Source organism: Brevundimonas phoenicis (genome assembly GCF_047237745.1).
Taxonomy (GTDB): Bacteria; Pseudomonadota; Alphaproteobacteria; order Caulobacterales; family Caulobacteraceae; genus Brevundimonas.
Map to the genome: position 1 here is coordinate 2135628 of NZ_JBDFLN010000001.1, position 108879 is coordinate 2244506.

A 108879-nucleotide genomic window follows, 5' to 3' on the forward strand; every position below is an offset into this window, starting at 1 on the left:
GGGTCATAAAGACCGCCACGACAGTGGCGACCGTGATCCCTATCAACATGATGTCATCCCTCCCCTGCGAACCACGTCGCGCAGGCGCTCTTCAGTTCACTACTTTCGAGGAAACGCGGCCGCCCCGACCACGCTCCCCGAACGCCGTCTTTCAGCCCTTGCCGCCCAGGTAGGCGTTGCAGACGTCGCGCGGCACGCGCTCATAGATGTAAGGCGTAGAGATGCGCAGGCGGCGACGCGCCTGGTCCAGCGGTTCAGCCAGCAAGGCCTCGTAGTCCTGCCCCGGCAGCCAGGCTGCACGACGTCCGTCGCGCCACGCCCTGAACACCGCGCGGGCGCAAGGATAGCCGGTGCGAGCGCGCGCGAACTGCACGGCGATCGCCGCCGCAATCAGGCCAAATCCTGAACTGCGAGTCTGCGGCAGTGAAAAAGCCACCACGCAGGCTTCACCCAAGGCGTCAGTCCGATAGCCGGTCAGAACGTGCCAGATATCGTGCACGTCACGCAGACGACGCGCGTACCAGGCGCGCGGATGGGCGGCTTCGATCTCGCTGTCCGCCACCTTGCGGCTTTCATCCGCCAGTCCATAGGCGGACAGGTCTTGAGCCACGACGAAATCCAGATACGCGGCGCCGACGCTGCCCGCTGGGAGCGCCTTCAGCCAATCCCGGTCCTGAAGACGGTCTGCCAATTCCTGCCGCCGATAGGCCTGAAGCCCGCCCTCTGACGTGCTCATCAACTTGGCGTAACCCCAGTCAACAGATCGGCCCGCCAAGGCGTTCATGATTTCGAACACCTGTTCGGTATCATCCTTGTCCGCCACCAGTCGCCGTATGGCGCGGGCGGCGCGGATGGGCTGAACTCGACGGGTTAGCGTACGAGAGCGTTCGCGAACGCCGAATATGCCAGCATTATCATCAAGCGCTGTCGCGACCATGGCTTGCAGTCTCCTTGGACAACTCGTAAGACACGTTATCTACATGGATGTCATTTACACAAATGTCAATTAAAATCGCCGACAAACCTCGTCGCAGACGGCGCTCTCCCGAAGAAGCGCGACGCGAAGCCCTGGCCTCAGCCCGTGATCTTTTGTTGTCAGGGGGACCAAACGCCGTGACCTTGGCGGCTGTCGCGGGAGAGATCGGCGTCACCCATGCGAACCTGATCCACCACTTCGGTTCAGCTGCAGGCCTTCAATCAGCGCTCATGGGCTCGATGGTGGCGGACCTCAGCGACGCACTGGACGCCGCCGTCGCTCGCTTGCGAACCGACGAAGGCGCGCCGCTTGAACTCATCAACGCCGTTTTCGACGCCTTCTCGACTGGCGGCGCTGGACGACTGGCCGCGTGGATCGCCCTGTCCGGCGACCTGTCGCACTTGGAGCCCGTGCGTGAAGCGGTTCAGAATCTGGTCATGGCCATCAAGGAAAAGATCGGCCTCAGCGGCGAACAGGCGGACGAGACCATTGGTTCGGCCGTGCTCTTCATCGCATTGAGCGCGTTCGGCGAGGCGCTGATCGGCGATCCGCTGCGCGAGATGCTGGGCCAATCCGATGGAGCCAGCCGTCAGGTCGTGGCCAGCCTCCTGCCGGCCTTCTTGACCATGCACCCGCGCACATGACCACAAAAAGAGAGCCCGACGCCAGGCGCCGGGCTTGAAGTCATTCGGTGATGGTGGGTGTCCTCACAAAAAGAAGACGCTCCGTAGATCACCCAGTTTGGTTAATGGGGCGTTAACGACGTTTCTGTCAGTGGAGCCGCCTTGGTCGCGTCCGGAAACCAGCTCGTCTGTCGCGCTGCGCCCGAGAGCACGCGCGTGACCCGCCAGCCCTGCGCTGCACGTTCGGCGCGCCCTGTCGCCGGTCCCGGCCCTGGGTAAATGTAACGATCATCACCCACTTCGATATGCGCTTCGCGGTCGCTGACACGTGACAGCGGTGCAACCCAGAAACCAGTCTCATCCGCCACGGCGACGACCGTTTCGCCTTCGCTACGCACTTCGATTCTTCGCCCAGGGTCAGACCGTCCCGAAAGCAGCAGTCCGCGCCCGTCGCCGTCGACCGCGTCCAGGCTGGGGCCTTCCGTCAATCGACGGCTCGCTCCGCCATCAATCAGCAAGGCCCCGACCACGGCGCCCTCCCCCGCCAGCAGAAGCCGTTCAGCCCCCGGGACAGGCGTCTGGCCGATCTGGATTTCCGGCGTCAGAACATAACCAACCGCCTCCGCCCCCACAGGCAGTTCAAAGCGTCCTCTCGCATCCGCGCCCGCAGCCATGGCGGCGCCAACAGCGCTGCTCAGGACCACCCGTGAACCGGGCGGCGCCTGACCGCTGATCAGAAAGCCAGACCTCTGTATCGTTACCCTGTCGATATGCGGAGCAGCGGCCCAGCTTTCCTGCTCGGTTTCGGTCGGTTCTTCTTGCACCGACGAAGGCGCGCCGCAGCCTGCGGCGACAAGACCGAGACACGCGGCCAGCCCCAGGCCCAAACCCTGCAGTCCCGTCGCTTTCGCCTTCATCCCGCCCTCCTTCGCTCGTTCCATCCTGCCGCGCGTCACTATAGGTTGTGGCGTCATACAGGCCAGCCGGTTAGTGCTGGCGCTCTAATCGTGAAGGTCGTCAAACACTCCATGTCCTTGCCCTCCGTCAACATCGCCCCCTTCGAAGGCCAATCCGTCTGCCTGTTCTGCGGCTCGTCTGACGGAACCGACCCGCGCTACATCCAGGCGGCAGCGGAATTCGGCAAGGCGACGGCCGAGGCGGGCTGGCGCTTCGTCTATGGCGGCGGCGGCGTGGGCCTTATGGGCGCCTCGGCTCGCGCAGCGCATGAAGCCGGCGGTCGCGTCGTCGGCATCATGCCCGCCTTCCTGCGCAGCCGCGAGCGCCTGTTCGACGATGTGGAGACGATCGTCGTCACCTCCATGCACGAACGCAAACAACTGATGTACGACGAATCCGACGTCTTCGTCGTCGCCCCGGGCGGCGTCGGCACCCTGGAGGAAGTGGTCGAACTGCTGTCGTGGAAACGGTTGGACCTGCACGCCAAGCCGGTCATCTTCTTGAATCTGGATGGTTTCTGGGACGGCTTCTTCACCCTGATCGAGCATACGGTGGCCAAGGGCATGACCCCGCCCAGCTTCCTGGAGGCCTATGTCAGCGTCGATTCCGTCGAAGGCGCGATCGAAGCCATGAAATCAGCTCAGGACACGCCCCACTTGAAACATGATCGTCGGTAAGTAAACGTAGGTCAGTAAACGCCGATCCCTCGACAGAAAGCCGCATTGACAGTTTTCTAAAAGAACGGACTATGGCGGTGCTGGGCGTGCGCCCTACCCTTATCGGAGACTGTTCATGCGTGCTCTTCTCGCCGCCGCCGTCCTGTTCGCGGCCGCCCCTGCCTTCGCCCAGGCCCCGGCCACCAGCGCCACCCTGGCTGACGCCGCCAAGGCCCCGACCGGCCGTGTGATCGTCGACGGCGCCACCTGGCGCTGCGAAGGCGACGCCTGCACCGCCACCGGCGGCTCCAATCAGCCCGCGACGCGCGCCTGCCGTCGCGTGGTCGCCAAGATCGGCCCGGTGACCAGCTTCTCCTACAAGGGCCAGGCCCTGAGCGCAGAAGAGATCGCCGCCTGCAACGCGGGCTGATCCCGACTTCAGTCCTAAATGAAAAAGGCCGCCTTCATGACGAGGGCGGCCTTTCTTCTATCCCTTGGGCGGACCGTCAGGCGGTTTCGCCCTTCAGGCGCTGGATCATGCGTTCGCGCCCGATCAGCGGGATCATGGCCGCCATGTCCGGGCCGTGCGCCTGACCCGTCAGCGCCAGACGCAGCGGCATGAACAAACCCTTGCCCTTGGCGCCGGTCTTGTCCTTCACCGCCGAGGTCCAGGTCGACCAGGCGTCGGCGTCAATGGTTTCGGGCAGCAGTTCCAGAGCCGCGGCGGCGAAGGCGGCGTCCTCGATCACCGGCGTCACCGGCCCCGTAACGATCTTCGCCATCTCAACGACGTCGCCGAATTTGCTGAGGTTGCCCTTCACCGTGTTCCAGAAGGTCTCGCCCAGGTCGACACCCAGGGTTTCCAGGCGCGGCTGGGCCGCGGCGTAGTCGATCCCGTGCACCGCCTGGGCGTTCAGGCGATCCAGATCGGCCGTGTCATAGCGGGCGGGCGAACGGCCCATCTTGGAGAAGGCGAAGGCCTCGCCCAGTTCCTGCAGCGAAGCGGCGACCTCCAGATTGTCCGAGGTGCCGATTTTGCCCAGGTGGCTGGTGATGGCGATCGGCTCATAGCCGTCGGCGCGCATGTCCATGATGGCCAGCGAACCCAGTCGCTTGGACAGGGCCGTGCCGTCAGCGCCGACCAGCAGCGGCATGTGAGCGAAGCCGGGAACCTTGGCCCCCAGCGCTTCGAAGATCTCGATCTGGGCGCCGGTGTTGGTGACGTGGTCCTCGCCCCGGATGATGTGGGTGATCTCCATGTCGATGTCGTCGACGACCGACGGCAGCGTATAGAGGAACAGGCCGTCCTCGCGGATCAACACGGGGTCGGACATGGAGGCGGTGTCCACCTCGGCGTGACCGCGCGACAGGTCTTCCCAGGCGACGCGCTTGCCTTCCAGTTTGAAGCGCCAGTGCGGACGGCGGCCCTCGGCCTCCAGCGCGGCCTTTTCGGCATCGGTCAGCGACAGGGCGGCCCGGTCATAGATGGGCGGCAGGCCGCGCGACAGCTGCACCTTGCGGCGGCGGTCCAGTTCATCGGCCGTTTCATAGCAGGGGTAGAGGCGGCCTGCGGCCTTCAGCCGGGCCGCAGCCTCTTCATAGCGGTCGAACCGCTTGGACTGGTTGTAGCGCTCGTCCCAGGTCAGGCCGAGCCACTTCAGGTCGATCTCGATATTGTCTTCCGACTCCTGCGTTGAGCGGACCAGGTCGGTGTCGTCGATGCGCAGCACGAAGGCCCCGCCCTGCCCCTTGGCGAACAGCCAGTTCACCAGAGCCGTGCGGACATTGCCGACGTGCAGCTTACCCGTGGGAGACGGAGCGAAACGAACCTTGACGGACATGAGGATCCTGCGAGCCTGAAAGCGAAGGCGGCCGGGCGGCCCGCCGCAGATCATGATGATCCGGGCAGAGCGTCCAGTCTCTGAAAACGTCGAAAAGGCGTCGCATCTGTGCAGGCGCGACGCCGTTCCGATAAGCGTCTAGGTCGATCACGTCCCCCTCGAAGTCAAGAGAAACGCGACCGGAACCCTTGATCAGTTCTGCGCCGGCTTCTGGTCCAGAATTTCGATCAGCGACCAGCGGATGGAAGACGCGTCGGCCGGCGGATTGGCGACCGGCGTACCGCGAACGCGCAGGCGGTATTCCACGCCCGGCTTATGCTCGAAGCCTTCGTAGCCGAAATAGTGCAGTTCCCAGGGCTGGCTCTCGGTCTCACGCACCTGCAGGCAGGTCGTCCGCGCCACGCCCGCCGTGCACGGGCGCATTTCAGAGGCCACGTAGACAACCTTCTCCACAACGCCGTCCTGCCCCGCAGGGACCAGCGGCGCGGGTTCGACAGTCGATGTCTGAGCGCAGGCCCCCAGCGCCAACAAGGCGACAGCCGAAAGAGAGGCGAACGTACGGGTCATGAAACATCCTTGCATAGATTAAGAGCAACAACGGCAGATCAACGCCGTCGTCGCGCTTATCGCAGCGCAAAATGGCTCAAGCTTGGAGCAAACCCGAACTTTCCGTCATTTGACGAAAGTTTGCATCGCTTCAGTCGTCTCGGTGAACCCGCTCACGACGTTCATGCCGCTCCTGAGCCTCCACCGACAAGGTCGCCGTCGGGCGAGCCTCCAGGCGGCCCAGACCGATCGGCTCGCCGGTATCCTCGCAGTAGCCGTAGGTGCCGTCCTCGATCCGGCGCAGCGCGTCGTCGATCTTGGAGATCAGCTTGCGTTGCCGGTCGCGAGTCCGAAGCTCCAGCGCGCGATCGGATTCCGACGAGGCCCGGTCCACCAGGTCGGGGTGGTTCTCGGTCTCGGCTTTCAGATTGGTGACGGTGCCCTTCGACTCGCGAAGAATGTCGTCTTTCCAGGACAAGAGCTTGGTCTTGAAATAGGCGACCTGCCGTTCGTTCATGAACGGTTCGTCGTCGGTCGGCCGATAAACAGCCGTGTCCCCGGACACTACAGAGGCCAATGCGGTCATCGCACTCACACTCATTCCCTAATCGCGCCCCCCTGCGGCGCATGGGCCGTATAGGCAAGCGCAAGAGTCGCGGCAATGGCGTTCGCGAGTCCGTGATATGGCTAAGCTGCGCTTCCGCAGAGGCAGTGTGGCGAATTATCCTCACAAAGCCCCGGAAATCCGGGGTTCAGCCGAAGTTTCAACGCCTTCAAGCGCGCGACCGGCTTGTTTCCGCTTTTGCCAATTCCACCGAAGCGCGCAGGTCGATCTGGTCCAGCACAGCTTTCAGGCCCGGCTCAGCGTCCTCATCGCGTTCTTCGCGCAGGTCGCGGGCCAGACACCCCAGAGCCGCCGCCCCGTCCTGACCGCCCAGCAACGCCAGCTTCAGCTCGTCCAGTCGATCCAGCAGGCCCGAGCCCCGGCGAATGGCGCGGCGGCGGCGCTCCATCGGGTCTTCCACGCCCTGCAACGCCATCAGAGCCGCAGCGCTCGCGACGCCTGACGCGGATGAGGTCGCGCCGGCCTGCGCCGCAGAGGCCGCGCCCCCTGTCGTCGGCAAGGCGAAACCACCCGCAGCACGTGCAGCGGGTCGCGTGGTCGGCGTCGAAGCGGCGCCCAAGGGTCCGGTGACCTTCATGCAAGACGTCTCCTTCTACGTTTCCCACCATGGCCTCAGGGGCTGAAGTCTTGGTTAACGGCCCGGCAAAACCTGCCGCTAGGCGCTGGACTGAAGATCATCCGGCATTGAATTCACTTACGTTTTCTTCCGGCACGATCCTCGCATGGTTAATCACGAACGCTCACGCAGGGACGTCTGTCGTATGCAGAAGTTGCTTACCGCCCTTATCGGCCCGGCCATCGCGGCCCTGGTTCTCGCCGCCCAGCCGGGCGCGGCCGAGGCCCAGTCGCGCATCAAGGACATCGTCTCCATCGAGGGCGTCCGCTCGAACCAGTTGGTCGGATACGGCCTGGTGGTCGGCCTGAACGGCACGGGCGACAGCGTCCGCAACTCCCCCTTCACCCGACAGTCGCTGGAGGGAATGATGGAGCGCCAGGGCGTCAACATCCGCGGCGCCAACCTGAACACCAAGAACGTGGCCGCCGTCATGGTCACGGCCGAACTGCCGCCCTTCGCCACGCCCGGCTCGCGGCTGGACGTCAGCGTCTCGGCCATGGGTGACGCCAAGAGCCTGCTGGGCGGCACGCTGCTGGTCACCGCCCTGCAAGGCGCTGACGGCGAAATCTACGCTGTGTCGCAAGGTTCGGTTCAGACCGGCGCCGTTTCGGCCTCGGGCGGCTCCGGCTCATCGATCACCCGCGGCGTTCCCACGGCGGGCCGCATCGCCTCGGGCGGCGTGGTCGAACGCGAGACCGGCTTCGACCTCGGCTCCATGCCGGTGGTGCGCTTGAACCTGCGCAATCCGGACTTCACTACGGCCCAGCGCATCGCCGCCGCCATCAACCAGACCTACCCCCAGAGCGCCTTCGCCGAAAACGGCACCGTGGTCGCCATCCGCGCGCCCCAGAACTTCGGCATGGCCGGCTTCCTCAGCCGGGTCGAGAACCTGCCGGTCCAGATCGATTCTCCGGCCAAGGTCATTATCGACGAGGTCAACGGCGTCATCGTCATGGGCGAGGCCGTGCGCATCTCGACCGTCGCCGTGGCCCAGGGCAACCTGACCGTCTCGGTCCAGGAGATCCCTCTGGTCAGCCAGCCTGAACCGTTCAGCCGCGGCGGTCAGACCGTCATCGTGCCCCAGTCGGACATCAGCATCTCCGAGGAAACCGGCCGCCAGATGCGGATCGTCGGCGGCTCGACTTCCCTGTCCACCCTGGTCAACGGTTTGAACGCCCTGGGTGTCAGCCCGCGCGACATGATCAGCATCCTGCAGGCCATCAAAGCCGCCGGCGCCCTGCAGGCCGAAATCGAGGTGATCTGATGAGCCCTCTCGCCGTCTCTCCCGACCTGCTGCGCGCCAACGCCCCCGCCAATCCGGCCCCGTCGGAGAACCAGAAGGCCATGCGCCGCACGGCCGAAGCCTTCGAGGCCAGCTTCCTGTCGCAGATGATGAAGCCCATGTTCGAGGGCCTGAGCACAGAGGCCCCCTTCGGCGGAGGCGCCGGCGAGGCCGCCTGGCGCGGCTTCCTGGTCGACGCCATGGCCCAGCAAACGGTGAAGGCGGGCGGCGTGGGCCTGGCCGACAGCGTTCTGGCCCAGATGATCAAAATGCAGGAGCAAGGCGCATGACCGCCGATGTCGAAACCGCCGCCCTGCGCGTGCAACACCTGACGCGCCTGACCCGCGACCTGACCGAGCGCCTGTCGTTGGAAATGGAGGCGCTACGCGCCCATCGCGCCCAGGATCTGAACGAGGGGATGGCCCAGACGCAGGAGATGGCCAATCTCTATCGCCGCGAATCCGCCCAGGTGAAGGCCAACCCGGCCGCCATCGCCGTCGCCCCCGAGGCCGACCGCCTCGCCCTGATCGAGGCGACCGAGGCCTTTGAAGCGGTGCTGGCCGAGCACGCCGTGACCGTGGAAGCGGCGCGCCAAGTCTCCGAAGGCCTGGTCCGCACCATCGCTGCGGAGGTGGCGGGCGCTCGCGCACAGGGCGTGGGCTATGGCGCTTCGGGCCAGGCCATGCAGGGCGACGGGCGGGCTGTGGCGTTGAATCGCACCGCCTGACGCCAACCGTCGCCATTCCTTAACAGCCCGCGTCCTATGGCTTTGGCATGACCCTGACCCCGCGCCTCCTGGGCCTGGCTTTCGCCGCCGCCGACGCCCTGATCGAAGTCGATCAGCATGGCGTGGTGCGCTTCGCCCTAGGTTCAGGCGCTGTTGCGGGCCAGCAGACAGCCGCCTGGGTCGGTCATCCTCTCAGCGACCGTCTGTCGATCAACAGCGCGACGGCTCTTCAGAATCTGCTGGGAGCGCTTCGTCCCGGTCAGCGCAGTCCGGCCGCCGAGGTGCTGGTCGACTGCGGCGACGGCCGGATGCGCCGCGCCACCCTGCGCGCCTTCGCCCTGCCTGATATTGCTCCGGCGCAGTCCTGCGCCCTGTCCTATGAAGGCGAGCCCTTTGTCGTCGAGGACACGCCCCTTCCTGTCGGCGCCCCGCCCAGAGACGCCGAAGGCTTCCTCAACCATGCCCGCGCCGGTCTGGCGGACGGCGAGACAGGCGCCCTGCAGCGGCTGGCTCTCGCCTTCATCGACGTAAACGGCCTGCAAGGCGTCGACCCGGCCACGCTGGAGCGGGTCCACAGCCGTATCGGCGCGACCCTGAACGCCGCCTCTCACGACGGCGCCAGCGCAGGTCAGTTGACGCCTGATCGCTATGCCCTGATCCGCAATCTGGACGATACGCGCGACCTGGCGGCGGAAATGCAGAAGGCCGGTCAGGCCGAGGGTCTGGCTCTGTCCGCCATCGCCACCCAGAGCGCCCTGGGCGGCGACGCCGCCTCGGCCCTGCGCGCCATGCGTTTCGCCATCGAAGGCTGTTTGAAGGACGGCGGGATGGATCAGCCTGAACTGTCCTTCGCCGACTCCCTGCAACGCACGCTGAAGGACGCCGAACGCTTCCGCAGCATCGTGCGCGACCGCGAGTTCGCCCTCTATTACCAGCCCATCGTCGACCTGAAGACGCGGGCCGTCCATCATTTCGAGGCCCTGGCCCGCTTCGGCAAGGGATCCGGCCCAGCCGCCGCCATCCGGATGGCCGAGGAACTAGCCCTGATCGACGGCTTCGACCTGGCGGTGGCCGAGAAGGCGGTGCGGCGCCTGCGCGAGCCGGGCGGCGGCCTGCTGAAGATCGCCGTCAACGTCTCGGGCGCCTCTCTGGCCAATGACGCCTATGTCGCCGCCCTGCTGAAGATGACCGCCTCGGCGCCCGATGATCGCCGCCGTCTGATGGTCGAGGTGACAGAGACCGCCGCCCTGGCCGATCTGGCCGCCGCTGATCGTCGCCTGGGCGCCCTGCGCAACGCGGGGATCAAGGTCTGCATCGACGACTTCGGGGCCGGTTCGGCCTCCTTCGACTATCTGCGCGGCCTGTCAGTCGACGCGGTGAAGATCGACGGCGCCCTGGTGCGCGATATCGACATCGACGCCCGAACCCGCACCCTGGTCGCCCATCTGGTCGAACTGTGCGGCTCGCTGGACCTGGAGACCATCGCCGAGATGATCGAGACGGATCAGGTCGCCGACGCTTTGCGCGATCTGGGCGTCACCCACGGCCAGGGGTGGCTGTTTGGGCGCGCCGAGGCCGAGCCGCGCACCATCCTGAACACCCCCGCGATCCGCGGCCGCCGTCAGGGCGTGGTCGAAGGCTGGAGCTGACCGCTCTTCAGCACAAGGGTCCGGTCGACACCCAGATTCGTCACAAAATCTGCGTCGTGGCTGACCACCACCAGAGCGCCGTCATAGCCTGACAAGGCGGCTTCGACCGCCTCGACGGAATCGATGTCCAGATGGTTGGTGGGTTCGTCCAGCACCAGCAATTGCGGCGGCCGCGCGCCCGTCATGATGCAGGCCAGCGCCGCGCGCAGCCGCTCACCGCCTGACAGCTCGCCCACACGTCGATCCGCCTGCACGTTGCGGAACAGAAAGCGCGCCAGAGCCGCCCGCGCAGCGTTCGGCGCGCCCTGCGGGTTCAGTCGCAACCAAGCCTCGACCAGGGTCTCGTTCAGTTTCAGCATCGCCGCCTGCTGATCCAGCAGAGCCACGCGGACCGGCCGCTCGACCGTCCCTGACGAAGGCTCGATCAGACCCGCGATCAGCTGCAACAGCGTCGTCTTGCCCGCTCCGTTGGGACCGACCACGGCGACGCGCTCCGGCCCGGTCAGGCGCAGCGAAAGCGGTCCCAGCAGGCGACGCCCATCATCGACCGTTACAACCGCCTCGCTCAGATTCAGCACCATGCGCCCGCCAGGCAGGCCGGTTGGCGGCATGGCCAGCGCCATCTGGCGCACGCGCTCGACCCGTTCGCGCGCCTCGGTCAGGTCGGCCTCGACCGCCTGACGCTTGCGTTCGGCCAGACGTTGGCCGCGCGCGCCGCTCTCCTCGGCCCGCTGGGCCTGAGCGTCGAGCAGTATCTTGGGATCGGAGCTGTTGGCGCGCGCCGCCTTGCCTGCGCGGTCGCGTCGGGCCTGACGTTCCTGCGCCGCCTGATTTTCACGCTGCACGCGGCCGACGGCGCGCTCGGCCTGCTCCAGATCCCGCTCGGCGGCGGCCCGCTCGGCGTCACGACGCTCGACGTACAGATCCCAGCCGCCGCCATGAACTCGCGCGCCCAGACTGGAAAGCTCCATGATGCGATCCACACGGCGCAGCAAGGCGCGGTCGTGGCTGACCAGCACCACGCCGCCCGGCCACTCGGCCACGACATCGGCGATCATGGCGCGGGCCTCGGCGTCCAGATGGTTGGTCGGCTCGTCCAGCACCAGAAGGTCCGGCGCGGCCAGCTTCAGACCCGCCAGCCGCAGCCGCGTCTGTTCGCCGCCGCTGAGGTCCGCCGTGCGGCGGTTCAGCGCCAGATCAGCCAAACCGACCTCGGCCAACGCCGCCTGCATCCGCTCTTCCAGCGTCCAGTCCGCCTCGGCCATGTCGTCCAGCGAACCATCGCCCGCCAGCACGCGATGCAGGACAGCCAGAGGCGCAGCGACGCCCAGCGTATCGGCGACCGTCTCATCATCAGCCGGAGTCTGCGCCTGCGCCAGCCAACCGACGGTTCCGGCGCGTGTGATCGCACCTTCAGCAGGCGCGCTCAAACCGGCGACAAGGCGCAGCAGCGTGGTCTTGCCCACGCCGTTGCGACCCACGACGGCCGTGCGTTCGCGCCCGAAGGCGAGCGTCAGATTGTCGAAGAGGCCTCTGCCGTCAGGCGTGCGGGCCGCGACGCTGTTGAGCGTCACGAGCGCGGATGCGGACCGGTTTGGGCTTGGGTTGAGCGAGGACATAGGCGAACACGAGCAGCGGCACGGAAAGGGCGAAACCGATTTCCAGGGTGCTGATCATGATCGTCGCGCCTCCTCACTGATGCGTTGGCTGAGTGAAGGATGGGGACGGACGTTTCGTAACGCAACCCCCAATTTGCGGCGCAGCTTTCGCAATGCAGCGAGAACCGCCGCCTTGGACAATCGGCGTCATGGCCTTCGTCGTCGTCGCCTCCTATCTTCCCGACATGAGCACGCCCGACCGTCCCGTCGCCTTCCGCATCGATCGTCTCGCGCCGGATCGAGCCGAAGCCGCCGCCCGTCGCGAAGCCGCCGTCGCCCGCATCCGCGCCGAGACCGGTATCGACGAAGCCATGATCGACGCCCTGGTCGAGGGCTTCTACGCCAAGGTGCGCGAGGACGACGTCATCGGCCCGATCTTCGCCGCTCACATCGACGACTGGGCCCCGCATCTGGAGCAGATGAAGCTATTCTGGTCGTCGGTCGCCCTGTCGACCGGCGTCTATCAGGGGCGGCCCATGCCCAAGCACCTGCCCCTGCCGATCGACGCGCGTCATTTCGATCACTGGCTGGGGTTGTTCGAAGCCACCGCCCGCGAACTATGCCCGCCCGTCGCCGCCGAACACTTCATCGTCCGCGCGCACCGCATCGCCGAAAGCCTGGAGTTGGGGGTCGCCAACGCCAACGGCGTGCTGGTCGGTCCCGGCGAACGCTACCGCCGCCCGGAAACGCCGTGGACGCCTGAAGCAGGCTAGAAGTTCTCATATTGTTCTTGCTGTTTCGGGCGAATTGATCCCCATATAGCGTCGTCGCCCCGGACCGTTTTAGGGGTCTCCCGCGTTCCTCGGATCACATGATCGAAAAGCACAACTTCATCCGCGTTCGCGGCGCCCGCGAGCACAACCTCAAGGGCGTCGATCTCGACATTCCGCGCGAGCAGCTGGTGGTCATGACCGGCCTGTCGGGGTCGGGCAAATCCTCGTTGGCGTTCGACACCATCTATGCCGAGGGCCAGCGCCGCTACGTCGAGAGCCTGTCTGCCTATGCGCGCCAGTTCCTGGAGCTGATGGGCAAGCCGGACGTGGACCTGATCGAGGGCCTGTCCCCGGCCATCTCCATCGAGCAGAAGACGACGTCGAAGAACCCGCGCTCGACCGTAGGCACGGTCACCGAGATTCACGACTACATGCGTCTGCTCTGGGCGCGCGTGGGCATTCCCTATTCGCCCGCCACCGGCCTGCCGATCGAGAGCCAGACCGTCAGCCAGATGGTCGACAAGCTGACCGCCCTGCCCGACGGCGAGCGTATCCTGCTCCTGGCCCCGGTCGTTCGCGGCCGCAAGGGCGAGTACAAGAAGGAAATGGCCGAGTGGCAGCGGCAGGGCTTCCAGCGGCTGAAGATCGACGGCGAGTTCTACGCCATCGAGGACGCCCCCGCGCTCGACAAAAAGTTCAAGCACGACATCGATATTGTCGTCGATCGCATTGTAACCAAAGAAGGTCTTGAGCCGAGATACGCCGACAGCATCCAGACCGCGCTGGGTCTGGCCGACGGCATCGCCACGGCGGAATGGGCGAATGCGCCCGAAGGCGAAGAGCCGCGCCGCATCGTCTTTTCCGAGAAGTTCGCCTGTCCTGTCTCAGGCTTCACCATCAGCGAGATCGAGCCGCGGCTGTTCTCGTTCAATAACCCCTTCGGCGCCTGCCCGGCCTGTGACGGCCTGGGGGTCAAGCTGGCCTTCGACGCCGATCTGGTGATCCCAGACCGCGACAAGACCCTGCACAAGGGGGCGGTGGCGCCGTGGGCGCGCGGCCCGTCGCCCCTCTATACGCAGACGCTGCAGTCGCTGGCCCTGCACTACGGCTTCTCGATGGACAAGGCGTGGCGCGACCTGCCGGAGAAGGCGCAGAGCGTCATTCTGCGCGGCTCGGGCGGCGAGAAGATCAAGTTCGTCTATGACGACAACGCCCGCAAATACGAGGTCTCCAAGCCGTTCGAGGGCGTGCTGCCGAACCTGGAACGCCGCTGGCGCGAGACCGACAGCGCCTGGGTGCGCGAGGAACTGGGCCGCTATCAGTCCGAAACCCCGTGCGAGGTCTGCGGCGGCAAGCGCCTGAAGCCCGAGGCCCTGGCGGTCAAGGTCGGGAGCGAGGACATCGCCGACATCTCCAACCTGTCGATCTCCAAGGCCTTCTTGTGGTTCTCGACGCTGGAAGACGCCCTGACCGAAAAGCAGATCGAAATCGCCCGGCGCATCCTGAAAGAGATCACCGACCGGCTGCGTTTCCTGAACAACGTCGGCCTCGACTATCTGAACCTGTCGCGCAGTTCCGGCACCCTGTCGGGCGGCGAGAGCCAGCGCATCCGCCTGGCGTCGCAGATCGGGTCGGGTCTGACCGGCGTCCTCTATGTGCTGGACGAACCGTCGATCGGCCTGCACCAGCGCGACAACACCCGCCTGCTGGACAGCCTGAAGGGCCTGCGCGACCTCGGCAACTCGGTGCTGGTGGTCGAACACGACGAGGAAGCCATCCTGACGGCCGACTACGTCATCGACATGGGCCCGGCCGCCGGTGTCCACGGCGGCACGGTCTGCGCCGAGGGCACGCCCGCCGAGGTCATGGCCAACCCCAAGTCGCTGACGGGCCAGTATCTGACCGGCGCGCGCGAGATCGAACTGCCGCCCGAAGGCCGCCGCCCGATCGACCGCAAACGGATGCTCAAGGTCTCGGGCGCCACGGGCAACAACCTGAAGAACGTCACCGGCGAGATCCCGGTCGGCGTCTTCACCTGCATCACCGGCGTGTCGGGCGGCGGGAAGTCGACCTTCACCATCGAGACGCTCTACAAGGCCGCCGCGCGGCGTCTGAACAATGCGTCCGACGCCCCCGCCCCCTTCGACCGCATCGAGGGGCTGGAGCATTTCGACAAGGTCATCGACATCGACCAGTCGCCCATCGGCCGCACCCCGCGCTCGAACCCGGCGACCTATACCGGCGCCTTCGGCCCGATCCGCGACTGGTACGCGGGCCTGCCCGAGGCCAAGGCGCGCGGCTATGGCCCCGGCCGCTTCAGCTTCAACGTCAAGGGCGGCCGCTGCGAGGCCTGTCAGGGCGACGGCGTCATTAAGATCGAGATGCACTTCCTGCCCGACGTCTACGTCACCTGCGACGTCTGCAAGGGCAAGCGCTACAACCGCGAGACGCTGGAAATTGTCTTCAAAGGCAAAAGCATATCCGACGTTCTGGACATGACGGTGGAAGAAGCCGCGCGCTTCTTCACCGCCGTGCCCTCGATCCGCGACAAGATGCTGACGCTGGAGCGGGTGGGTCTGGGCTACGTCAAGGTCGGCCAGCCCGCCACCACCCTGTCCGGCGGCGAGGCGCAGCGGGTCAAGCTGTCGAAGGAGCTGTCGAAACGGGCGACCGGCAAGACGCTGTACATCCTCGACGAGCCGACGACCGGCCTGCATTTCGAGGACACGCGCAAGCTGCTCGAAGTGCTTCAGGAACTGGTCGAGAACGGCAACACCATCGTCGTGATCGAGCACAACCTCGACGTCATCAAGGTGGCCGATCACCTGCTGGACTTCGGCCCCGAAGGCGGCGACGGCGGGGGCGAGATCGTCGCCGTCGGTACGCCGGAACAGGTCGCCGAGAACCCCGCCAGCTGGACCGGCCGTTACCTGAAGGAGGTGCTGGACCGGCACGAGGAACGCCGCAAGGGCCGCGTCGCCGCCCTGACCGCCGAACCCTCACCAGCCAAGCGCACTAAGGCCCGCAAGAGCGCCTGACCTGAAAAGAACGCCGCGCCCCTGTCGGAGCGCGGCGTTTTCATTTCCAACGGCGGCGTCCGATCAAGTTCGCGGCACGCCCTTGATGCCCAGATAGGCGGCCGAGAACGGCGCATAGATGATAGCCGCCTGCGCCGCCGACAGCAGGGCGTTGACCACGCCCCACACCAACAGAGCTGGCCAGAACTTCACGAGCAGCGCGGCGACATTGGTCGTCTCCGCCCCCGCCAGACTCTCCAGACCGCCGAAGATCAGATTCAGCGGCGCGATGACAATGGAGCCCAGCAGTCCCACCAGCATGGACATGACGCCCGCCAACACCGCCATGCCCAGCAGCGGCCAGAAGCGCCCCTTGCTCATGACCCAGCTTTCCTTAAGGGCGATCTTTCGCTCGGCGAAGCTGATCGGCACAACCAGACTCAGACGAACGGCTAGCCAAATCGAGACGCCGACCGTCGCCAACCCAACCAGCACCGCCGGCAGGATCAACACCGGTGCGCTGGTCTCCGCAGCCAGGCCGCCCAGCACGCCGGCCACGCCCATGCCGCCCGCCGTCACACCCAGCATCAGCAATCCAACCGCCAGCATCGCCGCCAGAATCCGCAGTTCATCCAGGCCCAGACGCAGATAGCCGAAACGGCCGTCCTCGGGACGAATGACGGCGCGAGCCACCCCCGTGCTCAGCACGGCGCTGAACAACATCGACAGAGGCAGGGCCAGGAACATCAACGCCCCATAGGCCCGCATTATGATCGCCATCTCCTCCATCGACGGCTCGGCGCTCTGCTGGAGTTGTTCAGCCAAGGTGACGACGTTGATCAGACTGCCGCCCGCGACAGCGAAGAAGACGGCGAAAAAGATCACATAGGCTGCGGCCCAGGCCAGGATGGCCAGCGGCGCGCGGCGCGCCAGACGGAAGCCCTCAAAGGCGAATTCGGTGGCGTTGAAACTCATGCTGCTCCTCACGATTCCCGTTCAGCTTAACGCGGCGACGGAAGTTTCGTCCCGCGCCTTCGCATCCAGCATCTGACGACAGGCCGAAACCCAGGGCGCGGTCGTGACCACGGTGATCACACCATAGTAGGCCGCAATCACGGGAAACAGGGCTAGGCTCACAGCCATGACGACGCCGGCGTTGAGCTGCGGCGCCGCACCGGCCGCCATCCCCTCAGCCCAGGCAAGCAATTGCGGCCAGAAGGGAATGCTGATCGCAAACACTACGACAGCGACGATCGTCACAATCAGGACCTGAACGAGCACAGCCAGCAGAAACGTCGTTACGGCCAGCCCCAGCAACGGCGCGACTCGTCCCTTCGTCAAACGCCAGCCGTCGACAAAGGCGAAGTCCTTCAGCCCCACGCTGGCCGGGATGATCATCGACGCCCTCAGCGCCGCCCAGGCCACGCCGACCAGGCCCGCCAGACCGACAATGACGCCTAGGCTCATCGCCGCGGCCTCGGACACCATCCACAGCGCCGCGCCAAAGGCGAAGGCCAGCAGCAGGATGACGAACAGAACTCCGTAGCAACCGATCATGATGGCCACACAGGCCACCGCCACCCGCGCCTCGTCCATGCCGACTCGAAGATCGAAAATGCGGCCCGGCGCCCGTCCAGGCCACAGCACCGCTCGGCAGACCGCCGCGATCACCAGTACATAGACGCACATCTGTAGCAGATTCAGTAGCCCCGAGAGCGCCTGTACCCGCATGATGGCGGCGAACGCCTCTGGTCCCGGATCCTCGGCCGCCATCGCATCGACGCCGATCGAAGCGATCATGTCGATGACCAGAAAAGCCGACAGCAGCACCGGCAGCGTCAGCAGAATCCCCCAGGCCAGCACGTTGAGCGGTTTGCGCCCAATCAGGCGAAATCCGTCCGTCAACGCATCGCCTATCAAGAATCCCTGGGTCATGAACAGCCTCCGCCGTTTTCTATAGGGGGGAAACCGCCGCCGCGACACCCCGCCCGCATGACGCCGCACAGGTGCATGACAGGACCACGGCGGACGGCTATTAGGCCGCCATGTCGAACACGTCCTCCTCTCCCCGTCCCGTCCACGTCATCGGCGGAGGTCTCGCCGGATCCGAAGCGGCCTGGCAGATCGCCCAGGCGGGCGTGCCCGTCATCCTGCACGAAATGCGTCGGGACGAGCCGGAGCAGGTGCGCACCGACGCCCACCACACCACGGGCCTGGCCGAGCTGGTCTGCTCCAACTCCTTCCGGTCGGACGATTGGGAGTACAACGCCGTCGGCCTGCTGCACGCCGAGATGCGGGCGCTGGACAGCCTGATCATGGCCTCGGGCGACGCCAATCAGGTGCCGGCGGGCGGCGCCCTGGCGGTCGATCGCATCGGCTTCTCGGACGCCGTGACGGCCAAACTGGAAGCCCACCCCCTCGTGACCATCGTGCGCGAAGAGATCGCGGGCATTCCGCCGGAAGACTGGGACAATGTCATCGTCGCCACTGGCCCGCTGACCTCGCCCGCCCTGGCCGACGCCATCCTGAAGGCGACGGGCGAGGAAAGCCTCAGCTTCTTCGACGCCATCGCGCCCATTCTGCACGCCGACAGCATCGATTTCGACGTGGCCTGGCGCCAGTCGCGTTATGACAAGGAAGGCCCCGGCGGCGACGCGGCGGCCTACGTCAACTGCCCGATGGACAAGGCCCAGTACGAAGCCTTCATCGACGCCCTGCTGGGCGGTCCGAAGGCCGAGTTCAAGGAGTGGGAGAACGTCCCCTATTTCGACGGCTGCCTGCCGATCGAGGTCATGGCCGAGCGCGGCCGCGAAACCCTGCGCCACGGCCCGATGAAGCCGGTCGGCTTGACCAATCAGCACAATCCGACGGTCAAGCCCTACGCTATCGTCCAGCTGCGCCAGGACAATGCGCTGGGCACCCTGTTCAACATGGTCGGCTTCCAAACCAAGCTGAAATACGGCGCTCAGACCGAGGTCTTCCGCATGATCCCCGGCCTGGAGAACGCCCAGTTCGCGCGTCTGGGCGGCCTGCACCGCAACACCTTCCTGAACAGCCCGAAACTGCTGGACAAGCAGATGCGGCTGAAGGCCATTCCGCGCCTGCGCTTCGCCGGTCAGGTGACGGGGGTCGAGGGTTATGTCGAAAGCGCCGCCATGGGCCTGCTGACCGGCCGACTGGCCGCCGCCCAGGCACTGGGTCGCGATCTGGCCGCGCCGCCGCCGGAAACGGCCATGGGCGCCCTGGTGGAGCACATCACCGGCGGGCATCTGGAAGGTTCGAAGTTCCAACCGATGAACATCAACTACGGCCTGCTTCCGCCGCTGGAGGCGCCCAAGGTCGATGAAGACGGCAAGCGCATCCATCCCAAGGAGCGCGGCCGCGCCAAGAAGCGCCTGCAGAGCATCCGGGCCATGGACGCTCTGAAGGCCTGGCGCGACACGGCGGCCTAACGCAGCTTCGCGCCGCCAGGCTTGAAGGCCAGTGTCATAGCCGCCATGGCGACGAGGCCCAGTCCCATCAGCATCCAGGCCTGGCTCAGGTCCGACAGGCGGTCGCGCAGCAGCCCGGCCGCCAGCGGCGACAGGCTGGCGATGATGTAGCCGCCCCCCTGAACGAAGGCGAGCAGATCGCCTGAGCGCACCGGATCGTCGATCTGATCCATGGCCAGGATCAGGGTCAGCGGAAACACCGCGCCGATCCCCAGGCCCAGCAGCAGCATGACCGGAACCGCCAGACTGACCGGGGTCAGCACCAACCCCGCCAGACCGATCAACGCCAGAGCCACCGCCGCCAGCATCGGCCCACGCCGGTCGGGAAAACGCGCGATGAACAGGGACACCAGCACGCCCGCCGCGACCTCGGCGCCCGTCATGCCGCTGAGCAGGAAGCCCGCCGTGGCGCGCGCCTGTCCCATGTCGACGTAGTAAGGCGGCAGCCAGGCCAGCACGAGCGTATAGGCCGAGGTGCCCAGCCCCAGAATCGGAACCAGCGCCCACGCCCTGGGCTGTTTCCAGAACGGAACCTCGGGGTGGGTTCCTTCAGCTACGGCGGCGCGGTTCGGCTCCTCGGCCGCCGGGTCGCGCGCAGCGACGATCCAGACGACCGCCGCCAGGAAGGCCGGGACCGCCCATAGCGCCAGCGCCCCGGCCCAGCCGACGGCTCCCGCCAAGCCTGCCGCCGTCGCCGCCGCCACGGCCGCCCCGCCCATGATGCCGGTCGTATAGACGCCCATGACCGTGCCGAAGCGCGTCGGGAAGGCCCGCTTGATGACAACGGGCGCCAGGGCCTGGATCAAGGCCACGCCGACGCCGACCACGACGGCGCTGGCGATCAGACCGGCCGTCCCGTCGAAAACCGCTCGCGCCAGACAGGCCAGGCCGATGAGCACCGCGCCCAGCAGGATGCCCTTGCGCTCGCCCAAACGCCGTCGCAACGGCCGGATCGACAGAGCGCCGATGCCGATCATCGCCACCGGCAGGGTGGTCAGCAGGCTGGCCGTGGTCGAATCCATGCCGGTCGCCGCTTCGATCAGGTCCAGCAGCGGCCCTACCGCCGCCATCGCCGGACGCAGGTTCAGCGCCAGGGCGAAGATGGCCGCGATCAGCAGCAGACCCGCGCCGCGCGACGGTTGCGGGGCGTTCGACTGATCCATCCGAGGTGACTCCGGCTGCGAAAGGCGATAGTGTCTCGCTATCAAGTATCTTGATGTCAAGACAATGACCGATCGCGCTTCTCGCGCCGCCGCCCAATGGGCGGTCGCGCGCCCCGACCTCGACCTGCTGGCCATGGAGACGCTGGGCCGTCTGCATGAGGCCTCGATTCTGGTGACGCGCGAGCGGCAGGCGCCGCTCTACGCCCGCCATGGGCTGCAGCATGGCGAGTTCGACGTCCTGGCCACCCTGCGCCGCGCGCCCTCGCCGGACGGGCTGACGCCGACGGCCCTCTATGAGGCGACGATGATGTCGTCCGGCGGCATGACGGCGCGGCTGGACCGGCTGCAGAAATCCGGCCTGATCGAGCGCACGCCCCACCCCAGCGACCGCCGCGCTTCGTTGGTCAGGCTGACGCCCAAGGGCTTCGACCTGATCGACGGCCTGATGCCGCTGCACATGGCTGAAAGCCAGGCCATGCTGGCCGGCCTGTCGCGCGAGGAGCAGGCCACGCTGGGCGCCCTGCTTGCTCGGCTGATCGGCGTGTTGGAGCGCTAGGCGCGCTTCATCCGGCGGTTCCAGGGCATGACCGCCAGCAGACGCGCCATGCCGCAAAAGCCGGTCGCCCCCGCTACGAACAGGCCCGCCCCGACAAAGGCGCTGATCCCCCAGAAGCCGGGGTGGACCATGACGCCCAGCGCCCCGCCCGCCAGGATCAGCCCGCCCGCCGCCATCTGCACCTGACGCATCAGCTCCAGCGGCTGCTTGCGGTCGGCGACGACCGGCAGGCCCGCCTTCTTCCACGCATCCAGACCGCCCGCCAGGACATGCGCCGGGCTGTCGATGCGGGCGGCCAGCCGGTCACAGTTGCCGGCCGTGCGATTGCCGCTGCGGCACATGAAGATCACGTCCTTGCCGGGATCGAGTCCCAGATCAGCAGCCTCGAAAGCGGACAAAGGCGCCGTCACTGCGCCGGCGATGTGTTCGCGCGCATGCTCGTCCGGCTCGCGTACGTCGATCAGAACGGCCTGACCGGCTTTCAGGCGGGCGGCGACGTCTGCGGGCGACAAAGAGATTAGCGTATTCATCGGATTCTCCGTCAGGAAGGCGGCGCTCAACGCGCCTCAGGCGGGCAAAAGATCTCGGCCAGCACCCCGATCACCTTCAGGGCGGCGGGATCGGCGATGCGATAGAAGACAGCGGTGCCGCTCTTGCGCGCGCTGACCAGCCCGTCCTCGCGCAGGCGCGCCAGATGCTGCGACAGGGCCGATTGCGACAGGCCGAGCTGAAAATCGGACACCTGACGTTCGCCCTCGCCGATCTGACACAGGATCATCAGGCGGTTTTCGTTGGACAACGCCTTCAGCAAGCCCGCGGCGTCGCCGGCGCTGACCTGGAAACGTTCCAGCCCCATGGCTTCGAGATCAATCATGATGCTCATATATTCAATCTTGCTAAATTAGCAATAACTAATATTTAGGAGAGGAACGGAGACCTCCATGACCCGCCTTCTCGCCCGCCCTGACGTTCTCGGCTTCTTCGATCCGGCCACCCACACCGTGACCTATGTGGTCTCGGATCCGGCGACCAATGCGGCGATCATCATCGATCCCGTACTGGACTATGATCCAGCGACGGCGCGCACATCGACCGCTTCGGTGGAGCGAGTACTCGACGTCCTCGCCGCGCGCGGCTTGAGGCTTGAGCGCATCCTCGAAACCCACGCACACGCCGACCATCTGACAGGCGCCGATAAGATCCGCACCCGCACCGGCGCCCCCATCGGCATCGGCGATAGGATCGCACGCGTACAAAAGACCTTCGGCGACCTGTTCGACGCCGTGGACGTAACGCCCGACGGCGCAGTCTTCGACGAGACATACGCCGACGGCGCGCGCTTCATGCTCGGCTCGATCCCGGTCGAAGTGCTGCACACGCCCGGTCATACGCCCGCCTGCGTCAGCTATCGAATCGGCGATGCGGTCTTCGTCGGCGACACTCTGTTCATGCCGGACTTCGGCACGGCGCGCTGTGATTTCCCAGGCGGCGACGCCTGCGCCTTGTATCGTTCGATCCAGCGCATCCTCGGCCTGCCAGACGACACACGCGTCTTCGTCGGCCACGACTACCTGCCCGAAGGTCGCACCGAATTTCACTGGGAAACAACGGTCGCCGCACAGAAGAACGACAACATCCACATCGGCGGCGGTTGCTCAGAATCCGCCTTTGTCGCCCTACGCGAGGCGCGAGACGCCACATTGAAGGCGCCGCAGTTGATCTTGCCCGCGCTTCAGGTAAACATCCGCGCTGGCGCCCTGCCCCCAAGCGAAGCATCAGGCAAGCGCTTCATCAAGCTGCCGTTGAACTCAGTCTAGACGCGCCCGCTCAGCACGGCCCAGAACAGCCGCAGCCGCTTGAACGGCTCCGCTTCATCCACCCGCGTTAGCGTCGCGTGCGCCACGGCTGGAAAGGCGGCCGTCGGCAGACCCTTCAAGGCTGTGTTCGCCGCCCGGCGCATATTTCTGGCCTCATTATTCCGCCCCGTCTGAGCCAGGCCACGCATACGGCCCGCCTCGGCGACCTCCGCCTCATGCCCCTCGCCCGCCAGAATGCGCGCCGCGACCTGCATCGGCCCAGTATAGAAGGCGTCCAGATCATGCGCTTCGCCATGCACTCGGCCGATATGCGCCCGGATCAGAGCGTCAAAGGGTTCACGTGACAGGCCGTGCCGCGTCACCGCGGCGGTCAGAGCCTCCAAGATCGGGTGGCCGACGCGCGGCGCATCGCTGAACGCACCGTCCATCTGCTCGGCCCACCACGTATAGCGCATCTCGGCCAGCAGAGGTTGAGTGACCCGCGTGGGTATGGCCAGCAGCTCGGCCTCGAAAGCGTACAGGGCGATCAGGTCAGCGCGCATCTGCTCATCGGCGACGAACCGGCTGGACAGCCAGCGGTCGGGATCGGCCGCACGGACCTGAGCATCGAGATCAACGGAACTGTTCATGCGCAGGGCCATCGACCATTGCGGTTCGCGGCTCAAGTCCAGATGAGCGGATCGGCCCTTCCTGAACGTAAAAACCCGCCCCTCCTGACTGGAAGAGCGGGTTTGAACGGAGCACGAGCGCGCCTGTTTTTAGGGGCGGCTGGCCATGCCGAACTTGATCGGCTTAGCGTCCTCGTCGGCCGAACCACCGCGCTTCACGCCCCACATCAGGATGATCGGCGCGCCGACATAAATCGACGAATAGGTGCCGATGATGATGCCGACCATCAGCACGATGGAGAAGCCGAACAGGGCCTCGCCGCCGAACAGGGCCAGCACCGCCAGAACGCCGACGGCCGTGACGCCAGTGATGATGGTTCGCGACAGTGTCTCGTTCAGGGACAGGTCGATGACCTCGCGCAGCGGCATGGTCTTATACTTGCGCAGATTCTCGCGAAGACGGTCGAACACGACGACGGTATCGTTCATCGAATAACCGATAACGGTCAGGACAGCCGCGACGGTGTTCAGGCTGAACTCGAAACGGAACAGCACGATCAGTCCGAACGTCAACACCATGTCGTGCACCAGCCCGGCCAGGGCGCCGAAGCCGAACTGCGGCTCGAACCGGAACCAGATGTAGATGAACATCAGCACAATGGCCGCGCCCAGCGCCAACAGGCCGCTGGTAAACAGCTCACCCGATACCTTGGAGCCGACGACGCTGACGCCCGAGTATTTCACCTCGCCCACGGCGTCGTCGATCGCCTTCTCGACCCGCGCGACGACAACGCTCTGACCTTCGCCTTCAGGAATCTGGAAACGGACGATGGCGCTGGAGGCGCTGTCGATGCCTTGCACCTGAACGTCGCCCAGCCCCAGATCGCTGACGGCGCCGCGCACCTGATCCAGTTCCAGAACCTGACCGGCGGGCTTCGACACTTCCATCGAGGCGCCGCCGCGGAAGTCGATGCCCAGGTTCAGACCTGGATAGAAGCAGCCGACGATCGCCGCCACGCACAGGATCAGCGAGATCACGCCGGCGGCGGGCGCATATTTGACGAACCGGAAGTTCGTCTTCTGCGGCAGCAGTTTGATGAGGGGCCATCCACGCATCGCCATCACTCCGCAATCGGCAGTTTCTTGGGCTTGGCGACCTTGAGCCAATACCCGAACAGCACCTGGGCGACCATCACCGAGGAGAACATTGAGGTGAAGACGCCAATGGTCAGCGTCCAGGCGAAGCCGCGCACGGGGCCCGCGCCGAACATGAACATGATCAGCGCCGCGACCAGGGTGGTCAGGTTGGCGTCAATGATGGTGCCCATGGCCTTGTTGAAGCCGGCGTCCATCGAGGCGATGACCGAACGGCCGGCCCTCGCTTCGTCGCGCATCCGCTCAAAGATCAACACGTTGGCGTCCACGGCCACGGCGAAGGTCAGCACCAGACCCGCGATCCCAGGCAGGGTCAGGGTGGCGCCGAACAGCGACATGGCGGCTATGATCAGGATGCCGTTCAGCATCAGACCCAGCACCGAAACGCCGCCGAACAGGAAGCCGTAAGCGCCGATCATGAAGACGCAGATCAGGATGAAGCCAATAACCGTCGAGATCATGCCCGCCGACACGGCGTCCGCGCCCAGCTCGGCAGTGACGACACGACGTTCCTCAACGTTCAACGGCGCCGGCAGAGCGCCGCCGTTGAGCAAATTCACCAGCTCGGAAGCCGAAGCGATAGTGAAGCTGCCAGTGATCTGACCGCTGCCGCCAGCGATGGCGCCCTGGATCGTCGGAGCCGAGATGACCTGACCGTCCAGGATGATGGCGAAGGGCTTGCCGATGTTCTGGGCGGTGGCTTCGCCGAAGCGACGCGCGCCCTGGCCGTCGAACTGGAAGTCGATGGCGGGACGCTGGTTCTGGTCCGTTCCGACGCCGGCGCGGGTCAGGTTCTCGCCCGAGACCAGAATGCGTTTCTTGACCAGGTAAGGCGTGCCAAGGTCATCGGTCAGCAGTTGGGCGTCCGGCGGCACCCGGCCGGCCAGGGCGTCGTTTAGCCCCGTCGGCGAGGTATCCACCATCTGGAAGGTCAGTTGAGCCGTGCGGCCCACCAGGCGCTCCAACTCGGCCGGATCGCTCTGGCCCGGAGCCTGAACCACAATGCGGTCGGCCCCCTGACGCGTGATCGAGATTTCCTTGGTGCCCGAGCTGTCCAGGCGACGACGCACGACCTCGATCGACTGATCGACTGCCGTGGCTCCCATGCTGTTCAGAGCCACATCGGTGAAGGCATAGCGAATACGGCCGCCGCCCAGCTTGGTCGCCACGCGATCCGGCTGGCCGGTCGCGCCTGCGCCCTGCTGAGCCATGGTGCGCAGGGCGTTAAAGGCGGCGTCGTATGACGCGCCCTCGGCCACGGTCACGACGACGCCGCCAGCTTCACGCTGCATGCTCGCGATGTTGATCTGCTCTTCCCTGAGCGTGACGCGAACGTCCTCCATCAGGTTGGTGAGGCGCTTTTCACGCATCTCCGGCACGTCAACTTCTAGCAGCAGGTATGAACCGCCCTGCAGATCGAGGCCCAGGTTCAGGCCGTTCTTGGGCAGCCAGCCGGGCAGCGCATCGCGCTGCTCCTGGCTGAGCATGCTCGGGAAGGCCAGCAGCAGCCCGATGACGAGCGACAACACGACCAGGACGACTTTCCAGCGCGCAAGCTGAATCATGTCAGGGCTCTCTTCGGGCGAAGGTCAGGGACCGGGCTATCAGCCCTTGTCGTTAGCTGCGATGGCGGTGCGATTGCGGACTTCGGCGATCATCGCCTTGACCACGCGGACGTTCACGCCTTGCGAGATCTCGACCATGGCCTCGGCGTCCTCGACGCGGGTGACCTTGCCGACCATGCCGTTCGACAGGACGACTTCGTCGCCGCGCTTGACGCCTGCGATCAGGGCCTGATGCGCCTTCATCCGCTTTTGCTGCGGGCGGATCATCAGGAAGTAGAACAGAATGAAGATCGCGACGATCGGCGCGATCTGAATGACTAGGGCCATCAGGCCGCCGTCTTGGGTTGCAGTCATTGGAAACTCCCCGACGCGGGCCGCGCCTTCATCGGGGGCCCATCAAAAACAAGGCGCGGAACCTAGGGCGCGCCGGGCCGATTTGCAACGCGACGCAGTGACAAGAGCATCCGAGCGTCGCCGCCCGGACACGTCTTTTCATCCAATCAGCGCGGAAGCACCGTCAGCGGGTCCAGGGCGACCGGATCATCGCCGCGCATCTGACGCACTTCGTAATGGATCGACGGGCGTCCATCGCCTGCCGTCAGACCCACTGTGCCGATGGCTTGACCGGCCCGAACCTGCGCCCCGTCCCGCACCGTGGCCGAGCCCAGATGACCGTAAACCGTGCGCCAGCCGTCGCGGTGAACGACCAGAACCGTCAGCCCCTGCCCGACGATGTCATCGCCGACATAGGCCACCGTGCCATCGGCCGAGGCCTTCACCTCGGTTCCGGCCGAAGCGCCGATGTTGATGCCGTTGTTGCGCTCGCCCATGCCCACCGGACCGAAGCGACGCAAGATGTCACCACGCACCGGCCATTGCAGAGCCAACGGCTGACCGACCGCCGTCGAGGGCGTGCGAACCGGCGAAGCAGGCGTCGCCGCAGCGGGCGTGCGAGGCGGCGGCAACGGCGCATTACCGCTGGGCGGCGGCGGAGGCGGAGGAACCACGCCGCTGTTCGGCGTACGCACGCCGACAGGCGACGGCCCCATGGCGTAAGGATCAGTCCCGGCGTCCACCGCGCTGTCCGGCAGGATGATGCGTTGCCCGGCCGAGATCGCGCCACGCGGCCCCAGGCCGTTCAGGTCGATCAGGATCTGCACCGGCGTACGGAAACGACGCCCCACGCCCGAGATGGTGTCGCCCGGTTGGATCACATAGGTCGCGCCAGGCATCGAGGGATTGCCTGCGACGGGGGGCGGCGTCACCGTGACCGGAGCGCCGGTCGACGGATAGGCGGGGCCGCCCGCAGGCGGAAGGACGCCGCCTTGAATATCGCCTGCGGGGGCGCGTGGGCCTTCCTCATACGGCTGAGGCGCAGGTTGCTGCGGCTGTGTCGCCGGGCCCTGGTAATAGGGATTGTTCGAATAGGCGCCGGGCTGCTGGCCCTGGGGTTGCCCCGGCTGTTGCGGATAGGCGCCCGGCGTGGTCGGCCGGGTCGAATAACGCGGCTCGCTCGGATAGGTCGAACACGCCGTAACCGCCAGCGCCCCGCCGACGACAACCGCCGCCCTGATCCAGCCTGTGAAGCCGCTCATGCGTCTCTCCGTATTAACCTTGTTCAGCATTCGAACCCGGTTTGCCCCGGTCCGCCGCCAAATCCAACCCAATAACCCGCGCGAAAGTGGGGCGGAAAGGTTAATGGAGCGGTGAGATTTCGCTCCTCACCCCTCTTTCGCCGTACCCTCGACCAGCGGCACGAAGCGGACTTCACACAGGCTCTCGCGCTGGAAACTGCCGTCCGGCTGGCCCGTGTAGCGGTTCAGCATCTGCACCGAGGTGCGTCCCACCGGCGCGACCAGGACGCCGCCTGGCTTCAACTGTTTCAGCAGCTCCGTCGGCTCGTGCGGCGAAGCGGCTGTAACCATGATGCGGTCGAACGGCGCCTGCTCCATCCAGCCCTGCCCGCCGTCGCCATGGCGAGTGAAGACATTGTCGATACCGAGTATTTTCAATCGGTTTTCGGCCTCATTTAAGAGGCTTTTGTAACGCTCGACCGAATAGACGAAACGCGCCATGCGGCTGAGAACCGCGCATTGATAGCCGCTGCCGGTGCCGATCTCGAGCACGCGATGGCGCGGCTGAACGTCCAGCGCCTGAGTCATCAGGCCGACGATGAAGGGCTGGCTGATCGTCTGGGCGCAGTCGATCGGCAAGGCCTGATCCTCCCACGCCTGATCGAGAAATTTCTCATGGACAAAGACGGCGCGGTCGATGGACTCCATCGCCTTCAGCACCCGCGCGTCCGTCACCCCCTGACGCCGCAGCGACAGGATCAATCGGCCCGCGCGGTCGTCCCTGAGACTCATTTTTCCTGAGGCCCCTTGGGCGGCGCCCCGCCCAGCACCTTCTTCAGATCATTGACCGACTGCATGTGCGTCAGGTCGATGTGCAGCGGCGTGACCGAGATGCGGCCCTCGTCCATGGCGCGCAGGTCGGTGCCGTCGGCGTGTTCCTGCGGGGCGCCGCGGAAGGCCATCCAGTAGTAGTCGCGGCCGCGCAGATCCGTACGGCGAATAGCGTGCATTTCACCGATGTCGCGGAAGCCCTGGCGTGTCACCTCAACCGTCTTGACCAGTTCCGGCGGCAGGCGCGGGAAGTTGACGTTCATGACCACGCCCTCCCCCCATTTCTGCTCCAGCAGCCGGGCGACGATGCCGGGACCGAAGGCCTCGGCCGTTTCCCAATGGGCGATCGCCTCGTCGTGAAAACGCTCAAGCGACTGCGACAGGGCGATGGAGCGGATGCCGAAGGCCATGCCCTGAAGGGCGCCCGCCACCGTGCCGGAATAGCTGACGTCCTCGCCCACGTTATGGCCGCGATTGACGCCCGACAGCACCAGATCGGGCTTCTCGGGCATGATGTCGTTGACCGCCAGGATGACGCAGTCCGTCGGGGTGCCGGTCACGGCGAACCGCTTGTCGCCCAGCTGATTGACGCGCAGCGGCTCGGTCAGGGTGATGCCCCGCCCCTTGGCCGACTGCTCGGTCTGCGGCGCGACGACCCAGACGTCGTCCGACAGGGCGCGGGCGATCTTCTCCAGGCAGGCGAGACCCTCGGCCTCGATGCCGTCGTCGTTGGTCAGAAGGATACGCATCAGTTGGACGCCACGCCTACAGTCTTGAGTCCGCCCATATAGGGCTGAAGGGCGGCCGGAACCGCGATGGTCCCGTCCTCCTGCTGATAGTTTTCCATCACCGCGACCAGGGTGCGACCGACCGCCAGACCCGAACCGTTCAGGGTGTGCAGGAACTCGGTCTTCTTCTCGCCCGCGCGCTTGAACCGGGCGTCCATGCGCCGAGCCTGGAAGTCGCCGCAGTTCGAGCAGGAGCTGATCTCGCGATAGGTGTTCTGAGACGGCAGCCAGACCTCGAGGTCATAGGTCTTCTGCGCCGAGAAGCCCATGTCGCCCTTGCACAGCAGCACCTTGCGATAGGGCAGCTCCAGCGCCTGAAGCACCGCCTCGGCGCAACCGGTCATGCGCTCGTGCTCGGCCTCGGAGTCCTCGGGTCGGCAGATGGAGACCATCTCGACCTTGGAGAACTGATGCTGGCGGATCAGGCCGCGCGTATCACGCCCCGCCGACCCGGCCTCGGCTCGGAAACAGGGCGTCAGGGCGGTCAGACGCATGGGCTGAGCGACCTCGTCCTCGGACAGGATCTGCTCGCGCACGAGGTTGGTCAGGGAGACTTCAGCAGTGGGGATGAGCCAGTGTCCGCTACGGCGTTGCTCAAAGGCTAAGTTTGTTCGATCTGGATCGTGAATTGTAAGCGATTGTTCAATGGCTTCCTGACGAGTGTCAGGATGCAGAAACTTCGGATCGCCGATATTGGCCAAGCTGTCTGCAACTGTCTGAGCGTAGTCCACCGCGTATCTGTTGAGTTCTCCGATTCCTGGAAGCGCCAGGAACTGATCATCGGAAAACTTCGGCAACTGCCCGGTGCCGAACATCGCCTCATCCTTGACGAGGAACGGCGGATTCACTTCCTGATACCCGTGCTGGTCTGTCTGCAGGTCCAACATGAACTGACCGATGGCGCGCTCTAGACGCGCCAGTTGGCCCTTCAGCACGGCGAAGCGCGAGCCGGACATCCGCGTAGCGGCTTCAAAGTCAAGAAGCCCCAGCGCCTCGCCCAGATCGGCGTGATCCTTTGTCGGGCCTGTCGTGCGCGGTTCGCCCCACTTCTGGACTTCGACGTTGTCGTTTTCGTCCTCGCCGTCCGGCACGTCGGCGGCGGCTATGTTCTTCAATCCTGCAAGCAGGTCGCGCAACTGGTCGCTAGCAACCGCCTCGGAAAGGCCAGCTTCGTTGATCTCAGATTTCAGCGCTTCGACCTCGGCCTTCAGGCGGTCGGCCTCGGCCATGTCCTTCTTGCCCATGGCGGCGCCGATGGCCTTGGAGGCGGCGTTGCGCCTGGCCAGGGCGTCCTGACCGCGCGTCTGGGCGGCGCGCAGGTCGACGTCCAGCGCCCGAATGCGCGCGACGACATCGGCGGCGTCATCCACGCCGCGCGACGACCAGCCTGCAACGAAGGCTTCGGGATTGTCGCGAATGGCTCGGATATCGTGCATGGCGTCGCTCTTTCGGCGCTCAAGGGAGGGAGAGCCGAAGGCTGTAGCGCCCCGCGCGGAGTCGGGCAAACCCCGCGCCCGATTTCTTAACCCTGACGCGTCGCCTTGACCTTGATCTCGACGCCGATGGCCTTGGACACCCAGTCGCCGCCCGCGTCGGACGCCATGCCCATGTTCAGCGCCGTGCGGTCCAGCTCCAGCTTGCCCGCGACCGTCGCCGTCCCGTTCGCCTCGTCGAAGGTGAAGGGCAGGACGACCGGGACCGTCGTCGTCTTGATGCGCAGGGTTCCCGTCGCCTCAAAGCGGTTGCCGCCCAGCGCCTTGAACGCCGTCGCCGCGAAGCGCGCGGTCGGATAGGTCGACGTGTCAAACCATTCGGCGCCCGGCAGGCTGCCTTCCTGGGTGGCGTCGCCGGTCTTGGCCGTGCCGGTCTGGACCGTCACCACCGCTTTCGATCCAGCCAGATCGGCCGGGTCGAACCAGACTTGCGCGTCCCAATGCTCGAACCGGCCGGTGAAGGCCTTGCCGGTGTGGGTTCCTGTGAACTGGATGGTCGAGGCGGCCTTGTCCACGGTCCAGGCGGCGGCCGTGCCCGGCGTCACAGCGGCGTCAGCCGCAGGCGCGGCGGCGGGCGCCGAGGCGACCGCCTGCCCCTCCGTCTTGGGCGCAGGCTTGGCCGCCAGTCCGAAGGCGGCGCCGATCACGACCACGAAGGCCACGCCCGCCAGCCGCTCGGCCCAGCGCAGGGCCAGCGTCGGCTCGGGCGCGACGCCATGCGCGTCGTCGCCATGCGGCAGGACCGGGATCATGTGCGACAGCACGCCGTCGCGCTCAAAGAACTGGTGCTTCAGCGCCGCCCCGACGTGCAGGGCGACCAGCACGATCGCGCCCCATGCCAGCTTGCTGTGCGCGCCCACGGCCATCCAGGCCGTCATGCGACGGGCGGCTTCGGAAGCATGCTCGATGAAGGGCAGATGCGGAATGGTGAACAGGCCGAACCAGCTGGTCGCCACGGCCAACGGCGTGTCCGTGACCACGGACCAGCCGGTCGAGACATAGGCCCACCCCGTCAGCGGCAAGGCTAGCATCAGGGCGTAGAAGGCGGCGTGCGTCGCCCGCGCGGCGAACTGCTCCCACCCCTTCATGGCGCCGGGCAGGGCCGGAACCGGGTGCGTCAACCGCCACAGGATCCGCAGCACCGTCAGCGCCAGGATCAGGAAGCCGATCGACTTGTGAATCTGGAAAACGCGATAGGCCAGCGCCTGGCTGTCCGGCTCGACGATGGCGTCGCTCATCCACCAACCCATCGGGATCATCGACAGGATGGCGATCGCGATCAACCAGTGCAGGGTGATGGCGACGGCGCTGTATCGGCTGGGGCGGCGGCGGGTCATGAGAGCTCTCGCGTCAGTCTGAACATGAAGAGGGCGGGACCGAACGGCCCCGCCCCTTCGTCGTGTCGCAGCCTATCAGGCGGCGGGAGCCGCCGGAGCCGCCGGGGCGACTTCCTGGATGAACTCGGCGTCGAAGCGGATCGTCACTTCATCGCCGACCGGACCCAGCGCCATGCCGAAGTCGGTGCGCTTGAACTTGCCTTCAGCCGAGAAGCCGATGGCCGGCGCCGGCACGAACGGGTGCTTCTCCAGGTCGCCGTTGAAGGTGGCGTCCAGGGTCACGGGCTTGGTCACGCCCAGGAAGGTCAGGTCGCCCGTCACCTTGGCGGTGCGCGTGCCCGTCAGCTCGACCTTGGTCGACTTGAAGGTGATCTGCGGGAAGGCGGTCGCGTTCAGGAAGTTCTTGTTCTTGGCGATGTCCTCGCTCCAGCTCTTGAAGCCGGTGGCGGCGTGGGTGCCGACGTAGTCGCCCTGATAGTTGGCGTCGACCGAGGCCGGATCGATGGTCGCCTCGACCGTGCTGTTGGCCAGGTTGGCGGTGTCCAGAGTGATCTTGGCGTCGAACTTGTTGAAGCGCGCCGTGTAGTTCGAGATCGAGTTGTGCGGCAGCGACCACTGCAGCGAGGCGTGGGTCGGGTCCATCACATAGACGCCCGAGGTGGCCTTCAGCGCGACCGGAGCGGTCGAGGCGGCGTCGGTCGTCGGGGCGCCGGCGGTGTCAGCGGGCTGGCTGCAGGCGGCCAACAGGGCGGCGGCCGAAACGGCGATCAGGGCGGCTTTGATCTTCATGGGAGAGGAAACCTCAATCAGGCGGTTGAAACGAAAACTGGACAGACAGTCCGGAAACAGGTGGAGTGTCCGTCCGGCCTCGCCGTCGGACTGCAACAGTATAAGTTGCCATTCACGCGCTTCAAGCCCCCCGATCACGAAAACCGCCTTCGACCTCACGAAAAAAGGATTGAGGTGCGTCTGCGGGCGACGGCGCCTATCCTCGCGACTCACATGACCATCCGTCGCCTCCCCCCCGAAACCGTTAACCGCATCGCCGCCGGCGAGGTGGTCGAACGCCCCGCCAGCGCCATCAAGGAACTGGTTGAGAACGCCATCGACGCCGACGCCCGCAGCATCGAGATTCAGGCGGACGGCGGCGGCCTGACCCGCATCCTGATCGCCGACGACGGCAAGGGCATCCCGCGCGACGAACTGCCCGTCGCCATCGAGCGCCACGCCACCTCGAAGCTGGAGCCGGACGACGCGGGCGACGTGGACCTGCTGCGCATCTTCACCCTGGGCTTCCGAGGCGAGGCCCTGCCCTCCATCGGCTCGGTCGCCCGCCTGAACATCACGACCCGCGCGCGCGTCGAGACGGGCCAGCCCCAGAACGACGCCTGGGCCATCTCCGTCGAGGGCGGCGCCCAGCGGCCCCTGTCGCCCGCCGCCTTCCCCGGCCCGCACGGCGCGCGGGTCGAGGTGCGCGACCTGTTCTACGCCACCCCTGCCCGGCTGAAGTTCATGAAGTCCGAGCGGGCCGAGGCCATGGCCATCTCCGAAGAAATCAAGCGCCAGGCCATGGCGCATGAGGCGGTCGCCTTCACCCTTAGCCTCGACGGCAAGACGACCCTGCGCCTGCCCGCCGAACATCCCGGCGACGAGGGACGGCTGAAACGTCTCGGCGCCCTGCTGGGCCGCGACTTCGAGGCCAACGCCCTGCTGATAGATCAGGAGCGCGACGGCGTGCGCCTGTCGGGCTATGCGGGCCTGCCGACCTATTCGCGCGGCAATGCGGCGCACCAGTTCCTGTTCGTCAACGGCCGCCCGGTGCGCGACCGCCTGCTGCAGGGCGCCCTGCGCGGCGCCTACGCCGACTTCCTGGCGCGTGACCGGCACCCGGCGGCGGCCCTCTTCATCGACATCGACCCGCTGTATGTCGACGTGAACGTCCACCCGGCCAAGGCGGAGGTCCGCTTCCGCGACCCGGCTCTGGTGCGCGGCCTGATCGTCGGCGCCCTGCGCCACGCCCTGCACGCGGCGGGACACCGCGCTTCGACCACGGTCGCCGCCGACGCCCTGTCTGGGTTCCGCCCGCATACGGGCGAGGCCCTCTACAACCCGGCCGCGCCGCAGAGGTTCAGCAACGCCGCGCCGGGCTGGAGCGGCTGGCAAGGTTGGTCGCAACCGGCCGCCGCCGCCCAGAACCTGCCGGGCCTCAACGAACGCTCCGCCCGCGTCGAGCATACGTGGAGCGGGGAAGCCGTCGCCCCCAGCTTCCGCACCCTGAACGACATCCAGGCCGAACACGCGGGCCAGATCGCGCCCGGCGCCTCGGCCCCCGTCGACCTGATCGATTACCCGCTGGGCGCCGCGCGGGCGCAGTTGCACGCCAACTACATCGTGGCCCAGACCCGCGACGGCCTGGTCATCGTCGACCAGCACGCCGCGCACGAACGCCTCGTCTATGAGCGGATGAAGGCCCAGATGGCCGACGGCGCCGTCACTCGTCAGGCCTTGCTGACGCCCGAAGTCGTCGAACTGGACCCCGCCGAGGCCGAGCGCGTCGCCGCCAAGGCCGAGGAACTGGCCGAGATGGGCCTGATCGTCGAAGCGTTTGGATCAGGCGCGGTGCTGGTGCGCGAAACGCCCGCCCTGCTGGGCGACACCGACGTTCAGGGCCTGATCCGCGACATCGCCGACGACCTGTCCGAACACGGCGCCGCCCTGTCGCTGAAGGAGCGCATGGCCGAGGTCTGCGGCACCATGGCCTGCCACGGCTCGGTGCGTTCCGGCCGCGTCCTGTCGGCGCCCGAGATGAACGCCCTGCTGCGCCAGATGGAGGCCACGCCCCACTCCGGCCAGTGCAACCACGGCCGCCCGACCTATGTGGAGCTTAAGCTACACGACCTGGAAAAGCTGTTCGGGCGGCGCTGATCTTTTCGCCGCCCTACCGCTTCGCTACTTGAGGGCATGACCCCTTCCGTCCTCTTCATCTGTCTCGGCAACATCTGTCGCTCGCCGCTGGCCGAGGCCGCCTTCCGCGAAGAAGCGCGCCGCCTGAACCTGGACGCCATCGCAGATTCCGCAGGCACAGGAAACTGGCACGTCGGCGCTCCGCCCGACCCGCGCGCCCAGGCGGTCGCCCTGAGGAACGGCGTCGATATCTCGGCCCTGCGCGGCCGTCAGGTGAAGCCCGCCGACTTCCGCCGCTTCACCCATCTGGTGGCGATGGATCACGACAATCTGGCCAACCTGCGCCGCATCGCCCCGTCTGACGCCACGGCAGAACTGTCCCTGCTGCTGGATCACGTCGAGGGCCGCGCCGGTCAGGCCGTGGCCGATCCCTATTTCGGCGAAGACGACGGTTTCGACGTGACCTGGGCCGACGTCACGGCCGGCGCCCGCGCCCTGGCTGCCAAACTTCAGCGCCGCAGAGGTTGAAGCGCCTAGCCGCCGATCACGCCTCGCGCTATAAGCCGCGCCTTCACCCAATGGGATGGAACCATGTTTGAGATTGTAGCCACGGCATAGGCCCGGACGCTGATCGTCCCGAGGCCTCCTGAGCCCGCCCGCGCCCCGTTGCGCCGGGCGCGTGTCTTCTCATGCCTTGGAAATCTCAATCCCATGAACCTGTCACGTGCGGAGCAACGCACGCTCCACGCCCTCGCCCAGGGCGGTCGCATCCTGCTGGAACGCGACGAACAGGGCCGCATCCTGGCCGCCCGCTGCTTCACCCGCGAAGGCTGGGTGCTGGACGGCTGTAACCTCGATCAATGGCGCAGCCTGAAGCGCAAGGGCGTCATCAAGTCCCGCAACGGCGGCCCCTATGTCGTCAACCGCGACGGCCTCAGCCGCCTGCGCAGCCGGGCCGACAACCGGACCTCAGGCCGAAGCTTCTGACGCCCTGAGGAACAGGACGCGCGCGGCGCCGTAGTCGCGCGCGTCCAACCGCTCATAGCCGGGGGTGTCGATCTCGGGCTCGTCCGAGCCGCGCTCGAACACCACGATGGCGCCCGGCGCCAGCCAGCCGCCCTCCAACAACCGCGCCAGCGTCTGCTCGCCCAGGCCTTTGGCGTAGGGCGGGTCCAGAAACGCCAGGGTGAAGGCCTCGCCCGCCGAGCCGGGACGCGGCCCCAGATCGGTCGCGCTGCGCCGATGCACCCTGCACCGGCCGAACAGGCCATAGGCGTCCATATTCTCGCGGATCGCGCCGCGCGCGCCGTCGTCCGTATCCACGAACAGGCAGAAGGCCGCCCCGCGCGACAGCGCCTCGAACCCCAGCGCGCCCGATCCGGCGTACAGGTCGATCACCCGCGCCTCATGCAGACCTTCGGCCCACGGCGCATGCTCCAGCACGTTGAAGATCGCCTGACGCGCCCGATCCGACGTCGGCCGCGTGTTCTGTCCCTCGGGCGTAACGATGGCCCGACCGCGATATTGTCCAGCGACGATTCTCATGGCCCCGCCTCTGGACCGAGCACGCGCGCAATGCAACGGTCGCCCCATGTCGAACGCCGGATTCTCAAGTTCCACCCCCTCGCCTTTCTTCACTGCGGTCGAGGAAGCACGAAGCAGTCCGCTGATCGCCGGCGTTCGGCCCCTTGCACGCTGGAAGCGGCTGGCAGGCTTCATCGCTCTATCCTGCGTGCTGATAATCACCACCGGCATCGTCATCGGTCTGGCGATGTCCGCTTTAGAGGCCGCAGGCATATTTGATGCAGACGCCTTGGCCACTGTGCCGGAAGGCCCTGACCGCCTGTATGGCGAAGGCGCATACGTGCTGGAACTCGGAGCTTTCCTTGGTTTGCTGGCGGGGGCCGCCCTGCTCAGCGCCAGAATCGCCTATGGCGTGCCGACGACGGCCTTTCTCTGGCCCCGCCGCCGCTTCTCGCTGCGACAATTGTGGCTCGGGTTCGCCGTTATGGCCGTGGTGGGGAGCGCCAGCGCTATTATCTACAACCTGATCGACCCTGCAGGTCCAGCGCCGATCCTGAATCCCGCCTATTCGATCGGAAGCCGCCTGCTCTACGTCGCCGCCGCGGCCCTCGGCCTGTTCATCGCAGCCGCCGCCGAAGAAGTCGTTTTCCGCGGCGTCCTGCTCCGTGTGACAGGCGGCTTCACCAGCAGCCTGATCATTCTATGCCTATTCAACGCCGTCGTGTTTTCCGCCATTCACGTGGACCCCGATCCTGTGGCCTTCGTCGCACGCGCCCTGTCAGGCCTGATCTGGACCTGGGCGGCCTTGCGCCTTGGCGGGATCGAGTTCGCCATCGGCGCCCACTGGGCCGGCAACCTCGCTATCGCCCTGCTTGAGGAACCGATTTCTACTGAACCTCCGCCAGGAGAAATCGCACCGTTGTCGGCGCTCGCCTATGAAGCCGTCGCCCTGGTCGTGGTGTTGATCGTCGTCGAGCGGATCGTGCGCGCCCGACGCGCTCAGCCCTCCGCGTAAAGCGCCTCGACCTCGGCGCCGGTCATGCGGGTGCGGTCGCCGGCGAAGGCGTAGTTGCTAGGCTTGGCGTCGATATAGATCTCACTGTCGAAGGCGAAGGCCGACGGATCGTCGAACGCCTGGACCGAGACCATGACCATACCGCCCGCCTTCAATCGCCAGAACAGGTTGGAGCCGCAGGCCGAGCAGAACTGCCGCTCGGCCCAATCGGACGAATCATAGGTCGACAGCGGCCCCTCGACCTCGACAGTGTCGCCGCAGTCGACGCTGAGCGACACCCCGCCCGAGGTCCGGCGACACCGTTCGCAATGGCAGGCGTGCATTCCGCCCTTGGGCGTGGCGGTGAAGCGCACCGCCCCGCACAGACAGCGGCCGTTCAACTGGGTTTCAACGTCCGCCATGCCTTGCGTCTCTGCTCAATAATCAGCCGCGTCCGCGCGGGCCGCCACGACCGCCTGCACCGCCCGAAGGCTTGCCGCCGAAAGGTTTGCCTCCGAACGGTTTGCCCCCCCCACGAGGACCGCCTGGTCGGTCGCCCGAACGAGAGTCCGAACGCGCATCAGGACGCCCACCGGCTCCACCGGGACGACCGAACGGCTTGCCGCCGGGCTTTCCGCCGGGACGGCCTCCCTTGGGCGGACCGCGACGGTCGTCGATGAACTGGTCGGCGCGCGGTTCGCGCGGCGTGAACGGACGGCGCGCACGATCGCCGCCTTCCGTCCCTTCGTCATGACCCGGACGGGCGCGCGGCTTGAAAGTCTTCTTGTGCTCGAACTTCGGCTTGGCCTTGGCCCAGCCCTCCTTGCGAGCGGGCTTGCCGAACTCAGCGCCTTCCTCGGCCGCCGTTTCTGCGGCGCGCACGCGGCTGGGCTTACGCGACGGATCCGACATGGCCGAGCCGGACTTGCCGCGCACGATCGGCGTGTTGGCGCGACGCCCCGGAATAGGCGCCGGCGTCGCGACCGTATTGCCGGTCGGCAGGTTCTCGGGACGGATATGCTCGGCCAGCATCTCGCGGATCACGCGCGGGCCGACTTCCTCGACCGATCCGACCGGCAGGGTGCCGAGCTGGAACGGACCATAGGCCAGGCGGATCAGGCGGTTGACCGTCAGGCCGACGCTCTCCAGCACCTTGCGGACTTCGCGGTTCTTGCCCTCGGTGATCTGGACGCTGAGCCACAGGTTGGCCGACGACTTCTCGCCCTCCGCCTTTTCCTTGGCCTTATCGATGGTGGCTTCCACCGGACCGTAACGCACGCCGTCGACAACGACGCCGTCCTTCAGCTTGTCCAACTGCTCCTGGGTGATGCGGCCGCGCGCACGGGCGCGATACTGGCGCACCAGCGCCGTGTCCGGCAATTCCAGCGCCCGGCTCAGTTCGCCGTCATTGGTCAGCAGCAGCAGGCCCTCGGTCGCCAGATCGAGGCGGCCGACGGAAATCACGCGCGGCAAGCCGCTGGGCAGGGCGTCGAACACGGTCGGGCGGCCCGCCGGATCGTTGTGGCTGGTGATCAGGCCCGCAGGCTTGTGATAGCGCCAGACGCGCGTCGCCTGGGCGGCGCCGATCGGCTTGCCGTCGACGGTGATCTTGTCGTCGCGCTTCACCAGCACGGCGGGCGTGGCCAGGATGCGGCCGTTCACCGCCACCTTGCCCAGACCGATCAGCCGTTCGACCTCGCGACGTGAGGCGATGCCCGCGCGGGCCATGGCCTTGGCGATTCGTTCGGTGCGTTCGGGGCCCTTGGCCTCGGGCGCAGACTTGTCGCCCGGCTTGCCCCCGGCGCGGTCGCGAGGCTTGCCGCCTGGCTTTGCGTCCTTGTCGAAGGGCTTTCGCGGGCCTTTATCGGCGAAATTGCGGGGACCGCGCGCGCCGTCGTCTTGACGGGAGCGGGGCTTCTTGTCGTTGTCTTTGGGATGGCGATCCATGATGAGCGGTTCATGAGCATGGCGCTCGATCTGGCGCAAGCGGCGGCTGAAGCCGGCGAGGTGCCCGTCGGCGCGGTGATCGTGGACGAAAACACCGGCGAAGTGCTTGGGCGCGGGCAAAACGGGCCCATCACGGCCCATGATCCGACCGCCCATGCCGAGATCGTCGCCCTGCGCGATGCGGCGGCGAAGTTGCAGAATTATCGCCTTACGGACCTGACTCTGTATGTCACGCTCGAGCCGTGCGCCATGTGCGCGGGCGCCATCAGCCACGCTCGCATCGGGCGCGTGGTCTGGGGGGCGGACGATCCCAAGGGCGGCGCCGTGCTGCACGGCGGGCGTTTCTTCGACCAGCCGACCTGCCACTGGCGGCCCGCGACCGAGAGCGGGGTCATGGCCGATCCCGCCGCTGAAATGCTGCGCGGCTTCTTCCGCTCGCGCCGGAAGTCACGATCAGGAACGCCGGGCGACGCCGAGCGTTGAGCCTCCAAGCTTGACCTTGAGAGGGCTTCATTTTGCCGACCCGCATCCTCTGGCCGACCGTCGCCGTCTCCGCCGTGGTTCTTCTGTCCGCCTGTGGTCAGGAACCACGCAAGGCTCCGACCGATGGCGACGAGGTGCGTGAACGCGCCGTCGAGGCCCAAACCGCCCGCCGCCGCACCGGCGCCGAGCTTCAGGACCGCGCCCTGAACCGCGTCGTCCACGCCGTCTATCTGTGCAACAATTCCGAACGTCTGTCGGTCGACTTCGACAACCCGCGCCAGATGGCCACCGTGCGCAACTCCAGCGGCGAGGCGGTGGATCTGTTTCAGGAACGCGCCGCAGACGGCATCTGGTATCGCGCCTCGGGTTATGAACTACGCGGCAAGGGCGTCATGGCCACATGGACCGCCGCCGACCGCGAACCCACCGAATGCAGGGCCGTCGACTAGGCGAAGGCCGCCAACCGTTCGTCCAGCCGTCGCCGCACGTCGGGCCACTCCTCGTCCAGAATGGCGAACTGCGCCGTATCCCGCGCCCGCCCGGTCCAGGTCGTCTTGTGCTTTCGCAGCACGCCCTCATGGGTCGCGCCCAGCTTACGGATGGCGGCCTGGCTGGCGGCGTTCAGGGCGTCGGTGATGATCTCAACCCGGATCGCCCCGTTGGAGAAGGCGTAGTCCAGCAACAGGCGCTTGCACGCCGGGTTGATCGGCCCGCTCCGCGCCTCGGGTCGATAGAAGGTCGAACCGATCTCGCAGCGCCGATGCTCGGGCTTGATCTCATAGAGGCTGGTCGTGCCGACGACCGCGTTGTCGCTGCGACGCCGCACGGCATAGGCGATACGCGACCCCGCCTCCATCGCCTTCAGCGCCACATCCCACCAGCCGTCGAAATGCGCGCCATAAGCGGCGGCGACCATGCCGTTCCAGGCGTCCGGGTCGCAGTCCAGCGCCGCCCGAACCTCATCCTTCAGCGCCTCGGTGAACGGCTCCAACCGCACGAAGGCGTCTTCAAGGACGACGGACGACAGCTTCACGCCGCGCCTTCCTCTATCAGGAAGGCCCGCACCACCTCGGCGTCCACGTTCTTGTCGGTGAAGGCGTCACCCACGGCCCGCGCCAGGATCAGGGTCAGGCGCCCGCCCTCAGCCTTCTTGTCCCCCGCCATGCGCGCGATCAGGGCGTCGGCCGCGAAGGCGTGGGCCACATCCGACAGTCGCGTCGGCAGGCCCGCTGCACGAATACCCGCCTCGGCGCGCTCGGCCTCAACCGCCGGGCACAGCCCCTGCCGCGCCGAATAGCGGAAGGCCATGGCGCAGCCCAACGCCACAGCCTCGCCGTGAGTCAGGGTCTCGTCGAACGCCAGTTCAGCCTCCAGCGCGTGGCCGAAGGTGTGGCCCAGGTTCAGCAGGGCGCGGCGGCCCGCCTCCTTCTCATCCTCGCCGACGATCTGGGCCTTGATCTCAACCGAGCGGATCACCGCCCGCTCCAGCGCATCGGGATCGCCCTGCGCCCCAGCAGCACCCTCGCCACCCAGCCAGTCGAAGAAGGCCGCGTCGCAGATCAGCCCGTGCTTCAGCACCTCGGCCCAGCCCGAGCGCACCTGCCGCGCCGGCAGGGTGGCCAGGGCCTCGATGTCCGCCAGCACCCGGCGCGGCTGATGGAAGGCGCCGATCAGGTTCTTGCCGCGCGGGGTGTCGATGGCCGTCTTGCCGCCGACCGAGGAATCCACCTGAGCCAGCAGAGTGGTCGGAACCTGCACGAAGTCGATGCCGCGCATGAACAGCGCCGCCGCCAGCCCGGCCAGGTCGCCGACCACGCCGCCGCCCAGGGCGACGACCAGGCTCTTGCGATCCAGCCCCTCGGCCAGCAATCGGTCCAGCACCGCTTCAAGTTGTTCGAACGACTTGGACGCCTCGCCTGCAGGCACGGTGACGATCCCGGTCACCAGGCCCGCCGCCGCCAGCGAGGCGCGCACCGTCTCGCCGTGAATCGCCGCGACCGTCTCATCGCTGACGATGAAGGCGCGCGTGGGCTTCAGCGCCGCGACCTCGGCTCCCGCCGTCTTCAGCAGACCGCGCCCGACGACGACCTCATAGAGGGCGAAAGCGCCGCCTGCGACCGGGATCGTCGTGGTCATGACTGGGTCTCCCGCCGTCCGAACCGGCGCAATTGTTTCAGGATGGCCTCGACGGCCTGGGCGTGCGATCCGCCGCCCACATCGACCGTCAGATCGGCCTCGCCGTAGATGGGATAGCGCGCCTTGGCCAGGTCGTTGAGGGCCGTCAGAGGATCGCGATTGCGCAACAGCGGCCGGGTGTCGCGTCGTCCTACCCGCTCGGCGATGACCTTCAGGTCCGCGCGCATCCAGACGCTGACGGCGTGCTGCTTCATCAGGGCGCGGGTGTCGGGGTTGAGCACCGCCCCGCCCCCGGTCGCCAGCACGATCGGCGGCCCTTCCAGCAGACGCTTCATCACCCGCGCTTCGCCCGCCCGGAACTCGACCTCGCCGCGCGTGGCGAAGATTTCGCTGACGGTCATGCCCGCCGCTTCCTCGATCACATGATCGCCGTCGGCGAACGGCAAGCCCAATCGAGCCGCCAGGCGTCGCCCCACGGTTGATTTTCCGACGCCCATCAGCCCCACCAAGGCTATGGTGCGGACCGAAGACAACGGGAAGGAATCAGGCGAGGCGTCGGAAGGCATGGTCCGTACACCCTCTACACCAGACGCCGCCCGGCTCCACACCCAGAAGCGATGACCTGACGCCCGCATGACCCCGCAGATCGAAGCCTTTCTGGAGATGATGGCGGTGGAGCGCGACGCCTCGCCTCACACCCTGTCAGCCTATGGCCGCGATCTGGCGGACGCCGAGACATGGCTGAACGACGCGGGCGGCCTGATGAGCGCGCCGCAGGAGGCGCTGGAGGCCTGGTTCGCCGACCTGTCGCGACGCGGCCTGTCCGCCGCCACAGCCGCTCGCCGCCGCGCCTCCGTGCGGCAGTTCTACCGCTTCGCCCTGGGCGAGGGTTGGCGAACCGACGATCCTTCGCGCCGCCTGGACGCGCCCAAACAGGGCCGCAGCCTGCCCAAGACCCTCAGCCGCGACGAGATCGAGGCCCTGCTGACCGCCGCCGGCGCCGTCGACAGTACGGCGGGCCTGCGCCTGATCGCCCTGGTCGAGATGGCCTACGCCTCGGGCCTGCGCGTGTCCGAGCTGCTGGCGCTCAAAGTCGAGGCCGTGCGCCGCGACCCCGCCTATCTGATCGTGCGCGGCAAGGGCGGCAAGGAGCGACTGGCCCCGCTGAACACGGCCGCACGCGAGGCGATTAAGGCCTGGCTGGACGCCCGCGACGCCGCCCGCAAGCCGAACACGTCCGACAGCGCCTGGCTGTTCCCCTCACACGGCAAGACGGGACATCTGACGCCGCGCCGCTTCGCCCAGCTGTTGGATCAGGCGGCCGTCATGGCGGGAATCGACCCGGCCCGCGTCAGCCCCCACGTCCTGCGCCACGCCTTCGCCACCCACCTGCTGGAAGGCGGCGCCGACCTGCGCGTGGTGCAGACCCTACTGGGTCACGCCGACATCTCGACCACCCAGATCTACACCCACGTCGCCGTCGACCGCCTGTCTCAAGTGGTTCACACCAACCATCCCCTGGCGAAAGACGACTGAACCCGCGCTTGCTCCGAGACGTTCCGCGCTCTAGGTTCCGCCGCCTTCCGTAGCGCCAAGCGCGCTTCTTCCTCACGGACGCCTTATGGCCACGCACTATCTCGAATTCGAAAAGCCGATCGCCGAACTGGACGCCAAGATCGCCGAGCTGTCGCTGCTGGCGCCGACCAGCGGATCGTTCGAGACCGAGATCGCAGCCCTGCGCAAGAAGGCCGACGCCATGCGCACCAAGGCCTACGCCAACCTGGATCCGTGGATGCGCACCCAGGTCGCGCGCCACCCGCAACGCCCGCACTTCGTCGATTACGTCGACGGCCTGTTCACCGATTTCGTGGAGCTGCACGGCGACCGTCAGTTCGGGGACGACCAGGCCATCCTGGGCGGCCTGGCCCGATTCCGCGGCCAGCCGGTCGTGATCATGGGCCACGAAAAGGGCCACGACACTCAGACCCGCATCACCCACAACTTCGGCATGGCCCGCCCCGAGGGCTATCGCAAGGCCGTCCGCCTGATGGACATGGCCGAGCAGTTCGGCCTGCCGGTCCTGACCTTCGTCGACACCGCCGGCGCCTATCCGGGCCTGGGCGCCGAGGAGCGCGGACAGGCCGAGGCCATCGCCCGCTCGACCGAGCGCGGCCTGACTTTGGGCGTCCCCTCCATCGCCACGGTAACGGGCGAGGGCGGTTCGGGCGGCGCCATCGCCATCGCCGCCGCCAGCCGCGTGCTGATGCTTGAACACTCAATTTACTCGGTCATCTCGCCGGAAGGCGCAGCGGGCATCCTGTGGCGCGACGGCACGCGCGCCAAGGACGCGGCCAATGCGATGAAGATCACGGCGCCCGACCTGATCGAGCTGAAGATCGTCGATCGCGTGATCCCCGAGCCCCTGGGCGGCGCCCACGCTGATCGCGAAAAGGCCATGCAGAACGTCGGCCAGGTTCTGGAAGAAGAACTGAAGGCGTTGTCGGGCCTGTCCGCCGAACAGCTCAAGAAGCAACGCGCCGACCGTTTCTACGCCATCGGCCGCCTGGGCTGAATCGAGACGTTCAACCCGTTGCATGGCGGGCCGCCGCCGCCGAAGCTGCGCCGATGCGATTCGTCGAAGGTTCAGTGATGCGTGATTCGAGACTTCCATGCCCGGCATGAACGGAGTTGGCGAATCTCTGCGCGAAAGCGCCGTCTTCAACTTCGACGGGGCGATGACCATGGTCATCGACGACTCCCCCTTCGCGATGGAGCTGACGGCCCAGGCCCTGCTGGGCTTCGGTATCAAGGTGCGCCACGCCTGCGCCGACGCGGCCGAGGCCATCAAGGTTCTGCAGACCCATCCCGTCGATCTGATCCTGGTCGATTGCGAGATGCCAGGCATGAGCGGCTATGAATTCGTGCGCTGGCTGCGCCGTTCGGGACTGGAACCGAACGCCTACGCCCCCGTCATCATGACCGCCGCCCACGTACGCCGCTCAAAGGTGTCAGAGGCCCGAGACTGCGGCGCCAACTTCCTGATCACCAAGCCGTTCAGCGCCGGCGTGCTGTTGGAGCGCATCGTCTGGGTGGCGCGCGATGCACGCCCCTTCCTTGAGGTCGGCGACTATTTCGGGCCAGATCGACGGTTCAAGGAGGAACCCTGGCCTGGCCCCGAGCGTCGTTCCGAAGAAATCCGCAAAGCGCAATTCGAAGCCCAACGCAGAGCCTCGATCGATCTATGACCGTCATCACGCACAATCGCCGCCGCTCGCGCCTGTCGACCTTGATCGATCAGCCTGGCGGTGTCAGCGTCGGAACCGCCCTGACCCAGGCGCGCGCCAACCTGGCCGAGTATGAGGCCCGCAGCCGTCAGGTCATCGAGGAACAGGTCGCAGCCCTGGCCGCCATGACGCCGCCCGCCGGCCTTGAAGACGTCTCCGTCACCCTGGATCAGGCGTACGTCCGCTCCAGCGCCGTGATCGACGCGGCCGGGCCCTTCGAGATGAAGGACATCTGCACGGCCGCCGCCAACCTGTGCGACCTGATCGACGCTGCGCCGGAAGACCGCGCCTTCGACTGGCGCATCGTCACCGTCCACGCCCAGGCGCTGCGTCTGCTGCTGACCCTGCCGAAAGAGGCCGCCGACGCCCGCAGCCAAGTGCTAGACAGCCTCAAGGACGTGCTGAAGGCCAAGGTTCCTGGCGCCAAGAACTAACAGGGATCAGATCTCTGCGGTCGGCGTCTTTGCCCCGCGCGTCTGTTTGCGCCACAGGGCTGCGTATTCCCCGCCCTGACGCGCCACCAGCTCATGATGGGCGCCGCGTTCGACGATGCGGCCTGCCTTCAGCACCAGAATCTGATCGGCGTCGGCGACGGTCGACAAACGGTGCGCGACCACCAGGGTCGTGCGACCGGTCCGCGCCTTGCGCAGCGTCTTCTGGATCGCCGCCTCGGTCCGGCTGTCGAGCGCGCTGGTCGCTTCGTCCAGGATCAAAATGCAGGGGTCGGCCAACAGAGCGCGGGCGATGCCCACCCGCTGACGCTCGCCGCCCGACAACTTCAGTCCCCGCTCGCCTACGCGCGTGTCCATGCCTTCGGGCAGGTTGCGGATGAAGTCCGCCAGTTCCGCCGCCTCGGCCGCCGCCCAGATCGCCGCCTCGTCCGCGTCGGGTCGGGCGAAGGCGATGTTGGCCGCGATGGTGTCGTTGAACAGGGCCACGTCCTGCGGCACCAGGGCCACGGCCGCCCGCAGCGACGCCTGTGTCACGCTGCGCGCGTCCCGACCGTCGATCAGCACTGCGCCTTCCTGCGGGTCGAGCAGCCGCAAGGCCAGCTTGACGATGGTGGACTTGCCCGCCCCCGACGGCCCGACCAGAGCGGTCGTGGTGCCCGCCGGCGTGACGAAGCTGACGTCGTCCAGACCCGCCGCCCGCGCGTCATGCCGGAAACCGACATGGTCAAACACGACCTCGGCCCCTTGGCCGCTTTCAGGACGCGGCAGATCGATGGCGTCGGGCGCATCCGCCACCTGCGGCGCCTGCCGCGTCACCTTAAGCATCTCCTCCATGTCGATGAAGGATTGGCGGATTTCGCGATAGGCAAAGCCCAAAATATTCAGCGGCGCATAGAGGGAGATCATGATCAGCACGGCCGCTGTCACATCGCCCGGCCCCATGCGCCCCGCCGCCGCCTCGAACCCGGCCATGACGGCCATGATCCCAAGGCCGACATTCATGATCAGACCCTGGATCAGGTTCAGGGTCGCCAGCGAAGTGTTCGCCTTCAGCGACGCCTTCGCATAAGTGGCCAGAGACGCCTCATAGGCCTGCGCCGCCCGGCCCTCGGCGCCGAACGACTTGACGGTTTCATAGTTCAGCAGGGCGTCGACCGACAGGCCCGCCGCCTCGCTGTCGGCCGCGTTCATGGCGCGCCGATGCTCCAGCCGCCAGTTGGCCATGGCGAAGGTCGTGACAGCATAGACCAGCACCACGCCCACCGCCACGACGCCGAACCGCCAGTCGTATTTGCCGCCCAGAACCGCCGCCGCCAGCACCAGCTCCAGCACCGTCGGGCCCAGGTTGAACATCAGGATGCGCAGCAGGAAGTCGACCGCACGCGAGCCTCGGTCCATCACCCGCGACAGGGCGCCGGATCGCTTGGTCTGATGGAAGTCCAGCGACAGGCTGAGAGCGTGAGCAAACGTCTCGGCCGCCGTCTTGCGTTGGGCCGCCGCGCGCACCGGAGCGAACACCACGTCCGACAACTGCGGCGTCGCCGCCGACAGAAAGCGCACCAGGGCCCAGCCCACGGCGAAAGCGGCGAAGCCCAGCCCCACCGACGCCGCCGGCCCCTGGTCCGCCGCCAGATGGTTGACCGCTGCGCCTAGGACCAGCGGCGCCAGCACGCCCAGCCCCTTGCCCGCCAGGGTCAGCAGGATCGCCCCCGCCACGCGCCACGGCAGTTGCGGCGCGCCCGAGCGAGCCACCACGCCGATCAGGTTCTTCAGCGCCTCCAGCGTAGGCGGCGCCTCCTGTTGCGCGGGATCTGTCCCGGCGTTCATGGCTTTGGTCGCGACGTCGCCGCGCCGTCCCGAGCGTTCACCGCGCATCGTCACGTCCCGCCGCCATCATGCCACCGAGGCGGAACGCGTCCGCCACGTCAATCCAGGCTCGCCACGGCGTCGATCAAGGCGTCAACCGACGCCTCATCAGTCGCCCAGGAACAGACGAACCGCACCGAGCCGTCGTCGAATTGATAGCAGGCCCAGCCCGCTGCATTCAGCGCCTGATGCGCCTCGTCCGGCATCCGCACGAAGACGGTGTTCGATTCCACCGGATGAGCCAGGACGAAGGGCGTTTTCGTCTCAATCCCGTCGGCCAGGCGCTGCGCCATCAGATTGGCGTGAGCGGCGCCCGATAACCAGTCGCCCGATTCCAGCAGCCCCAGCATCGGCGCGGCCAGCAGCCGGCCCTTGGACGCCGTCTGTCCGGCCTGTTTCAGTCGGTTGTCGATGCGGCGGGTCAACGTCTTGTCGAAGATCACCAAGGCCTCGACGCAATGCGCGCCCGCCTTGGCCCCGCCGAACGACAGCACATCAACGCCCAGGCGCGGAATGTCCTTGGGGTCAAAGCCCGCCGCTACGGCGTTCGCCAGTCGCGCCCCGTCCATATGCACGCCTAGACCCGCCCGCTTGGAGGGCTCGATCAGATGGCGCAGCTCTTCCTCGGAATAGACGGCGCCGTATTCCGTCGTCTGGGTCAGGCTGAGCGCCGCCGGCGGCTGACGATGGCCCACCACGGGTTCTTCCAGAGCGGCGTAAAGCGCGGCCACATCAACCTTGCCTGAATAGCCCGGCAGGCCGATCAGGCCGACGCCCTGACCAAAGAAGCCGGGGGCGCCCGTCTCGTCCGTGCAGACATGGGCCGCATGGTGCGCCAGCACCGCCTCATAGGGTCGCGCCAACATCGACAGGCCGATGGCGTTGGCCGCCGTGCCGCTGAAGACAAAGCGCACCTCCGCGTCCGCATCCAGCGTCTGGCGGATCAAATCGGCCGCGCGCGTCGAGGTTTCGTCCGCGCCATAAGCCCGCGCAAACCCGGCATTGGCGGCGACCAGAGCCTGAAGCGCCGAGGGGGCCATGCCCGTCGTGTTGTCGGAACCGAAATCAAAACGCACGGCTCATTCTCCCCCTTGGTCAGAGGCCTCGCCCTGAACCGCACCATCCTGGACCGGAGCCATGACGACCCGCGCGAATTTGGCGTCCTTCGCCGGCACCTCGACCTGGTGCGGGAAGGGAATCTCGATGCCGGCTTCGTCCAGGGCCTCCTTGCCCGACTGCATCAGATCAGCCTGAGTCTGCCACCAGTCGGCGTTGTTCACCCAGGCATGCAGGGTGATCTCGACCGCGCTGTCCAGCAGCGCCGTCACCCCCGTCCAGGTCGCCGGATCCGTCAGCACCTTGTCGTGAAGCCGGGCGACCGCCGCCAGCACGTCGCGCGCCTCCTTCAGATTCTCGCCATAGCCGACGGTGAACTTGATCTCGATCCGGCGCGTTCGCTGGCCCGTCAGATTGATGATGACGTCGCTCAGCACCTTGGAGTTCGGAATGACGATCTTGTGGTTGTTGGCGTTCGACAGCTGGGTGGTGAACAGATCCAGCTTCTGCACCGTGCCCGACGCGCCGCCCACGTCGATGACCTCGCCCACGCGATAGGGGCGCAGGACCAGCAGCATCACCCCCGCCGCCACGTTCGACAGCGTGCCTTGCAACGCCAGGCCGACCGCCAGGGAGGCGGCGCCTAGAACGGCGATGATGGAGGTCGTCTGCACGCCTAGGCGCTGCAGCACCGCGATCATGCCGACGATGATGACCACCACCCGCACGATCTGAACCATGAAGGCCAGCACTGTCGGGTCGCGCCTGACGGCCTTGGTGCGACCCAGAAGCTTGCGCGCCGCGCCCGACGCCCAGCGCGCCGCAATCAGCGTCAGGGCGAAGATGATCGCCGCCACCGTCAGGTTGATGGCGAAATCACCCAGCATATCCATGGCCTTGGCCAGGATGGCGGCGTCGACGGTCAACTTCTGCTCGCCAGCGGCCACCACTTGAGCCAGAGGCTCGGCGAGCACGACAGGTGTATGCAGGGAATTCGTGAGCATGAGCCGGGTCTAACGCACGCGCCGCCGATTGGAAGCCCCGCAGGTCAAGCTTTTTCACCCGCGCTGACCCGCCCGCCGCCGCGTTCGATGGCGTCCAGCAGGTCCAGAACAGAGGCGAGGGTGTCAGCCTCCCGCGCGGGCTTGTCCCAGCGGATGCGACTGACGCGCGGAAAGCGCATGGCCACGCCCGATTTATGGCGCGTAGAGCGTTGTAATCCCTCGAAGGCGATCTCCAGCACCAGACCGAAATCGCGCTCGGCGCGAACGGCGCGGACCGGGCCGAAGCGGTCCGTCGTGTGATCGCGGACGAATTTGTCGATCTGCTTCAACTCTTCGTCGGTGAAGCCGAAATAGGCCTTGCCGACGGGCGCCAGCGCCCCCTCCTCCGTCCAGACGCCAAAGGTGTAGTCGGAGTAGTAGCCGGAGCGCTTCCCATGTCCTCGCTGGGCGTACATCAGCACGGCGTCGATGACGTGCGGATCACGCTTCCACTTGAACCAGGGGCCTTTGGGGCGGCCCGCCGTATAGACGCTGTCCCGGCGTTTCAGCATCAGCCCCTCCGCCGCCGCACCCACCGGAGGATCGGCGCGCAAGGCCGCCAACTCCGCCCACGTCTCATGCTGCAGCAACGGAGACAGATAAAGCCGTCGCCCCCCATGCGTCGCGACCAGCCGTTCCAGCCGCGTGCGACGCTTGGTCAACGGCAGGCGCCGCAGATCCTCGCCTCCCTCGGCCAGCAGGTCATAGGCCAGTATCGCTGCCGGATAGGCCGCCTGCAGTCTGGCGTCGGCCGTCTTGCGGTTCAATCGCTGCTGCAGATCGCCGAACGGTGCAACGACGTTGTCGCGGATCACCAGAAGCTCGCCGTCCACCGCTCCGTCAAACGCCAGATTCGCCGTCACATCGGGGAATGCAGCCGAAATGTCGTCTCCGGTGCGCGAGTACAATCGCGTGACGCCCGCCTCACACACGGCTTGCACCCGGGCGCCGTCCCATTTCCATTCAGCGATGAAGGCCTGCGGATCCAGCCGCGCCAGATCAACCGCCTCGTCCAGCGCTGTCGCCAGCATGACGGGGCGGAACCGCCCTGGAACTTCAGCGCTAGGACGCTCTCCCCGACCTTCCAGCCAGGCAAACAGGTCGCCATAGGGGGCTGTCAGTCCGTGCCAGACCTCCTCGACCTCGCTGACATCGACCGGCGGCAGGGACGCGGCCTGTTCGCCGCCTTCAGGCGTCGGGTGTTCAATGACCGCCTCTGGCCGCACCATAGCAACGGCCGTGCGCGCCAGCCGCGCCGAGACGCCGACGCGCAAACCGCCCGTGACCAGCTTCAGCAACGCCCAGCGACCCTTGGGCTCCAGGAAGTCCAGCCAATCTTCAACCAGACCGGACGCCTCCTGCCGGTCAGCACCCTGAAGCGCGTCCACCACTTCAGCCAAGGATGGTTCGCGGTTAAGGCGACAATCAGGATTGATCGGCCATATCAGGGCGACCGTCTCCGCCAGGTCGCCGACGTAGTCATAAGACCAGCCGAACAGCACAGGATCGACCCGCCCCTCGGCCGCCTTGCGTATCATGGCCGGCTTGGCCGCCGAAAAGCTCAGATCGCCGGTCAGCGCCGCCAACGCCCACCCGCGATCCGGATCGGGCGTGGCGCGCATATAATCTCGCAACAGGAGCAGCTTCGCCTTGCGCGAAGCGGTCAACGACAGTCGATCAAGCAGTTCGGCGAAGCCGCGCAATTCAGCTCCTTGGGTTCAAACGCTCCTTTAGAACGGCGAACCTCGCAGTCGTTTCCGCGTCGGTTCAGGCCGCTTCGCTTTCGATCATCCGCCGCAACATCGAACGTCCGCCCTTGGCCTGGCTCATCAGGCCCGCCAGACTACGGAAGTCGATCGGCTTGTTTAGATAGGCGTCGGCGCCCGCCGCCAGCCCCGCCTCCTGATCCTCGTTCCGCGCCGAGGCCGATAGAACGACGATGGGCGTCTCGGCGTTGGCGCCCCCTTCACGGATCAGCCGCGTCGCCGTCAGCCCATCCATGATCGGCATGTTCACGTCCATGACAATCAGGTCGAACGTCTGGTGGCGAGCGATCTCAACAGCCTCCTGGCCATTCTCGGCGGTAGTCGTGCGTCGTCCCGTAGACCCCATCCAGGCCTCCAGGATCATGCGGTTGACGGCGTGGTCCTCGACGACCAGCACCTCCATCGCATCCTCCTGGGTCATCTCAGCGTCTGCGTCGACTTCAGCAGTCTCATCGACCCAGTGCACGACCTCCCCCTCGACGGCGAAGACGAAGACCGATCCTTTGCCGACTTCGGACGTCACCGAGATATCCCCGCCCATGATGTTGGCCAGCCGCCGCGAGATGGTGAGGCCCAGGCCCGTCCCGCCAAATCGCCGCGTGGACGAGGCGTCGATCTGCGTGAACGGCTGGAACAGTTGATCCATGTCCGCTTCGGAAATGCCCGCCCCGCTGTCATACACGGCGAATTCGAACGCCACGCGCCGTTCCGAGATGCGACGCCCTCGCGTCACCAGGCGGATGTCTCCGCCATCAGTGAATTTCACAGCGTTGGACAGAAGGTTCTGCACGACCTGGCAGACACGCAGCGGGTCGCCGCGTACGACCGCAGGCATCTCGCCTTCGAACTCAGACACGAACGTCAGCCCTTTGGCTTCGGCCTGCGCCTCAAACGGCCCGACAATCCGACGGTGCAGGTCGTCGAGCTGAATATCAATGGATTCGAAATTCATCCGCCCCGCCTCGATCTTGGTCATGTCGAGGATGTCGTTCAGCAAGCTCAGCAAATTGTCGCCTGAGTTGCGGATGATCGCCAGGTATTCGCGTTGGGCGCCGTCAAGGCGCGTCGCACTCAACAATTGGGCCACGCCCAACACCCCGTTCATCGGCGTGCGTAGTTCGTGAGAGATAACCCCCAGAAAGTTGGACTTCGCCTCATTCGCCGCATCGGCCTTGTCACGAGCAGCCTCCAGCTCCGCAATCAGATGAGCCTGATGCTCCTGGAAGGCACGGATGCGGTCTTCGCGCAGCATGGTCATGGTCACCAGGACAAACAGCGAGGCCACAGTAACCGGTATCAGCGCCACAAAAGGCCAGAACGCGTCTGGATGGCCGATCAGGGTCACGCCGATGATCGCAGCCGCCAAGCCGTAGGGCGACGAGATGATCAGCGCCTGTTTCGGCGAGCTGCGAAGCTGGGCGAAAACCAGAACATAACCTGAAATCAGGAAGGCGATCGCCAGCTCACGCCCGAAGTACGACGGCGAAAACCACGCCAGCAAGGGCGCAACGGCCCAAGCCGCCGTAGTCACCGCACCGACAATGGGGAATATTCTGCCCCAACCGGCCTCGGCGTCCTGGCTTTCACTGATCCGCTTTTCGGCGACGCCGCGGAGGGCGCCCGCCGCGAGCGTTCCGGCAAACCAAAGCAGGCCATGCGGCAAGCCGACCGTCGCGATCAGGCCCAGCGCCCAGCTGGCAATGATCATATAGCGCAAGTAGTGGGTTTGCAGGATGGCGGACAGGGCCTGGGCGGCGCTACCGGCCTCCTGGCTCTCCAACCCCTTCCCTATGCCCTCGGAACCTACCATACGACGCCCCCGCCCGCTGCAAAAATGCTTCGGGGACGGACGCTATGACCAAATGTTCTAAGACGGCGTGAACGCAAAGAACCACGTAATGTGAAAGGCGCGAGTATCAGCTCGCTGCTTCTCCAGGCGTCTGGGCGCGGATCGACAACGCGTGAACCTGACCGCTGAGTTCGGCTTTCAGCACGGCGTTTATCGCCCGCTGGCGCGCGACCCGATTCTGGCCTTCGAAGGCGCTGGAAACGATCCTCAACTGAAAATGGCTTTCTCCGCCATCCTGGGCGTCGATGCCGCCTTCATGGTGGTGGCCGGCGTGCTTCCAGCTGTCGTCTTCAAGCTCAATCACGCTCGGAACGAACGCTGCAGTCAGTTTTTCACGGATAATCGTCGCTACGGGGCCATCAGACATGGGTCATTCCTTGAAGCTGTCCAAATCAGGCCTACACTTCGGAGGATGTCCGCTTCTTTTCAATACAAGCCTCGCTTCACCGACATCCGTGTGAAGCCCCCTCGGCCCGAAGAGGAAGAAGCCGAGGCTGATGTCCTGCGCCTGAAACCCGGCCAGAAGCGCTGTGAGTGGCCCGACTGCACCCAGCCCGCCAGCGCCAAGGCGCCCAAGTCGCGCGAACAGCTCAACGAGTTCTACAACTTCTGCCAGGTCCATGCCGGGCAGTACAACAAGGGTTGGAACTTCTACGCAGGCATGAACGAAGGTCAGATTCGCGCGGCCCAAGAAAACGAGGCCATGACCGGGGGCCGCCCCACCTGGCAGATGAAAGCTGGCCCGCAAACGCGTGAGGCCGCCGCCTTCGCCGCGAAGTTCGGCACGAACAACAACGCGGGCGCCGGTTCATGGCGCGACAGCTTTGGCCTTTTCGGGCGCCGCACCCAGGACGCGCCTGTCGCCGACGCCCCCGAACAACGCATGGGCAAGCTAGAGCGCGCCGCCTTGGCAGACCTGAACCTGGAACCGGGTGCGGACAAATCCGCCGTCAAGGCGCGCTATCATGAGATGTTGAAACGCTTTCATCCTGACACCAACGGCGGCGACCGCGGCGCAGAGGCCAAGCTTCAAAGCGTCATTAAAGCCTGGAAAACCTTGAAAAAGGCCGGTTACGCCTGATCGACCGCAACAGCCCCCCGCCGCCGGGTGGAGCGTCTATGCGCGTGACTTGGCCGCCCAGTTCGGACGAATCCCATATTTCCGCGAAAGCCTCCACGCCGCTCTCGCCACGCATCACGCGCCGCGTCTCGCGGATCGCTTCCGTGAAGGTGTTCGCCTCAAGAGCGAGCATCTGAGGCGTCCGGCCGGGCGCATCATAAACATAGCAGAAGAACTGCGGCAGCGTGGTCATTTCAGCCCCTCCCCAATGGGAGCGATGTCGCAATTATTAACACCCGCCTGTGGACGTTTCGAATCACAGAACCGTTGTTTCTGATACACGGCGTCCCCACGTCCATTCTTCCTTCACCTCTTATGGAGCCTGCCCCATGGAAGTCCTGTACCGCGCCCACGCCACGGCCTCCGGCGGAGGGCGCGACGAAGGTCGCTCGGCTACCGACGATGGCAAGATCGACGTTCGCCTGTCCGTTCCGACCGAAATGGGCGGCAAGGGCGGCGACGGGACCAATCCCGAGCAGCTTTTCGCCACGGGCTACGCCGCCTGCTACCTGGGCGCTCTGCGGCTGGTCTCGGGCAAGGCGGGTACGCCGGTCGGCCGGGACACCAAGGTTTCGGCCGGGATCGGCTTCGGCAAGAACACCCGCGGTGAAGGCTTCAATCTCGACGTGACCCTGCGGGTGATGGACCATGGGCTGGACCGTGCGGTGATCGACGACCTGATCCAGAAGGCGCACCAGGTCTGCCCCTATTCCAACGCCACGCGCGGCAACGTCGACGTGGACCTGTCGGCGGAATAATCCGACCGGCCCAGAGCGAATAAATCATCCGGCCCCTCGCGCGTGTTGAGCCGCGCGCGCGAGGGCGCTAGGTGGATGGTCATGACCTCTCCGCTCGACGCCTCCCCCGATCCGCTCGTCATCCTTGAACCGCACCGCAAGGTCACGCTGAAGGAAGCGTTCGGCATCGACTCCGACATGGTCGTGCCCGCCTTCGAGACGCGCGACAGCCACGTCCCCGAGATCGACGAATCCTATCGCTTCGATCCCCAGACGACGCTCGCCATCTGCGCGGGCTTCGCCTACGACCGCCGCGTGATGGTTCAGGGCTATCACGGCACCGGCAAGTCGACCCACATCGAGCAGGTCGCCGCCCGCCTGAACTGGCCCATGGTTCGCGTTAACCTGGACGCCCACGTCAGCCGCATCGACCTGATCGGCAAGGACGCCATCGTCCTGAAGGAAGGCAAGCAGATCACCGAATTCCGCGAGGGCATCCTGCCGTGGTCGCTGCAGCGCCCGGTCGCCCTGGTGTTCGACGAATATGACGCAGGCCGTCCGGACGTCATGTTCGTGATCCAGCGCGTGCTGGAGGCGCAGGGCCGCCTGACCCTGCTGGACCAGAACCGCGTCATTCGCCCGAACAAGTGGTTCCGCCTGTTCGCTACCTCGAACACGGTCGGCCTGGGCGACACCACGGGCCTGTACCATGGCGCCCAGCAGATCAATCAGGCGCAGCTGGATCGCTGGAACATCGTCACCACGCTCAACTATCTCGACCACGACGTGGAAGCCGAGATCGTCGCCGCCAAGGTGCCCGAGTGGAACGACGCCGAGGGCAAGCGCCGCATCGCCGCCATGGTCCGTGTCGCCGACATGACCCGCAACGCCTTCATGAACGGCGACATCTCAACGGTCATGTCGCCTCGTACGGTCATCACCTGGGCCCAGAACGCCATCATCTTCGGCGGCGACGTGGCCCTGAGCTTCCGTCTGACCTTCCTGAACAAGTGCGACGAGCTGGAGCGGCCGACCATCGCCGAATTCTATCAACGCGCCTTCGGCGAAGACCTGCCGGAATCCGCCACGCGGGTGAAGATCGGCTAAAGGCTTCCCCCTCGCGCAATTGAGAAGGCCGCCTTCCCGATCGGGAAGGCGGCCTTTTTCTTAGCGAAGTCCCGAGACGAACATCCTCGGACGTGAACGCCGCACCAGCCACAGATTGACCGTAGCCGTCGCCAGCACCAGCGCCGCCACAGCCTGATGCAGCACGCCGAGCGTCACCGGCACCGCATGGATCAGCGTCAGGACGCCCAGCCCCGCCTGCAGCCACAGCGCGCCCGCCAAAACGAGGGCCGAAGCGCCCAGCCCCTCGCCCAGACGCCCGCGCAGGGCCTGAACCGCATAGAAGGTGCCCGCGAACAGCAGCACATAGGCGCCGATCCGGTGGTTCAACTGCACCAGCCCCTGATCATGCAGGAAGGCCAGCGCCCCCTGCCCCCACTCGACCGGCGGGAACAAGGCGCCGTTCATCATCGGCCAGTCGGTATAGATCATGCCCGCCTTGGCCCCGGCCACCAGGCCGCCGAGCAGGCACTGGAAGAAGACGCCGCCCAGCAGCAGGCCAGCGCCCCAGCTCCAGCCGCGCGGCGCGCGCGTGAAGTCCGAACCGGACCAAGCCTCCAGCCCCGTCCAGATCAGTCCAGCGAAGATCAGGAAGGCCAGGCCCAGGTGGGTCGTTAGCCGTTCCGGCGCCACATCGATGCGCTCAGCCAGGCCGCTGGACACCATCCACCAGCCGATCAGCCCCTGCAGGCCGCCCAGGGCCAACAGGATCGCACAGCGCCCGATAAGGCGTCGCGGAATGGCGCGGAAGACCAGGAACAGGACGAAGGGCACGGCGAAGACCACGCCGATCAGACGACCCAGCAGACGGTGCGCCCATTCCCACCAGAAGATGTACTGAAACTCCGCCATGCTCATGCCGGCGTTGACCTCGACGTACTGGGGGATGCCCTTGTACTTGTCGAACGCCTCGACCCAGTCGGCGTGGTTCATCGGCGGCAGGGCGCCCATGATGGGCTTCCATTCCGTGATCGACAGGCCCGAGCCGGTCAGGCGCGTCGCGCCTCCGACCACCACCATGGCGAACACCAAGGTCGCGCAGAAAAACAACCACAGCGCCACCGCGCGGCTATGGTCCAATTCACCTATACGCTTCATTCGACGCCTGCCGTTCGCCCCGATATGCTGCCGCCTCTTTCGCGGGCGGCGGAACCGAGGGATATGCCCCTCTCGCGAGACAAGATCGAGTCGCTTTCTTCGCCAAAGCGTCGCACAGCAGTCAGGGAGCGCCGGCCGGTGCCATATATCGAGATCGCCATCGCCGTCGCCGGCGCCCTGCTCCTTGCGTGGGTCGCCGACCTGTTGACAGGTCGGCGCGGAATCGGCGCGGTCATGCTTGTCGCCTTGGTCAGTGGGGCGTGCGGAGCCTTCCTGGCCATTCGGGTTTTCGCCATCGCCACCCTGGCCGACTGGGCGTGGCTGCCCTGGTCGATGGCGGCGACGGTGATCGGCCTGATCGCCTTCTTCCTGTTCCGGAGCAAACGATGATGCCTCCCCGCGCGCGCCGTTTCGTCGCCACTCTGGGTGTTATCTTCTTCCTGATCTTCTGGATCTGGGGGGCGGTGACGGTGCACGATCTGCTGCCGGACGCCTGGTGGATCGATCTGATCTTCTTCACCGTCGCGGGCGTCGGTTGGGGCCTTCCGCTCATTCCCTTGCTGCGCTGGGCCGAGCGAGAAAAATAGGCTCTAGACCGTAGGCAGGCGGGCGATGAAGTGGCCCTTTATCCCCTCGGGCCAGTCGCGATAGGGCACGGCGCCGTCCGGGCTGGCGGCGTAGCGGCGCGCGAAATCGACGATGGCCTCGGCGGCGTCGGCGGTCGGCATGAAGGTTCCGGCTAGGTAGCCTGGCTTGCCGCCCTGGGCCAGATAGACGGTGCAGTGGCTGCGGCAGGCCCACAGGCAGGCCTGCTCCTCGACCCGCAGTTCGGGCGCGCGTTCAGCCGCCGCCGCCACGGCCTGAAGCAGCAACCGCCCACCCGAGACGCCGTCCGCGTCCACGGGCTCGTCCGACGACAGACGGCAGGTGGTGCAGACGATCAGTCGCGCCGTCGCCTCTGTCATCAGAACTCCACCCCGGCCTGGGCCTTCACCCCGCTGCGGAACGGGTGCTTGACCATCTGCATGTCGGTGACGAGATCGGCCGCCTGGATCAGGGCGTCCGGGGCGTTGCGGCCGGTGATGACGACGTGGGTGTCGGCCGGACGCGCGGCCAGAACCTCCAGCACCTCCTCGACCGGCAGGTAGTCGTAGCGCAGGGCGATGTTCAGTTCGTCACAGACGACCATCTTCCATTCCGGGTCCATGATGCGGGCCTTGGCGGCCTCCCAGGCGCTGCGGACGTTGGCGATGTCGGCGGCGCGGTCCTGGGTGTCCCAGGTGAAGCCCTCGCCCATCGGCCGCATCTCGACCAGATCGGGAAAGTTGTCGAACAGGGTCTGTTCGCCCGTCTCCATCGCCCCCTTGATGAACTGGATGATGGAGGTCTTCATCCCGTGGCCGATCATGCGGCAGACCATGCCCATGGCCGCCGTCGACTTGCCCTTGCCCGTCCCGGTGTGGACGATGACCAGGCCGCGCTCGACGGTCTTTGACTGCATCATCCGGGCGCGGGCGGCCTGGATGCGCTTCATCTTCTCGGCGTGGCGGGCGTTCAGTTCGGCGTCGTGCGGGTCGTTCATCGGCGGCCGTCTCCTTCGGCGGTCAGGTCCAGTTCAAAGGGCGCGCCCCAGTCGGTCTCGACGCCCCGGCCGATGGCCTCGACGGCGCGGACCATGGCGCCGCCGCGGTCCAGCAGGCGGTCTGCGTGGGCGACGATCAGGGGGTTGGGCGTGGCGGTCGGCGCGGCGTCTCGCAGACGCGCGGCCCAATCACCCTCGCGCCCCGGCGCCGTGCGGGCGCAGGCGACGACATAGGCCGCCGCCGTCGAGCGGCTGACCCCCGCCCAGCAGTGGATCAACAGGGGCCGTGCGCCGGTCCATCCCTGCGCAAACTCTATCAGGGCCTCGACGTGTTCGAGCGACGGCGCGACCAGCCCCTCGCGCGGAGCGGCGATGTCGTTGAAGCGCAGGTCCAGCCGGTGTTCGGTGTCAAAGGCCGCTTCCGCTCCCGGCGAGGCCAGCGTCACCAGATGCGACGGCTGATGCGCGGCCAGCAGCCGCTCGACCTGCGGCAGGGACGAGACGATCAACCTCATGCCGCCAGAAATCCGGCGACGGCCAGCAGGAAGCCGACCTCGAACATCTGTTCGACCGCGCCCAGCACGTCGCCGGTGCGCCCGCCGATCAGCCGCTGCGCCTGCCACGCCGGAACCGCGCCGACGACCAGCCCCGTCGCCACACCGACCACGCCCGCCGCGACCGGCAGCAGGGCCAGCGGCCACAGGGCGACCAGCACCGCCACCGCCAGCCCCGCGATCGAAGCCCGGTCCGGCTTGCCCTCCTTGGCCATGCCGGGGTCGCCGCCATAGGGCATAAGCGCCATCGCCCCGACCGCCGCCGCCCGGCCCAGGCCATGCGAGGCCACCAGCGCCGCCGCCGCCATCCACGGCGAGACGGCGACCAACATCGCCAGCGCCGCGACCCGCAACGCCAGCGTCAGCCCCAGCGCCAGCGCGCCGTATGAGCCGAGGCGGCTGTCCTTCATGATCTCCAGCCGCCGCGCCCGCGTCTGGCCGCCGCCCAGACCGTCGGCGGTGTCGGCCAGCCCGTCCTCGTGGAAGCCGCCGGTCATCGCCACGCCCGCCGCCACGGCCAGCAGGGCCGCGATCCACGGGCTCCACACCTGCGCCGCGCCGTACAGGATCACCGCCGCGATCAGGCCCACCACCTGCCCGACCAGCGGGAACCAGCGCGCGCTCTGCTGAATCCACTCGGGTTGGAAATCACGAAGCGACGGCGTCGGTAGGCGCGTCAGGAACTGCAGGGCGCAGACGAACAGTCGCGCCTCGCGCCCGATCATCGCGCGGCCTCCAATACGTCCTTCAACTCGGCCACGTCGGACAGCAGGGCGCAGGCCGCCTTCAGCAGCGGCACCGCCAGCAGCGCGCCCGTCCCCTCGCCCAGCCGCATGTCGAGGCCCAGCAGGGGTTGCGCCTCGACCGCCTCCAGCATCCGACGATGCCCGGCCTCGGCCGAAGCGTGGGCGAAGATGCAGTAGTCGCGCGCCTCCGGCGCCAGCCGGATCGCCAGCAGGGCCGCTGCCGAACCGATGAAGCCGTCGACGATGACCGGCGCGTCCGCCTTGGCCGCGCCCAGCAGGGCCCCGGCCATCATGGCGATCTCGAAGCCGCCGAACTGGGTCAGCACCTCCATCGGCGCCGTCGCGTCCGACCGGGCCGCGGCCCTGGCCAGCACGGCCTGTTTGCGCGCCATGCCCTCGGGCGAATGCCCCGCCCCCTGCCCCACGCAGTCGGCCAGAGGCGCGGGCGCCAGCCGGTGCATCAGCAGGGCCGCCGAGGCGCTGTTGCCGATGCCCATCTCGCCCAGCGCGATCACATCGGCGCCGTCGTCGATGGCGGCCCGCGCCATGGCGGCGCCTTCCAGCAGGGCGGCCTGCGCCTGATCGGGCGCCATGGCGGGCTCGACCGAGGCGTCCTTCGTGCCCGGCGCGACCTTGGCGTGGATCAGGCCTGCGCGCTCCGACAGGTCGGCGGCGACGCCCGCGTCGATCACCTGCACCTGCGCGCCCACCACCCCGGCGAAGGCGTTGGCGCTGGCCCGCCCTGTCAGCAGGGTGTCGACCATGGCCACCGTCACGCCCGCCGGATAGGCCGCCACGCCCGAGCGCGTCAGCCCGTGATCCCCGGCGAAGACCAGCAGCACCGGCCGCGTCACGGTCGGGCGCAGGGTCTGCTGGATCAGGCCCAGCGTCAGGGCCAGATCCTCGATCCGTCCCAGGGCGCCGACCGGCTTGGCCTTGCCGTCCAGCGCCTGTCGCAGCGGCGCGCGCAGCCCCTGATCCAGCGGCGGAACGGAGAAAAGGTCGGTCAGCTCAGTCATGTCAGTCCTGCGATCCGGGCCAGAGCCGGAATGTCGAAATGGGTTTCCAGAACGGCGGCGATGCGGTCCAGCGCCTGATCCACCCGCGCGCCCTGATCCACGCCGTCGGATGCGGCCCCGACCTCCGCCAGCAGGGCCGCCCGCGCCTCGGCCCGGTCGAACAGGCCGTGGACATAGAGGCCCGCGATCCGGCCGTCGCCCGAGCGCGCCCCATGCGCCGCCCCGTCGATCACGGCGACCGGGCGGGCCGTATCCGGGCCGTCGGTGCGGCCGACGTGGATCTCATAGCCCTCGACCGGCGCACCCGAGGGCGTCAGCCTTCCAGCGAGCCGACGCAGGGTCTTGGCCCCCGCCAGCACCGTCTCGACGTCCAGCAGGCCCAGCCCCGGCGCCGAACCCGCCACGCCCTCGACGCCGTCGGGATCGCTGATCGTCCGGCCCAGCATCTGATAGCCGCCGCACACGCCCAGCACCCGCCCGCCGCGTCGCCCATGGGCGGCGATGTCCACGTCCCAGCCCTGCGCGCGCAGGAAGGCCAGATCGGCCAGCGTCGCCTTTGTCCCCGGCAGGATGATCAGGTCCGCATCCCCCGGCAGGGCCTGCCCCGGCGGCACGAAGCCGAAGTCCACGCCCGGCTCCTGCCTCAGCGGATCGAAGTCGTCGAAGTTGGCGATGCGCGACAGCATGGGCGCGACGATCCGCACCTTTCCGCCGCGCGCGCCGCCCGACCGTTCCAGCACCACGGCGTCCTCGGCCGGAAGCGCCCGCGCATCCGCCAGCCACGGCGCCATGCCCAGATCCGCCCAGCCCGTGCGCCGCGTGATCTCGGCCCGCCCCTGATCGAACAGCGCCGGATCGCCGCGAAACTTGTTGATGATGAAGCCTCGGATCATCGCCTGATCCTCGTCATCCAGCACCGCATGGGCGCCGACCAGAGAGGCGATCACATGGCCCCGATCGATGTCGCCGACCAGCACCACCGGCACGTCCGCCGCGCGGGCGAAGCCCATGTTGGCGATGTCCCCGGCGCGCAGGTTGGTCTCGGCCGGACTGCCCGCCCCCTCGACGATCACCAGATCGGCCTCGGCCTGAAGGCGACGGAAGCTTTCCAGCACCACGTCCAGCAGGGCGGCCTTGCGGTCCTGATAGCCCGCCGCCTGCCACACGCCCTCGACCTGACCGCGCACGACCAGCTGGGCGCCGGTGTCGCTCTGCGGCTTCAGCAGGACGGGGTTCATGTCGACCGTCGCCGGCGTGCGGCAGGCCAGCGCCTGAAGCGCCTGGGCGCGGCCGATCTCGCCTATGCGGCCAGCTTGATCGGGCGCGGTGACGGCGGCGTTGTTGGACATGTTCTGCGGCTTGAACGGCCGCACCTTCAGGCCGCGATTGGCGAAGACGCGGCACAGCCCGGCGACCAGCACCGACTTACCCACGTCCGAGCCGCAGCCCTGGATCATCAGCGCGGCCATGCGAAGCCCCCGCCGATCAGCAGCATCAGCAACAGGGCGCAGGCGAGGCCGTAAACCTTCAGCCCGCGTTTCAGATCATGGGCGGACGGCGGCGCCCAGTCGCCGAAGACAGGTCGGTCGGTCATGACGCCGTCATAGCGGACCGGCCCGCCCAGTCGAACCCGCAGCGCGCCCGCCATGGCCGCCTCGGGCCACCCGGCGTTGGGCGAGGCGTGCTTGCCCGCATCGCGCCACATGATGCGCCAACCGCCTGCGCCCCCTAGAGCGATCAGGGCGCCCGCGATGCGCGCCGGGATCCAGTTCATCACGTCGTCGGTGCGCGCCGCCGCCCAGCCGAAGGCTCGCCAGCGCGGCTCCCTGTGGCCGATCATGCTGTCGGCGGTGTTGATCGCCTTATAGACGAACAGACCCGGCAGGCCGCCGATCACGAACCAGAAGACCGGCGCGACGACGCCGTCGCAGAAGCTCTCGGCCAGGCTTTCCAGGGCGGCGGTCGCGACCTCGCCCTCGTCCATCGCATCGACGTCGCGGCCGACGATCATGCCGACCGCCAGACGCGCGGCGGGCAGGTCGCCCGCTTTCAGCGGTCGGACCACGGCGCGGACGTGGTCGAACAGGCTGCGCGCCGCCAGTCCCGTCGCGCCGCAGACCAACATCAACGCCACCCCCGGCCAAAACGGCGAGGCGGCGGCCAGCGCCTGTACGCCCCAGCCCGCCCCGCCTGCGACCGTGATCAGGATCAGGACCGTGACGACGCCCAGGATGCGGCGTGCGCCTTCGGGCCGCTTCGCCTTGTTCCAGCGCCGCTCCAGCACCGCGATCAGGGCGCCGATCCACGCCACCGGATGCGACAGGCGCCGGGGCCAACCAAGGACGCCTTCGACCAGCAGGGCGCCCGCGACGATCCAGGGCGTGGGCAGGCTGCTAACGGGCACGGCCGACCATCTCCAGCACCGGGCCGCGCGCGCCGTCCAGGGTGCGCGCCTCGACGCCGTACGCCGTCTTGAGCACCTCGGGCGACAGGGCCTCGACCGGGGCGGCGTCGGCCAGCACGCGTCCCTCAGCCAGGACGATCACCCGATCCGCCACGCGCAGGGCCGCGTCGAGGTCGTGCAGGGTCAGGACGACACCCCGCCCCTCTTCGTCCGCCAGCCGCCGGAACAGGTCGCAGGCGTCCAGCACATGACCCGGATCGAGGCCCGCCAGCGGCTCGTCCGCCAGCAGCCATTGCGGTTCTCCGGCCAGGGCGCGGGCGATCAGCACGCGCGCCCGCTCGCCACCCGACAGGGTCGAGACGACGCGGTCGGCGAACCCCTCCACCCCCGCCACGGCCATGGCGCGATCCACGGCGGCGCGATCGTCCGCCCTTAAACCCCAGGCGCCGACGTAGGGCGTACGGCCCAGACCGACGAAGGTGCGCCCCTCGACCGCCCAGGCGATCTCGGCGTTCTGGGGCAGGTAGGCGATGCGCCGTGATCGCGCGCGCGCGGGCAGGTCGCGCAAGGCTCGGCCGTCCAGCGTCACGCGGCCCGCGTCAGGCGTCCGCAGGGCCGCCAGACAGTCCAGCAGCGTCGACTTGCCCGCCCCGTTCGGTCCGACGATCGCCGTCACCAGCCCCGGCGCGAAGGCGGCGTCGACGCCGTTCAGCACCGCCTTGTCGCCTAGGCGGACAGACAGGTTCTCCGCGCTCAGGATGCTCATGCCAGCTTCCTTCTCATGCTGATCAGCAGGGCCAGGAAGAAGGGGCCGCCCAGGGCCGCCATGGCCACGCCCAGCTTGATCTCGGTCGAGGCGGGCGTCAGCCGCACCAGAATGTCCGCCGCCAACGTCAACGCCGCCCCGCCCAGGGCCGAGGGCAGAAGCAGGCCGCCTGGACGCGCGCCAATCAGGGGCCGCAGCAGATGCGGCACGATCAGGCCGACGAAGCCGATCGAACCCGTCACCGCCACCGCCGAACCGACCGCCAGGGCCGCCCCCAGCGCCAGCATCATCCGCCCGACGTCCAGCCGCACCCCCAGCGATCGCGCTCCCGCCTCGCCCAGGGTCAGGGCGTCCAGCGTCCGCCCTTGGGTCAACAGCAGCAGGCAGCCCAGGATCATGCCCGGCGCCGCCAGCCTCAGCTCGACCACGCTGCGGTCGGCCAGCGACCCCATCAGCCAGTTGACGATCTCGTTCACCGCCCAGGGGTTGGGCGCCAGGTTCAGCGCCAGGGCCACGCCCGCCCCGGCCATGGTCTGAATCACCACCCCGGCCAGAATGAAGGTGACGACGCTGCTGGTCGCCCCCGCCAGGGCCAGCAGCAACAGCACGCCGATCCCCGCCCCGACCATGGCCGCGACCGGCAGCACCCACGGCGCGCTGGCCGCCGCGCCCAGATAGAAGGTCAGCACCGCCCCCAGCGCCGCCATGGTCGAGACGCCCAGGATCGCCGGATCGGCCAGCGGGTTGCGCGTATAGCCCTGCAACGCCGCCCCGGTCAGGCCCAGCACCGCCCCGACCATCAGGGCCAGCACCGTGCGCGGCAGGCGCAGCTCGAACAGGATGGCCCAGGCGGGATCGCCGCGCTGGCTCGCCCAGTCGCTCCACGGAATCCAGACGCGGCCCGCGCTCATGCTGGCGACGGACAGGGCGACGATCAGGAGCAGAAGCCCGATCATCACCAGGGGACGCGGCAGGGTCATGTCAGGGCCTCCAGCGCCGTACGGCGCGCGCGCGCCAGGGCGGCGGCGGTCTGTATCAGCACCGGCCCGCCGCAATAGAGCAGCTTCTCTTCCAGTTGCGCCTGCACCATCCGTCCGGACAGAGACTTCAGCGCCGGGTGGCGCATCACCCGGTCGGCCCAGGTGCGCGAGCCGCGCACCGGCACGCCGCTGAGCAGCACCTGGGGCGGGTCGGCCAGCAGGCGCTCGACCGGGACATTGCCCCATTTGCCTAGGCCATAGCGGCCGGCGACGTTCTCGAAACCGGCGCGGGTCATCATCTCGTCCATCAAGGTGCCGCGCCCGGCGGCGAAACCGTTGGGCTGATAGATCAAGGCCGTCAGCGGCGCCGATCCCGGCGGCGGGGCGGCGGCGGCGATGGTGGCCTCGATGCGCGCGATCAGGGCCTGGCCCCGCGCCGGACGACCGACCAGGCGGGCGACCTCGCGCACCTGGTCCAGGCTGGCCGCCACGCTGTCGGGCACCGAGAACAGCTCGGTCTGAATGTTCAGGCGGCCCAGGGCATTGCGGGTCGCCAGGGCGCTGTGGCGGCTGGTCAGCACCAGGTCGGGGCGCAGGGCGATGACCTCCTCCGCCGTCTCCCAGGTGAAGGGCAGGGTCTTGGCCACCTCGGAAATGGTCGAGCCGACCGGCTCGCGCGCATAGTGGCTGAGGGCGACGATCTGCCCCCGGTCGGCGACGTGGACCAGAACGGCGTCGAGGCAGGCGTTCAGCGACACCACGCGACGCGGCGCAGTGTTGGCCGCAGCCGGTCCGGCGACCAGCATGGCCCCCGCGCCCGCCAACGCCTGTCGCCGGCTCGCCCTCATCCGAAGGTCTCCAGCGCGCGTCGCAGTCGGGGGAAGTCGCGCTCGGCCGGAACGCCGAAGCGCAGGGCGTCGGGCGTGTGGTCGAACGGCCGGGTCAGGACGCCCGCGCGGCACAGGTGCTGGAACCAGCGCGCCGCGTGGGGCGTGCGCGTCATGCGGAACAGGCTGGTCCCGCCGATGATCTGGAACCCCGCCCGCGCCAGCAGGTCGTCCAGCTGATCGGCCCGCTCGGCCAGGGCCGCCTCGGTCCGGCGCCGCCAGGCCTCGTCGGCATAGGCGCCCAGCCCCAGCGTCAAGGCGTCGGCGCCGACCGGCCAGTCGCCCTGAAGCGCGCGCAATCGCCGGATCAGTTCGGACGCCGCCAGCATGAAGCCCAGCCGCACCCCGGCCAGACCATAAAATTTGCCGAAGGAGCGCAGGACGATCAGCCCCGGCTCGGCCAGGTCCGACACGCTGTCGCCGGGCGCGCATTCGATGAAGGACTCGTCCGCCACCAGCCAGCGCCCCGCCTTGGAGCGCGCCTGCGCCATGGCGATCAGATCGGTCCGCCGGATCAGGCGGCCGTCGGGATTGTTCGGATTGACGACGACCAGCACGCCCGCCTGCGAGGCCGCCGCCTGATCGGGCGCGATCAGGCGCGTCGCCACGCCCGCCGCCCGCCAGGCCTCGGCGTGGGCGCCGTAGGTCGGGCCGACGACCTCGACCGCCCGCACGCCCAGCAACAGGGGCAGAAGACGGATCGCCGCTTCGGCTCCCGCGACCGCCGCCGTCCGCTCGGGCGAAGCGCCGAAGGCGGCCGCTGCGACGGCCTCCAACGCCGCCAGGGCGGCGGGATCGGGCAGGCGGTTCAGCGCCTCCTCCGACGCGCGCGGTCCCCGCCACGGTTCGGGATTGATCCCCGTGGACAGGTCCAGCCAGGGCTGCGGCGCGTCGGGATAGACGGCGGCGGCCGTCATCAGGCCGCCGCCGTGCCGGGTCGCCGTCGTCAGGAACGCGGCGTCCTTCATCGCATCAGAACCGGACGCGAACGCCGCCGAACACGCCCTGGCCCGGCGCGCCGTAGTTCAGGACCGTCTGATAGTCCTCGTCGAAGGCGTTCTCGATCCGGCCGTAGATTTCGAGGGCGTCGTTGATCGGATAGGAGGCGCGCAGATCGACCAGGGTGTAGGCGTCGACCTTCACCGTGTTCGTGTCGTTGTTGAACGTCTCGCCGACGTAACGCACCGCCACGCCCGTCTTCAGACCGAAGGTGAAGGCGTAGTCAGCGGCGAAGTTCGCCATATGCTCGGGACGGCGCGTCAGACGCTTGCCGTCCGTGGCGCCCGAGGCGCTCTTGGCGTCGGTCCAGGTGTAGTTGGCGCTGACGTTCAGGCGCTCCGTCACATCCACGCGGCCGACCAGTTCGACGCCTTGCGCCTCGGTCTTCTGGACGTTGCGGTAATAGCCCCAGCGGCCTGCGCCGTTGACGGTGCACAGCGGGTCCGTCGAGGGCGTCGAGCAGCCATTGTAGCGGATCTCATTGTCCGCCTGGCGGTTGAAGTAGGTCGCCGAGACGACGGCGCGGTCGAACAGGCGCTGCTCGACGCCGATCTCCCAGCTGTCGAACTCTTCCGGTTGCAGGTTCAGATTGCCGTACTCGCTGTACAGCTCATACAGGCCCGGCGCGCGGAAGCCCTGACCCCAGCTGGCGCGCACCACCGTATCGCCCTCGTTCAGGGCCCAGGCCGCCGCGACCTGGCCCAGCAGGTTGTCGCCATATTGCGCGTGGTCGTCATAGCGCAGGCCGCCGGTCAAGGTCAGGCCGTCCAGCACCGTCCACTGAACCTGGCCATAGGCGCTGTTCAGTTCGGCTTCGCCGCGACCGAAGGCCGGGTTCGGGTTCCAGTCGCCGGGAGAGCGGGTCTTCATCTCCGACTTCTCGTGCTCCAGGCCGAAGGTCGCGTTCAGCGCCTCGGTGAAGGCGAAGGCGCCCTGGTATTCCCAGCGGCGGTTCTGGCCCTCGGCGTCGAAGGTCAGGGTCTGGACCTTGTTGTCCGGGTTGAAGTTGCGGCGGTCCGTGTCGGTGTGGGCGTAGCCGATGCGGTTGCGGAACCGGCCGTCCAGCAGGTCGAAGTTCAGTCCGGCGTAGGCGACCAGCTCCTGGGTCTTGCCGTATTCGCGGCTGTCGCCGTTGAAGGCGTCGAAATCGTTGCGGCCGCTGGACCAGACCGAGCGCAGGTCCAGGGACACCGCGTCCGTCACCTTGACGTTCAGGCGGCCGGACAGGCCGGTATTGGTGTAGCCGTCATCCTCGGTCCCCTTGGCGAAGGCCGAGAAGCCGTCGGTGTCGTAGCGGCTGGCCGCCAGACGCCAGCTCAGGCGCTCGTTGGCGCCGCCGATCCCGCCGCGGAAATAGGTCGTGCCGCGCGCGCCGGCCTCGGCGTCGAGGCTGCCTTGCAGGGCTTCGGTCGGTTCGGCCGTGACGATATTGACCACGCCGCCGATGGCCTGGCTGCCCCACAGGGTCGACTGGGCGCCGCGCAGCACCTCGATACGTGCGGTGTCGCCGATCAGCAGGTTGCCGAAATTGCTTCCACCCTGCGTCGAGGACGGATCGTTCATCTTGACCCCGTCGATCAGGACCACGGTGTGATGGCCTTCCGCGCCGCGGATGCGCAGGGTGGTCGCCGTGCCCGGGCCGCCGTTGCGAGTGAAGCTGACGCCGGGCGTCTGGGCCAAAAGTTCGACCACGGCCGGGGTCTGGCGCGCCTCGATGGCGGCCTGGGTCAGGACAGTGACCGAGGCGCCGACGCGCTCGATAGGCTGGGCCGAGCGGTTGGCGGTGACGACCACGTCCTCGACGGCGGTGGCGCCAGCGCGACCCGCCACGTCAGGAGCGACGGCCTGTTGATCGACGGTTTCAACGGCGAAGGCGGGAGCGGCGGCCAGAAGGCTGGCGGCGGCCAGGGTAGCGAATGCGGTCCGGTTCATTCCGGGTCTCCATATGACGACGCCGCGCCGGACCGCCCGTCGCCCGGATGAGCGAAGGCGGCCGCTGACGCGGCTGGTTTACGACTGTCGTCACACGAGTTGCCTCGACCGCCCGGCACATCCCGACCGCACGGAGAACGACGGCGACAGGCAGGTCTCCTGGCTCGCGGATCAAGGCCGGTGCGCGTCGCCTTCCCAGCAGTCGTTCAGGCCGTGGCCTTCCGGACCGCCAGTGGCGTATGACGCGCGGGCTAGCCGCTTACAGTTGCGGGAACAGCCGGAGTTTCACACTCCGTTCCCTTTCAATCCCCTTTCGGGGAACCTGACGCGACCGTGGCAGTAGGACCGCGTGCGGTTCAGGTCAACCGGAGAGACGACGCATGACCCTAAGCCTGGTTCTCGGCGGCGCCCGTTCCGGCAAGAGCGGCTACGCCCAGCGACAGGCCGAACAGGCCGCCGAGGCGGCGGGCCGCTCGCCCGTATTCATCGCCACCGCCGAGGCTTTCGATGATGAGATGCGCGACCGCATCGCCCGCCATCAGGCCGAACGCGGCCAGGGCTGGCGCCAAGTCGAAGCGCCGCTGGATCTGGCCGAGGCCGTGCGCGCCCTGTCGGTCGAGGATGTGGCGGTGGTCGACTGCCTGACCTTGTGGCTCAGCAATCAGATGCTGGCCGAGCGCGACCTGGCCGCCGCCGTCGACGACCTGACCCAGGCCCTGGCCGTCTGCCCAGCGCGTCTATGGGTCGTCAGCAACGAGGTCGGGTGGTCTCTGGTGCCGGACAACCCTCTGGGCCGCCGTTTCAGAGACGAGGCTGGCCGTCTGAACCAGCGAATCGCTGCCCTGGCGGACGAAACCTGGCTGATCGCGGCAGGCATGGGGTTGCCGCTGCAACGCCTCTGAACGCGGCTACGAAAAAGGGCGTGAAGGATGTTTCCTCCACGCCCTGATCTTGAACAGCCGGAGCCCGCTCAGACGGTGGCGGGTTGCGCCTGGCCGTCCTGCCCGTCGGCCTCGGGCATGTCATCCAGCTCGCCTTCCCACTTGGCGACCACGGCGGCGGCGACAGAGTTGCCGACGACGTTGGTGGCCGAGCGGCCCATGTCGAGCAGGTGGTCGACGCCCAGGACGATGGCGATCCACGCCTCGGGCAGGCCGAAGTAGGTCAGGGTCGCCATGATCACCACCAGCGACGCGCGCGGAATGCCGGCGATCCCCTTGGACGTCACCATCAGCAGCAGCAGCATGAATATCTGCTGCGACACGCTGAGCTGCACGCCGTGGGCCTGCATGATGAACATGGTGCCGAAGGTGCAGTAGAGCATCGACCCGTCCAGATTGAACGAATAGCCCAGCGGCAGGACGAAGCTGACGATACGGCGGCGCACGCCGACCTTGGGCAGGGCCTCCAGGATCCGCGGATAGGCCGCTTCCGAACTGGCCGTCGAGAAGGCCAGCAGGGTCGGGGTGCGGATCTCGCGGAACAGCGGGATCACCCGCTTGCCCAGCACCACGGCTCCGGCCAGGAACAGCAAACCCCACAGCACGCCCATGGAGCCGTAGAAGCCGAGCACGAACTTGGCGTAGGTGCCCAGCATCTCGAGACCCTGGGTGGCGATAGTCGAGGCCAGGGCGGCGAAGATGGCGAAGGGCGCCAGCTTCATCACGAACTCGGTCACCTTCAGCATGATGGAGGCGGCCTGTTCGACCAGGTGCAGCACCGCCGGCGCCTTGTCGTCCAGGGCCGCGACCGCCGTTCCGACGAAGACCGAGAAGACGACGATCTGCAGAATCTCATTCTTGGCCATGGCGTCGAAGATCGAGGTCGGCACCAGATGGGTGATGAAGCCATGCAGCGAGAAGGCGTCCGTCGAAGCCGCCGGCGCGCTGGCCGCCACGGCTTCGGGCAGATGCATGTTCGCGCCGGGCTGCAGCAGCTGGACCATCACCAGGCCCAGCACCAGCGACACGATCGAGGCGCCGATGAACCAGGTCATGGTCTTGACGCCGATCCGTCCCACCGAGGCCGCGTCCTCCATGTGCGCAATGCCCGCCACCAGGGTTGTAAACACCAACGGCGCGATGATCATCTTGATCAGGCGCAGGAAGACGTCGGTGATCAGATTCAGGTTCGACGCCGCCGACGACGCCTGGTCTGCGGTCAGGAAGTGGTTCAGGCCCCAGCCCGTCAACACCCCGAGCACCATCGCCCCGATGATGAAGTAAGCGAACAAACGTTTCATACAGTCGTCCAGGCTCGCGTGACGGGAGCCCCGTCATCGCCGTTGTACCAATGGAGGGCCCCCACCCGCCGCAATTCAGGCAGCAGCGAATAAACGATAAAAACGTCGTCGCCCATCACATATTCTCCCGACGATCCATGTCGGATCAGACGCCGATGCGCGCCTAAGCCAACGACAGCCGGTCGCTCCAACCGTCGTAGGCGACGTCAACATGAGCCGGAAGCTCGCGTTTCAACCGCTGGTAATCCAAATCAATGTGCAGATTGGTCAGCACGGCCCGCTTCACTCTCGTACGCGCAATCCAGTCCAGCGCCTTGTCGACATGCGCGTGGGTCGGATGCGGCGTATAGCGAAGAGCGTCCAGAACCCACAAATCAGCCTCGCGCACCGCATTCAGAGCCGCTTCGTCAAGGTCAGATACATCGCTGGAATAGACCAGGCCGCCGATCCGGTAACCGACTGAATGGATCGGCCCGTGCGCCTGATCAAAGGTGACGACGGGCAGATCGCCGCCCGGTCCGGTCACGCTCCAGACCTCGCCGTGCGATGGAACCGATCTTGCCTCGACGATGGCGGGATAGCCGTGCTGGCTCTCGAAGATGTAGTCGAACCGCCGCGTCAGAGCCGCGCGAGTCGTCTCATCCATCCAGGCGGGAATACGTCGCCGGGCATGGGCGGCGAAAACACGCAGATCATCAATGCCGTGAGTCTGATCTGCATGGTCATGGGTATAAAGAACGCCATCAACATGGCGGACTCCCGCCATCAGCATCTGCTGACGGAAATCGGGCGAGGTATCGATGACCACGCTGGTCACGCCATCGGGGCCGTGAAGGCGGGCCAGCAACGAGCAGCGCGTGCGCCGATTGCGCGGCTCGGCCGGATCACAGTCGCCCCAGTCGCCGTCGCCGCGCGGTACTCCGCCCGATGAGCCGCACCCCAGGATGACGATCTCAAGCTCACTCATTCCGCAGGCCTTGGGATGCGGTCGAACAGGTTGAAGAAAGCGTCGGTGGTCAGGCGATCCGCCTGTTCGGGCGACCAGCTCCGAATCTCGGCCAGCTTAGCCAGCACCAGGCCGACATAGGCCGGCTCATTGCGGCGGCCCCGATGCGGAATCGGCGCCAGATAGGGACAGTCCGTCTCGACGATGATGCGATCCTCTGGCATGCGCCGGATGACCTCCCTCACCTCCTCGGCGGCCTTGAAGGTGGCGATGCCGGAGACTGAGAACCAGCCGCCCAAGTCCATCGCCAGTTCCGCCAGTTCCATCCCGCTGGTGTAGCAGTGCATCAGGAACTTGAACGGCGCGCGGGCCTGCTCTTCACGCAGGATGTCGGCCATGACGCCATCCGCCTCGCGGGTATGGATCACCAGAGGCAGATCCGTGCGACGCGCCGCCTCTACGTGCTGGCGGAACACCGCCGCCTGAACATCGCGCGGACTGAGGTCGTAGTGGAAATCCAGTCCGCACTCGCCGATGCCGATGACCCGCGGACGTTGAGCCAGTTCGACCAGACGGTCAGCCGTCAGCCCGGCGTAATCCTTGGCCTCATGCGGATGGACCCCGACCGTGCACCAGATGTCGGCGTTGTTCATGGCCAGGGCGTGCGTAGCCTCAAAGGTGGACAGCTTGTCGGAAATCTCGACCATCAGCCGCACGCCCGCCTCTCTCGCGCGATCGATCACGGCGTCGCGGTCCTCGTCGAACTGGGGCGCGTGAAGATTGACGTGGCTGTCGATGATCATTTCAGGCGGACGCTCTCATACAGATGCCTTGACGCGGGCGATATCAGACAGGGCGCCGGCCAGAGCATCTCCCTTGTCCATGTTCAGACCCGCCGCGCGATCCGGCAGTTCCGACAACCGTCCCCACAGCTCAGCCCATTGCGCGCCCTCACGTCCGCCGGTCTCGACCGCTCGTCGCTTCACCGCCGCGATCAACCGATCCATCAGGGCCTCGAATCGCGCCTGCCCCTCGGCCCCGCGAAAACCGTCGGCGACAGCCAATTGCTCAGCGCGGTCCACGGCGCCGCCCTCGACCCAGGCGCGCGCCAACCGATCTGTCTCGGACATGGCGCCGGAAGCCAGATCCAGGGCCGCGCCCGGCGAACCTCCGGCCATGCGCGCGGCCTCGTCCGCCTCGGACGGCGAAACGCCCGTACGCTGCAGAACCAGTTCCGCCAGCCGATGTTCAGACCAGACGGGAAAGCTGAGACGGCGACACCGCGACCGGATGGTGGCCAGCAAACGGCCCGGCGCGTGCGTCACCAGGAACAGGACACCGCTTTCAGGCGGTTCCTCAAGAATTTTCAACAAGGCGTTGGCGGCATTGACGTTCAGGTCGTCTGCAGCGTCGATGATCGCCACCCGATGCCGCGCCTGAGACGGGCTCTTGGCGAAGAACTCGGGCAGATCACGCGCCTGTTCGACTGAGATCGACTTCTTCTGCTTGCCACCCTCGACCAGACGCTCCAGCACCAGCAGATCAGGATGCGACTGGGCCGAAACCAGACGGCTGACCGGATCATGCGGCGAAGCGCCCAGCGGCCCGCGCGACAGGTCGGGCGCCGCGCCCAGCAGACGCCGCGCGGCGCGGTAAGCGAAACTGGCCTTGCCCGATCCCTCGCCCCCGCACAAAAGCCATGCGTGATGGAGACGGCCACGATCCAGGGCGTCCAGAAAGGCCTCCTCGGCCTTGAGGTCCGCGATCAGATCGAACCGGTCGCGCGGGTGCTCGCTCAAAGCAGCCGCGCCTCCACCACCGCCCAAAGGCGTTCGGACACCTCGTCCACCTCGCCCCTGGCGTCGATGACGACGCAGCGGTCGGGATGACGTTCGGCGACATCCAGAAAGCCATCACGCAACTTCTGATGGAAAGCCACGCCCTTGGATTCAAACCGAGTCTCGAACAGTCCACGGCCGAAGGCGCGCTCCAGCCCCACATCCACCGGCAGGTCGAACACCAGGGTCAGGTCCGGCTGATCGCCATCAACCACCGCCGCATCCAGCGCCTCGATCAGGCTTTCAGATACGCCGCCGCCCGCTCCCTGATAGACGCGGCTCGAATCGGCGAAGCGATCGCAGACGATCCAAGAGCCCGCAGCCAACGCCGGACGGATGGTGCGCTCCAGATGGTCGGAACGGGCGGCGTACATCAACAGCGTTTCGGTGCGGGGCGACCAGCGGTCGGCCTCGCCCGAAACAGCGATGTTGCGGATTTCCTCCGCCCCCGGCGAACCGCCAGGCTCGCGCGTCTGAATCACGTCCAGACCCGCAGCGCGCAGCCGCTCGACCAACAGGCGCGCCTGAGTGGTCTTGCCGGCGCCTTCGCCGCCTTCGAACGTGATGAATCTGCCTCGCTGCACCTGCGCACAATGGCGACCCGGGCGATGGACGCAAGACCCGTCAGCCGCCTATCAACAGGGCGTCGCTGAAACCACGCGTAATCACGGCCTGGCGCGCGCGTTCGGCGGCGGTCGCATCGGGCCAGGGGCCGACGACGACACGGAACAGGGGGCGGCCGTTGCGATCGACGTTCTGGATGGAAGCACGGTCGCCAAGACGTCGTGCGACCTCGTCGGCTCCACGTCTGTCCGCATAGGCGCCAGCCTGAACCCAATAGGCCGCGGCAGGCGACGTGGCGACCGGCGTCACATACGGCTGAACAGGCTGAGCCGGCAGCGGCGGCGGCATCGGAACCGATGAAGGCTGCTCAACAGCGGCAGCTTCATAATAAGGACGCGGCCCGGATCCTCGCGTCGCTACCGGGGTTGAGCGTGGCGGCGACGCCTCCGCGCGTTGCATCGGCGTTCCGCCGCCCTGGCGCGGCGCACGACCGACATAGCGGACCCGCACCTCGCCAACGCCCTGGTTCAGCAACCCCAACGCCTCCGCCGCGCCTCGCGAAAGGTCAATGATCCGACCATCCACAAAGGGCCCGCGGTCATTGACGCGCAGGATCGCTCGACGACCGTTCGCAGGATTGGTCACTTCGACCAGACTGGGCAGGGGCAATGTCTTGTGCGCAGCCGTAAGGGCGTTCATGTCGAAACGCTCGCCGGTCGAGGTCGAGCGTCCATGATGATATGCGCCGTACCACGACGCCTGCCCCGTTTCATCGTAGTTGGGCTGTTCCTTCGGGTGATACCAGCGCCCGCGCACCTGATATGGGCGCATGGTCCCGGACACGAAGGGCGCAGGGTCTGTCACCACGGGCGGATTCAGCGGCGCGTCACGTTCGCCCCCAAGGCTGGCGCACGCCGCCAGGGTCGAAAAGGCGGCGGCGACAATCGCGCCTTTCAACGTTCTGGCCCACATGATCAACGTACTCCGACCGACTGGAAACGCCGCCTTTATGGGCCAGGGGGTTTTCCGGTTTGGTTAACGTGGCGTTTGCGCCTATGAGCGCGACTGAACGTCGCGACTCTCCTTCCTCCCTCTCCCTGAAGCAGATCTTGACCCAACCGCTGTATCAGACCCGCTCCGGGGTCTTCGTTCTTGCGACCCTGTGCTGCGCATTGTGGGGCAGCGCCTTCCCTGCCGTAAAAAGCGGCTACGCCCTGCTGCACATCGCTCAGAATGACATTCCCAGCCAGTTGGCGTTCGCAGGCTGGCGGTTCGCCCTGGCCGGATTGATCCTGCTGATCGTCGCCGCCGCGCTCAGAAAACCAATTCTGCGCTTCAGGCCTCGACAGGTCGCACAAGTCGCCCTGCTGGGCCTGACGCAGACCACGATTCAATACGTCTTCTTCTACATCGGCCTGGCTCACGCCACCGGCGTTAAGTCCTCGATCATGAACGCCACCAGCGTCTTTTTCAGCGTCGTACTGGCTCATTACCTCTATGCCGACGACCGTCTGAACGGGCGCAAGGCTCTGGGCTGCCTGATCGGCTTCCTGGGCGTCGTCGTCGTCAATCTAGGCGGAGCAGGATTGGGATTCGATTTCACACTGCTGGGCGAAGGCTTCATCGTCATCGCCGCCTTCATGCTGGCGGCGGCCTCCATCTATGGCAAGCGAATCTCTCGCGAGATGGACCCCATGGTCATGACTGGTTGGCAACTATTCATCGGCGGCGCCGTGCTGACCGGCGGCGGATGGGCGACGGGCGGCCACCTGGAGGCGCTGAACGCCGCATCTGGCGCCCTCTTGCTCTATCTGGCGCTGCTGTCCTCGGTCGCCTTCGCTGTGTGGAGCCTGTTGCTGAAGCACAATCCAGTCGGCCTGATCGCCGCCTTCAACTTCCTGATCCCTGTTTTCGGCGTGACGCTGTCCGCCGTTTTCCTGGGAGAATCCATGTTCAAATGGAGCTATCTGATCGCGCTGATCCTGGTCTGCGTCGGGATCTGGCTGGTTACCCGCTCAAGTCGAGCACCCACCCGCAGCTAAGGCGCGCTTTCCACTTGGATCACATGCAGCTTTACGGCTATGCACGCGTGCGCGCCGAGTCGCGCTGGACAGGTGGCCGAGTGGTTTAAGGCAGCGGTCTTGAAAACCGCCGTAGGTGGAAGCCTACCGTGGGTTCGAATCCCACCCTGTCCGCCACTACGGATAGTGGCTGGCTTTCTCAGATCCCGAAAATCAAGCGCAGCGTCATTCGAGCCACGGCGTACGCCAGAAGTACGCCCAGCGTCAGGCTGATCGCGAATACCGCCTTAAAGTGGCGGTGCAGAAAGTAGAGAATGTCTCCGGCCATCGGCGTCGTTCCCAATCGTTAACGGCAACTTGACACGAAATCCGGAGAACACCGCTACAATCGTCTGTGATCAGACCAGACGGCTCTGCACCAGGGCCGCCTCGACGAAGCTGGCGAACAGCGGGTGCGGAGCGAACGGGCGGCTGCGGTATTCGGGGTGATACTGCACGCCGATGAACCAGGGATGGTCCTTGCGCTCGACCGTCTCGGGCAACACGCCGTCCGGCGACAGACCGGCGAAAAACAGGCCGCCCTTCTCTTCCACCGCCTCGCGGTAGTTGATGTTCACCTCATAGCGGTGACGGTGGCGCTCGTTGATGTCGGTCTGGCCGTAGATCTCGGCGATCTTGGAGCCGGGCGCCAGGGTGGAGGCGTAGGCGCCCAGACGCATGGTGCCGCCCAGATCGCCGCCCTGCTCGCGCTTCACGCGCTCATTGCCCTGGACCCATTCGGTCATCAGGCCGACGACGGGCTCTTCCGCCGGGCCGAACTCGGTCGAGGTCGCCTTGGGATAGCCCGCCAGATTCCGCGCCGCCTCGATCACCGCCATCTGCATGCCGAAGCAGATGCCGAAGTACGGGATCTTGCGCTCGCGGGCGTAGCGCGCCGCCTCGATCTTACCCTCGGCCCCGCGCTCGCCGAAGCCGCCGGGCACCAGGATGGCGTGGGCGCCTTCCAGCCGTTCGGCGCAAGCCTGCGGATCGCCCGCGAAGGTGTCGGCCTCGACCCAGTCGATGTTGACCTTGGCGTTGTTGGCGACGCCGCCGTGCTGCAGGGCCTCGATCAGCGACTTATAGGCGTCTTTCAGGACGGTGTATTTGCCGACCACGGCGATGGTGACTTCGCCGTCCGGGTGCAGGCGACGGCGCACGATCTCGTTCCAGCCGGACAGCTCCGGCTCGGGCGCGTCCGTCATGCCGAAGTGGGCCAGCACCTGGGTGTCCAGGCCCTCGCGGTGATAGTCCAGCGGCACGGCGTAGATGTCAGCCGAGTCCATCGCCTGAATGACGCTGTCCGGGCGGACGTTGCAGAACTGAGCGATCTTGCGCTTCTCGTCAGCCGGGATCGGGGCTTCGGAGCGGCACAGCAGGATGTCGGGCTGGATGCCGATAGAGCGCAGTTCCTTGACCGAGTGCTGCGTCGGCTTGGTCTTCATCTCGCCGGCGGTCTTGATGAAGGGCAGCAGGGTCAGGTGGACGAAGCACGACTGGCCGCGCGGCAGATCCTGCTCCAGCTGACGGATCGCCTCGAAGAAGGGCAGCCCCTCGATGTCGCCGACCGTGCCGCCGATCTCGACCAGGACGAAGTCCACATCCTCGCCGCCGTCCGTCTTGGCCGGGTTCAGGCAGAACTGCTTGATCTGGTCGGTGACATGCGGAATCACCTGGACGGTCGCGCCCAGATAGTCGCCGCGACGCTCCTTCTCGATGATCGTCTGATAGATGCGGCCGGTCGTGATGTTGTCCGACTTGGCCGCCGAGACGCCGGTGAAGCGCTCATAATGGCCCAGGTCGAGGTCCGTCTCGGCGCCGTCGTCGGTCACGAAGACCTCGCCGTGCTGATAGGGGCTCATCGTGCCCGGATCGACGTTGAGATAAGGGTCCAGCTTGCGCAGGCGGACCTTATAGCCGCGCGCCTGCAGAAGAGCGCCGAGAGCGGCGGAGGCGAGGCCTTTTCCAAGAGAGGAAACCACGCCGCCGGTGATGAACACATAGCGAGCCATGGGCGGACACCTTACTCCATGATTCGTCCTGCGCGGAGAGGCTCAGGAAAAATCCAACTGTTGATCAAAAGAAGAAAGCGCGCCTTGCGGCGCGCTTCCCCAAAACTCGATGGCGGCGACCGCCCTTATTGAGCGGGCGCGCCCTGGCCGGCCGGCAGGCTGGCTTCCAGATCGTCCAGCGACGGGGCGGCCGGAGCGGCCGGGGTCGCCGGTGCGGCTTCAGGCGTAGCCGGAGCCGTCTGCTGCGGCTGGTCCACGGCGATGGAGCCGACGGCGTCGGCGTCGATCACCGAGCGCGAACCGCGCGCATAGTTGCCCGCGATCGTCAGGCCGATGGCGCAGACGAAGAAGGCGATCGCCAGGATCGACGTGGTGCGGGTCAGCAGATTGCCCGCCCCGCGCGCCGTCATGAAGCCCGAAGGACCGCCGCCCATGCCCAGGGCGCCGCCCTCGGAACGTTGCAGCAGGATCACGGCCGACAGAGCGACCGAGATCAGGATCATGGCGACGAGCAGAATGGTCTGGAGCATGGCGTCATTCATGTGGGCGCAGAAGCGCGCCGATCAAGCGGCCGCCTCTAACATTGATGGAGGTTTCGGGCAAACGCTCAGGCGCGCGGTCAAACCGCGCGGATGATGCCCAGGAAGTCTTCGGCCTTCAACGAGGCGCCGCCGACCAGGGCGCCGCCGACCTCGGCCACCGCCAGAATCTCCCTGGCGTTCGACGGCTTGACCGAGCCGCCGTACAGGATCGGGGCGGCGCGGCCGCCCTCACCCAGCTTGACGACCATGGCGGCGCGCACGGCGGCGTGGACTTCCTCGATCTGCTCCAGCGTCGGCGTCAGGCCGGTGCCGATGGCCCAGACCGGCTCATAGGCGACGGCGAACGCCTTGCCCGCCAGCGAGGTCGGAAGCGAACCGGCGACCTGACGACTGACGACCTCGACCGCCTGCCCGGCTTCGCGCTGCTGAAGCGTCTCGCCGATGCAGATGATAGGCTCCAGACCGGCGGCCAGGGCGGCCTCGACCTTGGCGGCGACATCGGCGTCGGTCTCGCCGAATCCGGCGCGGCGCTCCGAGTGGCCGAGAATCACCAGACCCGCGCCCGCATCACGGACCATCTCGGCCGAGACCGATCCGGTGTAGGCGCCCGAGGTTTCAGCGTGGCAGTCCTGCCCGCCGATCTCGACGACGCCGCCCTTCAGCGCCTGGGCCATGCGGTCGATCAGGGTGGCGGGCGGGCACAGGGCCACGCGGCAGGCCGCAGCCTGTTCCTTCAGCGCCTTCTCGAGGGTTTCAGCCTCGGCCAGGCTCGCGCCCAGGCCGTTCATTTTCCAGTTGCCGGCGACCAGCTTCACAGATTGTTTCATGCGGCCTGTCTAGTGGCGACGGCGGCGGAAGCCAAGATGTCGTCAAGCCTCACTTGCGGCGGCGACCCCGCACCCCCTATACGCAACCCTTGGCGCCCTTTCGACGCCGGCCCTCGTCAGGTTCTTCTTAGATGATCACGCACTTCCGCAACTTCGCCAAGTCCAAGTGGGCTGGGGGCCTGTTCGCCCTGATCATCCTCAGCTTCCTGGTGGTCGGCGCTCAATCCGATATCTTTGCCAGCCTGGGACCGCGTCACATCATCAGCGCCGGCGACCGCAGCGTCGATTCCATGCAGTTCCGCAATGATTTCGAGCGCGTGCGCGCCAATCTTCAGGAACAGGCCGGCCGCCCCGTCAGCTATGACGACATGGTCAAGGAAAACCTGCACGTTCAATATCTGGAGAGCCAGACCCAGCGCTTGGGCTTCCTAGACTGGGCTTATAAGGCGGGGATCCGTCCCGGAAAAGAGTTGGTCTTGGCCCAGATTCGCAAGATTCCGGCCTTCTTCAATCAGATCACTGGCCAATTTGATCAGGAACTGTACGCCCAGGCTCTGGCCCAGCAAAACCTGACCTCGCAGATGCTAGAAGATGATCTGCGCGACCAGTACGTCACCGCCCACGTCGGCTCGGCTGTCTTCGCCGGCCTGCAAGCACCGCGTGTTTACGCCGCCTTGCTGGCGGGCCAGGCGCTGGAAAGCCGTGACGGTCGCTGGTTCTCGGTCACTCAGGATATGGCCGGTCGCGCGGGCGCACCGACCGACGCCCAACTGACCGCCTTCATGAAGGAAAACGAGGCGCGTCTGCGCAGCCCCGAATTCCGCATGATCTCCCTGGTGCTGTTCACGCCGGGTCCGAACGATCCGCGTCCGGCCATCACAGAAGAGCAGATTCAAGAGCGCTATGAGTTCCGTAAGGCCGCCCTGGCCGATCCGGAGAAGCGCACTTTCGTCACCCTGACCGTTCCGACCAAGGAAGCCGCCGACAAGATCGCCGCCGACCTGCGCGCCGGCAAGAACCCCTCTGAGGTCGCCAAGGCCAACAACATCCAGCTGGGCGACTACAAGGGCACGCCGCAGGCCGCCGTGGGCGACCCTGCCGTCGGCGCCGCCGTCTTCGCCCTTGCCGCCGATCAGGTGTCGGCGCCGATCCAGGGTCGCTTGGGCTTCACCGTGGCCAAGGTCGCCTCCATCCAGGCCGGTCAGGCCGTGACGCTGGAAAGCGCCCGTCCCGCCTTGGTCCAGGAGCTACAGGCCGAGGCCGTCAAGGCCGCGACCTACGCCAAGGTCGAGCAGTTTGAAAAGGCGCGCCAAGAAGGCAAGAACCTGGCCGACGCCGCCACGGCCGCCAAGGCCCGCGTCATCCAGCTGCCGCCCTTCACCCAGCAGGGCCAACTGCCCGACGGCCAGCCGATGAACGCCCCGCGTCAGGTTCTGGAAAGCGCCTACGCCCTGACCAAGGGCGGCGAGAGCGACGTGATCGACGCAGGTGACGGCCAGTATTTCGCCGTCCGTCTGGACGACATCCGCCCGTCGGCCCTGCCGACGCTGGACGAAGTCCGCGCCCCCCTGGGCCAGCAGTGGACCCTGCGTGAGAATGCTCGCCTGCTGTCGGCCAAGGCCGAGCAACTGGCCGGCCGCGTTCGCGCCGGCGAAGACATCGCCAAGGTGGCCGCCGAGGCCGGCGCCCCGCTGACGGTCCGCACCGGCGTGCAGCAGAGCCGCGAGTCGCAGGCCCAGGTCGGCGACGGCGTGCTGCGCGGCCTGTTCGGCCAGAGCAAGGGCCAGGTCTTCTCCGACGCACAGTCGCAGACCGCCTTTGTGGTCGGCCGCGTTGACGCCATCCACGCGGCGACGCCCGTCCTGGCCGCACCGCTGGCTGAGCAGGCGCGGCCGCGTCTGACCGAAGAACTGGCCAACACCCTGGCTGACCGCACGATCGCCGCCGCCGCCTTGCGCACCAAGTCGCGCAACGATCCGGCCCTGGCCCTGCAAGCCCTGGGCGTGGAGGCTGCGGCCGCTGCGCCCGCGGCCCCGGCTGCGCCCGCTCCCGCCAAGAAGTAATGCACGAAGAACGCGACGCCTTCATCGCCGGCCTGACGGCGGGCCGCCCTCAGGTTCTGGTCCGCCGCCTGGTCGATGATCTGGAGACCCCCGTCTCGGCCTTCCTGAAGGTCGGTCACGGGCGGCGTTACGCCAGTCTGTTCGAGTCGGTCGAGGGCGGCGCTGTCAACGGCCGCTACTCCTTCGTCACCTTGTCGCCGGACGTGGTCTGGCGCTGCCGGGACGGCAAGGCCGAGATCGCGCGCGGCGCCGACGTTCTGTCCGACGCTTTCACGCCCGAAGACCGGCCCGCGCTGGAATCCCTGCGCGCCCTGATCGCGGCGACCAAGTTCGACCTGCCCGCCGATCTGCCGCCGATGGCCGCTGGACTGTTCGGCGTGTTCGGCTACGACATGGTGCGCCTGCTGGAGCCGCTGGGCGCCGCAAATCCCGATCCGCTGGACCTATCCGACGCCGTCATGGCGCGCCCGGCCCTGGTCGCCATCTTCGATTCGGTGAAGCACGAGATCGTCCTGATCGCCGCCGCCTATCCGGACACCGCAAGCGATCCAGTCCAGGCTTACGCCGCCGCCGAGGCCCGTCTGGAGGATTTCGAGGACCGCCTGCGCGGCCCCCTGCCGATCCAGCGCGAAGTCGAGCCGGTTCCCGCGCCCGACTTCCACTCCGACGTCGATGAAGCCGCCTTCGGCCGCATGGTCGCGCGGGCCAAGGACTACATCGCCGCCGGCGACATCTTCCAGGTCGTGCTGGCGCACCGTTTCTCAGCCCCGTGGAGCCAGGATCCGTTCGCCTTCTACCGGTCGCTGCGTCGCGGCAACCCGTCGCCCTATCTGTTCTTCCTCGACTATGTGGACTTCCAACTGGCTGGATCCAGCCCGGAAATCCTGGTCCGGTTGAAGAACGGGCGCGTCACCATCCGCCCGCTGGCGGGCACCCGTCCGCGCGGCGCCACGCCCGATCAGGACAAGGCGCTGGAAGTCGAACTGCTGGCCGATCCCAAGGAGCGGGCCGAGCATCTGATGCTGCTGGACCTGGGCCGCAACGACGTGGGCCGCGTGTCCAAGCCCGGCTCGGTCGAGGTCACGGAAAGCTTCGTGGTCGAGCGCTACAGCCAGGTCATGCACATCGTCTCCAACGTGAACGGGACGGCTGATCCCAAGCTGGACGCGGTGGACACGCTTCTGGCCGCCCTGCCCGCAGGTACGCTTTCGGGCGCGCCCAAGGTGCGGGCGATGGAGGTCATCGACGAACTGGAGACCGAGAAGCGCGGCGTCGGCTACGGCGGCGGCGTGGGCTACATCTCGGCCAATGGCGAAGCGGACATCTGCATCGTCCTGCGCACCGCCATGTTCGCGAAGGGCCAAATCTTCGTCCAGGCCGGCGCCGGCGTCGTCGCCGACAGCGATCCGGCCGCCGAATATGCTGAAACCCTGGCCAAGGCCCGCGCGCCGATGAAAGCGGCTGCGGACGCGTGGCGTTTCACCGCGACCACTCGCGGCCAGGGCGCCGGCGGATCAGTCTAAGGATTGGAAACCGTGGAACCCTGGTCGAACGATACGCCGGGGCCTGCGACCATAGTCCCCGCCAATAGAACCGCCGTCATGGCGGCGAAGGCGGCTGCGGCAAGCAGGCGCAAGGGTTTCGGTTGTTCCGCCGGGGCCTCGTTCAACAGGGCGCGGGCGTCGCGAATGGCTTGGATAGGGGTCAAGACGGATTTCTTCCGATGGCGATGCTCCTGTATCGCCCGGACAGCTTAACGTCCGCTTTCAATCGGCCCGCTTGCCTTCCATGTTGGGACCGCCCTGCCTCCCCGTACTAAGAAGCCTTCGCCATGATCCTCGTCGTCGATAACTACGACAGCTTCACCTACAACCTCGTCCACTACCTCGCGGAGCTGGGCGCCCAGACGCACGTCGTCCGCAACGACGACCTGACTGTCGAAGAGGCCTGGGCTCTGAAGCCTGAGGCCGTGCTCCTGTCGCCCGGCCCCTGTGCGCCCGATCAGGCGGGCATCTGCCTGTCGCTGATCGAGACCGCCGCCGAGACCATGCCCATCCTCGGCGTCTGCCTGGGGCACCAGTCGATCGGCCAGGCCTTCGGCGGCGAAGTGGTGCGCGCCAAGACCCTGATGCACGGCAAGACCTCGCCCATCCTGCATGAAGGGCGCGGCGTGTTCGGCGGCCTGCCCTCGCCCTTCACCGCGACGCGCTACCACTCTCTGGCCGTGCGCCGCGAGACCCTGCCCGACGCGCTGGAAGTCACGGCCTGGACCGAGGACGGCGAGATCATGGGCCTGTCGCATCGCACGCGACCGATCCACGGCGTCCAGTTCCATCCGGAATCCATCGCCACCGAACACGGCCACGCGATGATCGCCAACTTCCTCGATCTGGCGGGCGTCAAACGATTGGCGAACATCTGATGGACAGCATCAAGCCTCTGCTGGCCAAGCTGGTCGACGGACAGGTGCTGAACCTGGATGAGGCCAAGGCCTTCTTCTCCGCCTGCCTGCGCGGCGAGCCGACCCCGTCACAGGTCGCCGCCGCCGTCACCGCCCTGCGCATCCGGGGCGAGACGGTGGACGAGATCGTCGCCTTCGCCAGCGCCATGCGTGACGCCGCCCGGTCGCTGGATCACCCGTTCGACCAGGTGATCGACACCTGCGGCACCGGCGGCGACGGCCAGCATACCTACAACATCTCAACGGCGGCCTCCTTCGTGCTGGCGGGCGCGGGGTTGAAGGTCGCCAAGCACGGCAACCGCGCCGTCAGCTCCAAGTCCGGCTCGTCCGACGTTCTGGCCGCCCTGGGCGTCAATCTGGACGCCACGCCCGCCCAGCAGGCGCGGGCGCTGGATCAGGCGGGCATCGCCTTCCTGTTCGCGCCCACCTATCACGGGGCCATGCGCCACGTCGGGCCGGTGCGCGGCGAGATCGGCTTCCGCACCGTGTTCAACCTGCTGGGGCCGCTGTGCAATCCGGCGGGCGCCACGCATCAGGTCATGGGCGTCTATGACCCGGCCTTGCTGGAGCCGCTGGCCGAGGTGCTGGGCCGACTGGGCGCCAAGCGCGCCTGGACCGTCAACGGCCAGGGTCTGGACGAACTGACCACCACAGGCCCGACCGAGGTGGCCGAATGGAAGGACGGCGCCGTGCGCCGCTTCACCGTCACGCCCGCCGACGCCGGTCTGCCGCTGGCGACGATGGATGATCTGCGCGGCGGCGACGCCGAGCATAACGCCGCCGCCCTGACGGCCCTGCTAGCGGGCGAGCGCGGGCCTTATCGCGACATCGTCCTGCTGAACGCCGCCGCCGCCCTGGTGGTGGCCGGGCGGGCCGAAGACCTGAAATCGGGTGCTGAACTCGCCGCCGCCGTCATCGACGACGGCCGCGCCGCCGCCGCCCTGGCTGAACTGGTGCGCGTCTCCCACGCGCCGATCGAAGACGAGGACGCCTGATGAGCGACGTTCTGGACCGCATCGCCGCCTACAAGCGCGAGGATGTCGCCGCCCGCAAGGCCGCCCTATCGCAGGACGCGATCGAGGCCCGCGCCCGCGAGGCCTCGCCCCCGCGCGGCTTCCGCGCCGCACTGGCTGACCGTTTCGCGAAAACAGGCCGCCCGGCGCTGATCGCCGAGATCAAGAAGGCCAGCCCGTCCAAGGGCCTGATCCGCGCCGACTTCGACCCGCCCGTTCTGGCCCAGGCCTATGAGCGCGGCGGCGCATCCTGCCTGTCCGTGCTGACTGATGGCCCCAGCTTTCAGGGTGACGACGCCTATCTGGTCGCCGCCCGCGCGGCGGTCGCCCGCCCCTGCCTGCGCAAGGACTTCCTGGTCGATGCATGGCAGGTGGCCGAGAGCCGGGCGCTGGGCGCCGACTGCATCCTGATCATCATGGACATGGTGGATGACGCCCTCGCCGCAGAGCTGCTGGCCGAAGCGACCCGCTGGGGCATGGACGCCCTGATCGAGACGCACGACGCGGACGAGATGGTGCGCGCCGCCAAGCTGGTCCAGGGCCGCGACGACGCCCTGATCGGCGTCAACAACCGCTCGCTTCGGACCTTCGAGGTCGATCTGGCCACGACGGAGCAACTGGCGGCGTTGAGCCCCGAGAGCGCCCTGCTGGTCGCCGAAAGCGGCCTGTTCACGCCGCAGGACGTAGCGCGCGTGTCCGAGGCCGGCGCCCGCGCCCTGCTGGTCGGCGAAAGCCTGATGCGCCAGGCGGACGTAGAAGCCGCGACGCAGACCTTGTTGGCTTAAGCACCACACTTACCGCTCATCCCGGCGGACGCCGGGATCCAGTAAGAGCCACACGCGCAGTTTTTAGTAAGCTGGGCTTGGGACGGCTGCGGCTGCGCCCTTAGCCAAAGCACTGGATCCCGGCGTCCGCCGGGATGAGCGGGGTGTGGAGGATCAGCCCGCCTTCGCCGCGATCACCCGCAACACGGCATCGGCCGCCAGTTCCGACGGGTCCGGCCCGCCGCGTCCCATCAGGTCCAGCGCTTCGGTCTGGCGACGCGCCTGATCGGCCGCCACCTCGGGATCGGTCAGCAGCCGCCCGACCGCCTTGGCCAGGGCCTGCGGCGTCGCCTCATGCTGGATGAACTCCGGCGCGATGGCTTCATCGGCAGCGATGTTGAACAGGGTGATGTGCTTTGCCGTCACCAGCCGCTTCATCAGCACATAGCTCAACCCATCGATCTTATAGGCGATGACCATCGGCGCGCCCGCCAGCGCCAGTTCGGTCGAAACCGTGCCGCTGGTCGCCAGGGCGGCGTTCGCGGCCTTCATCGCGTCGTACTTGTCGGCTTCCTGCACGACATGGGCGCGGAACGGCCAGGCGGCGACCCGGCCCGCCACATCGGCGGCCACCGTGCCCGCCGCGACGACGGCCATCTCAAGTCCCGAAATCTGCGCCTTCAGCCGTTTGACCGCCTGCTCATAGACGGGTGTCATGCGCGTGATCTCGCTGGGTCGGCTGCCCGGTAGGACCAGCAGCAGCGGCGCATCCGCCGCAATGCCCCGCGCCGCGCGGAAGCGGGCGCCGTCGGCCCCCGCCATGTCGACGTGCAGCGCCTGCGACCCCACGACCGTCGTCGGCAGTCCCGCCTTCTCGAACCATGGCGCGTCCAGCGCATAGAGGGCCAGCAGGTGATCCACCGCCCCCGCCAGCGTCTTGGCCCGCCTCGGTCGCGAGGCCCAGACCTGCGGTCCGACGTATTTGATCAGCGGCGTCTTCGGCGAGGCCGCGCGGATCGCCTGAGCCACGCGAATGGTGAAGCCCCAGCTGTCGATCAGCACCACGGCGTCCGGCTTCTCCGCCGCCGCCAGCGTCGCCGTCTCGGCCACCCGCTTCTTGACCTTGCCATAGGCCTTCAGCCCCTCAATCCAGCCCAGGATCGACAGTTCGGCGATGTCGAAGGGGCTGGCGACGCCCTCCGCCGCCATCTTGGGGCCGCCCACGCCGACGAAGACCACGTCCTTGCCCAGCCGCGCCTTCAACGCCCGCGCCAGCCCGGCGCCCAGCGCGTCGCCCGAGGCCTCGGCCGCCACCAGCATGACCTTCAACGGACGGCTCATCGCGGCTCTCCCCAGACGAACAGGCCCAGACGATCCGCCGCCTCGACCAGACCTTCGTGGTCGATGACGATCAGCCGTCCCTCAAACCCGCCGATCCCGGCCAGACCCGCAGCAGCGGCCAGCTCGACCGTCACCGGTCCGATAACGGGCATGTCGATGCGTAGATCCTGTATCGGCTTGGGCGCCTTGCCCAAAGCGCCGCGCGCAAAACCGGGCGAGCCGCGCAGGTCGGCAGGCAGACCCGCCACGCGCCGCAGCATCTCGTCCGTGCCTTCCTGAGCCTCAACCGCCAGCACCAGTCCGTCGCAGACGACCGCGCCCTGACCGATATCCAGTTCGCCTGATTTTTCAGCGACGTGCAGCGCCTTCTTCAGGTCTGCCAGCTGCTCGTCGGTCGGCGTCACGCGGCCCAGCGCGCCCGCCGCCAGCATCTCGCCGCCCAGAATGTCGTCTGCGCCTTCGACGGCAAAACCTTCATCCTCGAACACCGACAGGATCTTGCGCAGCAGGGCGTCGTCGCCCTTTGACGCCGCCGCGATAATGCCGGGCAGCAGGGACGCGCCCTTCAGATCGGGCTTCAACGTCTTGAAGTCCGGGCGGTTGACGTAGCCCGCCAGACAGACCGCGCGGCAGCCCTCAGCGCGCATGGCCTTCACGATCCTGCCGATCTCGGCCATGCCGAAGTCCTGTCCGGGCCAGCGGTGCAGGTGGGCGTCGGCGAAGCCCTTCAGGCGGATGATGAAGACCTCGCGGCCCTCAGCCTCGCAGCGCTGGGCGACGCGGATGGGCAGGTCGCCTGAACCCGCGATCAGGGCCAGCTTGGGCGCGGTCGTCATTCCGCGCCCGGCAGGCACAGCGGGCGCTTGCCGCCGTCACGGATGAAGCCGGTGATCTCCATGATCTCGGGCAGGTCGGCATAGGATTGCTCGACCCGGTCCAGACGCTCGGCGAAGACGCCTTCGCCCTCGAACAGGTCGCGATAGGCGGCCAGCAGGCGGCGCACCGCATCCTTGCCGTAGCCTTTGCGCTTCAGCCCGATCAGGTTGAGGCCGTGCAGGCTGGCGTGATTGCCCCAGACCGAGCCGTAAGGGATGACGTCGCGCGTCACGGCAGCCAGTCCGCCGACGATGGCGCCCTGCCCCACCCGGCCGTTCTGGTGCACGGCGCACAGGCCGCCGAGGAACACCCTGTCGCCGACATGGACGTGACCGCCCAGGGTGGCGTTGTTGGCCATAGTGACGCTGTCGCCGACCACGCAGTCATGGCCGACGTGAGCGCCGGTCATGAACAGGTTGTTCGAGCCGACGCGGGTGACGCCCGATCCCTGCGGCGTGCCCCGGTTGAAGGTGCAATGCTCGCGGATCAGGTTGTTCTCGCCGATCTCCAGCCGCACCGGCTCGCCCTTGTAGCCGCCGTGCTGCGGATCGCCGCCGATGACGGCGAAGGGGTGGATCGTCGTGTTCGCGCCGACGCTGGCGTCCTGCTGGATCACCACATGGCTGACCAGACGCACGCCGGAGGCCAGCGCTACGCCCGGCCCCACGGTGCAGAACGGGCCGATCTCGACCCCGTCCGCCAGGGTCGCCGAGGCGTCGACGACGGCGGTCGGGTGGATGGTCACTGGGCAGGCTCCGCCACAGTCACGACCATGGCCATGAACTCGGCCTCCGCCGCCAGCTTGCCGTCGATGAAGGTCTCGCCGCGGAACTTATAGGCGTCGCCGCGCGCCTTGATCACCTTGACCTCCATGCGCAGCTGGTCGCCCGGACGGGCGGGCTTGCGGAAGCGCACGCCGTCGATCGACATGAACATGATGACCTTGTCGGCCACCGCTACATCCAGCGACTTGGACATCAGCAGGGCGCCCGTCTGAGCCATGGCCTCGACGATCAGCACGCCCGGCATGACCGGATCGATCGGGAAGTGGCCGGGGAAGAAGGGCTCGTTGTGGGTGACGTTCTTGATGCCGACGATCGAGGTCGCCGCCACGAAGTCCTGCGCCTTGTCGACCAGCAGGAAGGGATAGCGGTGCGGCAGGCGACGCATCACCTCGGCGTAGTCGATGTTGTTGTCTTCGCTCATTCTTTCGATTCCTTTGCGCCCTTCTTCTGGGACGCCTGTTTGGACAGCCACACCGTCTCGCGCAAGAATTGGCGCAGGGGCTTGGCGGGATAGCCGGACCAGATCTCGCCCGGCGGAATGTCAGCCAACACGCCGCCGCCGGCCGCGACGCGCGCGCCTTCGCCGATGGTGATGTGGTCGCCCACGCCCGCCCGGCCGCCGAAAATGCAGTTGTCGCCGCTGGTGACCGAGCCCGAGATGCCGGTGTGCGCCGCCATCAGATTGTTGCGGCCGATGACGCAGTTGTGGCCGATCATGACCAGATTATCGATCTTGGTGTTCTCGCCGATGACGGTGTCGTCATAGGCGCCGCGATCGATGCAGGAGTTGGCCCCGACCGTCACCCCGTCCTGCAGGATGACGCGGCCCAGTTGCGGAATATCCACCGGTCCGGCCTTGGATCCAGCGGCGCCGAAGCCCGCCTCGCCGATCCGTGCGCCCGCCAGCAGCTTCACCCGGTCGCCCAGCAGGGCGAAGCCGACAGTGACGCCGGAACTGATCAGACAGTCGCGGCCGATCTGGACGCCTGGCCCGATGACGGTGTTGGCGCCGATGCGGCTGCCGCGACCGATGCGGACGCCCTCGCCCAGGATAGCGCCGGGCTCGACCACGACCGTGTCGTCCTCGGCGGCCTCGGCGGCGGTGATGGCGCGATCCAGACGGATCGGTCGGTGCAGCAGGGCCGAAGCTCGCGCCCAGGCGGCCTGCGCCTCTCCGGAGACGATGACGGCGGCGTCAGCCGGCGCCGCATCCACGGCCCACAGCGGCACGATCACGCAGCCGGCCTTCGTCTGCGCCAGAGCAGCGGCGAACTTGCGGTCGCCCAGAAACGCAATCGCGCCCCGGTCCGCACTGGACAGGGGCGCGACGGCCGAGACGATGACCTCGCCGCCCCGGATCACCTCCCCACCGATGTGCTCGGCGAGGGCGGCGACCGTCAGGGACGACAGGGTCTCAAAAAACCTCGGATCGGGCATGGCCCGCCTTAGGATTGCGGCTGGGCCGGAACCGGCATGCGGTTGAAGCTCAGCGTCGGCAGTTGGGCGTTCAGGCGCTGGATGACCGTGTCCGTCACGTCCATGGCCGGGTTCAGGATGAAGACGCTCTCGCGGTCGATCATGATGCCGCAGCCCTTCTCCTGATAGACGGCGACCAGCAGGGGCTCGACCGCTTCCGAGATCTTCCGACGCTGCTCAGCCAAAGTGTAGCGGAGTTCGTTTTCGCGCGTGCCTTCCAGTTGCTGGGCTTCCTGAACGCGTTGCTGCAGCGCCTGACGGCGCTGGTTCATCTGGTCAGCCGGGATGGTGGCTGCGCCTTGTTGCAGGGCCTGGACCTCGGTCTGGATAGCGGTGGCGTAAGGCTGAAGTTCGCCCTGAACTTCCTGGGCCAACTGTTCCATGCGCGTCTGGACGGCCTGGCCGGCGGTGGACTGGGCCAAGACCCGCTGGTTGAAATAGACGCAAACGCCAGGGATCACCGGGCCGGGGTTGGCCGGGCCTTGAGTCTGAGCCAGAGCGGCCGATGCGGTCAAAGAGGCGAGAGCGAAGGCGCCGAGAGCGATGAGTTTCATAATCTAAGCCTTAGTGGCGGCGATCAAGCCGCGGTTAGAACTGAGTAGAGGTCGAGAAACGGAAGGTCTCGGTCTTGTCGTAGTCTTCCTTGGACAGAACCTTCGATAGGTCGAAACGGATCGGCCCCATGGGCGAACGCCAGTGGATGCTGACACCTGCAGCCGCGCGCAAGGACAGCTCATCGACGATCCTCGGATTACGCTGCCCCGTCGCCGGATCAACCAGATAGCGGTCGTCCAACATACCTATCGTACCGAAGTCCGCAAACAGCGAAGTCTTGATGCCGTATTCTTCGGGCAGCATGTTCGGAACCGTCAGTTCGACCGTACCGATGGCGTAGAAGTTTCCGCCCAGCGCGTCAGTGGTGGTCAGGTCGCGCGCGCCCATGCCCGCCGTCTCGAAGCCACGGAAGGTATTGCCGCCCTTGAAGAAACGGTCATTGATCCGGATCGGATCGCCGTTCCAGCCGCTGACATAACCGGTCTGCCCCTGAACGCTGACCACCCAGTTCGGCCGGACGCCATAGTACCAGGACGCGTCGGCCTCGGTCTTCAGATAGTTCACGTCGCCGCCAATGCCGGCGAAGTCCTGACGCAAGGAGACGGTCCAGCCGCGCGTTGGACGGACGGGGTCGTTCAGGCGATTCACCAACAGTGTATAGCCCGCCGATGAGTTGATGAACGAACCCGCCTGGTCGCATAGCGCCGATGAACCGGCGCCGACGCCGCTGCAGTAGCCGAACGGAATGACGACCTCGTCGTCCTTCAGGAAGTAGCGCGCGCTAAACGAGGCGTAACCGTTCAACGGATAGGTGATGCGCACCCCGCCGCCGGTCGAACGATAATCGTAAGACGAGTATTTGCTCAGGTCATAGCGCATGTGGAACAGGTCAAAGCCCGCGCGAACGTCCCGCCCCAGGAACTTTGGCTCGGTGAAGCGGAAGTCGATCTGCTGACGCAGCGAGCCCCATTCGGCGCGCGCCACGACGTTCTGGCCCCGGCCGCGGAAGTTGCGCTCGGTGATGCCCAGGTTCAGCACGAAGGAGTCGACCGAACTGAAGCCCGCGCCGACCGACAGTTCGCCGGTGGGCTGCTCTTCGACGGTGACGTTGACGACCGAACGGTCCGGCGCGCTGCCGCGCGTCTCTTCGATCTTGACGTCCTTGAAGAAGCCCAGGGCGCGCAGGTTGTTGCGTGAGCGTTCGACCAGGGAGCGGTTGAAGGCGTCGCCCTCGCCCACCATCAGTTCGCGGCGGATGACGCTGTCCAAGGTACGCGTGTTGCCGACCACATTGATGCGGTCGATGTAAACGCGTTGTCCCTCGCGCACGTTGAAGGTCACATTGACCGTGTCCGTCTCCGGATCCGCGCGATAAGACGGATTGATTTCAACGAAGGCGTAGCCCGCCGAACCAGCGGCGAAGGTCAGGGTGTCGACCGCCGCCTGGATGCGATCGCTCTCATACAGATCGCCGGAACGAATCGGCAGCAGAAGCTGCAGGAAGTCGGCGTTCAGACGGTCGTTCTCGGTGACGACCTTGATCTCGCCGAAGTTGTAGCGGTCCCCCTCGTCCACAGTCACCGTCACGCCGAAGGCGCTGTTGTCCGGCTTCAGCTCGGCGACGGATGACAGGATGCGGAAGTCATAATAGCCGCGGTTCGTATAGAATTTGCGCAGTTGTTCGCGGTCGTAGTCCAGGCGATTCGGATCATAGTTGTCGTTCGAGCTGAACAGGCGCCACCACGACGACTGCTTCGTCACCATGATCTGGGCCAAATCGCTGTCCGAGAACGCCTGATTACCCAGGAAGGTGATCGCCGAAATGCCCGTCTCAGGCCCTTCGTCGATCTCGAACACCACATCGACGCGGTTTTGATCCAGTTGCACCAGCTTGGGCGTGACAGTCGCGGAAATACGGCCCGACAGGCGGTACAGTTCGACGATCTTGCCAACGTCCTCCTGCACCCGCGCACGGGTGTAGATGCCGCGCGGGCGAATTGTGACTTCGTCGCGCAGCTTCTTCTCAGCCAGAGCCTTGTTACCCTCGAAGGTCACCTGGTTGATGATCGGGTTCTCGGCGATCTCGACGATCAGGTCGCCGTTGGCCTGCAATCCCAGTTGCACGTCGGCGAACAGACCTGTTCGCGACAAGGTGCGCACCGCCACATCGATCGTCACCGCATCGATGGTGTCGCCTGGTTGAATCGGCAGATAGGACAGGACCGTAGTCTGGTCGATACGCTGATTGCCGCGCACCACGATGCGATTGACAACGGCGCGGTCAGCCTGCGGGGGGGCTTCCTGAACCACCACGTTAGGCGTCTGTTGAGCCGCCGCCGGGGCCGGCGCCTCCTGCGCGAGAACGGGGCTCGCCAGGCCGGCGGCGAAGGTCAGGGCCAGGGCGCTGACCCCGAAGATGCGGCCACGGGTCTGGGTCATGGAGCGGCTGTCGTTTTGATTCATGCGGGATACCATCGGGGGCTGGCGTCGGCTCACGAGACGAGCCCGCCGAGGAATTTGAAGAGATTGAGTTTCTGCAGATCGTTCCAGGTCGCGAACAACATCAAACCCGCCAGCAAAGCAAGACCGACCCTGTATCCCGCTTCCTGAACCTTGGCCGCCATCGGGCGGCGCGCCACGGCTTCATAGGCGTAGAACAGCAGATGCCCTCCATCCAGAACCGGAATTGGCATCAGATTAAGAAAGCCGATTCCGACCGAAAGTATGGCGGCGAAGCTCGTCAGCGTCAGCAACAGATTGCGAACAACGGCCCATGGCTCCGGATTCGCGGCCACGGCGGCGTTGGTCAAGGCGCCTGACGCCTTGGCGATGCCCAGCGGGCCGCTGAACTGATCGCCGCTTTCACGGCCGGTGAAGATGCGCCCGATATAGGTCAGGGTAGTGTTCAGGATCGTGCCGGTTTCACGGACACCCTGCCCCACCGCCGCAATCGGTCCGTAGCGAACGTGGCGGACTTCTTCGCGCGTCGAGCCCATCGCCAGGCCGATCCGGCCCACCGTGACCCGGCCTGCGATAGGATCATTCTCAACCCGGCGCTCGGGCGTCGCCGTCAGTTGCACGGACCCTCCGCCTCGTTCCACGGTGAATTGAACAGGATCGCCGCTGCTGAGAGCCACGACGCGCGTCACTTCGCCCCCGTCCTTGATCAGCTTGCCGTTAACATGGGTGATCAGATCCCCCTGCTGGAACCCGGCGGCGGCGGCGGGCGATCCGGCCTGAACCTGCATGACCCGCGCCGGACGCAGCTCGACGCCCACAAGGCTGAACAACAGGGTGAAGATGAAGACGGCCAGGACGAAGTTGGCGATCGGCCCGCCCGCCACGACCAGGGCGCGCTGCCACAAAGGCTTGAAATAGAGATACTCACGCTCGGCGCCTGGCCCGTGGGTGGCGACCAGTTCCTTGCGCATGGCGTCCAGCCCGGCGCGGTCCGGCACGCCCGTGGCGTCCAAATCACCAGAGAACTTCACATATCCGCCCAGCGGCAACCAGCCGATCCGCCATTCGACGCCATGCTTGTCCGTACGAGCGAAGATCGGTCGGCCGAAACCGATAGCGAAACGATCCATCTTCACGCCAAAGGCGCGCGCGGTCAGGAAATGGCCGAGTTCATGCACTGTCACGACAAGCGTCAGCACGAGCAGGAACGGCACGACATAGGTCAGAACCTGGCTGATGACGCCTAGCATTCCGTTCGTATCTCCTGTCGGCCCTTAAGCCGCGACATTCAGCGAGGCGATGACATCGCCCGCGATCCGCCGCGCCTCCGCATCAACGGCCAAGGCCGCATCGCAGGCATCGTCGGAACCGCAAGACGCGCCCGCGCCCGCCGCCTTCTCAAGGGTGTCGGCGACGACTGCGGCAATATTGAGAAAGCCCAGCCGCCGGTCAAGGAAAGCTAGGGCCGCCACCTCATTGGCGGCGTTGAAGATGATCGGAGCCGATCCGCCCGCCGCCAACGCCTCGCGCGCCAGACGCAGCGCCGGAAAGCGTCCCTCGTCCGGCGCCTCGAACGTCAGTCGCCCCAGGGCCGCCAGGTCCAGCTTGGGCGCCGGCCAGGCCAGACGGTCCGGCCAGGACAGGGCGCAGGCGATCGGCGTCCGCATGTCCGGCGCACCCATCTGGGCCAGGGTCGAACCATCCACATATTCCACAAGGCTGTGGATGATCGATTCCGGATGGACCACCACGTCGATCCGCTCGCCCGGCATGTCGAACAGATAGGCGGCCTCGATCAGTTCCAGCCCCTTGTTGGCCATGGTGGCGCTATCGACCGAGATCTTTGCGCCCATGCTCCAGTTCGGATGGGCCACGGCCTGCTCGGGGGTGATCCGCGTCATGGCCGTGCGCGGCAGGGTGCGGAACGGTCCGCCCGACGCGGTCAGCACCAATTTGGACACGCGCTCCGGCGCCTCTGCCGGAAAGACCTGGAAGATGGCCGAGTGTTCGGAATCGACCGGAATTAGTCGCCCGCCGCTGCTCTTGACCCGCTCGATCAGCGCCGGACCGCAGCAGACCAGGCTTTCCTTGTTGGCGAGGGCCAGCGTCGCGCCCGTCCCCGCCGCCGCCCAGGCTGAACGCAAACCCGCCGCTCCAACGATGGAAGCCATGATCCAGTCGGCAGGCCGTACGGCCGCCTCGACAATGGCTTCCGGCCCCGCCGCAGCCTCGACACCGGTCCCCGCCAATGCCTCGCGCAGTTCGTTCAGGCGAGCCGGATCGGCCGTTACGGCGATACGCGGCCGCCAGCAGCGCGCCTGTTCAGCCAGACGTGCGATATTGGCGCCGCCGGTCAGCGCCACGACCTCGAACCGTCCGGAACCAGCAGCTTGAGCTTGCTCCATCAGTTCCAGCGTCGAGGAACCAACCGAGCCGGTCGAGCCCAGAATCGTGACGCGGCGCGTGATCATGCCGCGCGCTCCAGCAAAAGAACGATCACACGCCCCGCCGCCACGACGACCACGGCGAACATCAAGCCGTCGACACGGTCCAGAAGACCCCCGTGTCCCGGAATGATATTACCCGCATCCTTGACCCCGAAGCGCCGTTTCAGCGCCGAATTCCCACAAATCTCCCCCCATCGTGGCCAGGGCGGCGGCCAGACCGAGCATCCCTCCCCAGAACAGGCTCAGACGCCCCATGTCGAACCAACCGGCCATGGCCGCACCCGCGATCATTCCGGCTAACAGGCCTCCAATGAATCCGGACCATGTCTTGTTGGGCGAAAAGCGCGGCCACAACTTGGGCCCGCCCACGGCGCTGCCGACTAGATAGGCCAGGATGTCCGCCGACCAGGCGACGGCGAAAACCAGCACGGTCCAGTACAGCCCCTGAACCTCGTTCAGATCACGCAGCCAGATCAGCAGAATGCAGGGCCAGCCGAGGTAGAGCACACCATAGGCCGCATCCAGCGCCGACTCTCCGCGCGTCCGCGCAAAAAGTCCCGAGGCCAGAGCGCCGAACACCATAAGGATCAACGCCAGGGAAATCTGTCCGACATGCGCTGCAATGATGGCGACGATCAGCGCCAGGGCGACACCCGTGCCGACCGAGCGCCACAGAGCAGGAGCGCTCATCCGCGCCCATTCGAACGCCAACAGGACCGCCGCTACAACGACGAGGGCGCAGAACCAGCCGCCGCCCGCCCAGGTCGCCAGCACCGCCGCCGGCGCCAACACTACGGCTGACGCCGCGCGCAGAGCGATATCCCTAGGCTTCAACGCCATGTCAGCTCACCGCCTCGCCATAAGAGGCGTTTACTGTTTCACGACCACCGTAGCGACGATCACGATTACCGAACTGGGCGATCGCATCCGCCAAGGCCTCCGCCCCATAGTCCGGCCACAGAATGTCCTGGAAGACCAGTTCAGCATAGGCCGCCTCCCATAGGAGGAAGTTCGACAGCCGTTGCTCGCCCGAAGTCCGCACGATCAGATCAACCGGCGGGGCGCCCGCGGTGGACAGACCCGCGCCCAGCGCCCCCTCATCGACCTCGATCGCCTGCCCCGCCCTGGCCTGGTCCACCAAGCGCTGAGCGGCGTCCACCAGGTCAGCGCGGCCTCCATAGTTGAAAGCCACCTGCAGCAGGAATTTTTCGTTGCCCGCCGTCTGGGACTCGGCTCGAGCGACGATGGCGGCGATGTCGTCCGGCAAACCCTTGCGACGACCCAGCACCTTCACCCGCACGCCCGCAGCGTCCAGCCGGTTCAGGTCGCTGCCGACGAAGGCGCGCACCAGGCCCATCAGATCGGAAACCTCGTCCGCCGGACGGTTCCAGTTCTCGGTTGAAAAGCCGAAAACCGTCAGGCAGCGAACGCCCAGTTCCGGCGCCGCCTTGATCGTGCGGCGCAAAGCCTGAACGCCCTCGCGGTGACCGACAGCACGAGGCAAGCCCCGACTCTGCGCCCAGCGGCCGTTACCGTCCATGATCAGGGCGACGTGACGTGGCCCCTTTTCAAGAGGCGTAGCGGCGGTCTGGGCCGACATGTGGGGAGTCCTTCCTGAGCAGATCCGACCGCGTCAGACCTGCATGATCTCGACTTCCTTGGCCTTCAAGGTCTCATCGATGCGCTTGATGGCCGCGTCGGTGTCCTTCTGGACCTCGGCCTCCATCTTCTTCTGATCATCCTGGCTGATCTCACCGGCCTTTTCAGCCTTCTTCAGCTCGTCGTTGGCGTCGCGGCGCACGTTTCGCACGGCGATCTTCTTGTCCTCGGCGTATTTTCCGGCCAGCTTGGCCAGATCCTTGCGGCGCTCTTCGGTCAGCGGCGGGATCGGAATACGCAGCGTCTGACCGTCGACGACCGGGTTCAGTCCCAAGCCCGCCGAACGGATGGCCTTCTCGACCGAAACCACCATCCCCTTGTCCCAGACGCTGACCGAGATCATGCGCGGCTCCGGCACGCTGATCGCGGCCACGGCGGTCAGCGGCGAGGTTGCGCCATAGGCCTCAACCACGACCGGCTCCAGCAGACCGGCGTTGGCGCGGCCGGTACGCAGGCCGGCGTAGTCGTCCTTCAGGGCGGCGACGGACTTGTCCATCCGGTCGCGGAAAGTCTTGAGATCGGGTTTGGCCATGACGTGTGTCCTTGGTCCTGTCGTTTGATGACGAAGCCGCTCAGGCGGCTTTGTTGGTGATGACGGTGAAGGTGCCCTCTCCCGTCAGCGCCTTCTGAATCGATCCTTCCTCGCGGATCGAGAAGACGACGATCGGAATGCCGCTGTCTCGCATCAGGGCGATGGCCGAGGCGTCCATGACGCGCAAGTCCTTGGCCAGAACCTCCTGATAGGTCAGCGTCTCATAACGCGTGGCCGTGGGGTCTTTCTTCGGATCGGCGGTATAGACGCCGTCGACGCTGGTGCCTTTCAGCAGGGCGTCGCAGCCCATCTCGGCAGCGCGCAACGCCGCGCCGGAGTCCGTAGTAAAGAAGGGTGCGCCCACCCCGGCGGCGAAGATCACCACGCGGCCCTTTTCCAGATGCCGCATCGCGCGACGGCGGATGTAGGGTTCGGCGATGGCGGCCATCGGGATCGCACTCTGGACCCGCGTATCGACGCCGATCTTCTCGAGTGCGCCCTGCATGGCCAAGGCGTTCATGATGGTCGCCAACATGCCCATGTAATCGGCGTTGGCGCGATCCATGCCTGCCGCCGCCTTGGACAGGCCGCGGAAGATGTTGCCCCCGCCGATGACCAGACAGATTTCAACCCCCTGACGCGCCACAGCGGCGACCGCGGCCGCGACCACGTCCACCGTCTTCATGTCGATGCCGTAGGACTGATCGCCCATCAGGACTTCGCCCGAGACCTTCAGCAGCACGCGCTTGTAACGAAACTCGGAGGGGGCGTCAGGCATGGGCATGGGTCCGTGGATACAGGGGTTACGCATCCGCGCGAGGTGAATCGGCGGCTCATCATAGACGAAGGGCGCGCCAGCCATCAAAGCCGAACGCGCCCTTTTGAAATTTCTTCCCTTTCGGGAAGATGTTTCGAGTTAGTTGCCGCCCGTCATCGAGGCGACTTCCGACGCGAAGTCGGGGGTTTCTACCTTCTCGACGCCTTCACCCAGGGCCAGACGGACGAAGCCGGCCAGCTTCAGCGTGGAACCCAGTTCCTTGCCGGTGTTGGCGACCAGTTGCTCGATGGTCACGTCAGGATCCATGACGAACGGCTGCTTGGACAGCACCACGTCCTTCTGGAACTTGTTGATCTGACCTTCCACGATCTTTTCGATCATGTTTTCCGGACGGCCTTCTTCCTTGGCCTTCTCGATCAGGACGGCGCGTTCTTTTTCGATCGCGGCCGGGTCCAGGTCCGAGGTGTCCAGCGCCAGCGGAGCCGTGGCCGCCACGTGCATGGCGATCTTACGACCCACTTCACGCAGGGCCTCCTTGTCGCCGGCGCCTTCCAAGGCGACCAGCACGCCGATACGGCCTACGCTGGGCGAGACGGCGTTGTGAACGTAGGTCGAAACCACGCCCTCATCGACCGACAGGCGAGCCGCACGACGCAGCTGCATGTTTTCGCCGATGGTGGCGATCAGGTTGGTGACTTCGTCCTGAACGCTCTTGCCGTTTTCCAGGGTCGCGCCGTGGATGGCGTCGACGCCGTCGTGGTGCAGGCCCAGCTGGGCGAATTCCTTGGCCGCAGCCTGGAACAGGTCATTGCGGGCCACGAAATCGGTTTCGGCGTTGAACTCGATGGCCGAGGCGACTTCGCCCTTGCCGTCTTCACGCACGGCGACGGCCACCAGGCCCTCGGCGGCGACACGGTCGGCTTTCTTGGCGGCCTTAGACAGGCCCTTGGCGCGCAGCCAGTCGATAGCCGCGTCGATGTCGCCGTTGGTCTCAACCAGCGCCTTCTTGCAGTCCATCATGCCGACGCCCGAACGCTCGCGAAGCTCCTTCACAAGGGCGGCAGTGATCTCGGCCATGTTCTTCTCCTGAAATTCAAAATGGGCGGCCGGACTGTTTAGCCCGGCCGCATGTCAAGTTGACGTCGGTCCGGCGCGCGGCGGCGCCGGAACGTCAGTCTCAGCCCTCGACCTTCTCGGCCTCGGCGGCGACCAGCTCTTCAGCTGCGCCTTCAGCGCCGGCCGGAGCGGCTTCGGCTTCAACCACGGCGGCTTCACGCAGGGCCGGCTCGACCGGAGCTTCCGAAGCGCCCAGGTCGATGCCCTGAGCGGCGGCGCCGGCGGCCAGGCCGTCCAGAACGGCGTCAGCGATCAGATCGCAATAGGTCTGGATGGCGCGAGCGGCGTCATCGTTGCCCGGAACCGGATAGGTGATGCCGTCCGGGTCCGAGTTGGTGTCCAGGATGGCGATGATCGGGATGTTCAGCTTGCGGGCTTCCTGGATCGCGATCGCTTCCTTGTTGGTGTCGATCACGAACATGATGTCCGGCACCGAACCCATGTCCTTGATGCCGCCCAGCGACAGTTCCAGACGGTCCTTCTCGCGCTGCAGGGTCAGCAGCTCTTTCTTGTTACGGCCTTCACCGCCGGCGCCGACGATGGTTTCCAGCTCGCGCAGGCGAGCGATCGAGCCCGAAACGGTGCGCCAGTTGGTCAGCGTGCCGCCGAGCCAGCGGTTGTTCATGTAGTACTGGGCGCAGCGCGTGGCGGCTTCAGCCACCGGGCCGGCGGCCTGGCGCTTGGTGCCGACGAACAGGACGCGGCCGCCCTTGGCGGCGACGTCGCGCACAGCCACCAGAGCCTGGTGGAACAGCGGCATCGTCTGCGACAGGTCGATGATGTGAATGTTCGAGCGCGAACCGAAGATGTAGCGGTCCATCTTCGGGTTCCAGCGGTGCGTCTGGTGGCCGAAGTGAGCGCCGGCTTCCAGCAGCGTACGCATCGAGAATTCAGGCAGAGCCATGATCGTCTTTTCCTTTTTCCGATCAAACCTAGCGCGGGCGGTTAAAAGGACCGGCTGATCCCTCGGAACGGTGCAGACCGGGATGTCTCCCCGGGCCGCGCCACGCCCACGTGCGAAGTGCGCCGCGCATGTAGGCGAAACGGCCGAAAAAGGCAAGGCGCCGAAGATGATGGGCCGCAAAGCCGCGTCAGGCTCACTCTCCCCAAACCGCGCGAACAGGCTCAGCGCCCGCCGAAAGGATCAGAAGCTGCGGCCGTCCACGCGCTGGGCGGTCCAATCCCACGGCTCCACATCCGTCAGGGTGCGGATGTTGACCGCCGCCACCTCGCTGCCGTCGGGCGCCACGCCGTAACCGAACGGCTGCACCCCGCAGGTCCGACAGAAGCGATGCTCGATCTTGTGCTGGTTGAAGAAGTAGGAGGTCGTCGCCTCCTCGCCCTTGGTCAGGCGAAAAGCCGAACGCGGCGCAAAGGCCAGGACGAACCCCTTGCGATAGCAATGGGAGCAGTTGCACTCCATCAGGCCGTCCAGCCCGACATCCACCTCATAGGCCACGGCGCCGCAGTGGCACGACCCGGCATGGGTCTTCACGCTCGTCTCGCTCATCAGGCGTCCTCCAGCATCACCACCCCCGGCGCCGACTTCAACGCGCCGCGCAGCGCCGCGTCCAGCCGGTATCGTCCCGGCAACTTGATCTCGACCTCAGTGCGGCCGCCCAGCGTCGCCTGCAGCCAGACCTCGCCGCCCTTGCCCTGCGCTCGCGCCCGGTCCAGCCGAGCCTTCAGCGCCTCGGCGTCCGCTGACTGAGCCGACAGCACGACGCGCAGCCCGATCTGGGCGTCGTCCAGCAGCACGTCCATGCGGCTGGCGTCGTCGCCGAAGAAGCGCACCTCGCCGTCGGCCGCCTTGGCCCGAACCTTGACCAGAACCGACGTCCCGACCTCCAGAACCTCGCGGCACCGCCGAAGCTGTTCAGGCGGGAACAGGCATTCGAACTCGCCCGTCGGGTCCGAGAAGGTGACGAAGGCGAACTTCTCGCCGGTGCGGGCACTGGCCCGTTCCTGACGGCGGCGCACCACACCGGCCATCTGGAAGGCTTCATGCCCCGCCTCGGCTAGCCCTTGCGCCTCGGCCACGAAGGTCACGCGCTTGCGCTTCAATGCAGGCGTCAGCTCTTCCAGCGGGTGGCCCGACAGATAAAAGCCGACGGCGTAAAGCTCCTGATCCAGCTTGTCCGGTCCGGCCCACTGCTCGACGCTCTTCAGACGCGGCCGCGCCGCGGCGGCCTGATCGGCGCCGAACAGGCTGACCTGGGACGAGGCCCGCTCCGCCGCCACGCTCTGGCAATAGGCGATCAGCACATCAGCCTGTTCGAACAGCTGGCGGCGGTTCGGATGGATGCTGTCGAACGCGCCCGCGCGCGCCAGGCCTTCCAGCGCTCGCTTGTTCACCGCCCGCGGATCGACCCGCTCCAGGAAGTCGAAGATGTCGGGGAAGGGCCCGCCCGTCTCGCGCACCTCGATGACGTGCTTCATCGCCTCCAGACCCACGTTGCGGATGGCGCCCAGCGCATAGAGCACGCTGCCCTGACCGTCCTTCCACGACACGTCGAAGTCCGCGGATGAACGGTTGATGTCGGGCGCCAAGACCGGAACCTCGAACCGTCGGCAATCCTGATAGAAGACCGCCAGTTTGTCGGTGTTCGACAGATCGAGGCTCATCGACGCCGCGAAGAACTCCACCGGGTGATTGGCCTTCAGCCAGCCCGTCTGGAACGAGATCAGCGCATAGGCCGCCGCGTGCGACTTGTTGAAACCATAGCCCGCGAACTTGGCCACCAGGTCGAAGATAGAGCCCGACTGGGCCTCCGGCACGGACTTCTCTGAGGCGCCCTTGACGAAGCGGAGGCGTTGGAAATCCATCTCCTCCTTCTTCTTCTTGCCCATGGCGCGGCGCAGCAGGTCGGCCTCGCCCAGGCTGTAGCCCGCCAGGATCTGGGCGATCTTCATCACCTGTTCCTGGTAGATGATGACGCCGTAGGTCTCGGTCAGCACCTCCTTCAGGCTGGGGTGCAGGTAATCGACTTCGGCCCGGCCGAATTTCCGGTCGATGTAGGTGTCGATCATCTCCATCGGCCCCGGCCGATAGAGCGAGATCAGGGCGGTGATCTCTTCGATCGAGCCGCAGCGCATTTTGCGCAGGGTGTCGCGCATGCCCTGAGATTCCAGCTGGAACACCCCGACCGTCTGGCCCGAGGCCATCAGCTCATAAGTCTTGGGATCGTCCAGCGGCAGCAGGCCCCAGTCCTGCGCCGCGCCGCGTCGCTCCAGATAGCTCTTGGCCCGATCCAGCACCGTCAGCGTCTTCAGGCCCAGGAAGTCGAACTTCACCAGGCCCGCGGGCTCGACCCACTTCATGTTGAACTGGCTGGCCGGGATGGTGGAGCGCGGATCCTGATACAGCGGCACCAGTTCCGTCAGCGGCCGATCGCCGATGACGATGCCCGCCGCGTGGGTCGAGGCGTTGCGGTAGAGACCTTCCAACTCCAGCGCCGTCTCCAGCAACGCCTTGACCGCAGGCTCGGCGTCGCGCGCTTCGCGCAGGCGCGGCTCCAGGTCGATGGCCTGCGCCAGGGTCACGGGGTTGGCGGGGTTGGCGGGCACCATCTTGGCCAGACGGTCCACCTGGCCCAGCGGCATTTGCAGCACGCGCCCCACGTCGCGCAGCACGGCCCGCGCCTGCAGGGTGCCAAAGGTGATGATCTGAGCCACCCGGTCCTTGCCGTAGTGGTCCTGAACATAGTCGATGACCTCTTCGCGCCGCTCCTGACAGAAGTCGATGTCGAAGTCGGGCATGGAGACCCGTTCAGGGTTGAGGAAGCGCTCGAACAGCAAGCCGAACCGCAGAGGGTCCAGGTCGGTGATGGTCAGCGACCAGGCGACCAGGGAGCCGGCCCCCGAGCCCCGCCCCGGCCCCACCGGGATGTCATGCAGCTTGGCCCATTTGATAAAGTCCGCCACGATCAGGAAGTAGCCGGGGAACCCCATCTGCTGGATGATCCCGACCTCCCATTCCAGGCGGGACCAGTAGTCTTCCTCGGGCGCGTAAGCCTGGTTCTTTTCCAGCCGCGCCTTCAGCCCCTCGCGCGCCTGGTGCGCCAGTTCGTCGTCTTCCGATCGGCCAGCCCCCGTGTCGAAGCGCGGCAGGATCGGCTTGTGCGTCTTGACCAGGAAGGCGCAGCGGCGGGCGATCTGAATGGTGTTGTCGCAGGCCTCGGGCAGGTCCGCGAACAGTTCGCGCATCGCCTCGGCCGATTTGAACCAGTGCTCGCCGGTGACGCGGCGGCGGTCTTCCTGGCCCGTGAAGGCGCCGTCGGAGATGCAGAGCAAGGCGTCATGCGACTTCGCTTGGGCCGCCTTGGCGTAATAGACGTCATTGGTCGCGACTAACGGCACGTCGTTGGCGTAGGCCCATTCGACCAGCCCGCCCTCGGCCACCGTCTCACTGGACAGGCCGTGGCGTTGCAGTTCGACATAGAAGCGATCGCCGAACACCCGCTTCATCTCCGCCAGGGCTTCGGCGGCCTCGGCCGACTTCTTCTGCACGAACAGGGGATCAATGGGGCCGTCGGGACCGCCGGACAACAGGATCAGCCCTTCGGACTTATCCACAACCTGTCCCCAGGGCACGCCCGGCTCGGCCATCTCGCCTGCGTCCAGATAGGCGGCGGACGACAGGGCGCACAGGTTGAGCCAGCCCTGCTCGTTCTGGGCGATCAGCACGACCGTCGGCGTCTTGGCCCACCGCTGGGCGACCTGCCCGCCGATATCGAGCACCGGCAGGGCGCATGCGACGATGGGCTGGACGCCCGCATCCTTGGTCGTCTGGCTGAACTCAAGGGCGCCGAACAGATTGGCGCGGTCCGCCACACCCACCGCCGGCATTCCAGCATCGGCGGCCATCTTGCCGATCTTGCCGGCCTTGATCGCCCCTTCCAGCAGCGAATAGGCGCTGCGGACCCGCAGGTGGACAAAGCCCTGACTGTTCACCGCATCCGCCAATCGAAAACTCCGCATCGCAGCGCCCGATCACACGGGCGCATCGTCATCATGCAGGGAGTCGCGCCTCAATGGGGCGCGGTCATGTCACCAGGAAGGCCGCCTGCCAGACCATCCAGACGAAGCCGCCGCAGGACGCAAGCGACAGCAGATCCCTCACCCAACGCGTCATTGATTTTATCCCCAGATCAGATGTTGCCCATTTGTTCTATGTTGCCGCTTTGTTCTCGTCAACCTCAATTCGCGAGGAAGCCGAGCCGGGTCAGCGCCGAGGCCAGAGCGGCCGAGTTGGGGGACTGCGTCTTGCGCAGCAGGCTGGCGCGAAAGAACTCGACCGTGCGCGGGCTCAGCTCCAGGTTCTGGGCGATCTGCTTGGTGGTCAGCCCCTCGACCAGCATCTCAGCGACCTGACGCTCGCGGCGGGTGAAGGTCAGTTCCTCACGCGCCGGCGTGGACGCCAAGGCCTCCGCCCCGCGACGCAGGGCGCGCACCAACTCATCGATCCTCGTGGGCTTGGGCAGAACATCGTCCACGCCCAGGCGCATGGCGTCCACCGTCGTCCGCACGTCCACGAAGGCGCTGACGACGATAACGGCATGTCGGTTCAGGGCGCAGAAGGCGGCCACGAGATCCAACCCTTCGACGCCCGGCATCTTCAGGTCGGCGACAAGGCAGGTCGGATCGGCGTCGGACGCCCACATCAAGGCGTCGAGCGGTTCATGAAAACCGACGGCGGAGAACCCCGCCTCACGCACCGCCAAAAGGGTCAGCTCCAGCAGCGCCCGATCATCATCAATGATGGCGATTTCAGCGATAGCGCGCCCAACCCTTTCCGCATCTTGTTCATTTCGACCGCCGTCCACGCCATCACGCATCATGTCGTTGAAACTACGCAAGGCTTAGCGCGGGAAAAACCTCGTAGTCCCACGCAGTTGATCCCGTGTGAGCATACGCAGAACGATATTTCAGTTACGCCGAGGCGAACATGGAGGCTCGCTGTGTTGCAAAGCGCCGTATTCCTGACCCAGCCTCCGTCAGGATTCGCGCAAGGCGCACGGTGGCCGGCCCTGATCGACATGCGACGCGACCAAGCCCGGTCATTGGGGCTCGCCGGCGTGGCCGCCAGCGTGGATGACGTCATCATCTACGCCATGGAAGGGTCGCCCGGCTCTCTTGACGGCTTCCTTCAACTGCTCGGCGCCAGTCCCTGCGAGACGGCGTCGACGGAGGCCTGGCGGCAAACGGTGCAGTTTCGTATCCACCGTGTCCTGGCGCTGTCTCAACCGCCGCTCAGGCCGGACGAGACAGCGGTCCTGCGTCGCGCGATCGACCCGGTTCATCCCCGATATGCCGACGTCCCGCCGCTGCTGGGCGCAGCTGCGCTGCATTGGACCATGATGCCCTATCGCACGCCGCTGCAGGCGACGACGCGGCTCATCGCCTCCTAGTAGGCGTGGCTTTCGGCCGCCCGCTGTTCCAGGTGGCCGTCCTTCAGGGCGAAGACGCGGTCCATGTGACCGGCCAACTCCATGTTGTGCGTGGCGATCAGGGCGGCGACGCCCGTGGTCTTGGCCAGTTCGCGCAGGGATTCGAACACCGCCTGGCTGGTGGCGGGGTCCAGGTTGCCGGTCGGCTCGTCCGCCAGCAGCAGGCGCGGGCTGTTGGCCAGGGCGCGGGCGATGGCGACGCGCTGCTGCTCGCCGCCCGACAGTTGCGCGGGCTGGTGCGTGACGCGCTGGCCCAGACCGAGCGCCGTCAGCTTCTCGGTCGCGCGACGCCGCGCCTCCCCTTCCCCTACGCCCGCGATACGCATGGGCAGGGCCACATTATCCAGAGCATCGAACTCCGGCAGCAGGTGGTGGAACTGATAGACGAAGCCGATGCGGTGCAGACGCAGGCGCGTGCGCGCCCGCTCGTCCAGGCCGCCGACGTCCTCGCCGTCGATCAGCACCTGGCCGCTGGTCGGCCGCTCCAGCAGACCCGCCGCGTGCAGCAGGCTGGACTTGCCCGACCCCGAAGGACCGATCAGGCCGACGACCTCGCCCGGCATGACCTCCAGATCGACGCCCTTCAGCACCGTCAGCCCGCCCTGGGCGGTCGGATAGGTCCGCGTCACCCCACGCAACGACAGGATGGCGCCGTTCGTCTCGGCGGCGACGGCGGGCTTCTTCTTCAGCAACCTATTCAAAGCGCAAGGCCTCCACCGGATCGATGCGCGACGCATTCCACGACGGCGGCAAGCTGGCCAGGCAGCTCATGAAGAAGGAGAAGACCGCGACCCAGGTCACGTCCCACGGGTCCACCTTGGCCGGAACGGAATCCAACATATAGACCTCGGCGTTGAACAGTTGGACGCCCAGCAGGCCCTCGAGGAAATGCTGGATCGCCCCGATGTTCCAGCAGAACAGCAGGCCCAGAACCAGGCCCGCGATGGTGCCGCCGATGCCGATGGCCGCGCCCGACATGAAGAAGATGCGCAGGATGGACGACTGGCTGGCGCCCACGGTGCGCAGGATGGCGATGTCGCGAGTCTTGTTCTTCACCAGCATGACGATGCCGCTGATGATGTTCATGGCGGCGATGGCGACCACCATGCCCAGGATGATGCTCATGGCCGTGCGCTCCACCTGAAGCGCGCCCCAGATCGCGGCCTGACGGTTGCGCCAGTCGGTGACGGCGTTGCCCGACCCGGCGGCGCGCTGAACGGGCGCCAGCAAGTTCTCGACCTTATCCGGCTCGGCTACCTTCATCTCGATGATGTCCCAGACGCCATCCTTGCCGAAGAAGAGCTGAGCCTGCTCCAGAGGCATGAAGATGAAGGCGCGATCGTAATCGGCCGCGCCTGACGTATAGATTCCGCCAACGATATAGGTCTTCTCCAGCCCGCCCAAATTGCCGAAGGCGCTGTCCGCGCCGGTCGGAGTGTAGAGCGAGATCGGATCCCCCTCGCGCAGCCCCGCTTCCTCCGCCAGGGTCTTGCCGATCAGGACGTGATCGCCGCCGTACTCGCCCTTGCCGAACCGTTCGCGCGCCCCCGGACTCA

At 66.8% G+C, this 108879-nt stretch carries 117 protein-coding genes, 1 tRNA gene and 1 riboswitch (2 of these 119 running past the window's edge); of the genes, 36 read left to right on the forward strand and 82 right to left on the reverse strand.

Annotation, left to right across the window (positions count from 1 at the left end; translation table 11 throughout):
* A protein-coding gene (locus ABC419_RS10525) for an acyl-CoA dehydrogenase (RefSeq protein WP_412877531.1) crosses the window boundary here: on the reverse strand, positions 1-49 show its 5' portion. Its footprint begins 2306 nt before the window's first position; the window shows 49 of its 2355 coding nt (coding positions 1-49); its start codon is at positions 47-49; the stop codon falls past the left edge of the window.
* Between the two features lie 102 nt (positions 50-151).
* Positions 152-823 (reverse strand): Coq4 family protein, encoded by a 672-nt coding sequence (locus ABC419_RS10530; RefSeq protein ID WP_289647640.1) that lies wholly within the window; start codon positions 821-823, stop codon positions 152-154.
* A 176-nt stretch (positions 824-999) separates the two neighbouring features.
* On the opposite strand from ABC419_RS10530, the gene ABC419_RS10535 reads away from it, so the two are divergent.
* Complete coding sequence (locus ABC419_RS10535) at positions 1000-1620, forward strand: TetR/AcrR family transcriptional regulator (RefSeq protein WP_125900257.1); 621 nt, start codon at positions 1000-1002, stop codon at positions 1618-1620.
* Between the two features lie 101 nt (positions 1621-1721).
* Here ABC419_RS10535 and ABC419_RS10540 read toward each other — a convergent pair whose 3' ends face one another.
* Positions 1722-2516: a hypothetical protein gene (locus tag ABC419_RS10540; protein WP_412877530.1), complete on the reverse strand. Its 795-nt coding sequence runs from the start codon at positions 2514-2516 to the stop codon at positions 1722-1724.
* 111 nt (positions 2517-2627) lie between these two features.
* Between ABC419_RS10540 and ABC419_RS10545 the strand changes: the two genes are divergently transcribed.
* Positions 2628-3233, forward strand: a complete 606-nt coding sequence (locus ABC419_RS10545; RefSeq protein WP_125900255.1) for an LOG family protein — start codon at positions 2628-2630, stop codon at positions 3231-3233.
* A gap of 115 nt (positions 3234-3348) precedes the next feature.
* Positions 3349-3642, forward strand: a complete 294-nt coding sequence (locus ABC419_RS10550; protein ID WP_200165280.1) for a DUF8200 family protein — start codon at positions 3349-3351, stop codon at positions 3640-3642.
* Between the two features lie 76 nt (positions 3643-3718).
* Here the strand turns inward: ABC419_RS10550 and gltX are convergent, their stop codons facing one another.
* From gltX to ABC419_RS10570, 4 genes are all read right to left on the reverse strand, one after another.
* Positions 3719-5053 (reverse strand): glutamate--tRNA ligase, encoded by a 1335-nt coding sequence (gltX, locus tag ABC419_RS10555; RefSeq protein ID WP_412877529.1) that lies wholly within the window; start codon positions 5051-5053, stop codon positions 3719-3721.
* 192 nt (positions 5054-5245) lie between these two features.
* Positions 5246-5620: a DUF4377 domain-containing protein gene (locus ABC419_RS10560; protein ID WP_412877528.1), complete on the reverse strand. Its 375-nt coding sequence runs from the start codon at positions 5618-5620 to the stop codon at positions 5246-5248.
* A 130-nt stretch (positions 5621-5750) separates the two neighbouring features.
* Positions 5751-6185: an RNA polymerase-binding protein DksA gene (dksA, locus tag ABC419_RS10565; protein ID WP_125900251.1), complete on the reverse strand. Its 435-nt coding sequence runs from the start codon at positions 6183-6185 to the stop codon at positions 5751-5753.
* A gap of 187 nt (positions 6186-6372) precedes the next feature.
* Positions 6373-6801: a flagellar assembly protein FliX gene (locus ABC419_RS10570; RefSeq protein ID WP_412877527.1), complete on the reverse strand. Its 429-nt coding sequence runs from the start codon at positions 6799-6801 to the stop codon at positions 6373-6375.
* A 184-nt stretch (positions 6802-6985) separates the two neighbouring features.
* Here ABC419_RS10570 and ABC419_RS10575 point away from each other — a divergent pair, with 184 nt between their 5' ends.
* Genes ABC419_RS10575 through ABC419_RS10590 form a run of 4 tightly spaced genes read left to right on the forward strand, consistent with a single transcriptional unit; the run spans position 6986 to position 10498 of the window.
* Positions 6986-8104: a flagellar basal body P-ring protein FlgI gene (locus ABC419_RS10575; RefSeq protein ID WP_412877526.1), complete on the forward strand. Its 1119-nt coding sequence runs from the start codon at positions 6986-6988 to the stop codon at positions 8102-8104.
* The gene (locus tag ABC419_RS10580; protein WP_412877525.1) at positions 8104-8412 is read left to right on the forward strand and encodes a rod-binding protein; all 309 of its coding nucleotides are present in this window, start codon (positions 8104-8106) and stop codon (positions 8410-8412) included. The genes ABC419_RS10575 and ABC419_RS10580 overlap by 1 nt, the downstream gene beginning before the upstream one ends.
* Positions 8409-8849: a flagellar basal-body protein FlbY gene (locus tag ABC419_RS10585; RefSeq protein ID WP_412877524.1), complete on the forward strand. Its 441-nt coding sequence runs from the start codon at positions 8409-8411 to the stop codon at positions 8847-8849. The genes ABC419_RS10580 and ABC419_RS10585 overlap by 4 nt, the downstream gene beginning before the upstream one ends.
* Before the next feature lie 47 nt (positions 8850-8896).
* The gene (locus ABC419_RS10590) at positions 8897-10498 is read left to right on the forward strand and encodes an EAL domain-containing protein (protein WP_412877523.1); all 1602 of its coding nucleotides are present in this window, start codon (positions 8897-8899) and stop codon (positions 10496-10498) included.
* On the opposite strand, the gene ABC419_RS10595 is transcribed toward ABC419_RS10590, so the two are convergent.
* Entirely contained in the window at positions 10471-12072 is a 1602-nt protein-coding gene (locus tag ABC419_RS10595) for an ABC-F family ATP-binding cassette domain-containing protein (RefSeq protein WP_412877522.1), read from the reverse strand. The genes ABC419_RS10590 and ABC419_RS10595 overlap by 28 nt on opposite strands.
* A complete protein-coding gene (locus ABC419_RS10600) occupies positions 12038-12175 on the reverse strand; it encodes a hypothetical protein (protein ID WP_003165247.1) in 138 nt (45 codons plus the stop codon). Before ABC419_RS10600 ends, ABC419_RS10595 begins: the two co-directional genes overlap by 35 nt.
* A 130-nt stretch (positions 12176-12305) precedes the next feature.
* Here ABC419_RS10600 and ABC419_RS10605 point away from each other — a divergent pair, with 130 nt between their 5' ends.
* A complete protein-coding gene (locus tag ABC419_RS10605; RefSeq protein WP_412877521.1) occupies positions 12306-12869 on the forward strand; it encodes a group III truncated hemoglobin in 564 nt (187 codons plus the stop codon).
* A gap of 98 nt (positions 12870-12967) precedes the next feature.
* The gene (gene uvrA / locus ABC419_RS10610) at positions 12968-15907 is read left to right on the forward strand and encodes an excinuclease ABC subunit UvrA (RefSeq protein ID WP_412877520.1); all 2940 of its coding nucleotides are present in this window, start codon (positions 12968-12970) and stop codon (positions 15905-15907) included.
* A gap of 63 nt (positions 15908-15970) precedes the next feature.
* Here the strand turns inward: uvrA and ABC419_RS10615 are convergent, their stop codons facing one another.
* Positions 15971-16861 carry a hypothetical protein gene (locus tag ABC419_RS10615; protein WP_412877519.1) on the reverse strand — a complete coding sequence of 297 codons (891 nt, stop codon included), beginning with the start codon at positions 16859-16861 and terminating at the stop codon, positions 15971-15973.
* A 21-nt stretch (positions 16862-16882) separates the two neighbouring features.
* Complete coding sequence (locus ABC419_RS10620) at positions 16883-17821, reverse strand: hypothetical protein (protein ID WP_412877518.1); 939 nt, start codon at positions 17819-17821, stop codon at positions 16883-16885.
* 110 nt (positions 17822-17931) lie between these two features.
* Here ABC419_RS10620 and trmFO point away from each other — a divergent pair, with 110 nt between their 5' ends.
* A complete protein-coding gene (trmFO, locus tag ABC419_RS10625) occupies positions 17932-19338 on the forward strand; it encodes a methylenetetrahydrofolate--tRNA-(uracil(54)-C(5))-methyltransferase (FADH(2)-oxidizing) TrmFO (protein ID WP_412877517.1) in 1407 nt (468 codons plus the stop codon).
* On the opposite strand, the gene ABC419_RS10630 is transcribed toward trmFO, so the two are convergent.
* Positions 19335-20540 (reverse strand): MFS transporter, encoded by a 1206-nt coding sequence (locus tag ABC419_RS10630; RefSeq protein ID WP_412877516.1) that lies wholly within the window; start codon positions 20538-20540, stop codon positions 19335-19337. The two genes, trmFO and ABC419_RS10630, sit on opposite strands and share 4 nt — an antisense overlap.
* A 64-nt stretch (positions 20541-20604) precedes the next feature.
* Between ABC419_RS10630 and ABC419_RS10635 the strand changes: the two genes are divergently transcribed.
* Positions 20605-21096 (forward strand): MarR family winged helix-turn-helix transcriptional regulator, encoded by a 492-nt coding sequence (locus tag ABC419_RS10635; RefSeq protein ID WP_368922774.1) that lies wholly within the window; start codon positions 20605-20607, stop codon positions 21094-21096.
* Here ABC419_RS10635 and ABC419_RS10640 read toward each other — a convergent pair.
* Both ABC419_RS10640 and ABC419_RS10645 read right to left on the reverse strand, forming a co-directional pair.
* A complete protein-coding gene (locus ABC419_RS10640; protein ID WP_412877515.1) occupies positions 21093-21626 on the reverse strand; it encodes a rhodanese family protein in 534 nt (177 codons plus the stop codon). The genes ABC419_RS10635 and ABC419_RS10640 overlap by 4 nt on opposite strands.
* A 26-nt stretch (positions 21627-21652) precedes the next feature.
* Positions 21653-21970 carry an ArsR/SmtB family transcription factor gene (locus tag ABC419_RS10645; RefSeq protein ID WP_412878014.1) on the reverse strand — a complete coding sequence of 106 codons (318 nt, stop codon included), beginning with the start codon at positions 21968-21970 and terminating at the stop codon, positions 21653-21655.
* Between the two features lie 67 nt (positions 21971-22037).
* Between ABC419_RS10645 and ABC419_RS10650 the strand changes: the two genes are divergently transcribed.
* On the forward strand, positions 22038-22913 hold the full coding sequence (locus ABC419_RS10650; protein WP_412877514.1) for an MBL fold metallo-hydrolase: 876 nt from the start codon (positions 22038-22040) through the stop codon (positions 22911-22913).
* Here ABC419_RS10650 and ABC419_RS10655 read toward each other — a convergent pair.
* The 10 genes from ABC419_RS10655 to ABC419_RS10700 all read right to left on the reverse strand — a co-directional run bounded on the left by ABC419_RS10655 (position 22910) and on the right by ABC419_RS10700 (position 33053).
* A complete protein-coding gene (locus ABC419_RS10655) occupies positions 22910-23542 on the reverse strand; it encodes a squalene/phytoene synthase family protein (protein WP_412877513.1) in 633 nt (210 codons plus the stop codon). The two genes, ABC419_RS10650 and ABC419_RS10655, sit on opposite strands and share 4 nt — an antisense overlap.
* Before the next feature lie 129 nt (positions 23543-23671).
* Positions 23672-24643 (reverse strand): protein translocase subunit SecF, encoded by a 972-nt coding sequence (gene secF / locus ABC419_RS10660; protein ID WP_125900234.1) that lies wholly within the window; start codon positions 24641-24643, stop codon positions 23672-23674.
* A complete protein-coding gene (gene secD / locus ABC419_RS10665) occupies positions 24643-26241 on the reverse strand; it encodes a protein translocase subunit SecD (RefSeq protein WP_412877512.1) in 1599 nt (532 codons plus the stop codon). The genes secF and secD overlap by 1 nt, the downstream gene beginning before the upstream one ends.
* A 39-nt stretch (positions 26242-26280) precedes the next feature.
* Positions 26281-26595, reverse strand: a complete 315-nt coding sequence (yajC, locus tag ABC419_RS10670; RefSeq protein WP_003165259.1) for a preprotein translocase subunit YajC — start codon at positions 26593-26595, stop codon at positions 26281-26283.
* Positions 26596-26741: 146 nt separating this feature from the next.
* A complete protein-coding gene (locus ABC419_RS10675) occupies positions 26742-27836 on the reverse strand; it encodes a peptidoglycan DD-metalloendopeptidase family protein (RefSeq protein WP_412877511.1) in 1095 nt (364 codons plus the stop codon).
* 126 nt (positions 27837-27962) lie between these two features.
* Entirely contained in the window at positions 27963-28607 is a 645-nt protein-coding gene (locus ABC419_RS10680; protein WP_200165301.1) for a protein-L-isoaspartate(D-aspartate) O-methyltransferase, read from the reverse strand.
* Positions 28604-29395, reverse strand: a complete 792-nt coding sequence (gene surE, locus ABC419_RS10685; protein WP_003165262.1) for a 5'/3'-nucleotidase SurE — start codon at positions 29393-29395, stop codon at positions 28604-28606. The genes ABC419_RS10680 and surE overlap by 4 nt, the downstream gene beginning before the upstream one ends.
* Positions 29395-30870 carry a serine--tRNA ligase gene (gene serS, locus ABC419_RS10690; protein ID WP_412877510.1) on the reverse strand — a complete coding sequence of 492 codons (1476 nt, stop codon included), beginning with the start codon at positions 30868-30870 and terminating at the stop codon, positions 29395-29397. The genes surE and serS overlap by 1 nt, the downstream gene beginning before the upstream one ends.
* An 86-nt stretch (positions 30871-30956) precedes the next feature.
* Positions 30957-32264, reverse strand: a complete 1308-nt coding sequence (locus tag ABC419_RS10695) for a YceI family protein (protein ID WP_412877509.1) — start codon at positions 32262-32264, stop codon at positions 30957-30959.
* 75 nt (positions 32265-32339) lie between these two features.
* Positions 32340-33053 (reverse strand): YceI family protein, encoded by a 714-nt coding sequence (locus ABC419_RS10700; RefSeq protein WP_412877508.1) that lies wholly within the window; start codon positions 33051-33053, stop codon positions 32340-32342.
* Positions 33054-33266: 213 nt separating this feature from the next.
* Here ABC419_RS10700 and mutL point away from each other — a divergent pair, with 213 nt between their 5' ends.
* From mutL to ABC419_RS10715, 3 genes are all read left to right on the forward strand, one after another.
* A complete protein-coding gene (mutL, locus tag ABC419_RS10705) occupies positions 33267-35189 on the forward strand; it encodes a DNA mismatch repair endonuclease MutL (RefSeq protein WP_412877507.1) in 1923 nt (640 codons plus the stop codon).
* Positions 35190-35225: 36 nt separating this feature from the next.
* Positions 35226-35696, forward strand: a complete 471-nt coding sequence (locus ABC419_RS10710; protein WP_412877506.1) for a low molecular weight protein-tyrosine-phosphatase — start codon at positions 35226-35228, stop codon at positions 35694-35696.
* Between the two features lie 183 nt (positions 35697-35879).
* The gene (locus ABC419_RS10715; protein WP_003165268.1) at positions 35880-36155 is read left to right on the forward strand and encodes a YjhX family toxin; all 276 of its coding nucleotides are present in this window, start codon (positions 35880-35882) and stop codon (positions 36153-36155) included.
* On the opposite strand, the gene rsmD is transcribed toward ABC419_RS10715, so the two are convergent.
* Positions 36138-36713, reverse strand: a complete 576-nt coding sequence (rsmD, locus tag ABC419_RS10720) for a 16S rRNA (guanine(966)-N(2))-methyltransferase RsmD (protein ID WP_278448589.1) — start codon at positions 36711-36713, stop codon at positions 36138-36140. The genes ABC419_RS10715 and rsmD overlap by 18 nt on opposite strands.
* Positions 36714-36759: 46 nt before the next feature.
* Between rsmD and ABC419_RS10725 the strand changes: the two genes are divergently transcribed.
* Positions 36760-37707 (forward strand): CPBP family intramembrane glutamic endopeptidase, encoded by a 948-nt coding sequence (locus ABC419_RS10725; protein WP_412877505.1) that lies wholly within the window; start codon positions 36760-36762, stop codon positions 37705-37707.
* On the opposite strand, the gene ABC419_RS10730 is transcribed toward ABC419_RS10725, so the two are convergent.
* Positions 37692-38108: a GFA family protein gene (locus ABC419_RS10730; RefSeq protein ID WP_412877504.1), complete on the reverse strand. Its 417-nt coding sequence runs from the start codon at positions 38106-38108 to the stop codon at positions 37692-37694. The two genes, ABC419_RS10725 and ABC419_RS10730, sit on opposite strands and share 16 nt — an antisense overlap.
* A gap of 22 nt (positions 38109-38130) precedes the next feature.
* Positions 38131-39633 carry a pseudouridine synthase gene (locus ABC419_RS10735; protein WP_412877503.1) on the reverse strand — a complete coding sequence of 501 codons (1503 nt, stop codon included), beginning with the start codon at positions 39631-39633 and terminating at the stop codon, positions 38131-38133.
* A gap of 12 nt (positions 39634-39645) precedes the next feature.
* On the opposite strand from ABC419_RS10735, the gene tadA reads away from it, so the two are divergent.
* Positions 39646-40116, forward strand: coding sequence for a tRNA adenosine(34) deaminase TadA (gene tadA / locus ABC419_RS10740; RefSeq protein WP_278448593.1), 471 nt, complete (start codon positions 39646-39648; stop codon positions 40114-40116).
* A gap of 32 nt (positions 40117-40148) precedes the next feature.
* Positions 40149-40565, forward strand: a complete 417-nt coding sequence (locus tag ABC419_RS10745) for an MliC family protein (protein ID WP_412877502.1) — start codon at positions 40149-40151, stop codon at positions 40563-40565.
* On the opposite strand, the gene ABC419_RS10750 is transcribed toward ABC419_RS10745, so the two are convergent.
* The 3 genes from ABC419_RS10750 to ABC419_RS10760 are packed head-to-tail and all read right to left on the reverse strand — an operon-like array spanning position 40562 to position 42818.
* Positions 40562-41149 carry a GNAT family N-acetyltransferase gene (locus ABC419_RS10750; protein WP_412877501.1) on the reverse strand — a complete coding sequence of 196 codons (588 nt, stop codon included), beginning with the start codon at positions 41147-41149 and terminating at the stop codon, positions 40562-40564. The two genes, ABC419_RS10745 and ABC419_RS10750, sit on opposite strands and share 4 nt — an antisense overlap.
* Positions 41146-42252 carry a 3-dehydroquinate synthase gene (aroB, locus tag ABC419_RS10755; protein ID WP_412877500.1) on the reverse strand — a complete coding sequence of 369 codons (1107 nt, stop codon included), beginning with the start codon at positions 42250-42252 and terminating at the stop codon, positions 41146-41148. Before aroB ends, ABC419_RS10750 begins: the two co-directional genes overlap by 4 nt.
* The gene (locus ABC419_RS10760) at positions 42249-42818 is read right to left on the reverse strand and encodes a shikimate kinase (protein WP_289647638.1); all 570 of its coding nucleotides are present in this window, start codon (positions 42816-42818) and stop codon (positions 42249-42251) included. Before ABC419_RS10760 ends, aroB begins: the two co-directional genes overlap by 4 nt.
* Before the next feature lie 67 nt (positions 42819-42885).
* Between ABC419_RS10760 and ABC419_RS10765 the strand changes: the two genes are divergently transcribed.
* The 4 genes from ABC419_RS10765 to ABC419_RS10780 all read left to right on the forward strand — a co-directional run bounded on the left by ABC419_RS10765 (position 42886) and on the right by ABC419_RS10780 (position 45970).
* Positions 42886-43788 (forward strand): site-specific tyrosine recombinase XerD, encoded by a 903-nt coding sequence (locus ABC419_RS10765; protein ID WP_412877499.1) that lies wholly within the window; start codon positions 42886-42888, stop codon positions 43786-43788.
* Between the two features lie 85 nt (positions 43789-43873).
* Positions 43874-44824 (forward strand): acetyl-CoA carboxylase carboxyltransferase subunit alpha, encoded by a 951-nt coding sequence (locus ABC419_RS10770; RefSeq protein WP_200165331.1) that lies wholly within the window; start codon positions 43874-43876, stop codon positions 44822-44824.
* Between the two features lie 97 nt (positions 44825-44921).
* Complete coding sequence (locus ABC419_RS10775) at positions 44922-45497, forward strand: response regulator (RefSeq protein ID WP_125900213.1); 576 nt, start codon at positions 44922-44924, stop codon at positions 45495-45497.
* Positions 45494-45970, forward strand: coding sequence for a chemotaxis protein CheE (locus ABC419_RS10780; RefSeq protein WP_412877498.1), 477 nt, complete (start codon positions 45494-45496; stop codon positions 45968-45970). Before ABC419_RS10775 ends, ABC419_RS10780 begins: the two co-directional genes overlap by 4 nt.
* Before the next feature lie 6 nt (positions 45971-45976).
* Here the strand turns inward: ABC419_RS10780 and ABC419_RS10785 are convergent, their stop codons facing one another.
* From ABC419_RS10785 to ABC419_RS10810, 6 genes are all read right to left on the reverse strand, one after another.
* Complete coding sequence (locus ABC419_RS10785; RefSeq protein ID WP_412877497.1) at positions 45977-47863, reverse strand: ABCB family ABC transporter ATP-binding protein/permease; 1887 nt, start codon at positions 47861-47863, stop codon at positions 45977-45979.
* 50 nt (positions 47864-47913) lie between these two features.
* Positions 47914-48930 (reverse strand): threonine aldolase family protein, encoded by a 1017-nt coding sequence (locus ABC419_RS10790; RefSeq protein WP_412877496.1) that lies wholly within the window; start codon positions 48928-48930, stop codon positions 47914-47916.
* A gap of 3 nt (positions 48931-48933) precedes the next feature.
* Positions 48934-49914, reverse strand: coding sequence for a mechanosensitive ion channel family protein (locus ABC419_RS10795; protein WP_368922813.1), 981 nt, complete (start codon positions 49912-49914; stop codon positions 48934-48936).
* Between the two features lie 44 nt (positions 49915-49958).
* Complete coding sequence (locus ABC419_RS10800; RefSeq protein ID WP_412877495.1) at positions 49959-51656, reverse strand: cisplatin damage response ATP-dependent DNA ligase; 1698 nt, start codon at positions 51654-51656, stop codon at positions 49959-49961.
* Positions 51657-51720: 64 nt separating this feature from the next.
* Positions 51721-53529 (reverse strand): response regulator, encoded by a 1809-nt coding sequence (locus ABC419_RS10805; protein WP_200165343.1) that lies wholly within the window; start codon positions 53527-53529, stop codon positions 51721-51723.
* Between the two features lie 106 nt (positions 53530-53635).
* Positions 53636-53935, reverse strand: coding sequence for a BolA family protein (locus ABC419_RS10810; RefSeq protein ID WP_125900206.1), 300 nt, complete (start codon positions 53933-53935; stop codon positions 53636-53638).
* 45 nt (positions 53936-53980) lie between these two features.
* On the opposite strand from ABC419_RS10810, the gene ABC419_RS10815 reads away from it, so the two are divergent.
* The gene (locus ABC419_RS10815) at positions 53981-54649 is read left to right on the forward strand and encodes a J domain-containing protein (protein ID WP_368922820.1); all 669 of its coding nucleotides are present in this window, start codon (positions 53981-53983) and stop codon (positions 54647-54649) included.
* On the opposite strand, the gene ABC419_RS10820 is transcribed toward ABC419_RS10815, so the two are convergent.
* Entirely contained in the window at positions 54609-54881 is a 273-nt protein-coding gene (locus tag ABC419_RS10820; protein WP_125900204.1) for a hypothetical protein, read from the reverse strand. The two genes, ABC419_RS10815 and ABC419_RS10820, sit on opposite strands and share 41 nt — an antisense overlap.
* A gap of 136 nt (positions 54882-55017) precedes the next feature.
* Between ABC419_RS10820 and ABC419_RS10825 the strand changes: the two genes are divergently transcribed.
* Entirely contained in the window at positions 55018-55446 is a 429-nt protein-coding gene (locus tag ABC419_RS10825; protein ID WP_412877494.1) for an organic hydroperoxide resistance protein, read from the forward strand.
* Between the two features lie 75 nt (positions 55447-55521).
* Positions 55522-56532, forward strand: coding sequence for a cobaltochelatase subunit CobS (gene cobS / locus ABC419_RS10830; RefSeq protein ID WP_200165349.1), 1011 nt, complete (start codon positions 55522-55524; stop codon positions 56530-56532).
* Between the two features lie 60 nt (positions 56533-56592).
* Here the strand turns inward: cobS (ABC419_RS10830) and ABC419_RS10835 are convergent, their stop codons facing one another.
* Positions 56593-57648 (reverse strand): COX15/CtaA family protein, encoded by a 1056-nt coding sequence (locus ABC419_RS10835; protein WP_412877493.1) that lies wholly within the window; start codon positions 57646-57648, stop codon positions 56593-56595.
* On the opposite strand from ABC419_RS10835, the gene ABC419_RS10840 reads away from it, so the two are divergent.
* Positions 57622-58038 carry a hypothetical protein gene (locus tag ABC419_RS10840; RefSeq protein WP_412878192.1) on the forward strand — a complete coding sequence of 139 codons (417 nt, stop codon included), beginning with the start codon at positions 57622-57624 and terminating at the stop codon, positions 58036-58038. The genes ABC419_RS10835 and ABC419_RS10840 overlap by 27 nt on opposite strands.
* Complete coding sequence (locus ABC419_RS10845) at positions 58035-58235, forward strand: DUF2842 domain-containing protein (protein ID WP_412877492.1); 201 nt, start codon at positions 58035-58037, stop codon at positions 58233-58235. Before ABC419_RS10840 ends, ABC419_RS10845 begins: the two co-directional genes overlap by 4 nt.
* Before the next feature lie 3 nt (positions 58236-58238).
* On the opposite strand, the gene ABC419_RS10850 is transcribed toward ABC419_RS10845, so the two are convergent.
* The 12 genes from ABC419_RS10850 to ABC419_RS10905 are packed head-to-tail and all read right to left on the reverse strand — an operon-like array spanning position 58239 to position 69517.
* Positions 58239-58613 carry a DUF1636 domain-containing protein gene (locus ABC419_RS10850; RefSeq protein ID WP_412877491.1) on the reverse strand — a complete coding sequence of 125 codons (375 nt, stop codon included), beginning with the start codon at positions 58611-58613 and terminating at the stop codon, positions 58239-58241.
* On the reverse strand, positions 58613-59230 hold the full coding sequence (gene cobO, locus ABC419_RS10855) for a cob(I)yrinic acid a,c-diamide adenosyltransferase (RefSeq protein ID WP_412877490.1): 618 nt from the start codon (positions 59228-59230) through the stop codon (positions 58613-58615). The genes ABC419_RS10850 and cobO overlap by 1 nt, the downstream gene beginning before the upstream one ends.
* Positions 59227-59745 carry a tyrosine phosphatase family protein gene (locus ABC419_RS10860; protein ID WP_412877489.1) on the reverse strand — a complete coding sequence of 173 codons (519 nt, stop codon included), beginning with the start codon at positions 59743-59745 and terminating at the stop codon, positions 59227-59229. Before ABC419_RS10860 ends, cobO begins: the two co-directional genes overlap by 4 nt.
* A complete protein-coding gene (cobS, locus tag ABC419_RS10865; RefSeq protein ID WP_234287675.1) occupies positions 59742-60509 on the reverse strand; it encodes an adenosylcobinamide-GDP ribazoletransferase in 768 nt (255 codons plus the stop codon). Before cobS (ABC419_RS10865) ends, ABC419_RS10860 begins: the two co-directional genes overlap by 4 nt.
* Positions 60506-61549: a nicotinate-nucleotide--dimethylbenzimidazole phosphoribosyltransferase gene (cobT, locus tag ABC419_RS10870; RefSeq protein ID WP_412877488.1), complete on the reverse strand. Its 1044-nt coding sequence runs from the start codon at positions 61547-61549 to the stop codon at positions 60506-60508. The genes cobS (ABC419_RS10865) and cobT overlap by 4 nt, the downstream gene beginning before the upstream one ends.
* Positions 61546-63018 (reverse strand): cobyric acid synthase, encoded by a 1473-nt coding sequence (locus tag ABC419_RS10875; protein WP_412877487.1) that lies wholly within the window; start codon positions 63016-63018, stop codon positions 61546-61548. Before ABC419_RS10875 ends, cobT begins: the two co-directional genes overlap by 4 nt.
* Positions 63006-63953, reverse strand: a complete 948-nt coding sequence (cbiB, locus tag ABC419_RS10880; RefSeq protein WP_412877486.1) for an adenosylcobinamide-phosphate synthase CbiB — start codon at positions 63951-63953, stop codon at positions 63006-63008. The genes ABC419_RS10875 and cbiB overlap by 13 nt, the downstream gene beginning before the upstream one ends.
* Positions 63943-64719, reverse strand: a complete 777-nt coding sequence (locus tag ABC419_RS10885) for an ABC transporter ATP-binding protein (RefSeq protein ID WP_412877485.1) — start codon at positions 64717-64719, stop codon at positions 63943-63945. The genes cbiB and ABC419_RS10885 overlap by 11 nt, the downstream gene beginning before the upstream one ends.
* Complete coding sequence (locus tag ABC419_RS10890) at positions 64716-65699, reverse strand: FecCD family ABC transporter permease (RefSeq protein WP_412877484.1); 984 nt, start codon at positions 65697-65699, stop codon at positions 64716-64718. Before ABC419_RS10890 ends, ABC419_RS10885 begins: the two co-directional genes overlap by 4 nt.
* On the reverse strand, positions 65696-66547 hold the full coding sequence (locus ABC419_RS10895) for an ABC transporter substrate-binding protein (RefSeq protein ID WP_412877483.1): 852 nt from the start codon (positions 66545-66547) through the stop codon (positions 65696-65698). Before ABC419_RS10895 ends, ABC419_RS10890 begins: the two co-directional genes overlap by 4 nt.
* Positions 66544-67554: a threonine-phosphate decarboxylase CobD gene (gene cobD, locus ABC419_RS10900; RefSeq protein WP_412877482.1), complete on the reverse strand. Its 1011-nt coding sequence runs from the start codon at positions 67552-67554 to the stop codon at positions 66544-66546. Before cobD ends, ABC419_RS10895 begins: the two co-directional genes overlap by 4 nt.
* A gap of 4 nt (positions 67555-67558) precedes the next feature.
* Positions 67559-69517: a TonB-dependent receptor plug domain-containing protein gene (locus ABC419_RS10905; protein ID WP_412877481.1), complete on the reverse strand. Its 1959-nt coding sequence runs from the start codon at positions 69515-69517 to the stop codon at positions 67559-67561.
* Positions 69518-69649: 132 nt separating this feature from the next.
* Positions 69650-69858: riboswitch (cobalamin riboswitch) on the reverse strand.
* Positions 69859-69897: 39 nt separating this feature from the next.
* On the opposite strand from ABC419_RS10905, the gene cobU reads away from it, so the two are divergent.
* The gene (gene cobU, locus ABC419_RS10910) at positions 69898-70419 is read left to right on the forward strand and encodes a bifunctional adenosylcobinamide kinase/adenosylcobinamide-phosphate guanylyltransferase (RefSeq protein ID WP_412877480.1); all 522 of its coding nucleotides are present in this window, start codon (positions 69898-69900) and stop codon (positions 70417-70419) included.
* Between the two features lie 68 nt (positions 70420-70487).
* On the opposite strand, the gene ABC419_RS10915 is transcribed toward cobU, so the two are convergent.
* The 6 genes from ABC419_RS10915 to ABC419_RS10940 form a co-directional block, all read right to left on the reverse strand.
* Positions 70488-71759 (reverse strand): dicarboxylate/amino acid:cation symporter, encoded by a 1272-nt coding sequence (locus ABC419_RS10915; protein WP_125900188.1) that lies wholly within the window; start codon positions 71757-71759, stop codon positions 70488-70490.
* Between the two features lie 163 nt (positions 71760-71922).
* Positions 71923-72726, reverse strand: coding sequence for an MBL fold metallo-hydrolase (locus tag ABC419_RS10920; RefSeq protein ID WP_412877479.1), 804 nt, complete (start codon positions 72724-72726; stop codon positions 71923-71925).
* Positions 72723-73508 (reverse strand): TatD family hydrolase, encoded by a 786-nt coding sequence (locus ABC419_RS10925; RefSeq protein ID WP_412877478.1) that lies wholly within the window; start codon positions 73506-73508, stop codon positions 72723-72725. The genes ABC419_RS10920 and ABC419_RS10925 overlap by 4 nt, the downstream gene beginning before the upstream one ends.
* A 15-nt stretch (positions 73509-73523) precedes the next feature.
* Positions 73524-74504 (reverse strand): DNA polymerase III subunit delta', encoded by a 981-nt coding sequence (locus tag ABC419_RS10930; RefSeq protein ID WP_412877477.1) that lies wholly within the window; start codon positions 74502-74504, stop codon positions 73524-73526.
* Complete coding sequence (gene tmk / locus ABC419_RS10935; RefSeq protein WP_412877476.1) at positions 74501-75127, reverse strand: dTMP kinase; 627 nt, start codon at positions 75125-75127, stop codon at positions 74501-74503. The genes ABC419_RS10930 and tmk overlap by 4 nt, the downstream gene beginning before the upstream one ends.
* A 40-nt stretch (positions 75128-75167) precedes the next feature.
* The gene (locus tag ABC419_RS10940) at positions 75168-76079 is read right to left on the reverse strand and encodes a septal ring lytic transglycosylase RlpA family protein (RefSeq protein WP_412877475.1); all 912 of its coding nucleotides are present in this window, start codon (positions 76077-76079) and stop codon (positions 75168-75170) included.
* A 137-nt stretch (positions 76080-76216) separates the two neighbouring features.
* Here ABC419_RS10940 and ABC419_RS10945 point away from each other — a divergent pair, with 137 nt between their 5' ends.
* Both ABC419_RS10945 and ABC419_RS10950 read left to right on the forward strand, forming a co-directional pair.
* Complete coding sequence (locus ABC419_RS10945) at positions 76217-77149, forward strand: DMT family transporter (protein WP_234287677.1); 933 nt, start codon at positions 76217-76219, stop codon at positions 77147-77149.
* 66 nt (positions 77150-77215) lie between these two features.
* Positions 77216-77305 (forward strand) — tRNA-Ser (locus ABC419_RS10950).
* 22 nt (positions 77306-77327) lie between these two features.
* On the opposite strand, the gene ABC419_RS10955 is transcribed toward ABC419_RS10950, so the two are convergent.
* The 4 genes from ABC419_RS10955 to tpiA all read right to left on the reverse strand — a co-directional run bounded on the left by ABC419_RS10955 (position 77328) and on the right by tpiA (position 80548).
* Positions 77328-77456: a hypothetical protein gene (locus ABC419_RS10955; RefSeq protein ID WP_256375756.1), complete on the reverse strand. Its 129-nt coding sequence runs from the start codon at positions 77454-77456 to the stop codon at positions 77328-77330.
* Positions 77457-77526: 70 nt separating this feature from the next.
* Positions 77527-79179 (reverse strand): CTP synthase, encoded by a 1653-nt coding sequence (gene pyrG, locus ABC419_RS10960; protein ID WP_412877474.1) that lies wholly within the window; start codon positions 79177-79179, stop codon positions 77527-77529.
* Between the two features lie 125 nt (positions 79180-79304).
* On the reverse strand, positions 79305-79709 hold the full coding sequence (gene secG, locus ABC419_RS10965) for a preprotein translocase subunit SecG (RefSeq protein ID WP_223850708.1): 405 nt from the start codon (positions 79707-79709) through the stop codon (positions 79305-79307).
* Positions 79710-79798: 89 nt separating this feature from the next.
* Positions 79799-80548 carry a triose-phosphate isomerase gene (gene tpiA, locus ABC419_RS10970; RefSeq protein WP_200165383.1) on the reverse strand — a complete coding sequence of 250 codons (750 nt, stop codon included), beginning with the start codon at positions 80546-80548 and terminating at the stop codon, positions 79799-79801.
* A gap of 131 nt (positions 80549-80679) precedes the next feature.
* On the opposite strand from tpiA, the gene ABC419_RS10975 reads away from it, so the two are divergent.
* Together ABC419_RS10975 and trpE are read left to right on the forward strand one after the other, a co-directional pair.
* Complete coding sequence (locus tag ABC419_RS10975; protein WP_412877473.1) at positions 80680-82611, forward strand: peptidylprolyl isomerase; 1932 nt, start codon at positions 80680-80682, stop codon at positions 82609-82611.
* Positions 82611-84134, forward strand: coding sequence for an anthranilate synthase component I (gene trpE / locus ABC419_RS10980; RefSeq protein ID WP_412877472.1), 1524 nt, complete (start codon positions 82611-82613; stop codon positions 84132-84134). The genes ABC419_RS10975 and trpE overlap by 1 nt, the downstream gene beginning before the upstream one ends.
* On the opposite strand, the gene ABC419_RS10985 is transcribed toward trpE, so the two are convergent.
* Positions 84131-84319: a hypothetical protein gene (locus ABC419_RS10985; RefSeq protein WP_200165389.1), complete on the reverse strand. Its 189-nt coding sequence runs from the start codon at positions 84317-84319 to the stop codon at positions 84131-84133. The genes trpE and ABC419_RS10985 overlap by 4 nt on opposite strands.
* A gap of 123 nt (positions 84320-84442) precedes the next feature.
* On the opposite strand from ABC419_RS10985, the gene ABC419_RS10990 reads away from it, so the two are divergent.
* Genes ABC419_RS10990 through trpC form a run of 3 tightly spaced genes read left to right on the forward strand, consistent with a single transcriptional unit; the run spans position 84443 to position 86870 of the window.
* Positions 84443-85033, forward strand: coding sequence for an anthranilate synthase component II (locus tag ABC419_RS10990; RefSeq protein WP_200165391.1), 591 nt, complete (start codon positions 84443-84445; stop codon positions 85031-85033).
* Positions 85030-86067: an anthranilate phosphoribosyltransferase gene (gene trpD, locus ABC419_RS10995; protein WP_412878013.1), complete on the forward strand. Its 1038-nt coding sequence runs from the start codon at positions 85030-85032 to the stop codon at positions 86065-86067. The genes ABC419_RS10990 and trpD overlap by 4 nt, the downstream gene beginning before the upstream one ends.
* Entirely contained in the window at positions 86067-86870 is an 804-nt protein-coding gene (gene trpC, locus ABC419_RS11000) for an indole-3-glycerol phosphate synthase TrpC (RefSeq protein WP_412877471.1), read from the forward strand. The genes trpD and trpC overlap by 1 nt, the downstream gene beginning before the upstream one ends.
* Positions 86871-87023: 153 nt before the next feature.
* On the opposite strand, the gene lpxB is transcribed toward trpC, so the two are convergent.
* The 19 genes from lpxB to ABC419_RS11095 all read right to left on the reverse strand — a co-directional run bounded on the left by lpxB (position 87024) and on the right by ABC419_RS11095 (position 106591).
* Positions 87024-88190 carry a lipid-A-disaccharide synthase gene (lpxB, locus tag ABC419_RS11005; RefSeq protein ID WP_412877470.1) on the reverse strand — a complete coding sequence of 389 codons (1167 nt, stop codon included), beginning with the start codon at positions 88188-88190 and terminating at the stop codon, positions 87024-87026.
* Positions 88187-89026 carry a UDP-2,3-diacylglucosamine diphosphatase gene (lpxI, locus tag ABC419_RS11010; RefSeq protein ID WP_412877469.1) on the reverse strand — a complete coding sequence of 280 codons (840 nt, stop codon included), beginning with the start codon at positions 89024-89026 and terminating at the stop codon, positions 88187-88189. The genes lpxB and lpxI overlap by 4 nt, the downstream gene beginning before the upstream one ends.
* Complete coding sequence (gene lpxA, locus ABC419_RS11015) at positions 89023-89811, reverse strand: acyl-ACP--UDP-N-acetylglucosamine O-acyltransferase (protein WP_412877468.1); 789 nt, start codon at positions 89809-89811, stop codon at positions 89023-89025. The genes lpxI and lpxA overlap by 4 nt, the downstream gene beginning before the upstream one ends.
* Positions 89808-90272 carry a 3-hydroxyacyl-ACP dehydratase FabZ gene (gene fabZ / locus ABC419_RS11020; RefSeq protein WP_046653574.1) on the reverse strand — a complete coding sequence of 155 codons (465 nt, stop codon included), beginning with the start codon at positions 90270-90272 and terminating at the stop codon, positions 89808-89810. Before fabZ ends, lpxA begins: the two co-directional genes overlap by 4 nt.
* Complete coding sequence (lpxD, locus tag ABC419_RS11025; protein ID WP_412877467.1) at positions 90269-91288, reverse strand: UDP-3-O-(3-hydroxymyristoyl)glucosamine N-acyltransferase; 1020 nt, start codon at positions 91286-91288, stop codon at positions 90269-90271. The genes fabZ and lpxD overlap by 4 nt, the downstream gene beginning before the upstream one ends.
* An 8-nt stretch (positions 91289-91296) precedes the next feature.
* Positions 91297-91881, reverse strand: coding sequence for an OmpH/Skp family outer membrane protein (locus ABC419_RS11030; protein ID WP_125900169.1), 585 nt, complete (start codon positions 91879-91881; stop codon positions 91297-91299).
* Between the two features lie 34 nt (positions 91882-91915).
* Positions 91916-94321: an outer membrane protein assembly factor BamA gene (bamA, locus tag ABC419_RS11035; protein ID WP_234287678.1), complete on the reverse strand. Its 2406-nt coding sequence runs from the start codon at positions 94319-94321 to the stop codon at positions 91916-91918.
* A gap of 53 nt (positions 94322-94374) precedes the next feature.
* The gene (locus ABC419_RS11040) at positions 94375-95592 is read right to left on the reverse strand and encodes a M50 family metallopeptidase (protein ID WP_200165409.1); all 1218 of its coding nucleotides are present in this window, start codon (positions 95590-95592) and stop codon (positions 94375-94377) included.
* A gap of 24 nt (positions 95593-95616) precedes the next feature.
* Entirely contained in the window at positions 95617-96813 is a 1197-nt protein-coding gene (dxr, locus tag ABC419_RS11045; protein ID WP_412877465.1) for a 1-deoxy-D-xylulose-5-phosphate reductoisomerase, read from the reverse strand.
* Positions 96810-96974 carry a phosphatidate cytidylyltransferase gene (locus tag ABC419_RS11050; protein ID WP_412878795.1) on the reverse strand — a complete coding sequence of 55 codons (165 nt, stop codon included), beginning with the start codon at positions 96972-96974 and terminating at the stop codon, positions 96810-96812. Before ABC419_RS11050 ends, dxr begins: the two co-directional genes overlap by 4 nt.
* Positions 96922-97629 carry a phosphatidate cytidylyltransferase gene (locus tag ABC419_RS11055; protein WP_412878780.1) on the reverse strand — a complete coding sequence of 236 codons (708 nt, stop codon included), beginning with the start codon at positions 97627-97629 and terminating at the stop codon, positions 96922-96924. Before ABC419_RS11055 ends, ABC419_RS11050 begins: the two co-directional genes overlap by 53 nt.
* Before the next feature lies 1 nt (position 97630).
* Positions 97631-98389 carry a polyprenyl diphosphate synthase gene (gene uppS / locus ABC419_RS11060; protein WP_125900164.1) on the reverse strand — a complete coding sequence of 253 codons (759 nt, stop codon included), beginning with the start codon at positions 98387-98389 and terminating at the stop codon, positions 97631-97633.
* A 33-nt stretch (positions 98390-98422) separates the two neighbouring features.
* Positions 98423-98980: a ribosome recycling factor gene (frr, locus tag ABC419_RS11065; protein WP_125900163.1), complete on the reverse strand. Its 558-nt coding sequence runs from the start codon at positions 98978-98980 to the stop codon at positions 98423-98425.
* Between the two features lie 40 nt (positions 98981-99020).
* Entirely contained in the window at positions 99021-99758 is a 738-nt protein-coding gene (pyrH, locus tag ABC419_RS11070) for a UMP kinase (protein ID WP_125900162.1), read from the reverse strand.
* Between the two features lie 138 nt (positions 99759-99896).
* Positions 99897-100835, reverse strand: a complete 939-nt coding sequence (gene tsf / locus ABC419_RS11075; protein ID WP_125900161.1) for a translation elongation factor Ts — start codon at positions 100833-100835, stop codon at positions 99897-99899.
* Positions 100836-100935: 100 nt separating this feature from the next.
* On the reverse strand, positions 100936-101778 hold the full coding sequence (rpsB, locus tag ABC419_RS11080) for a 30S ribosomal protein S2 (RefSeq protein WP_125900160.1): 843 nt from the start codon (positions 101776-101778) through the stop codon (positions 100936-100938).
* 240 nt (positions 101779-102018) lie between these two features.
* The gene (locus tag ABC419_RS11085; RefSeq protein WP_412877463.1) at positions 102019-102384 is read right to left on the reverse strand and encodes a GFA family protein; all 366 of its coding nucleotides are present in this window, start codon (positions 102382-102384) and stop codon (positions 102019-102021) included.
* Positions 102384-105839, reverse strand: coding sequence for a DNA polymerase III subunit alpha (gene dnaE / locus ABC419_RS11090; protein WP_412877462.1), 3456 nt, complete (start codon positions 105837-105839; stop codon positions 102384-102386). Before dnaE ends, ABC419_RS11085 begins: the two co-directional genes overlap by 1 nt.
* A gap of 233 nt (positions 105840-106072) precedes the next feature.
* Complete coding sequence (locus ABC419_RS11095) at positions 106073-106591, reverse strand: response regulator transcription factor (RefSeq protein WP_412877461.1); 519 nt, start codon at positions 106589-106591, stop codon at positions 106073-106075.
* On the opposite strand from ABC419_RS11095, the gene ABC419_RS11100 reads away from it, so the two are divergent.
* Positions 106556-107284: a hypothetical protein gene (locus tag ABC419_RS11100; protein ID WP_412877460.1), complete on the forward strand. Its 729-nt coding sequence runs from the start codon at positions 106556-106558 to the stop codon at positions 107282-107284. The two genes, ABC419_RS11095 and ABC419_RS11100, sit on opposite strands and share 36 nt — an antisense overlap.
* Here ABC419_RS11100 and ABC419_RS11105 read toward each other — a convergent pair.
* Positions 107281-108024 carry an ABC transporter ATP-binding protein gene (locus ABC419_RS11105; RefSeq protein WP_292060719.1) on the reverse strand — a complete coding sequence of 248 codons (744 nt, stop codon included), beginning with the start codon at positions 108022-108024 and terminating at the stop codon, positions 107281-107283. The genes ABC419_RS11100 and ABC419_RS11105 overlap by 4 nt on opposite strands.
* Positions 108017-108879 carry the 3' portion of a lipoprotein-releasing ABC transporter permease subunit gene (locus tag ABC419_RS11110; RefSeq protein ID WP_200215718.1) on the reverse strand. The gene runs 451 nt beyond the window's last position, so 863 of the gene's 1314 nt are visible here — the last part of the coding sequence; the start codon falls outside the window, past its right edge; the stop codon is at positions 108017-108019. Before ABC419_RS11110 ends, ABC419_RS11105 begins: the two co-directional genes overlap by 8 nt.

Excerpts from the sequence above, each read along its gene's own strand:
- ABC419_RS10535 (WP_125900257.1), top strand. The coding sequence starts at position 1,000 with ATGTCAATTAAAATCGCCGACAAACCTCGTCGCAGACGGCGCTCTCCC.
- ABC419_RS10540 (WP_412877530.1), bottom strand. The coding sequence starts at position 2,516 with ATGAAGGCGAAAGCGACGGGACTGCAGGGTTTGGGCCTGGGGCTGGCC.
- ABC419_RS10545 (WP_125900255.1), top strand. The coding sequence starts at position 2,628 with ATGTCCTTGCCCTCCGTCAACATCGCCCCCTTCGAAGGCCAATCCGTC.
- ABC419_RS10550 (WP_200165280.1), top strand. The coding sequence starts at position 3,349 with ATGCGTGCTCTTCTCGCCGCCGCCGTCCTGTTCGCGGCCGCCCCTGCC.
- gltX (WP_412877529.1), bottom strand. The coding sequence starts at position 5,053 with ATGTCCGTCAAGGTTCGTTTCGCTCCGTCTCCCACGGGTAAGCTGCAC.
- ABC419_RS10560 (WP_412877528.1), bottom strand. The coding sequence starts at position 5,620 with ATGACCCGTACGTTCGCCTCTCTTTCGGCTGTCGCCTTGTTGGCGCTG.
- dksA (WP_125900251.1), bottom strand. The coding sequence starts at position 6,185 with ATGACCGCATTGGCCTCTGTAGTGTCCGGGGACACGGCTGTTTATCGG.
- ABC419_RS10570 (WP_412877527.1), bottom strand. The coding sequence starts at position 6,801 with ATGAAGGTCACCGGACCCTTGGGCGCCGCTTCGACGCCGACCACGCGA.
- ABC419_RS10575 (WP_412877526.1), top strand. The coding sequence starts at position 6,986 with ATGCAGAAGTTGCTTACCGCCCTTATCGGCCCGGCCATCGCGGCCCTG.
- ABC419_RS10580 (WP_412877525.1), top strand. The coding sequence starts at position 8,104 with ATGAGCCCTCTCGCCGTCTCTCCCGACCTGCTGCGCGCCAACGCCCCC.
- ABC419_RS10585 (WP_412877524.1), top strand. The coding sequence starts at position 8,409 with ATGACCGCCGATGTCGAAACCGCCGCCCTGCGCGTGCAACACCTGACG.
- ABC419_RS10590 (WP_412877523.1), top strand. The coding sequence starts at position 8,897 with ATGACCCTGACCCCGCGCCTCCTGGGCCTGGCTTTCGCCGCCGCCGAC.
- ABC419_RS10600 (WP_003165247.1), bottom strand. The coding sequence starts at position 12,175 with ATGATCAGCACCCTGGAAATCGGTTTCGCCCTTTCCGTGCCGCTGCTC.
- ABC419_RS10605 (WP_412877521.1), top strand. The coding sequence starts at position 12,306 with ATGGCCTTCGTCGTCGTCGCCTCCTATCTTCCCGACATGAGCACGCCC.
- uvrA (WP_412877520.1), top strand. The coding sequence starts at position 12,968 with ATGATCGAAAAGCACAACTTCATCCGCGTTCGCGGCGCCCGCGAGCAC.
- ABC419_RS10615 (WP_412877519.1), bottom strand. The coding sequence starts at position 16,861 with ATGAGTTTCAACGCCACCGAATTCGCCTTTGAGGGCTTCCGTCTGGCG.
- ABC419_RS10620 (WP_412877518.1), bottom strand. The coding sequence starts at position 17,821 with ATGACCCAGGGATTCTTGATAGGCGATGCGTTGACGGACGGATTTCGC.
- trmFO (WP_412877517.1), top strand. The coding sequence starts at position 17,932 with ATGTCGAACACGTCCTCCTCTCCCCGTCCCGTCCACGTCATCGGCGGA.
- ABC419_RS10630 (WP_412877516.1), bottom strand. The coding sequence starts at position 20,540 with ATGGATCAGTCGAACGCCCCGCAACCGTCGCGCGGCGCGGGTCTGCTG.
- ABC419_RS10635 (WP_368922774.1), top strand. The coding sequence starts at position 20,605 with ATGACCGATCGCGCTTCTCGCGCCGCCGCCCAATGGGCGGTCGCGCGC.
- ABC419_RS10640 (WP_412877515.1), bottom strand. The coding sequence starts at position 21,626 with ATGAATACGCTAATCTCTTTGTCGCCCGCAGACGTCGCCGCCCGCCTG.
- ABC419_RS10645 (WP_412878014.1), bottom strand. The coding sequence starts at position 21,970 with ATGATTGATCTCGAAGCCATGGGGCTGGAACGTTTCCAGGTCAGCGCC.
- ABC419_RS10650 (WP_412877514.1), top strand. The coding sequence starts at position 22,038 with ATGACCCGCCTTCTCGCCCGCCCTGACGTTCTCGGCTTCTTCGATCCG.
- ABC419_RS10655 (WP_412877513.1), bottom strand. The coding sequence starts at position 23,542 with ATGAACAGTTCCGTTGATCTCGATGCTCAGGTCCGTGCGGCCGATCCC.
- secF (WP_125900234.1), bottom strand. The coding sequence starts at position 24,643 with ATGGCGATGCGTGGATGGCCCCTCATCAAACTGCTGCCGCAGAAGACG.
- secD (WP_412877512.1), bottom strand. The coding sequence starts at position 26,241 with ATGATTCAGCTTGCGCGCTGGAAAGTCGTCCTGGTCGTGTTGTCGCTC.
- yajC (WP_003165259.1), bottom strand. The coding sequence starts at position 26,595 with ATGACTGCAACCCAAGACGGCGGCCTGATGGCCCTAGTCATTCAGATC.
- ABC419_RS10675 (WP_412877511.1), bottom strand. The coding sequence starts at position 27,836 with ATGAGCGGCTTCACAGGCTGGATCAGGGCGGCGGTTGTCGTCGGCGGG.
- ABC419_RS10680 (WP_200165301.1), bottom strand. The coding sequence starts at position 28,607 with ATGAGTCTCAGGGACGACCGCGCGGGCCGATTGATCCTGTCGCTGCGG.
- surE (WP_003165262.1), bottom strand. The coding sequence starts at position 29,395 with ATGCGTATCCTTCTGACCAACGACGACGGCATCGAGGCCGAGGGTCTC.
- serS (WP_412877510.1), bottom strand. The coding sequence starts at position 30,870 with ATGCACGATATCCGAGCCATTCGCGACAATCCCGAAGCCTTCGTTGCA.
- ABC419_RS10695 (WP_412877509.1), bottom strand. The coding sequence starts at position 32,264 with ATGACCCGCCGCCGCCCCAGCCGATACAGCGCCGTCGCCATCACCCTG.
- ABC419_RS10700 (WP_412877508.1), bottom strand. The coding sequence starts at position 33,053 with ATGAAGATCAAAGCCGCCCTGATCGCCGTTTCGGCCGCCGCCCTGTTG.
- mutL (WP_412877507.1), top strand. The coding sequence starts at position 33,267 with ATGACCATCCGTCGCCTCCCCCCCGAAACCGTTAACCGCATCGCCGCC.
- ABC419_RS10710 (WP_412877506.1), top strand. The coding sequence starts at position 35,226 with ATGACCCCTTCCGTCCTCTTCATCTGTCTCGGCAACATCTGTCGCTCG.
- ABC419_RS10715 (WP_003165268.1), top strand. The coding sequence starts at position 35,880 with ATGAACCTGTCACGTGCGGAGCAACGCACGCTCCACGCCCTCGCCCAG.
- rsmD (WP_278448589.1), bottom strand. The coding sequence starts at position 36,713 with ATGAGAATCGTCGCTGGACAATATCGCGGTCGGGCCATCGTTACGCCC.
- ABC419_RS10725 (WP_412877505.1), top strand. The coding sequence starts at position 36,760 with ATGTCGAACGCCGGATTCTCAAGTTCCACCCCCTCGCCTTTCTTCACT.
- ABC419_RS10730 (WP_412877504.1), bottom strand. The coding sequence starts at position 38,108 with ATGGCGGACGTTGAAACCCAGTTGAACGGCCGCTGTCTGTGCGGGGCG.
- ABC419_RS10735 (WP_412877503.1), bottom strand. The coding sequence starts at position 39,633 with ATGGATCGCCATCCCAAAGACAACGACAAGAAGCCCCGCTCCCGTCAA.
- tadA (WP_278448593.1), top strand. The coding sequence starts at position 39,646 with ATGAGCATGGCGCTCGATCTGGCGCAAGCGGCGGCTGAAGCCGGCGAG.
- aroB (WP_412877500.1), bottom strand. The coding sequence starts at position 42,252 with ATGACCACGACGATCCCGGTCGCAGGCGGCGCTTTCGCCCTCTATGAG.
- ABC419_RS10760 (WP_289647638.1), bottom strand. The coding sequence starts at position 42,818 with ATGCCTTCCGACGCCTCGCCTGATTCCTTCCCGTTGTCTTCGGTCCGC.
- ABC419_RS10765 (WP_412877499.1), top strand. The coding sequence starts at position 42,886 with ATGACCCCGCAGATCGAAGCCTTTCTGGAGATGATGGCGGTGGAGCGC.
- ABC419_RS10770 (WP_200165331.1), top strand. The coding sequence starts at position 43,874 with ATGGCCACGCACTATCTCGAATTCGAAAAGCCGATCGCCGAACTGGAC.
- ABC419_RS10775 (WP_125900213.1), top strand. The coding sequence starts at position 44,922 with ATGCCCGGCATGAACGGAGTTGGCGAATCTCTGCGCGAAAGCGCCGTC.
- ABC419_RS10780 (WP_412877498.1), top strand. The coding sequence starts at position 45,494 with ATGACCGTCATCACGCACAATCGCCGCCGCTCGCGCCTGTCGACCTTG.
- ABC419_RS10785 (WP_412877497.1), bottom strand. The coding sequence starts at position 47,863 with ATGCGCGGTGAACGCTCGGGACGGCGCGGCGACGTCGCGACCAAAGCC.
- ABC419_RS10795 (WP_368922813.1), bottom strand. The coding sequence starts at position 49,914 with ATGCTCACGAATTCCCTGCATACACCTGTCGTGCTCGCCGAGCCTCTG.
- ABC419_RS10805 (WP_200165343.1), bottom strand. The coding sequence starts at position 53,529 with ATGGTAGGTTCCGAGGGCATAGGGAAGGGGTTGGAGAGCCAGGAGGCC.
- ABC419_RS10810 (WP_125900206.1), bottom strand. The coding sequence starts at position 53,935 with ATGTCTGATGGCCCCGTAGCGACGATTATCCGTGAAAAACTGACTGCA.
- ABC419_RS10815 (WP_368922820.1), top strand. The coding sequence starts at position 53,981 with ATGTCCGCTTCTTTTCAATACAAGCCTCGCTTCACCGACATCCGTGTG.
- ABC419_RS10820 (WP_125900204.1), bottom strand. The coding sequence starts at position 54,881 with ATGACCACGCTGCCGCAGTTCTTCTGCTATGTTTATGATGCGCCCGGC.
- ABC419_RS10825 (WP_412877494.1), top strand. The coding sequence starts at position 55,018 with ATGGAAGTCCTGTACCGCGCCCACGCCACGGCCTCCGGCGGAGGGCGC.
- cobS (WP_200165349.1), top strand. The coding sequence starts at position 55,522 with ATGGTCATGACCTCTCCGCTCGACGCCTCCCCCGATCCGCTCGTCATC.
- ABC419_RS10840 (WP_412878192.1), top strand. The coding sequence starts at position 57,622 with ATGGTCCAATTCACCTATACGCTTCATTCGACGCCTGCCGTTCGCCCC.
- ABC419_RS10835 (WP_412877493.1), bottom strand. The coding sequence starts at position 57,648 with ATGAAGCGTATAGGTGAATTGGACCATAGCCGCGCGGTGGCGCTGTGG.
- ABC419_RS10845 (WP_412877492.1), top strand. The coding sequence starts at position 58,035 with ATGATGCCTCCCCGCGCGCGCCGTTTCGTCGCCACTCTGGGTGTTATC.
- ABC419_RS10850 (WP_412877491.1), bottom strand. The coding sequence starts at position 58,613 with ATGACAGAGGCGACGGCGCGACTGATCGTCTGCACCACCTGCCGTCTG.
- cobO (WP_412877490.1), bottom strand. The coding sequence starts at position 59,230 with ATGAACGACCCGCACGACGCCGAACTGAACGCCCGCCACGCCGAGAAG.
- ABC419_RS10860 (WP_412877489.1), bottom strand. The coding sequence starts at position 59,745 with ATGAGGTTGATCGTCTCGTCCCTGCCGCAGGTCGAGCGGCTGCTGGCC.
- cobS (WP_234287675.1), bottom strand. The coding sequence starts at position 60,509 with ATGATCGGGCGCGAGGCGCGACTGTTCGTCTGCGCCCTGCAGTTCCTG.
- cobT (WP_412877488.1), bottom strand. The coding sequence starts at position 61,549 with ATGACTGAGCTGACCGACCTTTTCTCCGTTCCGCCGCTGGATCAGGGG.
- ABC419_RS10875 (WP_412877487.1), bottom strand. The coding sequence starts at position 63,018 with ATGGCCGCGCTGATGATCCAGGGCTGCGGCTCGGACGTGGGTAAGTCG.
- ABC419_RS10885 (WP_412877485.1), bottom strand. The coding sequence starts at position 64,719 with ATGAGCATCCTGAGCGCGGAGAACCTGTCTGTCCGCCTAGGCGACAAG.
- ABC419_RS10890 (WP_412877484.1), bottom strand. The coding sequence starts at position 65,699 with ATGACCCTGCCGCGTCCCCTGGTGATGATCGGGCTTCTGCTCCTGATC.
- ABC419_RS10895 (WP_412877483.1), bottom strand. The coding sequence starts at position 66,547 with ATGAGGGCGAGCCGGCGACAGGCGTTGGCGGGCGCGGGGGCCATGCTG.
- cobD (WP_412877482.1), bottom strand. The coding sequence starts at position 67,554 with ATGAAGGACGCCGCGTTCCTGACGACGGCGACCCGGCACGGCGGCGGC.
- ABC419_RS10905 (WP_412877481.1), bottom strand. The coding sequence starts at position 69,517 with ATGAACCGGACCGCATTCGCTACCCTGGCCGCCGCCAGCCTTCTGGCC.
- cobU (WP_412877480.1), top strand. The coding sequence starts at position 69,898 with ATGACCCTAAGCCTGGTTCTCGGCGGCGCCCGTTCCGGCAAGAGCGGC.
- ABC419_RS10915 (WP_125900188.1), bottom strand. The coding sequence starts at position 71,759 with ATGAAACGTTTGTTCGCTTACTTCATCATCGGGGCGATGGTGCTCGGG.
- ABC419_RS10920 (WP_412877479.1), bottom strand. The coding sequence starts at position 72,726 with ATGAGTGAGCTTGAGATCGTCATCCTGGGGTGCGGCTCATCGGGCGGA.
- ABC419_RS10925 (WP_412877478.1), bottom strand. The coding sequence starts at position 73,508 with ATGATCATCGACAGCCACGTCAATCTTCACGCGCCCCAGTTCGACGAG.
- ABC419_RS10940 (WP_412877475.1), bottom strand. The coding sequence starts at position 76,079 with ATGTGGGCCAGAACGTTGAAAGGCGCGATTGTCGCCGCCGCCTTTTCG.
- ABC419_RS10955 (WP_256375756.1), bottom strand. The coding sequence starts at position 77,456 with ATGGCCGGAGACATTCTCTACTTTCTGCACCGCCACTTTAAGGCGGTA.
- pyrG (WP_412877474.1), bottom strand. The coding sequence starts at position 79,179 with ATGGCTCGCTATGTGTTCATCACCGGCGGCGTGGTTTCCTCTCTTGGA.
- secG (WP_223850708.1), bottom strand. The coding sequence starts at position 79,709 with ATGCTCCAGACCATTCTGCTCGTCGCCATGATCCTGATCTCGGTCGCT.
- tpiA (WP_200165383.1), bottom strand. The coding sequence starts at position 80,548 with ATGAAACAATCTGTGAAGCTGGTCGCCGGCAACTGGAAAATGAACGGC.
- ABC419_RS10975 (WP_412877473.1), top strand. The coding sequence starts at position 80,680 with ATGATCACGCACTTCCGCAACTTCGCCAAGTCCAAGTGGGCTGGGGGC.
- trpE (WP_412877472.1), top strand. The coding sequence starts at position 82,611 with ATGCACGAAGAACGCGACGCCTTCATCGCCGGCCTGACGGCGGGCCGC.
- ABC419_RS10990 (WP_200165391.1), top strand. The coding sequence starts at position 84,443 with ATGATCCTCGTCGTCGATAACTACGACAGCTTCACCTACAACCTCGTC.
- trpC (WP_412877471.1), top strand. The coding sequence starts at position 86,067 with ATGAGCGACGTTCTGGACCGCATCGCCGCCTACAAGCGCGAGGATGTC.
- lpxB (WP_412877470.1), bottom strand. The coding sequence starts at position 88,190 with ATGAGCCGTCCGTTGAAGGTCATGCTGGTGGCGGCCGAGGCCTCGGGC.
- lpxI (WP_412877469.1), bottom strand. The coding sequence starts at position 89,026 with ATGACGACCGCGCCCAAGCTGGCCCTGATCGCGGGTTCAGGCGACCTG.
- fabZ (WP_046653574.1), bottom strand. The coding sequence starts at position 90,272 with ATGAGCGAAGACAACAACATCGACTACGCCGAGGTGATGCGTCGCCTG.
- lpxD (WP_412877467.1), bottom strand. The coding sequence starts at position 91,288 with ATGCCCGATCCGAGGTTTTTTGAGACCCTGTCGTCCCTGACGGTCGCC.
- ABC419_RS11030 (WP_125900169.1), bottom strand. The coding sequence starts at position 91,881 with ATGAAACTCATCGCTCTCGGCGCCTTCGCTCTCGCCTCTTTGACCGCA.
- bamA (WP_234287678.1), bottom strand. The coding sequence starts at position 94,321 with ATGACCCAGACCCGTGGCCGCATCTTCGGGGTCAGCGCCCTGGCCCTG.
- ABC419_RS11040 (WP_200165409.1), bottom strand. The coding sequence starts at position 95,592 with ATGCTAGGCGTCATCAGCCAGGTTCTGACCTATGTCGTGCCGTTCCTG.
- dxr (WP_412877465.1), bottom strand. The coding sequence starts at position 96,813 with ATGATCACGCGCCGCGTCACGATTCTGGGCTCGACCGGCTCGGTTGGT.
- ABC419_RS11055 (WP_412878780.1), bottom strand. The coding sequence starts at position 97,629 with ATGGCGTTGAAGCCTAGGGATATCGCTCTGCGCGCGGCGTCAGCCGTA.
- uppS (WP_125900164.1), bottom strand. The coding sequence starts at position 98,389 with ATGTCGGCCCAGACCGCCGCTACGCCTCTTGAAAAGGGGCCACGTCAC.
- frr (WP_125900163.1), bottom strand. The coding sequence starts at position 98,980 with ATGGCCAAACCCGATCTCAAGACTTTCCGCGACCGGATGGACAAGTCC.
- pyrH (WP_125900162.1), bottom strand. The coding sequence starts at position 99,758 with ATGCCTGACGCCCCCTCCGAGTTTCGTTACAAGCGCGTGCTGCTGAAG.
- tsf (WP_125900161.1), bottom strand. The coding sequence starts at position 100,835 with ATGGCCGAGATCACTGCCGCCCTTGTGAAGGAGCTTCGCGAGCGTTCG.
- rpsB (WP_125900160.1), bottom strand. The coding sequence starts at position 101,778 with ATGGCTCTGCCTGAATTCTCGATGCGTACGCTGCTGGAAGCCGGCGCT.
- ABC419_RS11085 (WP_412877463.1), bottom strand. The coding sequence starts at position 102,384 with ATGAGCGAGACGAGCGTGAAGACCCATGCCGGGTCGTGCCACTGCGGC.
- ABC419_RS11100 (WP_412877460.1), top strand. The coding sequence starts at position 106,556 with ATGAAAACCGACGGCGGAGAACCCCGCCTCACGCACCGCCAAAAGGGT.